This is a genomic window from Pseudomonas brassicacearum, from assembly GCF_003732175.1.
Classification (GTDB): domain Bacteria; phylum Pseudomonadota; class Gammaproteobacteria; order Pseudomonadales; family Pseudomonadaceae; genus Aquipseudomonas; species Aquipseudomonas brassicacearum_G.
Window position 1 is genome coordinate 1 of sequence record NZ_MOBI01000018.1, and the last position, 88,582, is coordinate 88,582.

An 88,582-nucleotide genomic window follows, 5' to 3' on the forward strand; every position below is an offset into this window, starting at 1 on the left:
TCAGTGGCCGGATGCTCATGGAATAGGTGGCCGGATGGCCGTGGAATCCGCACACTCGCTCCGCAGCGCTAAACCTTGGAAGCTCAGTTCTGATTCTTCGTTCTTAAAGGTCACCATCCCAAATCAGCGAAACCGGCTGTATGTCCCGCCGGCCGTGCCTTTGAAGACAAACGGAAGCAGCGAAAGCAGCTTTAGGCCAGATTTCCGATTGTGCGCTAGGGATACGGAACAGAGCGCGGGGAGGGCAGTAGGGCAATCACCAGGTCTGCGGAAGGTCTATAGTCGCCGGCCGAGGCCCTTGATCACAAGGCCCAGCGGCCGATTTGGTATCAAACCATCGCGTCCGAGAGCCTGTCTGATACCTCCAAATTCGACGTTTTTTGGCCCCAACCGTAGTGCCAAACAAACGGCAAATTCACCCGACTACTTGCCGTTTTGGTCACAAACCATTTTGCAGGTAGTTGGCACCGATTGTGTGCCGCTGAATCCTCGAAAGATCCGCCGGCCGCAGCTTCTAGCGGTAAGCTCGGAATCTCTTGCAAGGTCCTGGTCGGTGCCAAATCCGCTGCTAACTCACAACAAATCGACTGGATCCGGGTGAAATCCTTTCCGGCTTAATCAGAGAGGTCAGCCTGACCGAGAAGCCCCGCAGGTTTACGCTTGCAGGGCTTTTCTCGTTTTCGGCCCCAGGGAGCATGATTCATCGAAGTTGGGATTGATCTACGCTTAATGCTCTACAGAGAGGGTTGCGTCATGAGCGAGGATCGAGTGGTTGCGCTTGAGATAGCGCTTAAAACGGTGATGGCAGTCGCTGGGCGGCAAGGCGTGGAAGTCGACGCCCTGTGCAGGAAGTCAATTGGCGCAATAATTGGCGACCCCGACTTCAACTGGGTCAAGCCCGACCATGCTGAAGACGCCATCGCCGAGATTGAAATGGCTCAAGCTGCCATAGCGCACCTGTCTCTACCCTCGGCGAAATAAGCGGGTGTGGATCGGGCAGAAGCTTGTTTGAGTTGATCGATCATCGTGGTCGGTAGACTGTTTAGCATCTGCGTGCTGACGGTTTCGTCGAACTTGACCTTTGAGCCCGGCCGGCGCGACTCGAAGCTGATCGACAGCTATGACTTATAGCCAAGCCATCACACCACCATGGCGGGAGCAGGTGCCACGGCGGTGCTGGCTAAAACTGTAGGTGTTGTCGCGACACTTGGCGGTTGCACCCTCGGGTGCGCGATTTGATTTTGTATGGGCGGGGCTGTGTACGGTTTTTCCGTCGCTATTGATGTACGAGCCATGCTCGACCAGTTGCGATTCGTCAGGGTTTACTACTTGAGGATCAGTACCAGATCTTGCGAACGCGGGTTGAAAGATCAAACACGCAGTGAGTGCCAGGTAGACTGGTTTCATTGGGAGATCCATCCGTGGTGTGTAGGCAGAGTCTAGTCTAGTGTAGGATTTTGTCGTTTCTGGGAGTTGCTGTACGCCTCGAAATAACAGGGCAAGCAAGACGTCTTTCCTGACGTGACAAAGCCCAGTCTAGTGCTGGGCTCTGTTGGGTTTTTGATTCATGCGCGTAACACAGGGCTGCCCTTTACCTTGGTGATAGGGTGAGTGCTGATGCGCGAGTTTCTGGCTAACTGGTGGCTTGAAAGGTCTCCTCAGGCTTCTTGGGAGCGCTTGACCGGGAACGACACGAAAGGTTTGATCTCCTTGAGCACGAACATGCTCTGCATCTCCTTGATGCCAGGTAACTGCCGGATCACCGACATCGCGAAGTCGGCAAACGAGTCGAGATCACGCGCCACTACCTGCAACAGGAAGTCAGCGTCGCCACCGATGCTGTAGCACGCCACCACATCCTCCAGCTGCATCACTTCCTGCTCGAACTTCCGGGCCTCGGCTGCGCTGTGATGGTCGATGCTGACCCGGATGAACACCATCACTCCCAGCCCGATCCTGCGTCGGTCCAGCACCGCCCTGTAACCCTGAATAAAGCGATGTTCTTCCAGCTGCCGCACCCTGCGCCAGCAGGGCGAGGCAGACATGCCGATATGGTCGGCCAACGTCTGGTTGGTGATCCTGCCGTCCTGTTGCAAGGCTGTAAGGATTTTGACATCTGTCAGATTTAGCGTCTGATCGGTCATTAATTCCGCATCCCTGTGATAAAGAGGTAGATCCTACCAGAACGCATCAGCCCGGCAATTAAAATAGAAATTTATTCCCCTGCTAAAGGGGATAATATTTTTCCAACTTCTGACGTTGGAGTTGCCACGTTTTAGCCTTCACGTACAAATCGATGCCGGACGCGTCGTTGAATAAATAAACTACAGTGGGTCGCTTCCTTTTTCGGAGGGCGCGATCCCAGGGTGATACATTATTCTTTATCTGGTTTTTTCAAGTTTGATGAACCCTTTCAATGGTGTGGCGACGAAGTCATCGATACAGAAGCATCGACACATCAGCCCCCCACTTCATATTAACGAAATCGTGGGCTGGGCTTGTGGCAGAAATATAAGCCCGCGCAAACAGGCCATGGACTTTGTGGTGATGGGGTTATTTGAAATCCAAGAGACGCTCTCCGCGTTTCTGACTCATCCCAATCATCAGCAGGGTGTGATGAAGTGGCAAAAAATTGCCAGTGGGCAGGTGCTTGGTATTGGTAGTGACACTACGAAGTTTGTCGGGTTGCTCGATGGTTGGGCTGACTTCGGTGTGACATAGCTCGAAAAACTGAAGGTTTATTGATAGTCGTGGAGGATTCAATGAATTTCGATGCTGCCGTTCACAAATGCGTGATTGTCGTCGACAAAACACTGGGGCTGGGACATGCGGCCAATGCCGTCAGCGTTATCGGCGTCAGTCTGGGGCGTTCGGTAGAAGGTTTGGTCGGACCTGACATGCAAAGTCGTGACAAGGTTAATTACCCCGGCGTCATCTACGCACCATTACCGATTCTGTTGTCCACCAATGAGTATTTGCAGGAACTTCAAGAGAAAGCGCTGGCGGATGATGAAATTCACATCATGCCATTCAGCGCCTTGGCACAATCCTGCAAGACGTATCAGGAGTATGAGTCGCGTATCTCCGAGGCCGACAGTTCAGCCATAGAGTTGGTTGCCATCGGCTTGATCGGACCGAAGAAAAAAATCAGTAAGTTGACCGGTAATCTTTCGCTGTTCAAATGACAAGGAGGTTGTAGTGTACGCTTTATTCAAGCCTGAGCTTCTGGAATTGGCACGTACAGTTCATCAGCAACATGCAGTGTTTGAGAAAGAGGGTATCTCCGCCGGGGAGTTGAATGATATTCAGATTGGGCGTATTAAAAACATACTCCGTTACGTCAAGGCGCATTCGCCTTTTTATCGGGATAGATTATCTGTTTTATCTGACAGTGCCATAGATGAACTTGACTGGAATGCGTTCCGTCAGCTGCCATTCACCACCAAGAACGATTTGCGCGAGGCAGGTCATGGCATGGCGGCCGCGCCATTGACGAACGCCTGGATCTACTACGAAACCACAGGTACTACCGGAGCGGCGACACCTTGTCCGCGCAACGAGCATGATTCGATATTCAATAACACGCCGCTGATCCTTCGTTACAGCGAGCTGTTTCGTGCCCACGGGCAGCAACATATTGTCGGCGTGATGGGACCTACGGAGTTGCACTCGACCGGTGATACGTTTGAAGACGTCTGTCGTAGCCTTGGTCACACAGTCGTGAAAATGTGGCCGCGATCGCCCGTCGTCGGGCTGGATCGTGCGGTCACGTTGATCAGGGAGCTGAAAATCACAGCCTTGGTCTGTACACCGGCAGTTGCCATCAGCCTGGCCCGGCATCTGATCAAGAAGGGCCAGCGCCCCTCGGATCTGGGCGTAAAGCTGATTTTCACCCTGGGTGAACTGACCACTCCTGCGTTGCTGCGCAATATCGGCGATGTGTGGGGCAGTGCGGTGTACAACTGCATGTATGCCTCGCAAGAGTCGTCGATCCTGGCCGCCTGCGACAAGGATGGCAATCTCTGCACAGTTCCCCTGAACGTGGTCTATGAGGTGGTCAACCCCCTGACGGAGAAAGTGCTGGATCCTGTGAATGCCAGAATGACCGGCGAATTGGTTATCACCCATCTTTATCAGGGGCAAAAACCACTGATTCGCTATCGCACCGGGGATATGGTCAGGGCTCAGGTCATGGACAAGGGAAATTGGCAGATCATTCCTATCGGTCGGGTCTGGGATACGTTGCTCATCAACGGCCACAATCACTGCGCCTACGACGTTGAGGCAGCACTATTCGAGCATCTCAAAGGCTGCCTGGATTACCACATCCAGGTGGAAACCGTGGGCGGCGTCGATCAGTTGAGCGTCACGTTGGAGTTGGAGCAGAACACCTCGTTCCACAACGACGTGGAGGCCGTTGCCAGTTCCATGGCGGCCAGGCTCGGCGTCCGTGTCCACATCGCCGTTGGCGCCACTGATGCCGTTACTGGCACTGCGACGATGGTCAGTTGGAAGGTTGGAAGGCCGCCAAGTTCCACGACAAGCGCAGCGGTCGCGACAACAACGAGCGCGAAACAGCATTGAACATTGCCGCGCGAAGGGCCTGATCATGACTGATGTGTCCGGCAAGACCCCGGTTGCCCAGCGCAAGCCTCATCCTTGGGTGTACTTTGACGGTCAGGTTGTAGCCGTTGCAGAAGCGCTGAAAGCGTCGAGCAAGACAATAATAAATTACCTGAGGAGCACGACATGCTCGATTTGACGCAAGTACTTACCTATTCGGCAGCGCTGGGCATCGCAGCCGCCATTCCTGGCCCCGGCATGGCTGCGCTGGTGGCGCGGAGCGTCAGCGGTGGCGCGTTGTCGGGTTTTTGTCTGCTGTTTGGGTTGATCCTCGGCGATCTGACCTACCTGTCATTTGCCGTCTTCGGCCTGGCGATGATCGCCGAGCACTTCAATGCGTTATTCCAGTTGGTACGCTGGGCTGCGGCGCTGTACCTGTGCTATCTGGCCTGGCAGTTCTGGTTCGCCAACCATCAGGCGATCGAAGTCGGCAAGCCGGTGAAGAAGAAGGAGCTGCTGTCAGCGGCGATATCCGGTCTGACCATTACCCTGGGCAACCCGAAGACCATCGCCTTCTATCTGGCGTTGCTGCCGCTGGTGATCAATCTTGAGACGGTCACGTTGCAGACCTGGGGGCTGATGCTGGTGCCACTGACCATTCTGGTTCTGCTGGGTGTTGGCGCGTTGTTCATTGTTGGCGCGGTGCGCATCCGGCACCTACTGTCGAGCTTGCGAGCGCAACAGCGGCTGTTCCGCGGCGCGGCGGCGATCATGGTGGCGGCTGCCGCAGCGATGCTGATTCGTTGAGGCGCTGAGTGACCGTGGCTGCCCCCTGCATGGAAGTGTTTCGCTTGGGGCGCGGTCACGGCACCACTCATTGTCGGCGCTGCAGCTCAGAGCTTGTAGCCGATCTGTCGCAACAGGTTTTTGCGCCACAGGATATCGTCGTCGCCTTCAATGTCCTTGGCGCAAAAACCATCCACTACACCGAGGATCGCTCGCCCTTGTTCCGTTTCAGCGAGAATGACTTCCGTTGGGTTGGCTGTCGCACAAAAGATATGGCACACCTCAGGAACCATTTTGAGGATGTTCAACACGTTGAGCGGATAGAAACCGTCGCCGAGGAAAATGATGAAGCTATGGCCTGCGGCGATGGCTTTTGCGTTTTTTTGGGCCAGTTCGATCATGGCGCTGTCGGTGCCGGACCAGCGCACCAGGCATTTGCCGGAGGCTTCACAAAAGGCCACGCCAAACGTGATACCCGGAACCGCATTGACTAATGCTTCATGAATGTCCTCGACGGACTTGATGAAGTGCGTCTGCCCAAAAATGAAGTTCGTCGCTTCCGGCTTATCGATTTTCAACGTGATGAGTTGCATCTCAAGCGCCTCCTTCCACGATGTTGCTACCAGGACGTGGCAATAGTTCAAGCATAGCTACTTATGTTGATGCGGTGATTGATCAGGCGTTGGGTCTACAACGCGGTGGGTGGGGCTGTTGGTCGTGCGGGCGGAATGCGTCTCCGTGAGTTGGAAGTGCGCATTATGCAGGAGAGTCCAGCGAGGCCAGCTCCTCCCCCCCAAGATAACGGAAATTGAGAGAGGGGGGAGGCGTTCTGGATATTGAAGTAGTGTTAAGCCACTTCGTATAACATTTGATTAAGCGGGTTCGGCTTGATTATAAGCAACTTCCTCAAAAGCGCCTTGTTGGAAGCTGCCAATATTGCTGGAGTAAAATGCGGTGTTGCCGTTGACATCACCAATAGTGCCTGAGAACAAAATATTGAAGCTGTTGCCCAAGTTTTGTAGGTCGACCCTGGCGCCGGCGTATATGGTAACAGGGCCTAAGTAAACCGTTCTTGGTAATGTAGCTGTTGGCGAGATAGGTGTTAGAACCGCCGTCCATAGAATGTTGGTGCTAAAATTGAATGTTACATAAAATGTTGGGTTGTCCTTGTTGAAGTTGTAACTGGCTATTGTATAGCAGTTAATGGTCAGGTGTGTGCGGTCACTTTTTGATGGCACAAAATTAATAGTCATACTGAATTCCTTTTCAAGTGGTTTGTGAGGCGGGTACTGTTTGCGGTTAAGTTGCGCGTGAGGCGCTTTTACTCATTTCGCATGTTGAATATAGATCTGAAAATTTGACTGTCAAACAGATGCTTTCAATTCCAGAAGGAAGGCGATGAGCGGTAAATCAGTTTGCTGTCGAAAAAATAGCGACGCTGACGAGAGTGCAAGTTGTTGAAGTAGATGGTTTTTATTTTAGAGCTCAGTTGAGAGTTATTATGATGCGGTTTTTAAGAGCGACTCGATATACATCTCCTTGTGTTACGTATATAGCTTTTGGTGCAGATATTGGCGAACCTCGTCCGTGAGGTTCGCTTCGATTGCTTGTTCGTGACGCCGAGGGCGCTCGACACCTCATTCAGGCCGGCGAACGGCTCTCACCTTGCCGCTGTTTCCGCCTCCACAGAAGAACTGGTCGGCGCCATTCGACTCGAGTCCCGAAATGCCGACGCCAGAAGGCATCTTGAGGCTCTGCAGGACTTCTCCGGTTCGAGGATCGACGTGCCTCAATTCGCTTTCTTCACCTTCCCAGGTGCCGTGCCAGAGTTCTCCGTCGACCCAGGTGACCCCGGTAACGAAACGGTTGGATTCGATGGTGCGAAGAATCGCCCCGGTCTGGGGATCGATTTGATGAATTTTCCGGTCCCGATACTCGCCCACCCAGAGCGTTCCTTCGGCCCATGTGAGCCCTGAGTCGCTGCCACCCGGCGCGGGAATCGTGGCGAGCACGCGACCGGTTTTCGGGTCGATCTTCTGGATGCGGTCCTCGGCGATCTGAAACAGGTGCTGACCGTCGAAGGCCGTGCCTGCATGCGCGGCGACATCGATCGAGCGCAGGGTATTCCCGCTCGCCGGATCGAGGGCGTTCAGTTTGTCTCCGGAAGCAAACCAGACCTGCTGGCCGTCATAGGTGACCCCATGCACATGGTCGACACCCGGAAAGGGTCCATATTCGCGGATAATTTCGGCTGCTGAGTGTTTCATGTCTTCCACCCTGGTGGTTTGGTCGTGGAGTGATCCTAGTCACTTGGAAGTGGAGCGGGGAGTAACAATGACGTCGCGAAACCCGGCACCGACGGGGTCATCCAGCGACGCGCTCGCCCGCGACCAAACCACTGGACCTTGCCCGACGCCGCGAGCGAATCGAGTGCCCGCTGCACGGTGCGCTGGCTGGCGCCAAGTGCCAGTGCCAGCGCCGAACTCGACCACGACTCACCGTCGGCAAGGAAGGCGAGCACTGCCGCCTGCTTCTCTTCGACGGGCCGGGCCAGTACGACGACTTCCAACGCGCTGCGCGGCGCCAGTACAAACCCGCGCTTTGTTGCGGTCACGCCAGCCACTGTCCGCAGCGCCGCGCGAAGTCGCCCGACCTCGACGCGCAATCGCGCGCGATGCGACTCATCGTCAAGCTTCAATCGGAAGGCTTGGGCGATAAGCGCTTCCCTTGATACGTCGGCGGGCCACGCTTCGCCCAACGCCCGGACGAGCGCGAACAGTACCGGGCGGCTTGCGAGCGAGACCTGCGTGTGTGCGTTGCGTACGAGATGACGGCAGGCGTCCACGACGAGCGCTTTTGACGCTAGTAGCGCTTCAACGTCCTCAAGCAGCAGGAGCCGTTCCTCACCACTGGTTATCAGGCGAGCGGCGGGCGTGTCGAGGACGAGGCGGGCGCTTTCGACCTCGGCTGTCAGCGCAGGGATATTAGCGTGGCGTGCGGCATGCTCGGCCCGAGTGAGCGCCGCCCGCGCCGTCTTCGCCTGGAGGCGGCGCATCGCGATGCCCGCCACGACCAACTCGTGAATAGCCTTCGACGCAGGTGGTAGAGGCGTGGGGTCGAGTTCGGCGAGCCTGTGCTCGGCTTCGTCGAGATGACCGATCAGGAGCAAGCGCCGGATCTCGAGATACCGGGCATGCGCGGCGTTCACTCGGTCGCCATGTTCTTCGAGCGTTGCCCGTGCGGCATCGAGTGCCTTTGCAGGCCAGCCAAGGTCGCGCGAAGCAAGCGCAATCTCGGCCTCGGCGACCACGCACCGCGCACGGGCCAAGGCCTCTTTCGGGCCGAAGGCACGTGCCGCACTGCGCAAGAGAGCCTTCGCGCGAACCAGTTCGCCGAGCTGCGCCATGGCGATGCCGCGTAACGCGAGTGCCGGCGCATCGTCGCGCAAGGCCACCCGGTTCAGTGCGCCAAGGGGATCACCCGCAGCGAGCGCACGCGCCGCGGCCGTTATCAGCGAATCCATCAGAATCGCGCCACAGCTGTCACTCCTACCCTCCGATACCCGCTGCTTAGTCTATCTCACGACTACCAAACAGCCTGGAGGGTAACAAGCGCTGAGTCAGGTTCTGCCTTCGCAGGAAGACATTCAGAGCTTGCTGACGCCTGCCAGAGGCTGGCTTGCGCTACAGCCATTTCGGGGAAGGTGATTACGCCGAACAAGAGCAGGTGATTCAGGGGCTGCTGGAAGAGGCGAAAATCGCCAAGGTTGCTGTACACAGTGCAATACAGACGGTCGGTCGATAACGAAACAGTGGCTTTGTTCTATCCTGAAATTGAACGCAAACCTCAGGAGGAGGGCCTTATGGCAACCGAAAAGAAACGTGAACAGTACGAAGATTCTGAAGAGGAAAAGCCAGAAGAAGCGACCCCGGAAGAGAATCCACCCGATCCGACGTGGAAGCATCCGGACGATGGAAAAAGCCTTTCGGAGCTCGACCAGGAATGGCCGCTTAATCCCTGAGCCATCTGCCTTTTGCACAATGCCCGTGGCCAGTCCCGGGCATTGTGCTGTCATCGTTGTGCTAATCCAATGCCGTCGTGGCCGCTGCGGGTCGTGTGCGTACCAGCACGTTATAGCAAACCCGTGGAATGCCCGGCAGGCGGTTGTCGAGCAACTTACTCAAGGACTCACCCTGATACAGATAGGCGTCGCCAAAGTCGCTGCCGAGCATCGTCGGATGGGCAACGATTTCCAGTAGTCCGTCTGCCGGTGGCCTGGCGTTGCGCAAGTCCACCGGGGTACAGACGTAGTCCGCCGTGGCACCGGCGAGGCGGTGTAAACGCCGGTTGAGCAAGCTCTTGAATACTCGCTTGGCCAGGCTGAGGTTGTGCCCCAGATTGCGCGCCAGGCGAACGGGGATTCCTTGGCGGGCAGCAAAACGCGCGACGATCTCACCGATCGGCCAGATAGTGTGAACATGCTGGTGGGAATCGAGATGGCTGGGCTGCAGGCCATTGTCCAGGCAGTGCTGCCATTGCGCTTCGAGCTCCTTCAGCACTGCATCGTGTTGCTGGCGGCTGAGCCACAGGCGGTGGCGGGGCAGGTTCAGGTCGAACTCGCCAGCCGTGTCGCAAAAGCTTGGCAGCTCGAGAATCGCCCGGCTGAGGGGCCGGCCGTACGTGAGGTTGAAGTGCAGGCCGACGCGGCCCTTGAGCAGTGGCTGTTGCGCCAGCTCACAGGCCGCTGCGAAGGCCGGCATGTTGGCCATGACGGTAGCGGAGCTGATCACCCCGGCCTGGAAGGCCCGCAGAATGACCGCGTTTTCATTCAGGCTGAGACCGAAATCGTCAGCGTTGACTATGACTTGGCGAGGCATGTTCGTCCTCCATGGGGTGTGCAGTGGGCGCGATTTTTTTATCGACGCCGGTCACGACGGGGGCGCGGGTCAAACGTGCGACAGCTGCCGCACGTTTGGCTTGCCACTGTTGCAGCCTCGGTTTGATGTGCTGCCAGCTCTCGTCCAGACCCCAGCGAATCCACTCATCAAGCAGCACTCGGCCGTTGCCCAGACCGGCATATTGCGGCAGGAACGCCAAGTTGTAGTCGTTAGAGCCGACCCTGTTCCAGCAAGCCTAGACGATAGCTGATGCAACGCCCGTCAAGTTCCAGCACGACCACGCGTACCCGCCCTTGGGCGGCGAGGGTGGTAAATCTGGTTCTCGATCCTTAGCGTGGCGCCGTTCACGCAATTGCTGCCTCATGTGGACCTGTTCTGGACCAGTGTGCTGAGCGTGGTGATCGGCTTCATCCTGGCTTCGGCGTTCTCGCCATTGTGGTCTACGCTCAAGAACGAGTACCGGGAAACGTCGGGATGATTGCCGGGATGTTCTTCGGTCTGATGTTTGGTTTCGGCGGAAATTGGCCGTCAGGAAGCTCGAGGCGATTGCTGTTTGATCGTTGCTTTGGCGTCAAAGGAGATGGAGTGTTTTCGCCACGTTTTTATGTGAATCTCTGTGCATGCTACTTGGTCGGAGGGATCCTTATGTTGCGTTTGTTATTGCCTGTGCTCTGCGCGCTGGTGGTCTGGCCCAGCATTACCAGTGCCGACGAAAAAGCCGCGGCTTATCTGCTAAGTCCGGGTGACGTCATTTCGGTTTCCGTTTGGGGCGAAGAGAAACTGAAACAGGAGGTGCACGTACTTCCTGATGGCAGCATTACCTTCCCGCTGGCAGGACAAGTCGATGTTGCGGGGCTTGATGCCACTGCAGTCGCAAAGAAAATCACTGCCAGGCTTAAGGAGTTCATACCCGATCCGAACGTGAGCGTTGTCATCACGAGCACCGCAGGCAATCTCGTCTATGTGCAAGGTAAGGTGCTGAAGCCCGGCACCGTACAGATGTCAGGTCCAACTGCAGTGCTGCAAGTATTGAGCATGTCGGGCGGGCTTGACAAATTCGCCGACAAGGATGAGATCAAGGTCGTGCGCCGCAATGGGGCTAAACAAGAGATCCTGCCCGTCCATTACAGCGATTTGATGTCCGGGCATGACATGTCCACCAATATTCAACTCCAGGCCGGCGATACGCTGGTCGTGCCTTAGCCTTGCGCTATGCACTAAGGATTATCTTGCCTGTGCTGCGAACGATGGGAGTTGCGACGGCCATCCTGATCTTGCCGTGCTCCGGTGTGGCCTATGCTGCCACTTGGCAATCAGCAATCGTTGTGCCTTCGACTGTCGAGTACGACAGCAACCCGGTGCTTGTTACGGAAAACAAGAAGGGTGTGACTCGTACGATCATCGCCCCCGATTACACGCTTGTCGGTACTTCAGAGCGGGATCAGTGGCGGTTCGGTCTTGGTGTGAATCTGGTGCGTTCGTCTGATACGTCCATCGTTTCGGACCGCGAAGACCCCAGCTTGCAGTTAGGGTGGCAGCGCGAGACCGAAACGGGTGGTTTTGGACTCACGGCGAAGTATGTCGAGAGCTCAACGCTCTCCACTGCGGTTCAAGCAACCGGCGTGATTGCCCCCGATGGTACGCAAAAGCTAACCTCGTTCGGCGGCAACTGGAGGACCGCTCTCAGTGAGCGTACTACCTTGGTTAACGAAACCGACTACACACATGTCACTTACGACATTAATACACTGACCAACTATGACGAGCTTTCGAACCGCCTGGGCTTGAACTACGCATGGAGCGAGCGTGTGGAGCTATTCACGCGTTTTGGCGTGAAGCGTTATGAGCCGCAGCAGGGATCTGCGGTGTCTTCCTCAAACAGTTACACCCCCACTGTCGGCTTGAACTTTGAGATATCTGAGCGGCTCAAGGGGTCGCTTTACGCAGGTGTCAATCAAGTCTCTGGCTCGAACAGCCACCCCAGTGGTCAAGGCGGTTTTTCGTTGCACTATACCGGTGAGCGTGTTGATACAAGTATCGGCGCCAGTCGTAGTACTGTCGCCAGCGGCGACGGCGGTTTTGTCGAGGTTGATAACCTGAACGGTACATGGAGTTATGCCCTCGACGACACCAGCCGTGCCGGTTTTGATGCTTCATGGCAAAAAACCAAAGGGCTAACGCCTAATACCCTGCGCAATGTCGGTGCCTGGTTTAGCCGGGAACTCTCACCTTTTTGGGTGGCGCGCCTATCCTTCACGTACAAAGAACGCCTGCAAGATGGCTTGCCGGATGCCACCGCAAACGTCGTCGGGTTGACCTTGACCTATAGTCACCCCAACTTCTGAAATTCAGCTGGGTGATACATATGACCTCTGAATACGAAATGTCGGTCAACGACTACATTGCTGTCATCAAGCACCATGCCTTGCTGTTGATCCTGAGTTTCGCGGTAATACTCGGCCTGAGCGTAGTGGTCGCGATCTCTATCCCGCCCATCTACGAGTCATCTGGCACTATTCTGGTCGAGTCTCAGCAAATTTCGCCAGACCTGGTGTCGGCGAACAACAATACCTTTGCCGATGAGCGCATCGAAGTTATTCGCCAGCGCGTGATGACCCGTGAGCATCTGGAAGCGATCATCGACAAATACAATCTTTTTGCTTCGCAAAGCAGGCAGTTGAGCGTTTCCGAGAAAATCGATGAAATGCGCAATGCGATTACAGTCTCCTTGGTCAGTGCTGCCGTTAAGGGGCGCGGAGAAGTGACGATTGCTTTCCGTCTCTCCTTTGAGCACCGCCAGCCAGAGATTGCCAACAAAGTGGCCAACGAGCTGGTGACGCTGTTTCTGGATGAAAACATCAAGCAGCGCACTGAGCGCGCCAGTGAAACAACAGTGTTTCTGACGCAGGAGGCGGACAAGCTCAGGGTCGAACTGGAAGCCCTGGAAAACCGCCTGGCAGACTTCAAGCAAGCGCACAGCAACGCGCTTCCCGAGCATCAGGAGTTGCGCATGAATATGTTGTCACGCGCCGAAACCGAGCTCAAAGAGGTCGACCGTGACTACAAAACTGCCCGTGAGGAGTTGCGCTTCAATGAGTTGGAGCTTTCCGCAGCAGCGACCAAGCATGTATCGCCTGGCGCGGCGGTTGATAAACAGCAAGATCTGGGTAGCCTCAAGGCGGAGTACACCCGGTTACTGTCGCTGTATACCGAAGCCCACCCCGATGTGCGTGCCGTCAAACGCAAAATTGCTGCACTTGAGGCTACCAAAGGTGCTGGTGGTGCAGCGGCTCCAGTCAATCTGGACCTTGCCAAGGCTCAGGCCCGGATCGCTGCCGCAGAAACACGTATCCAGTCGCTGGCCGATCAAAAGCAGGAAATACTCAAAAAAATAGCCGACTACGAGGCGCAAATTCTTGAGGCGCCGCAAGTCGAGCGCGGCTTGGTCACACTGATGCGTGACTATGAAAACGCTAAAAAAAAATACGAGGAAATACGCACCAAGGAAATGAGTGCGAAAATTTCCGAAAGCCTGGAGCAGGAAAACAAAGCCGAGCGTTTTGTTCTTCTGGAATCGCCATTGATGCCTGAAAAGCCGATACGGCCGAACCGTAAAAAAGTGGTTGCCATGGGCTTTGTTCTCGCTCCGGTGGGCGCTGGCGCATTGGTGATGCTCCTTGAGATGCTGAACCAGCGCGTGCGCGGAGCTGAAGCCTTGGCCAGTGTGCTGGGTAGACGCATATTGGTTGCGATTCCCTACATATACACTCGAGCGGAATTGGCACGCCGTAAGCGGTGGCGAACGCGATTGATCCTCAGTGGAGTCGTGATAATCGTGCTCTTTTTGGTGCTCCTGCACTTCTTCTACATGCCTCTGGACCTTCTGATGTTTAAAGCTCTGGGCCGGTTTGCATAAGGAATATAGCCATGGAAATAATCAAGCCCGATACCGAGAATTCCGAGCAACAGCCATCGTCAAGTCTCGTGACAATACCAAAAGCCATGACAGTGACCGGGCAGTCTGCAAGTCTGAATGCGCTGAGTTATGTGCAAACCAAAGTTGTACCGCTGCGGCCAGATCATCTCGAGCGCAATCGCATTGTGGCGTACAACAAGAATTCGAATATGGGGGGGGCTTTCGATCTGCTGCGTACGCAAGTTCTGAAAGTCATGGAAGAAAATGGCTGGCGCACGCTTGCTATCACCTCGCCAACTCCGGAGGCAGGCAAGACTGTATTGGCTATCAACTTGGCAATGAGCATCGCCCATCACACCACCAAGACGGCGCTACTGGTGGATTTCGACTTGCGTCGTCCGATGGTGGGTGCCTGCCTGGGTCTGCCGATGGAGAAATCGCTCAATGAATTGCTGGACGATGAAGCGGAACTGCAAGAGGTTCTGGTCAACCCGACCTTGCCGCGCTTTGTAGTCCTGCCGACGCGAGAGCCGATCCCTCTCTCCACCGAGGTGCTGTCATCGCCCACAGTGAGCCATTTGATTACTGATCTGCGCGAGCGCTACGACTCGCGTATCGTGATTTTCGACTTGCCGCCGTTGTTGAGTTCGGACGATGTTATTACCGTCTTGCCTAAATTCGACTGCGTCCTGCTGGTGGTCGCCAACGGCATGAACAGCAAGAAAGAGATCGAGGAAAGCCTTTATCATCTGGGGACAGCCAATCTGATTGGCACGGTACTAAACAAAGCCGAGCGCCCAAGCCGCTCTTACTACTAGAGCGTCACCCTTAGGTGTTCGGCGTTATGCGCCAGCGCCGACTTTCAGTGCCAAGGGTACTTCTGCTCCCAGCTCCAGGCGTGCGCCACTATCTGTTCAAGTGAGGTAAATTGCGGTTGCCAGCCAAGTAATGTGTTGGCCATGCGGGGATCGGCCACAAGGCGTGGCGGATCGCCGACGCGGCGTGGCGCTTCGCTCACGGAGATGTCATGGCCGGTCACGGCGCGTGCAGTGTCTATTACTTGTTGTACTGAGAAACCTTGACCGTTTCCGAGGTTGAAAGCCGTGCTTGCACCACCTGCCAGTAAATAATCCACGGCAAGTGCATGAGCTGCAACGAGGTCGACAACGTGGATGTAGTCGCGAATGCAAGTGCCGTCAGGTGTGTCGTAGTCACGGCCATAGACGGTGATGGTTGTGCGCCGACCGGAGGCAGCTTGCAATATCAGTGGCAGCAGGTGGGTTTCCGGTTCACGGCGTTCACCTAACTGTCCTTCAGGGTCTGCTCCGGCGGCGTTGAAGTAGCGCAGGCAGACCGATTTGAGCCCGTATGCACGGTCGAAATCTTCAAGCATCTGCTCCACCATCCACTTGCTGCGACCATAAGGGTTGATCGCGGCCTTGGGATGCTCTTCGTCGATAGGTACATACACCGGATCGCCATAGACGGCTGCACTCGAGGAAAAAATGAAGTTTTTAACCCCGGCACGAACCAAGGCTTGTAGCAGCGTAAGGGTTCCAGCCAGGTTGTTTTGGTAATACTTGGCAGGTTCAGTGACGGATTCGCCCACCTGTGTAAATGAGGCGAAGTGGAACACGGCATCAAAGTGCTGTCCCGCAAACAAGACGTCCAGGGCTTGTGCGTCGGCGATGTCCAGTTCGACCAATCTCCCGCCCATCAACGCGCCGCGATGGCCTGTTGAAAAGTTGTCTGCCACCACCAGTTCGTGACCTGCACGCAGTAGTTGCTTGACCATATGCGAGCCGATATAGCCTGCGCCACCAACAACCAAAAATTTCATCCTGATCTCCTGGAAACTGCTGCTGGGCAAGCGCAGATTGGAACGCCAGTTCGATCCGCCTGATCACTACGTTAAAAGACAGGTTAGCTATTGATTCGTCAGTGCGCTGGATGATGCTGTATTGACAGGGCCTGGCTGTGCGTTGCCTGAGGTTGTAGCTGGCGTGACGGCTTTTTTCAAAAACAACCAGTTCGACGCCTGCAAGCCGTCGAACTTGATCGTATAGCGTCCATCAAGGTAGGTGGCGGGTAGCTTCTTCATTTGTCCAAGGATGCTGTGGGTGAACAGTGTCAAGCCTTGCGGCGCCTGGATTGTCAGGGTGCCTTCGAGGGGCTCGACATAAAAAGGTGTTTTGCTGTCGTCTTTGGGGATGGCACGGGTACCCAGCGAAATCAGTAAATCCTGCGATCGGCCCACAGGCGCGTCGTCCAGGCTTTGCACCACCACACTGGCATTAGCGGTCTTCACTTGCACCTGGATGTTGCCAAGGCTGATCGACTCGCCGCCGATCCAGCCGGTTGCTGCTTGGGTGCGTGGCGTATTGATGGTGTAGATGCCTAGTTTCCAGTTGCGCTTTAACTCGCCAGTGTCTGTCGTGGACTCGCTGGCATTGGCGTCCAGCAGCGACTGGTTGGGGTCATGAAACACCTGTGCATTGCTCGGGATAGCACTCTGTTGCAACCAGGGCAATTGCGGCGTCTGTGGCATGGCGATTTCCAGCTTGCCTTTCTCCATGGCTGTGCGCAGTAGAGCCGCGTTGGCTGGTGTGATGCGTTGGTTGAATAGGGTGCTTGGCGTCGGCGCGAAGACATAGGTCGTTGTTGCTTCGCGAACGTCTGCACGGCGATAAAGCAAGGCGGCGGCGGGCAGGGTGGCCAGCATTGCAGGGTCGTTATAGGCGTGCCAGTTGTCGGCAGTTATCCATTCGCCGGTTAGCGGCTCCTGGCTGTAGGCATATTGCATCAGTGCATCCCAGCCTTGGTGGCTGGCGGTGCCGGCCATATAGAGTGGCAGCGAGTGGCGGTCAGGTGCCGGGAAAGGTTCAGTGTTCCACTCGGTGACGGTCAGGGGTTTGCCTATGACTTGGCCGGCGGCAATCCAGTTCAGTAAACCGTCGCTGGTGAGCGGGTTTTTCTCTAGCTGCCCAGGGCCACCGTAGCTATGGACGTCGATCAGGTCGCCGGCGGTAAGGGCCGGTAGGGAGCTTAGGCTGTCGCCGCCCCAGCTACTGGTCGTGGCGATGGGTACCTTCACTCCTGATTCACGTAGGTGCTGAATCATGTCTACGTTGAAACGTCGCTCCAAATCGTTGAGGAACAGCTTGGCGGGGCCTGGCTCCCAGGAGCGCCAGGTCTGGCTTGCAGATAGATTGTGCTGGTTCGCAAAGGCCTTGGCCTCGGCCATGTAGATCTGGTTGTGCTTTGGCACTCGTTTGTCTGGTAATAGGGCGTTGCCAAAGTGCTGGGTGACATCGTTTTCGTTGGTAATCAGTACGGCGGCGATCGCCGGATCGTCTTTGTAGGCGAGTTCGGTGTAGGTGTTTACATGGGTCAAATAGGCTTGGGAAAAGCGCTTCATTGCCTGCTGAATGGTGATGTTTACATAGGCATAGCCCTTGAGATCGGCGTTGTTCTTGCCATTCTTTGGCATTTCATCGAAGCCATAGATGTTGTCGTTTGCAGTTAAGGCTCGCTCGACGTGCATATCGAGCCATACATAAATGCCCTCGTCTTTGAGGCACTTGATCCACCAGTCGATTTTTTTCAGTGAGTCCGGGCTTAGTTGCTGAGTGTCATGCGTGAGGTTGCTGTCGCGAAAGATGTTTGGGCTGACCCATGGGGAGTCATGGTGGTGCAGTCGTACGAGATTGAAACCGAGTGCCGACAGACGTTTGGCTTGCAGCTTGATTGCATCGTCTGGCGTACGAAACAGCGCATAGGCCGTCAGGTTAGTGCCCCAGAAGCGCGCCGGGGTGTTGTCTGCGAATAACAGTTGCTCGCCGGATACCTTGACGAAGCCGCGCTTGCCTGCAGGTTTTTCGTGAGCGTTAAGAAAGGACAGATCGACCGGCGAGGTTTTCCAGTCGAGCGTGTCACTCGGCCAGCTCCTTGTGTCCGCCAGCCCGAAGCGCTCGGTTGTGGTCGGACCGAGTACCACATCGCCAGATATGCTCAAGGTGGCTTTGAAATTTTGGCGGCCGGGTTTGATCGTGTTCTTGTAAAAAAAAGCACGCACCTGAGATTTATCACCCGGTTCAAAGTACACACTTGCCAGTGCAGGCTCAAAACGGATCTCGATGCGTCGGCTGTGTGTATTCCCCCAGGACCAGCCGCGGTTGTCGGGTAGCAAAGCCGGCTCACCCATTTCTCCATCGTAAAGGGCAGGATCGAACTTGAAGACGATGCCCCCGCCCATCACGTCCGGCATCATGCTGTGTGCATCCAGGGCAATGTTCCAGGTCAACTTCTGCTCGTCTTCCTTCTGAATCTGCGCAGTCACGTCGAAATCCAGGTTTTTGTTCTTGCCTGCAAGGGAGTAACTATAAGGGGTGTTCACCTTGAACGCGGTCGGCAAATCCGTCCATTCCCAGTTGCTCCCCCAGAAGGCGAATGAAGAAGAAACTACAGGGTTGCCACTGCGCGCCAGCATTGGCAGACCGCTGCGCTCATCCACGCTGGAGACCCAGTCCGACGCCCAGGTGCTAAACGGCCAAATAGCAAGGAGAACCACCAGCAGCATATGGGCGCGGTGAAAAAAAGAGGTCATGAGCGTTACCAGGGTTGAAGGTTGGCGCTCGCAGTGCTTGTAGTCTCAGTGCGCTTGAGCCTGCGCACCATCTGAGCATAGGCCACACCCAGTCCGGCCACCGACCAATACACCACGGGGATCACCGTGATACTGCTAACGGTAAAGATGGTCACCAGTATCCCGGCCAGTACCGCCAACAGCGCGCGTCCGAGTCGGCGCGCCTCATCGTCTTTGTTGGGGACCGAACGCATTGCTGTGCGGATGCCGAGCAGCACAGTGGCGAAAAAAACCACGAATAGCGTCAATCCGATCAGGCCGATGTCCAGCGCCAGGGCGATATAGGTATTCACAATATCGATGATGCCCTCGCCCTGAATCATGGACTGCATCTCAGGAGTGTTGCGGTAATCGAAAGAGCCCAGCCAAGGGTTGCGCTGGATGACGATCACTGAGTTATCAATCAAGCGCTGCCGGTACGTGATGTTCTCTACGTCTACCGTGCCGATGAACGGTAGCAAATCCAGGATTTTTTGCCCGTCAGGCACGATGGCCAGCAGGGGAAGGGCGAGCACTCCGGCGATTGCCAGAAGCATCAGGCGTTTGACAGCTGCACGGCCGGTGGCGATGAACACGGTGATCATGACGGCTGCACCGATCCAGGGGCCACGCGACAGCGTTGCAAACAGACCGCCAGCCAGCAAGAGCGCGCCGAGGCATTGCTGCAATCGGCTGCGTACGCTCTCGCGCAAGAACAGGTAAAAGCCGATGGCCACGCTAATGACGTAACCCAGTGCGATTGCCTGGCCGGTGGTGGCGCTGGCGCGTAATGAACCACCACGATCCAAGTAGCCGGACATTTCCCAGTGCATGTCCAGGGCGCCAATCAGCGCGCTGTACAGCAGCCAATGGCGGGTAAATTCGACGAGACCCATAAGCGCCAGCAACATGGCGGCGAGTACAAATCCCAACAGAGCATCCTTGAAATCGCTGAGTTCCTTCAGTGCCCTGCTGGCAACGTAGTAAGGCAAAAAAACGTCTGTGAACAGGTAGAGCGTCTGGCGCAAGGTGTCGGTCAGCGTGGTGTCACGCAGGTAAAGCAGGCTCGTCAGCAAGAGGTAGGCCGCTAGCAGTTTGTCAGGCCAGATGCGTCCGAAGCTCAGTGTGCTTGCTTGCCTGCGTAGCATGAAAAAAACCGGCAACAACAGACACAATGCGAGCAGACGAATATGGTTAAGTGCAAAAAAATAGTTGATCAGGCCGAAGCCGGGAATCTCTGCCGGGGCCGGCGGGATGAGAAACAGCAGAAGGAAAAACAGTGCCAGAGGATTGCGTTCGCGTTGTCGTGCGACGGTCAAAATGATAGCGGCAATGCCCGCGTACACCCAGAAACTGTGCGAGACAAAGGCCAGTAGCGTCAATGCGAACCACAGATTGCGGCGACGAGTGAAGTCGTGGTGTGGGATCAGGTCTTCTGCTGGTCGACGCGCCAGGGCAAAAACGACGCCAGCTAAAACTAGAATGACGATTAGCGCGCGAAAGTGCTCAGGCATGGATTATTGAACTCATGGATTGGTGAGCGACGGCTAGTGAGATGACCAATTGTAGCTATAGTAACGTGCGTACCATCTGAGTTCGGGGTTGATGTCATGCCTCCAATTGATTTATCGCAATCGTTGAGCCTTCGCAGGCGAGCGATATCTGCCGGGGCATGGAATCTGGGTGCGCTTGTTGCGTCTCAAGCAATCCGCTTGGGCGGCAACCTTGTAATGGCCCGTCTGCTGATGCCGGAAATTTTCGGCGTAATGATCATCGCCACCACCGTTTCGGTGGTTCTGCACTTGCTTTCCGATGTCGGTTTGCGCCAGAACATTATCCAGAGCCCGCGTGGCGACGATCCAGTGTTTCTCAATACCGCCTGGACAGTGCAGATCCTGCGTGGCGTTGTCCTTTTTGCTTCGACACTTCTAATCGCAGGCTTCACCTGGTTTGCGCAAGTCATCAATCTGTGGTCGGCCAATTCCACCTATGCCGCACCGGAGTTGCCGCTGGTGTTGGCCTTTACCGGTTTTACCGCGATCATCTTTGGGTTCCAGTCGACGAAACTCGACTTGGCAGTTCGCGCTTTCCAGCAAAAGAAAGTGGTGCTCCTCGACTTTGCGTCCCAGCTTGCGGGCCTGCTGGTGATGCTGGGCATCGGTTACTTCACCAGGTCTGTCTGGTCGCTGGTGATTGCAGGTCTGGTCTCGGCCATGGTCGGCACTGTTATTGGTCATCTATGGTTTCAGGGCCCGCCTAACCGTCTACAGTGGGACCGCTCTGCGCTTCAAGAGTTAGTCGTCTTCGGCCGTTGGATACTGTTGTCTTCGGCAGCGGGAGTATTGGCCATGTATGGTGATCGCATCTGGTTCGGCGGCAGCATGTCGGCCACTGAACTGGGCGTCTACTCCATTGCGGTGCTGATTTTGGGCACTCTTCAAACCGCAGTGCTTAGGTTGGTCGGGGCCGTGGCCCTGCCGGCCTTCAGTGAAGCCTCAAGAAGTAATGACACCGCGCGGCTCCGCGTTTTGTATTACCGCTTCAGATTGATTTTCGATCTTGCTTTGCTGTTTGTCTGTGGACTGTTCTTGACCGTCAGTCCGCTCATCGTTGGTGGGTTATACGATGAGCGTTATGCCGCTGCCGGCACCATGATGGCCGTTCTTTCACTTTCTTTTTTCACATTGCGCTACACCGTGGCGCATCAAGTTTGGCTTGCCTTGGGACTAACAAAGTACCAAGCCATGGATAACATTATTCGCATTGTCTCGTTATGGGTGCTATTGCCGCTGCTGCTGACGATTGGCGGGGTAAAATATGCGATTTGGGGCGTTGCCCTGCATACGTTCCCTACACTTATCCTGATTGTTTATGTCAATCGTCAGGTAGGGCTGTTCGATCTCAAGCGTGAACTGGTGGTGCTGCCAATGCTGGCGGTGGGGGCTTTGTGTGGAGAGTTAGTGTTGGGCGTTGCTAAATGGCTTTGATTCGATCCATGTCTCTTGCTGTTTCCAATGCTGTGACAGACCGTCACGATGTGTTGATTGATGGAAATTGCTTGGCTGGAAGTGCATTGAATTTGAATAGGCTTTCAGCGGTTTTGGAGGTGATCTAATGAAAGTGACTTTTGTGTTGCCGGTGGTGAACATGTCGGGTGGAATTCGCGTCGTTGCAATTTACGCTAAGGCATTGTTTGAAATGGGGCATGATGTAACGCTCGTTTCCCCGCCTGCACCTCCTGCTCCGCTGGATAAGAAGATGAAGAGTTTCATCACGGGTGAGGGGTGGCCGATAAGCGAAAGAAGTCCATCTCATTTAGACGGTCATGGTCTTGATCATCGGGTGATAGAAAAATACAGGCCTATTGTGGATTCGGATGTTCCAGATGCGGATGTTGTAATTGCAACGTGGTGGGAAACGGCTGAGTGGGTGAGCTCTCTAGGTCAGGCCAAGGGTGTAAAAGTGTATTTTGTGCAGGGGCATGAAGTGTTTCCTTATTGCCCGGTGGATAGGGTTGTGGCGACGTATAAAATGCCTTTGCATAAGATAACCATTTCGAAGTGGTTGGCTGATGTGATGAGCATGTATGGCGACTCTGATGTTAGCTTGGTTGGGAATAGTGTCGATCATCAGCAATTTTTTTCCGCGCCGAGGGGAAAACAGCGTTGCCCAACAATCGGTTTTTTGTATCATGAAGCGCCATTCAAGGGGGTTGATGTTGCGCTTCAGGTAGTTTCTTTGCTCGAGAAAAAATTTTCAAAACTTCGAGTTATAGCCTTTGGAAGTGCTCCTCCTAGTGGTATTTTTAAGCTTCCAGAGAGTCTTGAGTTTTATCTTTCTCCCGATCAACATCGTATTCGTGATTTATATGCACAATGTGATGTCTGGCTCGCAGCAAGCCGGAGTGAAGAAGGCTTTAATCTAACGGCGATGGAAGCGATGGCATGTAGGGCACCGGTAGTTTCAACGCGTACTGGCTGGCCGTTAGAGGCAATATCTTGTTTCAAAAACGGCGTACTAGCCGATATCGATGATATTGATGCCTTGGCTCGTGGTGTTGAATGGCTATTGACTTTAGACGAACAGGGGTGGCGTGCGGTTTCAGAAATGGCATATCAAACGGTGGCCTCAAGTTCTTGGGAGGCCTCTGCAAAATTATTTGAAGCGGCACTGAATAATGCGTGTGTGAGGAATTTGCCTGAATAGCGGTTGTTTTAAGCGGAGCTTGAATGATGTCGATTTATAAATGGTTTTGTAATCCGACGATGAGAGTTCAGCACTTTTTGGGAGGGCGATCTAATGATTAGTGCCCCTCTTGATGTGTTAGTAGTTAACTACAATACAGCGACTCTGCTGCACCCCATGTTTAATGCGTTGCGCGAGTCAAATCGTGCGGATCGAACGCGCTATTTAGTGGTGGACAATGCCTCTGCCGATAATTCACTGGAGTGCCTGGCAACTATTTGTCCAGAGGCATTGCTGCTGGCCAATGAAAATAATGTTGGCTTTGGTCGTGCCAACAATCAATTGGTTGAGCACCTGCAGGGCAAGTACGCGTTGCTCCTCAATACCGATGCCTTCGTTGCTGCTGATACCCTGAGCAAGACCCTCGATTACATGGAGGCTCACCCTGATTGCGGAGTCCTCGGCGTCCGGTTGGTTGGGCGAGAGGGTGATTTGCAGCCCTCCTGTCGCTATTTTCCGACGCCGTTGAATGTCTTCCTCTCGCGTACAGGGCTTGAACGCTTTTTCCCTGTGGTGAAGAGGGTCGACGACATGGACTGGGATCATGCCTCGGTCCGTGAGTGCGACTGGGTGCCCGGCTGCTATTACTTGATCCGCCGTGAAGTCATTGATCAGGTTGGCTTGTTCGACCCGCGCTACTTTCTTTACTACGAGGAGGTCGATCACTGCAAACGCGTTAAACAGGCCGGTTGGAAGGTGGTTTATTACCCGCATACCACGGTGGTGCATATCGGCGGTGAAAGTGCCAAATCGGTTGTCGAACTCAATGTGGTCAGTCGACAGATACCCAGGTTACAAATCGAAAGCGAGCTTTTGTACTTTCGCAAGCACCACGGTCTACTGGGTTTGGCCTCACATATGTTACTGGTGAGCCTGGGTGATCTGATACTGGCGCTCAAGGCTCTATTGAAAGGCCGCGGACGGGCCGCCATAGGGGCGTGTTGGCAGCATGCTCGTGATACTTGGGCGTTGCTACGCGATACCCAATTTGCTAGCCAACCAACACGGTAGATCAACTTATGTTCGACAATATACGTGCGGACTTACGTGCATACGCTGGTGATTGGGCTGCTCAGGGGTTCTGGGTGATGCTGGTTTATCGCTTTGGGCGCTGGCGCTACGGTGTGCGCCCAGCATTGTTGCGTAAGTTGTTCTCCTTTATATACAAAGTGCTTTTCAAATTGGTGCAGATCGTGACGGGTGTCGAACTGCCGTGTGAGGTGGTGATCGGGCGCAACTTCGTCATCGATCATTTCGGCGGAATCGTGATCAGTGGTTATGCTCAGTTCGGCGATGATTGCCGCATCCGCAATGGCGTGGTCGTGGGGCTCAAGAATGTGGATGAGCCGATTGCCCCGGTGATGGGGAACAATGTTGATATCGGTGCCGGGGCCAAGGTGCTGGGCAATATCCGCATTGGTAACAACGTCGTGATTGGTGCCAATGCCGTGGTGCTGACAGATGTACCGGACGACTCGGTGGCAGTGGGCGTGCCTGCGACTATCAAGAAAAGGCAGCGCGCAGAAGCAAGGGAATGCTTATGAACCATCCGGTGGACGATATCGAGCAGTTTTACATCGCTGAGTGAACTCAATGGCTACTGGTATTGGTGTCGTTGTTATCGGTCGCAATGAAGGCCTACGGCTTGAGCGTTGCCTGGCTTCGCTGGGCGGTGCGGCGCAGAAGGTTATTTATGTCGACTCTGGATCAACGGATGGTTCAGTCCAGATGGCACGGCGGCTTGGGGTCGAGGTGGTTGAGTTGGATATGTCGATTCCCTTTACGGCTGCGCGCGCGCGCAATGAAGGATTTGCCTGCGTGCAACGTTTATTGCCGGCGATGCGTTATGTGCAGTTTGTCGATGGTGATTGCGAGGTTGTCGGTGGCTGGCTGCCCCGGGCGCAGGCCTTTCTTGATGCACAGCCTGAGGTTGCGGTGGTCTGTGGACGGCGCCGTGAACGTTTTCCACAGCGTTCGATTTACAACTTATTGTGTGATCTTGAATGGGACACCCCGATAGGTGAGGCCAAGGCTTGTGGTGGCGATGCGCTGATACGGGCTGACGCCTTTGCCGCAGTGTCTGGTTTTCGAGCGGATCTTATTGCCGGGGAAGAGCCTGAGTTGTGTGTGCGTCTGCGTGCGAATGGATGGAAGGTCTGGCGCCTGGCTGACGAAATGACCTTGCACGATGCGGCCATGACCCGCTTCGGCCAATGGTGGCGGCGTACCCTGCGTGGTGGCTATGCCTTTGCCGAGGGCGCATTTTTGCATGGGGCCGCACCGGAGCAACATTGGCAGCGTGAGTCGCGCCGGGCCTGGCTCTGGGGCTTGGGTGTCCCGCTGGCGACTATGATCGCGAGTTTGATGCTGGGATGGTTTGGGCTGCTTCTGCTGCTGGTCTATCCACTGCAGGTGGTGCGCTTGGCTCGCCGGGGCGATAGATCAGCGCGCGAAAACTGGCTGCAGGCCTTCTTTCTGGTGCTGAGCAAATTTCCTGAGATGCTCGGGCAAGTCAAGTTTCTGTTGAACAGATTTGGCGCCGGCAAGACAGCGTTGATCGAATACAAGTGAGACGTCTATGAATGATTGGCTGATACTAAAAAGCGTGTTTTCTTTACATGCAGGGTATTCCTTTAGAGCCTTGAAAAATAAGCTTGTATTACTGATTTTAGTTGGAAAAAACTGGTCCGAGCTAAAGTTGTTTTTGTGGCGTATGTCGAATGCCCTGGGCAAGACCAGTTTTGAGAAGTTGGGAGGTGATTGTGTGGGTGTTGTTCATTGGCCGTACATCAGTAGATGCTGGAGATCTCAGGATAGACTTAGTGTCTTGGCCTCGCATTACGAAGTCGTCACAAAAAGCTGTCCGCAGCTATTACTTCTGGGACGAAATGACAGCTTGATATTGAGTGACTTGTCGGAGTGCTCTGTTGGTTGTTCCTTGGTTCTAGATCGTCCGGTATGGTTTATGCGTGAAGGGGAGCTGGTGCTGAATTTGTTTCAGGGTGATTTGCGTATTGCATCAATAGCGTTCACCTTGTGTCGCACGGAAGTTGAGTTATGTATTTTTATCGGTGCCGTTCAAGGGATACACAAAGGCGTAGAGAGTGATAGGTCTTTGGATATTTATAGAGCCCTGACAAAAGATTTTGAAGGCCTTCGCCCAAGAAGTCTTCTGATCGAAGCCATTAAGTATATTGCAAGCAGTGTTGGTGTTGAAAAGATTTATGCGATAGGGGATGGATATCGTCATCATCGTCATCCGTATTTTGGGACTCAAAAAGCTCAAGACCTAGCGGCTAATTATGATGTCATATGGTTGGAACATGGAGCGATTCCGTCAGAGCGCGAAGACTTTTTTGAAATTCCCATGGTGCTGTCCAAAAAATCGCTTGATGGTATTCCTTCAAAAAAACGTGCCATGTACCGCAGACGTTATGAGCTTCTAGATGATATTTTTACAAGAATAGACAGTGTGTTAATAGGTAACTGTGCAACTAACACAAGCGCTCATTAGGTCGATATTTGACTGTCGGGCCTGGCGGCATGAAACTGCAGTAGTCACGATTGGTCAGTTGGCGGGCGGCACTGTTTCAACTATTGGTTTCGACGTGTATATACGGTGCCGGAGCGAAAGTTCCAGGTGGGGTATTGCTCGGAGAAAATGCAAGGATCGGAACAAACGCCGTGGTGCTTGTTGACGTTCTTGATAATTGTACTACTGTAAAAGTACCTGTAGTAATAATTCACTGCAATAACATCTAAGCTGGTTCCTATGCGTATTGCTTATTTGATCAATCAATACCCCAAGGTCAGCCATAGCTTCATTCGTCGCGAGATTTTGGCGTTAGAGCGCCAGGGCTTTGTGGTGCAGCGCATTGCTCTGCGTGGTTGGGATGCCGAGTTGGTGGATGCCGACGACGTGTCCGAGCGCAGTAAAACTTTCTATGTGCTGCAGGGCGGAGTCAAAGAGCTGGTAGTGCCTGTGCTGCAGGTACTGCGCGCCCAGCCGAGACGCTTTTTTTCGGCGTTGTGGCTGGCGCTACGTATGGGCCGGCATGCCGATCGGCCCTGGCCGTACCATTTGGTCTATTTGTCCGAGGCATGCCGCCTGCTGTTTTGGTTGCAGGCGTTCGGCGCCGAGCATGTGCATGCGCATTTCGGCACTAACTCAACCGAGGTGGTGATGCTGGCCAATGCACTCGGCGGGCCAGCGTACAGTTTTACGGTGCACGGCCCGGAAGAGTTCGACAAACCGCAGTTTATTCATTTGGGCGAGAAAGTCCGGCGCGCGGCTTTTGTCGTGGCTATCAGCTCTTATGGGCGCAGCCAGCTGTTTCGCTGGGTAGCTCATGCGCACTGGGCAAGGGTAAAGGTGGTGCATTGTGGTCTGGAGCGGGCGTTTCACGATGTACCTTCAGTTGCCGTGCCGTCCGTACCGCGGTTGGTCTGCGTGGGTCGCTTGTGTGAGCAGAAGGGCCAACTGTTGTTGCTTGAGGCCGCCCGTATCCTGGCAGCGCAAGCCGTGGTGTTCGAGATAGTACTGGCCGGCGATGGGGAAATACGTGCGCAAATCGAAGCCCTGATTGCACTGCATGGCTTGCAAGCGCAGGTGCGAATCACTGGCTGGATTAGCAGCGAGCAGGTGCGGGCGGAAATTCTTGCGGCGCGGGCCTTGGTGTTGCCGAGCTTCGCCGAGGGCTTGCCGGTGGTAATTATGGAGGCCATGGCCTTGCGCCGGCCAGTACTGACGACCTATGTGGGGGGCATTCCCGAGTTAGTGCGTCAGGGTGAGAACGGTTGGTTGTTTCCCGCTGGAGCTGTGGATGAGTTGGCGGCGGTGCTGGCGGACTGCCTCGCGCAACCCGTCGAGGTGTTGCAGCGGATGGGCGAGGCGGCTTATCAGAGAGTGCTGGAGCGACACGATATCGATACCGAAGCGGCCAAGTTGGCTAATTTGTTTAGGGCGCAAGCATGATCACCTTACTTAGTTGGCTGTTCAGCACACTGCTGGTGCTCATAGTCCTGCCGGTGTTGGTGCTGTTTTTGCAGGTACTGCTGGCCTGCCTGCCTGTGCGGTTGCTCTCGTCGGCGCAAAGATCGCGGCTGCGGGTGGCGGTGTTGGTACCGGCACACAACGAATCCTCGATGATCGTCGCGACGTTAAATACCATTCGGCCGCAGTTGCTAGAGGGCGATCGCTTATTGGTAGTGGCGGACAACTGTTCTGATGACACGGCCGCGCTGGCCCGCACGGCGGGAGCCGAGGTGGTGGAACGCAGCAATGATCAGCAGCGTGGCAAGGGTTATGCGCTGGACTTTGGGGTGCGTCATTTAGCGAGCGTTGCGCCGGACGTCATGATCGTTATCGATGCCGATTGCCAGGTGGGTGAGGGCTCTATTGAGCGTTTGGCAATGTGTTGCATCGACTCAGGGCGGCCAACGCAGGCACTTAATTTAATGCTCGCTCCAGCAGGTTCCGGGCTAAAAGTGCGGTTTTCCGAGTTTGCCTGGCGTGTGAAGAATCTGGTGCGGCCGCAAGGTTGGGCTTGGCTTGGTTTGCCCTGTCAGTTAATGGGTACGGGAATGGCTTTCGTCTGGCGGGATCTGGCTTTGATCGATTTAGCCAGTGGCCACATCGTCGAAGATTTGAAGATGGGCTTCGATTTCTGCCGCAGGGGCAAGCCGCCTTTGTTTTGCCCCGATGCCCTGGTGACCAGTTATTTTCCGCGCAATGATGAAGGCTTAAGTACCCAGCGTACGCGCTGGGAGCATGGTCATCTTGGGGTAATCCTTGGTGATGCGCCAAAGTTGTTTGTAGAGTCGATCAGCCGGCGTAACTGGAACCTCCTGGCCATGACGCTAGATTTATTGGTCCCTCCGTTGGCATTATTGACTTTAGTGTTGGGGGCTGTTTTTAGTCTGTCATGGTTGGTGTTTATGCTGTGTGGAGCTTTGGCTCCAGCATTAATCGCGTCTGCCGGGGTGGCAATATTGAATGTGACTATCTTGCTGGCATGGAGCCAATTTGGTCGCGAGATTATATCTTTTTCAGCCTTGTTGTATGCGCCGTTCTACGCGGTGAAAAAAATACCCCTGTACCTAGGCTTTTTGCTTAAGCGCCAAGTTGAGTGGGTGCGTTCGAAGCGAGATGACAATTAATGCGCGATTTTGCTTGGCAGCACAACTGGCAAACGATTATCCAGAAACTCAGGGTGGTCAGTGATCTCGTTGATGAGCAAGGATTGATTGATGCTTTATCCAAGCCTGAGGCGGCGACAGTACTTGGATTCGTCAATGCCTTTGCCATGAACTTGGTGGCGGGCAACACCGATTACTATAACGCGCTGTCCGCTGCTGACGTGTTACTACGGGATGGCTCCGGCATGGCTATCCTGTTTCGCCGACTCGGCTTAGTGCCGGGGCTCAATATGAATGGCACGGATTTTATCCCCAAATTACTGGCCGCGTTCAAGGGCCGGCGCGTGGCTTTTTGGGGCACTACAGAGCCCTTTCTAGCGAATGCGGTGCAGCGTAGCGAAGCGGTATTTGCGGTAAATGTAGTTTCTGCTCACCATGGTTTTGCTGAGGTGGATGCCTACATCAACCTTGCCCTGCAACTGCAGCCAGAATTGGTTGTGCTGGGCATGGGCATGCCCAGGCAAGAAGCCGTTGCTGCCAGGCTAGCTGCCAGCGGCGTGCCATGCCTGATAGTGTGCGGCGGGGCGATCCTGGATTTTCTCGGTGGCAAGGTTGTTCGGGCTCCGCAATGGGTGCGTCGTCTCGGTTGTGAGTGGGTATTCAGGCTGATAATTGAGCCAAAGCGGTTATTCGGTCGCTATGTGGTTGGTAATCCAATGTTCTTGTTGCGCACGCTGATCTGCAGAGATGCGCCTACATTAAGGAAACCCTGAAAAAGACTTACCGTTTCTGGTGAAATACGCCGATCCCGTTGCACGAGTTTCCCATGAAGCAGATGAATGACCTTCGCCGACGCCGAGTACGCCGGCAAGCGCAAGTAACGTTGTACGAAAGCACTGCCTACACCTTCCGTCGATTGGCAAACACGATAAATCCAAACAACGCGGAAGAAAATAACCATGCTGCCGCAGGAAGTGGTACCGCACTCCGTTGATTGATATAAGCATTGGCTGTCCCAGCCAGACCTATACCCTGGACATGCCGACCAACCCTGAACTGGCCATTGGCAAGCGCCGCAATTAAACTGTTAAATGAAGGAGCATTGGCGCACGGCCCAAGGAAACTGACCCACTCGCCGAGAGCGTTGACCCCATTGTTAAGCACGCCCTTGGGAGCAATGCCCTGCGCGTGAGAATCACCGGAGAAGTCGGTGTGAAAGCCAATGGCGTTGCTACCCGCGCGTTCTTCGATCAGCATGCCTAGTTGAGGCCCTAAATCCTCGCCAGAGTTGCTCATGCAACTAGATTCATAGACCAAACTGGCCGCCTGAGCACTAGAAAAAGTCGCTCCACTCAGGAGCATTAATAACAAAACGGAATTAATAAAAAGTGTCGGGTGCATAACATCGCCTCCCTGAGCAGAGGAGTATTCTTTTGTCGGACGAAGGAATCTTTATCAAGTTAAGTTGAGCATAGTAGGCACATAGCTGTCGCGTCAATAGTGCGTCATCACGATAAATATAAATAGAAAATCAGTGTAATTTCGTCAAAATAACGTCACGACAAACACGTCAGTCATCAATCAAGCGGACTCTATCCGTATGAAATAGCTTCAGGCTTGAGCATCGCCCGCAACAGGGCGGTCTCAAAGACCAAATGCAATACCCGCCCCGCACCGCCCTTGGCCTTTCCGCTCAACGTGAAACGGGGCTGCAGCGGGCGGATGCTGGAGCGCTTACGGAAAACTGACCCTCCCTGCCGATTGAAATTTGACCCAAGGTGCGTTGCTGATACCCAAATTGGCGTTTGATCACTCGGAATGGGGGCTCGACCTTGGCACGAGGAGCGTGGTTCAGATCAAGTCTTCATGAAGGGAATAGGTCTAGAGTGCGCTCAACCTCATCGGGGTCGATTGTAAAGCCATCGCCCTTTGGCGTTCCCACCACAAAGCCAAAATTCTGGTGATCGCGATCCGTTAGATACTTGTAATAACAGATGAAACGATTCGGGGGCTGCAGAGCCAGCAATGAGCCACCAGGCTGAAGTACATTGACACCATGTACGAGATGACTCCCCTCGATCCCCACCACGGTTTTTGCTCCAGCGCAGGTCGCTACGATGGTCGGAACATCAGTTTTTGAAGGGTCGAGAATGCGAAAACCTCTGCGGTTATGCAGACGTTCAGCGAGTTCCATTTCATTGTGTAACATTCGCAATTCACCGTTGCCGCCTCGCAGAATGAAAACTCCGGGGTGAGAGCTGTACCTTATGTGTGACAGTAATTTTTCACCCATCGCGCGAAAGCGTAAATGCCTATTTCGATTTTGACTTAGATCATCGAATATCACGAGCTCACGAAAAAACGCATTGCGCAAACGAACTGGTGTTATGCCAAGCCAGTCCTCATATTCGGGAGCCTGGGGAAATAGAGGAAGCCTGGTGGATGGCGCGGTCGTCACCGGAACTCCTTCGTCGCATGCTAATGGGTAAGTGACACAGTCTTCCATCAGCCAGGAGCCAAACCATTTGTTTCCACCTGCTGTACAGTAAATCGCCCCGCGCTCCATCTCGGTTTCCACGGAGATTTTTGGAAGCCAACCAGATCTAGGAGATAAGCAGGATTTTGCGTTGCCCTTGTAGAGTGTTCCATCTATCAGCCAGACATCTTTAAGCAGGTGGCCCCGTGTTGGACCATGATCAACGCTGCCTATTCCTTCCATTGTACGACGGGGGTGTTCGTAAGGAAAAAAGCGTTCTTCCTCCCATCCTGTCACACGTTCGAGTTGATTGGGCAGGAAAAAAGCCGGTGGAGAAATTGATGTTTCGCCAGGCGCAATAGTCCAGGTTTTCACCGCTGCACTTTGCGGGGTTTCCGCCGGCTTTCGCATAACCCGCGCTCTTACAATATGCCGGTATGCAGCAAGGCTCCATGTTGTCCGGTGGCTGCTCGTTAACACGCGTAATTCCGACATATCATGTTCACTCTCATCCGCCTCTACAAAAAACAGTAAATGGCGCAAGCGCCTAAACTGCATTTTTTAACATCAGAAAGCTGCTCAGGTAGATATAATCCTCTCCACAATGGGCGGGGACTTCAAATGAGCATAGCGACTACGTAACCTGTCGAGAAGAAGTTCGCTTGGGCTCTTGGCGCAGTAGAGATAAATTTTGTATAGCCCGCCAAACCCCATGTTAATATAGCGAGTCGCCACTTCCTCATCGTTTTGCCCATCCGGCAAGCCAAGATGAAGTGTCAGTTTTTTTCCCTCGACAGCAAATAACGGTGTATTCCAAAGGAGTTGGGCTGCACCCACCTTGGGTAGTCGGACGAACATATAGGCGTGGTTACCCAGTGTATCAACATCACCGCCACGTCTTCTTTTCCATTCGAGAAGTCCGTCGTCTGGACGGGCCAGGCAAGTACCGATGTCATAATAGTCAAAGCCATTGTTTATTGCCCACTCAAGCTCCATAAATGTAGTGATCGAGTTGACTTCATTCAGCCTTTTGGCATCTGAAAAAACCGCCTCAGGATAGCCGGCACGTATCATGCTCCAGTAGCGCTTTCCGGCCCGAGTAATTACGCACGCAAGTTGGCATGCAACAATTTCGTCTTCCAACAGTATTAGATCGAGCCGGCCGAAAGTCTTTGCTATCCTTAAAACTTCATGTGTGGCAATTTGCGAGGCGGCAGTGCCATGCCTTGCGATGGCATAGGGTTGAAGCATTTCCCTGTCGGCTCTTTCAATTTCGTCGTCCGTCAGCGCCTGCTTCATTCGGTAGCGCGACTGGTTCTTGCGTATGTTTCGACGTAACTTACTATCGTATCCCGCCGTGATATCGTCAATGGAGCGACCCAGCGGCACGATAGCACTCAGAAAGTGAGGCACATACAACGCGCCGAAGGTTGGCATTTCACTGACCAGAACCGTACGGTTCGATTTATCCGATTCCGATTTGCTGTCGGCCACAGGAGACTCTACCCCCATGAGAACCTTGGCCATCTCCCGCTGTGCTCTCCTTCCCACATAGAGGATGTCGTAAGGACTGTTTTTGCGCAGCTTGAATCTGACAATCTCCCAGCGCCAGAAACAGGCTCGCCCAAGTATGTCTCGCAGCCAGGCTGCAGTTTTTCTTAGCTCAAATCGTATTGAGGGAGATATGAGTTTTCGGATCGGTACCGCTAAATACGCTTTCATTTCCGGCACTCTTTTTAACTTGCCTTTTGGTTAAGCCAGAAAAAATATCAATTGGTAAACTCAAGCAATACTTCCAATGCTGATGTGGAAGGTTCATTCAGCGGGGAAATATTCAATAATATCCGCACCTCTAGAACTATTAAAGTTGCGAGGTAGACGTTTTGCAAGGGAACCGCTGCAAAAATAGCCAACGGCTTCAGTTCTTGGCCCACTGAAGCTCCTCTCAATCGTCACCGCGCCATGAGCCCCACATTCAAAACCGGCAATTGATCCCCGATGCTGTGCTCCCATCTCTCTCTGGAGCCAGCCCGTCATGATGCGTCTCGACGCTAACGTCGAAAAAGTCTGTCTCAAGGCTGGCTAATAGGCTCGCTTGCCGGTGAAGGCAAGCAGAGTTCGCAGAAGAATGACGAAATCGAGCCAGAGCGACCAGTTGTTGATGTACTCAATGTCAGACTCAACACGCTGAATCATCTGCTCTATATCTCTCGTTTCACCGCGAAAGCCACGCACCTGAGCCAGGCCTGTGATGCCTGGCTTGATATTGTGACGCGCAAAGTAGTCTGCGATGCCATGCGAGTACTGCGCATCATGCTGAATAGCATGCGGGCGAGGCCCCACCAGGGACATTTCCCCCATCAAAACGTTGAACAACTGTGGTAGCTCATCCAGGCTAGTTCGCCGAATAAAGGCTCCAACCCTGGTCATGCGCGGATCATTCTTTTCTGCCTGCTTGATGATGCCGTCTTTCGGCTGATGGACGACCATGCTTCTGAACTTCCAGATACGAAAAACTCCACTCCACCCCATGCGCTCCTGTCGAAAGAACACCGGTCCAGGGCTATCGACCTTGATGGCAATCGCTATAGCCACCAGCAATGGAGCCGCAAGAAGCAAGATGAGAAAAGCCAAGACTTTGTCCTCAAAATTCTTCAGAAACAGACGCATCCCCATCAGTGGAGTTTCAGACAAAGTCAGCACGGGAATACCGGCAATTTCACGAACGCTGTGATTGATCAAGCGCAGTGAAAAAATGTCAGGCACCCAATTAATAGCAATGTGCTTATCAAGCAGCTTTAAGTAAACATCCTTAATGACCTCCGAGCCATCCAGAGGTGTAACGAAATATACGGTACGAATGGAATGTCGCACGATTAACTCATCAAGGTCGGAGATATTACCCAGTATCGACAAACGTTGCGTGCTTTCTGAACCCTCCTTCCCCCGATCATCGCCCACCTCAATCAACACACAACCGACCACCCGTTCACCCAGCCAGGGATTATTGCTTATTTTCTGGTGAAGGAAGCAAGCCAGTTCCCCCGAGCCAATAATAAGAGCGGCTTCCAATTGATTCGGGTGGGTCAAGAGTTTCTTCTGTACTTCGAGTGTCGCCAGGTGCAAAAGCAACTGAGCGAAATATCCAACAATAAATAACTGCGCAACCAATAAGCGCGAGTACTGTTCACTTTGTTTGGTAAGAAAGGCCATGACAACGATAAAACCAAAAGCGGCAAGCCACGCCTTTAAAAGCTTAAATGCTTTGACGGTAAATCCAACATTGCTTCGGTAAATAGCATAATGGTCGTACACGACGGCCAACGCCCCAAGCAGCAACAGGAGCATGATGACATAAGCTTGCGTTATAACGCCGATATGATAATCGATCAAATACCATGCGACACCGATCACAGCAACAAAATCGAGACCGGCCTGAATAGCGTTACTGGTACTGCTTCGTCGCTGGAGTATGGAGCGGCTGCTGCTGGGTTCGAATATCATCATTAGACCTCATTAAACTGAGAATCCAAAACGCTTATCTATCAAACAATAAAAAGGCAATGAAAATATAATTATTAATTAACTTGTCGGCGTTGAATGATCCATCAGCGGTGCACCGCAGCTTCGATGATTCGCACTACATTGGCGCCACTCCTAGTGCCAGAGCCTTGAGCAAGTCGCCCTGAACCATCAGCGCCAGACCCTTCTCGTAATACTTGCTGGCCTTCTCAGCCGGCGAGGAGCAGGCTGCCAAGCCAACAGAACAGACTGCAAGGAGCGCGACCCAGGCGTCTTTGCCAACTTTACTCAAATACATCTTCATCGAATTCACCTCCCTTAGAGGTCAATGCGGAATATGAGCCGCCAGCCGTGGCACAGCCAATCTCATAAAATCTTGTAAGCGCTTATCTGCAGCAGTAGGCGCTACGCAGGCTCTCCACATCCGTCTTGCCACGACGGTAATCCGCGATCACATAATCTCCAGCCCTAGACTCACTTCGGCCTGGACGTCCAATCGACTCTCACTAGCACGCCACTCATCCAGGAGATCCTCCCCTGATCGATCAGTCGTTATCCGCTCCCGTTTCAGCAGCTGAAAGAAGCTTTCTGCTATGTCGGGGTATAGCCCAACGTGGACAAACCGTGTCAGCAAACTGACGTGTTCCTCATGTTGAAAAATGGTCAGGAGTTAGGCGATCCGCCATCAAGTGCCGTCAGACAGCGGCTCTGCCTGTGGTTGAGGCATTGCAGATGCTGTAAAGAAAGCGATAAACGGTCGTAAAGCTTGAGTTACAAGGGTTGACAAGATGTAGGTGTGTCATTTTTGAGTCATCTGTTTTTTGACGCTTTTACACGTTAGATGGCATTTCTTGCGCTTTAAGTGCGTGCTGGTAGTGTCAAAAACTGGCCAGTCATGAACTCGCGAAACTGATCAGGAGCGAGAGAGGACTCATGACGAGATACCTGAAGGAACTGCTGCTGTTGTTCGGAATTGGCCTCAAGCCGCGTCGGCGTCTGGCAATGCCAGGCTATGCGTTGATAGCGGCGCCGCTGGCCGGCAACAAGAACCGTTCCAGCCACTACAACATCTTCCCGACACTGCTCCAGCTGATGGGCTATGACCTGGCGGCGATCGAACCGATCTACGGCAAACCGCTGAGCCAGCCGACCGATGACGATTTCACCTTTAACTATCGCTTCAACGCGCGGCTGGGGGCGAAGTCTGCATGGCGTCATATTGATCTCAGCACCATCGTGACCCCTGATCAGGCACCATCGGACGTTACTGCCGGCACCCCGTAGTTCTTTCGCCGTGTCTACCGAGGGTGCCGAGCGGCGGTGCGTTATATCTGATGCCGCTACGGCGGCAACAAACAGTGCCTACACGTTTAAAAACTTATGATAGGTAATGAAGCTCTTTTCCTGCTCATACCCTAAAGACTCATAGAGTGCCTGTGCCGCTTTATTGCTTATTGCAGTGTCGAGGCTCAAGCGTTGGGCGCCTTCGGCCTTGAGCGTTTCAGACAAGTAATTCATCAGGTGACGAGCATACCCCTGCTTCCTCGCAGACTGATCGACGTACAAGTCGTAAAGCCAGTAGAAAGGCTTCATGGCCAGCGAGCACAGGGTCGGATAAAGCTGGGCAAATGCCACGGCTTTACCGCTGTCATCCAACACGAGATAAATCTTCGATTTTTCGTTGTCGAGATTGTATTTAATGAAATTGTACGATGTCGCAAGATCGTCGGCCTGCTCGTAAAACATCCGGTACTGGTTAAAAAGATACGCAGCCTCGTCCAGCTGCTGTGGCCCGCATTGAATGATTTTCATGATCCCACCTGACCGTTAGTTAATTTGACCAATGTCGATTTGTACATCATTGATATCGCGAAAAAATAACGCCAGGTAGCCACCCGGTTCATGGGCAATGCAGGGTTTGTTTACTCACTGACTAATGCTCAGCGCCGCTATCACTGGCTTTTTAAAAAAAGCGGCGGAGCTTAACTCTGCACCCTGGCCTTTGTCATCGCGTGGCAGCAGGTTGTCCTTGTCGAGGAAGGCGTAAGCCTGGATGTCCCAAACACCTCGAAAATCGTTAACCAAAAAAAACCATGCAGGGCGTGCATGCCTGTCCGCTATCCTTGGGCTGACTTCCTGTCAAACGAGCGTTCCCATGCTTCACGTGCACGGCGTGTTCAAGAGCTACGCCACTCCGCAAGGGCCGCTGGCGGTGTTGCAAGGTGTCGACTTGCAGTTGACGCAAGGCAGCAGCCTGGCGCTGATGGGCGAGTCGGGCAGTGGCAAGAGCACCTTGCTGCACTTGATTGCCGGGCTCGACAAGGTCGATCGCGGCAGCATCTGCATGGGCGATCAGCGCCTCGAGCAGATGAACGAAGGGCAACTGGCAAATTGGCGGCGCACTGAAATCGGTCTGGTGTTCCAGCAGTACAACCTGATTGGCAGCCTGCGGGTCGAGGACAATCTGGCATTCCAGGCACGCTTGGCCGGGCGCCATGACCTGCGTTGGCAGGCGCACCTGGTGGCGCGGCTGGGGCTGGGGGATTTACTCCAACGTTATCCGGAGCAGTTGTCCGGTGGTCAGCAGCAACGGGTTGCTCTCGGTCGGGCGCTGGCGTCGCGTCCGCGTCTGCTGTTGGCCGATGAGCCGACCGGCAGTCTCGATGAACACACCAGCGACGAGGTGCTCGACTTGCTGCTGGAGCTGCTCGATGACAGCCCCAGCAGTTTGTTGATGGTCACTCACAGCCCACGGATCGCCGCACGGCTGGCAGAAAAAGTGCTGCTGCACGGTGGACGCCTGGTCGACGCAGGCCCGCGCTGATATGGACGTTTTGCGCGAAACCTTGCGAGCGCTGCTCAGCCATTGGCGTCAGCACCCGGTGCAGTTTTTCAGCGTGCTGACCGGGCTCTGGCTGGCCACCGGCCTGTTGACCGGGGTGCAGGCGCTGAACAGTCAGGCGCGAGAAAGTTACGCTCGCGCCAGTCAACTGATTGGCGGTGAACCCCAGGCCAGCCTCAGTGCGCCGAATGGCGCGACTTTCTCCCAGGCGTTGTTCGTCGACTTGCGCCGGGCGGGTTGGCCGGTATCACCGGTGTTGCAGGCGCGACTTCAACTCAAGGGGTATGAAGACCTGCGCTTGCAGTTGATGGGTATCGAGCCGTTGTCGTTGCCCAGCGGTTCGGCGCTGGCCGGACAACACCTCGACATGGCGCAGATGGTCGATTTTGTCGGCCCGCCGGGCCGTACCTGGATTGCCCGGTCAACCTTGCAGGCGCTCGGTTTACGTGAGGGCGCTCAACCGCAAAGCCTCAACGGGCAGACCTTGCCGCCGTTGCGCAGCCAGGTCGACATGGCCCCCGGCGTGCTGCTGGTGGACATCGGAGTTGCCCAGCAGGTGCTGGGTTTGCCGGCACAGGTGTCGCGCCTGTTGTTACCCAGGGATTTCACCGCCACCGAGCCTCAGTTACCCGCCGAGTTAGCCGGTCAGTTGCAACTCAAGCGCAGCGGCGAGGAGAACAATCTGGCGCGGCTTACCGAGAGCTTTCACCTGAACCTTGATGCGCTGGGGTTTCTGTCGTTCGTGGTCGGCTTGTTCATCGTCCATGCGGCCATCGGTCTGGCGCTGGAGCAACGCCGTGGGCTGTTCAGGACCCTGCGCGCCTGTGGGGTCAGTGTGCGGAAGCTGATCTTCTGCCTGAGCCTTGAATTGGGTGGGCTGGCACTGCTCGGCGGGATGGCCGGGGTGGTCAGTGGTTACCTGTTGGCCAGCCTGCTGTTGCCGGACGTTGCCGCCAGTTTGCGTGGTTTGTATGGCGCCGAAGTGGCGGGGCAGTTGAGCCTCAGTCCGCTGTGGTGGTTCAGCGGGCTCGGTTTGAGCCTGCTCGGCGCATTGCTGGCCGGGGCGAACAGTTTGCTGCGAGCGGCGCGACTGCCGCTGCTGGCGTTGGCTAACCCGCAAGCCTGGCATCAGGCTCACGCGCGTTGGTTGCGGCGTCAGGGCTGGGTAGCGGCAGTTGCTGCGGCGATCGGCCTGATCGCGTTGCTGTGGGGTGACAGCCTGGCCAGCGGTTTTGTGTTGATGGCCGCGTTGTTGATCGGTGCCGCATTGAGTTTGCCGGTGTTGCTCGACGCTGTATTGAATCGGCTCGTGCGGCGCAGCCGTTCGGTGCTGGGGCAATGGTTTCTCGCCGATTGCCGTCAGCAACTGCCGGCCCTGAGCCTGGCCTTGATGGCGCTGCTGTTGGCGCTGGCGGCCAACATCGGTGCCGGCAGCATGACAGCCGGTTTTCGCCAGACGTTCAGTGATTGGCTGGAGCAACGGCTGACCGCCGAGCTTTACGTCAACCCGCAGAACCCGGCGCAAGCCACCGAACTGCAACAGTGGCTGCCGGAACAACAGCTCAGCGCGGTGTTGCCGAGCTGGCAGGTTGCGGTGTCGTTGCAGGGCTGGCCGGCAGACCTTTACGGAGTGATCGACCATCCGACCTATCGCGAGCATTGGCCGTTGCTCGAAGCAGTGGGCGAGCACCCCTGGGATCAGTTGGTAGCGCACGACACCGTGATGCTCAGCGAACAATTGGCCCGTCGACTCAAGCTGCGGCTCGGTGACCGTCTGACCATTCCCACGCCACAAGGTGTGTGGTCACCGCAGTTGATCGGGATCTATGCTGACTATGGCAATCCCAAGGGTCACTTGCTGGTGAATGCCGAACACCTGCTACGTCACTGGCCGCAACTGACGCCGAGTCGCTTCAACCTGCGCGTCGATCCGGCGCACATCCCGGCGTTGCTGACGGCGCTGCAATCGCGTTTTGCCCTGGACGACAGCCGCATTGTCGATCAGGCCCGACTCAAGGGCTGGTCGACGCAAGTGTTCGAACGGACCTTCGCTGCGACGGCGGCGCTCAACAGCCTGACCCTCGGCGTGGCCGGTGTGGCGCTGTTCATCAGCTTGCTGACCCAGAGTCAGAGTCGTCTCGGGCAACTTGCTCCGTTGTGGGCGCTGGGCGTGACGCGCCGACAATTGATGCTGCTTAACCTCGGGCAGACCTGGTTGTTGGCCCTGCTGACATTGGTGGTGGCATTGCCTTTGGGGCTGGCGCTGGCCTGGTGCCTGGATACGGTGATCAACGTTCAGGCGTTTGGCTGGCGCCTGCCGTTGCGGGTGTTCCCGCTGCAGCTCGTGGAATTGATGGGGCTGGCGATGTTGGCCACGTTACTGGCCTCGGCCTGGCCATTGTTCAAGCTCTATCGCACGCAACCGGCGGACCTGCTGAGGAGCTTTGCCCATGAGGATTGATCGGGCGTTCGGCGTGTTGCTGCTGTTATTGGTCGGCTGCGATGGCACATCGAAGCACAACGAAAGTTTCGCCGGACTGGGCAGCGAAGCGGCTGCATTCCAGCAAGTGACGCCGGGCCGGGTATTCAGCTTCCCTGCCGATCACGGTGCCCATGACGGTTACCGCATCGAGTGGTGGTACATCACCGCCAACCTCAAGGACTCGCAGGGCCGGGAATTTGGCGTGCAGTGGACGTTGTTTCGCAATGCCCTGAAGGCCGGGCCCGAGCAGCCCGGCTGGGCCAGCCAGATCATCTGGCTCGGTCACGCGGCGGTGACCTCGGCGACCGCTCACCACGCCGCCGAGCGTTATGCCCGCGGTGGTGTCGGCCAGGCCGGGGTTCAGAACGTGCCGTTTGCGGCGTGGATCGATGACTGGCGCCTGAGCGCTCAAACCGACACCGCGAACCCCTTGGCCGAGATGCAGATGCAGGCCAGTGGCAAGGGCTTCAACTATCGGCTGCGACTCACCTCAAATCGGCCGTTGGTGCTGCAAGGTGAGCAAGGCTTCAGTCAAAAATCCGAACAGGGCCAGGCGTCGTACTACTACAGCCAGCCGTTCTTCCAGGCCAGCGGTAGCCTGGAAATCGATGGCACGCGCTATCAGGTCAGTGGTCCGGCGTGGCTCGATCGTGAGTGGAGCAGCCAGCCGCTGACGGCGAACCAGACCGGTTGGGACTGGTTTTCCCTGCACCTGGACGGCGGCGCGCAGTTGATGCTGTATCGGATGCGGCAAAAGGAAGGAGCGGCATACCTGACTGGCACCTGGGTCAACCCGGACGGCAGCGCGGTGCAACTGTCGCGAGACGAGATCAGCCTCACACCGTTGGCGTCTTCCGAGGTGGCCGGACGGCGTTTACCGATACGCTGGTCGATCAAGGTTCCGGGCAAAGGCCTGGACATCACCAGCAGCGCGTTGAACCCCCGGGCCTGGATGGATTTGCGCATTCCCTACTGGGAAGGGCCGGTGCAGGTGAGCGGCAGCCATGCCGGCAACGGGTATCTGGAAATGACCGGGTACTGATCCAGAGCGTCGCCCGGTATCTATGCGCTCCTGCTCAGGGAAACAAGGGTGGTCGGACTGGTTCGATTTTTTTCGTTACAAACAATTTAGCGGAAACATTGTGTCCAGATTTATTCAGAATTTGTGAACGGACAGAACGTTTGCGTTGCATTAAAATTCCCCCGTTCGCCCAGTGTCGGGGCTCTTTACCGGTGCATGGATTGCCAGGCCATAACACTGGGCGAACACCTTCCACCAGGCGCGATAAACAACATTTCATCGCGCAACTCATCATGCCGATGGCCTTCAAGTAACGCCTCTCGTTAAAAAGCACCCTGTTCAAGCAACCGGCTGAAGACTTCCAGTTCGGTTTTTTCCAGATCGGATATCACGATAAAACGCATGTGATTGTGTTGCCACGCGACCGCGTTGTAGCCGCGAATGGACTGGCTTTTCCGGGACTGATCGGTTTCTGTCGTCGGCACAATGAACACGTTGATGATGTGCTTCGCCCGCCCGTAAGACAGCGCAGCGGTCGTCTGGTGTTGCAGGTAATCCAGGCGCCCGCCGAGTAAAGGGAAACCCTGTGCCGAGAAGTCGAACACCGGCGGCGAAAAGTCCAGCTTGCCGGTAAACCAGGGCTTGACCGTGTGCCGGTCGGAGGACACGACATCGTTCAGGTGCTCAGCCATCAGCGAGCGCACATGGCTGGACACCGCTTCCTCCAGCCACGGTTGCTCAGGCGAAGGCGTGGCTATATACAACACCAGTGCCATGGCCAGCGCGACCGCGGAAAAAGCCGGCGCCAGCCACTTTCGCGAGGCGTCTCTCAACGCTTGCCAGGGAGACGGTGACGGGAGATTGGCGAAGACCTGTTGAATCAGCGCATCGGGCGCCGCGTAATACGGCGCATGGGCCTTGACGCTAGTGATCAGCCGTTGCATTTCGTTATGCACGCGTTGGCAGTCGGCGCATTGCGACAGGTGTTCGGCAACGTTCGCAGTGATCGTTGCATCCAGTTCATGGTCCAGGTAGCCATGAATCAATTCGTGGCAGACCGTGCAGTTGATCTCATTCATGGTCTTGCAACTTCAGTAGTTCCAGCTTGAGCATGGCGCGAGCCCGGGCCAGTCTCGACATGACGGTTCCCAGAGGTATGTCGACCACCTTCGCGATGTCCTTGTAAGGCATGTCCTCCAATTCCTTGAGGACGATCATTTCGCGGAAGGCCGGGGGCAGGGTGCGCAGTGCCTGCTGAACCCGTGCAGCGTCTTCGGCCTGCATGGCGAGCAGTTCCGGTGTCTGGCTGTGGCTCAGGGCAAAGTTGTCTTGCGAGATTTCATCGCCAATGGCGACCCAACGATGGCTGGCCGAGCCCTTTAGCCAGTTGTAACTCTCGTTGCGTACGATCGTCAGGAACCAGGCCTTGGCGTTGCCGTCCGCAAAGCGATGCAGAAATTTAAACGCCTTGAACGCACTTTCCTGCACCACATCATGTGCCGCGCTGTCACTGCCGGTGAGCCAGCGCGCGAGGTTGTAAGCGGCATCCATATGCGGTGCAAGCAGCTCCTCAAATCGCTTCATAGTGCCCCAGCCTTCGCCCCCTATAACCCGGATACGCTGCGTTTTATTCCCGGAATGAAAAATATTTTTTTCCCGGGAATAAAACCCCGACCGGCTCGGTTGTACATCCTGTCAGTTCATCAATGTAGACCGCTACGAGGGCGTTCCCATGAACATTCGTTCGGCAACCCATGAAAAACGTACAGACGGCCCCCTGGACCCCGACCGCAGAAACCTGCTCAAGTGCTCGGCGTGGGCGGGCGCCGGTGTCATCTGGGCATTGAGCGGCGGCATTCCCCGTGCGTTCGCCCTGAGTGACGACGGCACGCTATCGGACCCGAAAGCGCTGGCCAGCACCTTCCACTTTGTGCAAATCAGCGACTCGCACATCGGCTTCAACAAGGAAGCCAACCCCGATCCGACGAAGACCTTGCAGGTGGCCATCGACAAAGTCATCGCGCTGCCGAAACGGCCTTCGCTGATCCTTCACACGGGCGACATCACCCACCTATCGAAACCGGAGGAATTCGACACCGCCGCGCATCTGCTCAAAGGCCTGCCTTCAACCGTGCACTACATACCGGGCGAGCACGACACCCTCGATGAAGGCGGCGGCAAGCTCTACCTCGAGCGCTATGGCAAAGGCACCAAAGGCAATGGCTGGTACAGCTTCGACGACCACGGCGTGCACTTCATCGCGCTGGTCAACGTCTTCAACTTCCAGGCGGGCCACGAGGCCACGCTCGGTGCCGAGCAACTGGCCTGGCTGCAGGATGATTTAAAGGCGGTGAGCACCAGCACACCCGTTGTGGTGTTCACCCACATTCCATTGTGGACGATCTACCAGCCATGGGGCTGGGGCACCGAAGACGGCGATCAGGCCATCGCCATGCTGCGCAAATACGGTTCGGTGACGGTGCTCAATGGCCATATCCATCAGGTCATCCAGAAAGTCGAGGGCAACATCACCTTCCACACCGCACGCGGCACGGCTTACCCGCAACCCGCACCCGGTGCTGCGCCAGCACCGGGACCGATGACCGTGGCGGCCGATCAACTGCGCAACTACCTGGGGATTACCGAGGTCAAGGCGACGCAGGGCGATCATCCGTTGGCATTGATCGATTCGACACTCGTATAGGGGATGCGCTGACATGAAGCATTTACTGCGTGTAGTGGTCTTGGGTTGCTTGATGGTGTCGATACCGGCGTGGGCAGAAGGGACCAAAATCGATATCAAGGAATTCATGTTTGCTCCCAAGGACGTGACGGTAGCGGTGGGCACCACCGTGACCTGGGTCAACGACGATCAAACGGTCCATACGGTGATGGAAACCCACAAGGTGTTCCATTCACCGGCGCTCGATACCAACGACAAGTTTTCCTATCAGTTCAATACGCCGGGGACGTTTGAATACTACTGCGCACTGCACCCGCAGATGGTTGGGAAGATCATTGTCAGTGGGGCGAAGTGAGGGGGAGGGTCGTTGCAACGCAGAAAAAATGGGTGACCCCAGGGTTTGATAACGGTCAGCCAAGGAAATGGATTCTGTAAAACGAAGCAAGTCCAGTGTGGGAGCGAGCTTGCTCCCACATTGGATCTCTGCCGTTTCGAACATTGCGTTCACTTGATTGAGCGTCATTAAAGCCAAGGTCGCCCATTTTCATTACGACGCCAACACGCAGAACCTGTGGCGAGGGGGCTTGCCCCCGCTGGGTCGCGAAGCGGCCCTAAAATCGGTGATCGAATTGCATCAGAAAAAATACATCGGTCGATTTTACGACTGCTTCGCCCGAGCGCGGACCGGCCGGCGGGGGCAAGCCCCCTCGCCACAAATGCCCGCCAGACCAAAGATTTGCATTAACTGACGGGTATTAACGCGAGCCATGGCAGTACCTCCATTGGATAAACGAACCTGAACACTCAGTGACGAACGCCGGATGCCGCACCCGGCGTATCGAGGTGTTCCAGCGTCCGGTTCACCATCAATTCGGCCAGCACAGCCAACTGCTGAATCGCCAACGCCACGCTGCGACGCGAGCCTTCGAGTTCAAAGGCCAGGTCGGTGGCCATGGCGTTGAGCGAGGCGAGGGTTTCGGAGGTGTGGATCAGCAGGGTTTCGGTGTCGACGTCGGGGGGGAGGGCGAAGATAGAGCTGACAGGGGCGGGGCGATTGGGGGTGATCTTTTTCATTGGCTTGTTCCTAAAACTGAATCAAGGAAAAGCGCCTGCTTGAATTTAGAGGCGCTTGTGCACCTAGATGTTTTGAAGGGCTTCCACACCCTTGTCACTGATTTTGCAGCGACCGGCGAACACTATCCGTGTGACCCATTCGGCACAAGTTCACCAAAACCGCTACAGCGTGCAGGAAACTTCCGAAGCCCTACGTATTCAGGCCAAAGAGTCGACGCACCTGCTCGGCATCGGCGTTGCCGTTGTGATCAAACGGCAGGAAGTACCGAAGCTGCCAGTGCTGCGTCCTCACCGCGTCTTTCGCGACGGGTTGGACCCACGGCGGATAGACGCGGATAGCGCGCTTTCCGCCTTTCCCGTTGAGCGACAGGATGCCCTTGGAGGCCAATATCTGCGGGTCGAACACAAACTGCCCGCGATGCGTCGCATCGCACACGCTCACCACCACAAAGGCTACGCCATCGGCACTGTCGAGCGGCGCAATGACACTGCCTGGCGTTGGTCGCTTCCATAAAGTAACGAACTGTCCAACCTTGGTCGGCGTGGTCTTCGCCACACGAAAAACAATCGTGCGGCCGTCGAGACCAAAACGCGCGGCGCCGTACTCGGTACTCTCGGCTTCGCATAGCGCTGATTGCGTCACCGTCATGCCAGCGGGTTCATAGACATTCTGGATAGCGGCGACCAGATCGTGTGGAAGAGGAGAAGGGCAGGTGTGGGCCGATTTCTTGGGTGGGGCAGCGAGGTCGGATTTCAACGGTAGGGATCACTGAGCATCGGGACGGATTTATAGACTAAGGTATCCACGGCAATAAATGTGTCCCGATTTGCCGGGGCTTTGTCGACGTCAGACGCTCAAGTAATAGCTGACAACCCTATATTGCATTATCCGCCGACTTATCAGCTCAGCCGCGGCAGATTGAGCGCTGCACAGCACTCCTCAATCGAGCGCCGCTGCGTATCGGCATACAACGCCAGTTCATCAATAGTCGACCGCCCCAATGCTTGTTCAAACGCCTGCCGGTTCGAATGCTCGGCGTAGTGGGTTTGCGCCGCATCGCCAAGGTTCGACTGGAAGATCCCCGCCGCGCTGACCGGCAGAAAATCTTCGTACACCAGTGGCTCTGCGCGAATGAATTCGGCGTTGAGCAAGCCTTGCAACGACACGGCCCCCAATTCGTCGCTATCAGCCGCCAGGCCTTTTTCGGTGACGAAGTAGCGGAAGTAGGCCAGGCCTTGCTCGCGCATTTCGCGGTAGCTGTCCGGGAATGCCTTGAAATGCTCTTCCATCAGGCGGTTGTAGCGCGCCGCGTTGGCTTCGTTGGGGAAGTCGTTGAGATCAAAGCGGGCGGCGTTGAGCAGGCGGTCGTAGAGTGCGCGGCCTTCAGGTGTCAGCGCGGCGCCGCGTTGTTCGATTTCACCGAAACGAGCGCTGTGGCTGCCATGAGCCTGCTGCTGATCGGTGAACGCAATCGGCTCGTCCAGCGCTTTGAAACTGGTCTGGCGCAGCAGGATTGGGCACTGGCGGCGCGGTGGGCCTTCGATCACCGCTTTGGGGGTGATGCCGTGTTCGGGCATCTTCGCCTGCACAATGTCGATGTCCAGCGTGCGCGGCGTCAGGTGGTTGATGTGCGGGCCTTTGAAGGCGACCACGTCGGCAATCAACCGATGCTGGGCGCTGAGTTGCTGGTATTGCGCAGCGGTGACGGTGGCGTGGTGGTGCCAGCGGAAGGTTTCCAGAGCCTGTTCGACGAAATCCTCGGCTTGCTGTTCGTTGAGTCCGCCGTGTTGTTCGGCCTGCTCGATCAGCTTCAGCGCCTGCGCGGTGAAAATCGAACGCTTGGCCAGTACCGATTCGGCAAAGGCGCGCAGCTCGGGGTTTTCGATCAGTTCCAGACGCAGCAGCGAGGTGAATACGCGGAACGGGCTGACCTGCAATGAGCTTTCATGCACGGCGCGGAACGCCGTGGAATGCACCGGCACCCCGGCCGGCGTCAGGTCGTAATAGCCGACCGGTTGCATGCCCATCACTGCGAACAAGCGGCAGAGGGTCGCCAGCTCTTGCGCGGTGCCGACGCGGATCGCCCCGTGGCGTTCGAGGTCCAGGCGCTCGATTTCGCCTGTGCTGCGTAACTGTCGGGCAATCGCCGGGTCGCTGTCGAGCACCTGGGCGTTGGTCTGCGCCACCAGTTCCATCAAGGCGCCATACAGCGGCACTTCTTCGCGGTACATGTCTGACATCGCTCGCGAGAAGCGTTGGCGGATCAGGTCTGGGCTGACGACGTTGTGGTTGCTCATAAACACGAATCCCGGCGCAGTGACAGTGGAGTAGGCCGATTCTGTTCGGCACAGGCGACGCTGACAAACGAAGTTTCTTCTGAACTTCATTCTGCAAACGACTGCTGCGTTCAGCGCAACATCTGATCCACCAGCTCGATCCAATGTCTGACCTGCGTCCGTCCGGCGCTGGCGAGGTGGCTCTGGCAACCGATGTTGGCAGTGACGATCAGCTCCGGCCGGCCGCTTTCCAGAGCGTTGAGCTTGTTGTCGCGCAGTTGCCGGGCGAGCACCGGCTGGGTCAATGAGTAGGTGCCGGCAGAGCCGCAACACAGATGACTGTCGGGTACGCTGGTGAGGTTGAAACCGAGGCGGGTCAGTAGTTCTTCGACTGCACCGCCGAGTTTTAGCGCGTGCTGCAAGGTGCACGGGCAGTGGAAGGCGATGCGTCGTTCAGTGGCCGCGCACACTCGCTCCAAGGGTTCGTTGCGCAGGATCTCCACCAGGTCCTTGCTCATCTCGCTGACCCGCTTGGCTTTGACCGCGTAGGCCGGATCGGTCTTGAGCAAATGGCCGTAGTCCTTGATGAACGCCCCGCAGCCGCTGGCGGTTTGTACAATGGCTTCGGCGCCGTTTTCCAGCGCGGGCCACCAGGCGTCGATGTTCTGGCGGGCGCGGTTGAGCCCCTGTTCCTGAGCATCAAGGTGATAGTCCAGCGCCCCGCAGCATCCGGCCTGAGTGACGGGGGTGACGCTGATCCCCAGTCGATCCAGCACCCGCGCCGCGGCGGTGTTGGTGTTCGGCGACAAACCCGGCTGCACACAGCCTTCGAGCATCAGCACTTTTCGCGCATGCACGGTGGTTGGCCATTCTCCCGCTGGCGGCACGTCGTGCGGCAGTTTGGCTTCTAGGTCACGCGGCATCAGCGGGCGGAAGGTTGCACCGATCTGCAACAAGGCTTTGAACAGTCCAGGGTTCGGCGCCATCGCCCGCAAGCCCTGACGCAACAGGCGCTGACTTGCCGAGCGCGGCACTGCCTGATCGACGACAGCGCGGCCGATGTCCAGCAGGTTGTGATAATCGACCCCGGACGGGCAGGTGGTTTCACAGGCGCGGCACGACAGGCAGCGGTCCAGGTGCAATTGGGTCTGGGCGGTGGCGGGGTGGCCTTCGAGCACTTGCTTGATCAGGTAGATACGCCCGCGCGGACCGTCCAGTTCATCGCCAAGCAGCTGATAGGTCGGGCAGGTAGCGTTGCAGAACCCACAATGCACACAGGTGCGCAGAATGCTTTCGGCTTCTGCCGCGCGGGGCAGGCGTTTGGCCTGATCGCTGAGGGTGGTCTGCATGTTTCAGAACTCCGCGTACATCCGGCCAGGGTTGAACAACCCCTGAGGGTCGAGTTGGGCCTTGAGCTGTTGGTGATAGCGCAACAGCGCCGGCGCCAACGGCTGGAACGGGCTGTCGCTGATACCGTGGCTGTAGCAGGTGGCATGGCCGCCCAGATCCGCGGCCAGTGACTGGATGTCCGGCGCCTCGGATTTCAACCAGCGTTGCGCCCCGGCCCAATCGATCAGCTGTTCGCCGGGCAGCGTCAGTGGGCCGATGTTGTTCGGCAATGACAAACGCCACAACGGCAGCCCTTCGTCGAAAAACGCCAGCTGTTGTTCATTCAGTGCCTGCCAGTATTGAGCGTCCAGCACCTCGCCACCGAGGCGCTGGTGGGCGGCGCTGACCGAACCTTCACCGCCCTCCAGCCGCAGGTGCAGTTGCCGGCCGTCATGGCATGCTGCTCTGATGGGCAGCGGTTGCTGGCCCCATTCGGCGAGTTTGCTCAAGGCTCGGGCGTTGTCGAGTTCCAGGCTGATGCTCAGGCACTGGCGCGGTTTGGGCAGGACCTTGAGCGAGACTTCGGTGATTACGCCGAGGCAGCCGAAGCTGCCAGTCAACAACCGCGACAGGTCATAACCGGCAACGTTTTTCATCACCTCACCGCCAAAGCGCAGCTGTTTACCGTTGCCGGTGATCAGCCGGGTGCCGAGCACAAAGTCACGCACTGAACCGGCCCACGGGCGACGCGGACCCGATAGCCCCGAGGCGATCATGCCGCCGACCGTGGCGTCCTCACCGAAGGAGGGCGGTTCACAAGGGAGCATTTGCCCGGCCGCATCCAGCGCCGCCAGCAATTCCCTTAGCGGAGTGCCGCAGCGGGCGGTGATCACCAATTCGGTCGGGTCATAGCTGACGATGCCGCGATGGACGCGGGTGTCGAGCACCTCGCCAGCCACCTCGCGGCCGAGGAAGGCTTTGCTGCTGGCGCCTTGAATGCGCAACGGCGTGGCGTTCTCCCGGGCCTGGTTGATCTGCTCCAGTAACTCGGTGCTGGCGTCCCGGTCCTGTTCGGCCCGCATCAGAAACGCTCCAGTTCAGGGAAGGGCAGTTGCCCGCCGTGGACATGCATGGCGCCGAACTCGGCACAGCGGTGCAGGGTGGGAATGTTCTTGCCGGGATTGAGCAGGCCTTTGGCGTCGAACGCGACTTTGACTGCGTGAAACACCGTCAGCTCGTCGCTGTTGAACTGCGCGCACATCTGATTGATTTTCTCGCGACCGACACCGTGCTCGCCGGTGATACTGCCGCCAACCTTGACGCAGAGTTCGAGGATTTTGCCGCCGAGGGCTTCGGTGCGTTCCAGCTCGCCGGGCTGGTTGGCGTCAAACAGGATCAGCGGGTGCATGTTGCCGTCGCCGGCATGAAACACGTTGGCCACTCGCAAGCCGTATTCACTGGCCAGTTCGGCAATCCGCTTGAGCACCCGAGGTAACTCGCGTCGTGGGATGGTGCCGTCCATACAGTAGTAATCCGGCGACAAGCGCCCGATCGCCGGGAACGCCGCTTTGCGTCCGGCCCAGAACTTCACCCGTTCCGCCTCGTCACGCGCCTGGCGCACTTCACTGGCGCCGGCCCGTTCCAGCACGGCGCGAACCTGCAGGCAATCATCGCGTACATCGGCTTCGACGCCATCGAGCTCACACAGCAGAATCGCCTCGGCATCCACCGGGTAACCGGCGTGAACGAAGTCTTCGGCGGCGCGCAAGGCCAGGTTGTCCATCATCTCCAGACCTGCGGGGATGATCCCGGCGGCGATAATCTCGGCCACGGCGCGTCCGGCTTTTTCCACGGAGTCGAAACTTGCCAGTAGTACTTTGGCCACCTGCGGTTTGGGCAGCAGTTTGACCGTGACTTCGGTGATGATGCCCAGCAATCCCTCGGAACCGTTGAACAGCGCCAACAGGTCAAACCCCGCGGAGTCCAACGCGTCCGCGCCCAAGGTCAGGTGTTCGCCTTCAATCGTCAGCACTTCCAGTTTCAGCACATTGTGGACGGTCAGGCCGTATTTCAGGCAGTGCACGCCACCGGCGTTTTCCGCGACATTGCCGCCAATCGAGCAGGCGATCTGCGAGGACGGGTCCGGCGCGTAATACAGGCCAAACGGTGCGACGGCCTGGGAAATCGCCAGGTTGCGTACCCCTGGCTGAACCCGTGCAGTGCGGGCGGCGGGGTCGATGTGCAGGATCTGGTTGAAGCGCGCCATCACCAGCAGCACGCCTTTTTCCAATGGCAGCGCGCCTCCGGATAACCCGGTGCCGGCACCACGCGCCACCACGGGCACCCGATGGGCATGGCAGAGTTTGAGCACGGCTTGAACCTGCTCGACATAACGCGGCAGCAGTACCAGCATCGGCGTGGTTCGATAGGCCGAGAGCCCGTCGCACTCGTAGGGTTTGAGTTCTTCTTCGCGGTAGAGAATGTCCAGTTCCGGCAGCTGCTCGTGCAAGGCGTTGAGCAAGGCTTCCTTGTCGACCGGGGGCAGGGCACCGTCGATGCGTTCGTCGTAGAGGATGTTCATGGGATGACAACTCTCACACAGTCCGTAGCCGCTGCTGAACGCAGCCTTCGGCAGCTGCCGGTTTTTCATGGGAACGGCAATCAATGTCGATGCGGGTCCCTTGTCATTTATAGTCAAAATTTCGACAGTGGGCCTGCCGACAGGGCTATTTCGGGCCGCCAGGCGGTGATGGCTATTTGATCTCGCCCTGATAGACTTCCAGACATCCCTGTCTGAGTTACTCGAAGTTTCAGGTCAGTAGTGAAGAGGAGCTTTGTCCCCCTATGCACCAAAACGGAGGAAAGGGACTTTCACTGGCAAGGAGGCTCTACACGTCGCGAATCCTGGGGTTGGTCCTGGGCCTGCTCTGCGTGGGCGCGGCGATCATTCCACTCAATCCTCCGCATTGGCTGGTGGCGCTGATGCTGTTCAATGGCCTTATCTGGCCGCACCTGGCCTATCAATGGGCGCGCCGCTCGCACACGCCTTATCACGCCGAACACCGCAATATCTTGATCGACGCGTTCATGGGCGGATTCTGGGTCGCTGCCATGCAGTTCAACCCCTTGCCCAGCACTGCCACGTTGTCGATGATGGCGATGAACAACGTCGCCATTGGAGGCCTGCGTTTTCTACTTGTCGGCACGGTGGCTCAGTTGCTGGGCATGGGTGTCGGGTTGCTGATCTTCTTTCCCGTGTTCATCCCGCAAACCAGCCCTGTTCAGTTGTATGCCTGTTTGCCGTTGCTGACGTTTTACCCCTTGGTGCTGGGCTGGATCTGCTTTCGTCAGGCCCACACGCTGGGCAAACACAAACGCGAACTGCTGGCCCTGAGTCGCACCGACAGCCTCACCGGGCTGTTGAACCACGGCGCCTGGAAAGATGCGCTGGAGGTCGAGTTCCAGCGTTGTCAGCGCCAGCAGCGGGGCGGTGCGATTGCCTTGATCGACATCGACCACTTCAAAACCATCAACGACACTTACGGCCATGTGGCTGGCGATATCGTGTTGCGTCAATTGAGCAAAGTCCTCAAACAAAACCTGCGCGCCAGTGACGTCGCCGGGCGTTATGGCGGCGACGAGTTCTGCGTGATCCTGCCCGACGTGCCGCTGGCCCACGCCGCCCAGGCGATGGACGCGTTGCGCGATCGGTTTTCGGGGCTGGGCTATGAGCAGAATCCGGCGTTGAAAGTAAGCTTGAGCATCGGCCTGGCTGCGTTCGACCCGATGCACACTGAAGCCCTGCAATGGCTCAACGATGCCGATGAGGCGCTGTATGCCGCCAAGACCACCGGGCGTAACCGGGTGATCTGCCATGCCGATGGGCTGGTGCAGCGGGTGGCGATGGGGTTGATTTGAGGTTTAGCGGTCTCACGGATGCCATTATTGGCGAGCCAGGCGCCTACACGTCAGGCGGACGTCTTCAGGTAATCGGTGTGCTGACGAACGCCGGCAGCTGTTCGGCGTAGGCAGTGAACGCGCGGATTTTCGGGAACTGCGCGTCACTGACCTGATCCGGCACCACCAGATTGGTGAAGCTCCAGGCCACGGCGAGGGTGATGCCCGCCTGGTCGAGGGCGCCGTCGGTCTTCAGCGGCTGCTTGTCCAACTCCTCTTCCAGCGCCGAATACGCCGCCAACAATTGTCCGCTGACGCGTTCCAGCCACGGTTCATGCTGTTTCTCGGCGGGTCGCAAAGTGCGCTCGTAATAGATCTGCACCGACTTCTCGCAGGCCGCCAGGGCCAGGCCGATCAGCCGCAATGAACGCACGCGCTGGTCCAGTTGTGCGGGCATCAGGCTCTTGTCCGGTCCGCTCAAGGCTTCCAGGTAGTCGATGATCAAGGTCGAATCCATCAGCACTTCGCCGTTGTCCAGCACCAGCGTCGGGGCCTTGACCACCGGGTTGATCTGCTGGAACTGCGCAAACTGCCGGAACACCGACACCGAGGCGTGCTCGAACGGGATGTCCAGCGATTTCAGGCTAATGGCGACGCGTCTTACATAAGGTGAATCGAGCATTCCGATCAGCTTCATGTACAGCTCCTTTGATAATGCGTAGACAGTGCGCCGCCAATTTAGCTGCAAACCCATGACCTTTGCCAGTGCACTCGGGCTCAGCCGCTATGCTTGAGAGTCTAAGTGCCCGGATGTTTCTGGAGGTCTGTCATGCCCGCCGAAAAAACTGCGCTCGTCCTTGCCGGTGGCGGCAGCCTCGGTGCGGTTCAGGTCGGCATGTTGCAGGCGCTGGTCGAAGCGGGCGTGTCGTTCGACCTGGTGATCGGTGCATCGGTCGGCGCCATCAACGGTGCGTACTTTGCTGCGCGACCGAGTGCGCAAGGGGTGGCCGAGCTGGCGGACTTCTGGCGAGGATTGCGCAAGGCCGATGTGTTTCCGTTTTCGCTGCTCGACAGTTTGTCGGCGATTTTTCGGCGCAGAGGTTTTCTGTTGCAGTCTGTGGCACTGGAGCATTTGGTGCGTCGGGCGTTGCCTTTCAAGCAGATCGAAGACACCGAATTGCCGCTGTACATCGTCACCACCAATTTGCTCACCGGCGCCGAAGAACTGCTGTCCAGCGGCAGTGTCGAGCAAGCGTTGCTGGCCAGTGCGGCGATTCCATTGGTGTTTCCGTGTGTGCAGATCGGCGACAAGCTGTTGATCGACGGCGGCGTGGCCAGTAATACGCCGATTGCCAGCGCGGTGTACCTGGGTGCAACGCGAGTTGTGGTGGTGCCGACCGGTTTTGGCTGTGACTGCCCCCGTCCGCCAGCGGGGCTGGTGGCGTTGGCGCTGCACACGTTGAACCTGATGAGCATGCGTCAACTGGTGCGCGACATTGAGCTGTATTCACCGCGAGCGGCGATTCATGTGGTCGCGCCGCTGTGTCCGCTGGGGATCTCGGTATTCGATTTCACCCAGACCGATCAATTGCTGCAGCGCGCTTATCTGTCGACCCTGACCTGGATCGAGGGCGGCGGGCTGCTTCGCGCCGGGGTGCCGGGCTCATTGCAGGCCCACACCCATACCCATCATGGCGGTGAGGGTCAGTCCTCGAACCCGACCTGCTCGTGAATCTCATCCATCTTCAGCTCCAGGCGATAGGCCACGGCGATGAACAGCGCCTGGCACAGGCACAAGGTCGCACTCAAGGAGCGGAATGCAAACGAGGAACCTTCATTGACCAGCAGTACCGTGTTCGCCCGTTTGGCCAGCGGTGACAAGTTGCTGTCGGTGATGATCAGGGTTTTCGCCTGATGATGCTGGGCGATGCGCAGGCAGTGCTGGGTTTCCTTGCCGTACGGCGTAAAACTGATGGCGATCACCAGGTCATTGGCCCGTACGCTGCGCATTTGCTCGCGGTAGCTGCCGCCGAGTCCCGAGACCAGGTGAATGCGCTTGTTGGTGTGCTGCAGGTTGTACACCAGGTAATCGGCCACCGCGAACGAGCGCCGCACCCCGACCACGTAGATGTTGTCGGCATTCACCACCAGGTCCACGGCTTTCTCGAAGGACTGGTCATCCAGTTCCAGGCCCAGGCGTTCGATGCCTGACAGCGTGGCGTTGATGCACTCGCGCGCCAGATCGCCGCCGCTGGCCTTCTGCGATTTGTTGGCGATCATGCTGCGAATGCGCTGCTGGTAGTTCTGCACCGGCGTGGTCTTGTGGGTGTACGCCTCGCGAAACAACGCCTGCATTTCGCTGAAACCGCTGAAGCCAAAGCGCTGGGAGAAACGCACGATGGCCGAAGGGTGTACTTCGCATTCGCGGGCGATGTCGCTGATGCGATCGACCATGATCCGGTCGCTCTGCTGGCTCATGTAGCTGGCGATGCGTTTGAGCTGCCGCGGCAGGCTTTCGTATTCGTTGGTGATGAGCTGCAGCAAGCGTTCGGCATTGATCGGAGGGCTGGCGAGGTCGCTTTGCGGCGTGGTCTCGGCGGTAGCCGGCTGATCGGTGCGGGACATAAATAATCCTTCTGGCTTGTTCTTATTGGGCCGCTCGGTGAAGCGTTGCCCATGACAATAGGTTGGCTGTGCGCAGTCTACAGGGTAGGCATGAATAAAATCTTGAGCCGTGGGTCAGCCAGGCATGTGCTGAAACGATGCACGGTGTCTGGAGTGCTTCTGTAAAAGTTTATTGGAAAAAATATTCCACGTAAAAATTTATTGGAATAAATATTGATTTGTCGGCGCCACACGTTTTAGTCTGCATCCACCAAGAGTGTTCGGCGCCACCACCGCCCCGAACGCAGGCTGATAAAAATAACAGGAGCCAGCATGGGCCAGACTCGTTTTGCCAGTGGGCGTCAATTGGATCTGATTTGCCTCGGGCGCCTTGGCGTCGACCTCTATGCGCAGCAAGTCGGTGCGCGGCTGGAGGATGTCTCAAGCTTCGCCAAGTACCTCGGAGGTTCGTCCGCCAACATCGCCTTCGGCACGGCCCGGTTGGGGCTGAAGTCGGCCATGCTCAGTCGGGTGGGGGACGACCACATGGGGCGCTTCCTGGTTGAATCCCTGACCCGTGAAGGTTGCGACGTCAGCGGCATCAAGGTTGATCCTGAGCGCCTCACCGCCATGGTTTTGCTGGGCCTCAAGGACCGCGAAACCTTTCCGTTGGTGTTCTACCGCGAAAACTGTGCCGACATGGCCCTGCGCGCCGAAGACATCAGCGAAACCTTTATCGCCTCCAGCAAAGCCTTGCTGATCACTGGCACCCATTTCTCTACCGACGGCGTGTACAAGGCGAGCATCCAGGCACTGGAGTACGCTGAAAAGCACAACGTCAAACGCATCCTCGACATCGATTACCGGCCGGTCCTTTGGGGGCTGGCGGGCAAGGCGGATGGCGAAACGCGTTTCGTCGCCGACCAGCAGGTTAGCCAGCACGTACAGCAAATCCTCCCGCGTTTCGACCTGATCGTCGGCACCGAAGAGGAGTTCCTGATTGCCGGTGGCAGCGAGGACTTGTTGAGCGCACTGCGCAACGTCCGTGCTCTGACGGCGGCGACCCTGGTGGTCAAGCTCGGGCCGCAAGGCTGCACGGTGATTCACGGGGTGATTCCGGTTCGTCTCGAAGACGGCGCGATTTATCCCGGTGTGCGGGTCGAAGTGCTCAACGTGCTCGGCGCTGGCGATGCGTTCATGTCGGGCTTTCTCAGCGGCTGGCTGATCGAGGCCAGCGATGAACGCTGCTGCCAGTTGGCCAATGCCTGTGGCGGCCTGGTGGTTTCACGCCACGCCTGCGCCCCGGCGATGCCGACCCGCGCCGAGCTGGATTACCTGTTCAACAGCCCGGTGCCGATCACCCGGCCGGATCAGGACGCGGTGCTGCAACGCCTGCATCAGGTCAGCGTGCCGCGCAAAGCCTGGAAGCAGCTGTTCATTTTTGCCTTTGATCATCGCGGGCAACTGGTGGAACTGGCGCAGAAGGGCGGTCGTGACCTGAGCAGCATTTGCGAACTCAAGCAGTTGTTCATCCGGGCTGTGGAACGGGTCGAAGCAGACCTGCGTCGGCAAGGCATCGAGGCGGATGTCGGTCTGCTGGCTGACCAGCGTTTCGGTCAGGACTCGCTGAATGCCGCCACCGGTCGCGGTTGGTGGGTGGCGCGTCCGGTGGAAGTGCAGGGTTCACGGCCACTGGCCTTCGAACATGGTCGTTCGATCGGCAGCAATCTGATCGCCTGGCCGCAGGAACAAATCATCAAGTGCCTGGTGCAGTTTCATCCCGACGACGAACCGCTGCTGCGTCTGGAACAGGAAGCGCAGATCAAGGGCCTGTATCAGGCGGCGCAGGTCAGCGGCCATGAGTTGCTGCTGGAAATCATCCCGCCCAAGGATCTCCCGTCAGCGCATCCGGACGTGCTCTATCGCGCGATCAAGCGCCTGTACAACCTGGGCATTTTCCCGTCCTGGTGGAAGATCGAGGCGCAAAGCAGCGAGGAGTGGAAACAGCTCGACGAGCTGATCCAGGAGCGCGATCCCTATTGCCGAGGCGTGGTGCTGCTGGGGCTCAATGCACCAGCCGCAACGCTGGCCGAAGGTTTTGCGCAAGCGAGCCAAAGCAAGACCTGCAGAGGGTTTGCAGTAGGCCGGACGATTTTCCAGGAACCGAGCCGAGCGTGGCTGGCCGGTGAGATCGATGACGAAGCGCTGATCCAGAGAGTGCAGGGCACGTTTGTCGAACTGATCAATGCCTGGCGCACTGCCCGCGCCTGATGATGATTTTTGATTGAAATGCGATACCTGTGGGAGCGAGCCTGCTCGCGATGCTTTTGGCGCCCTTGAAGGCCCCATCGCGAGCAGGCTCGCTTCCACAGGGTTCATCGCCACATTCAATGGTTATGTAAAAACAATAAAAGGTGCAGCCATGCCCGCTATCCGAATTGGCATCAACCCGATTTCCTGGAGCAACGACGATCTGCCCGCCCTCGGTGGGGAAACACCGCTGAGCACTGCCCTGAGCGAAGGCAAGGAAATCGGCTACGAAGGTTTTGAACTCAACGGCAAATTCCCCAAGGACGCCAAAGGTGTCGGCGATGTGCTGCGGCCTTACGACCTGGCGCTGGTCTCGGGTTGGTATTCCAGCCGCCTGGCCCGGCGTTCGGTGGCTGAAGAAATCGAGGCCATTGGCAGCCATGTCGACTTGCTGTCGAAGAATGGCGCCAAGGTGCTGGTCTACGGCGAAGTCGCCGATTCGATTCAGGGCCAGCGGATTCCGTTGGTCGAACGCCCGCGTTTTCACACCGAGCAGGCCTGGCAGGAGTACGCCGACAAACTGACTGAGCTGGCACGCTTCACCCTGTCCCAGGGCGTGCGCCTGGCGTATCACCACCACATGGGTGCCTACGTCGAGTCGCCGGCGGACATCGATAAACTGATGTCCCTGACCGGCAGCGAAGTCGGGCTGCTGTTCGATTCGGGCCATTGCTACATGGGCGGTGGCGAACCGCTCGAGGTGCTGCGTAAACACATCGGGCGCATCTGCCACGTGCATTTCAAGGACGTGCGTAAACCGGTGGTGCAACTGGCGCGCAACAATCTCTGGAGCTTCCCGGACTGCATCATCAACGGCACCTTCACCGTGCCGGGCGACGGTGATATCGACTTTGCCGCGCTGCTCGAGGTATTGCTGGCCGCCGATTATCACGGCTGGCTGGTGGTCGAGGCCGAGCAGGATCCGGCCGTCGCGCCGAGCTACGCCTATGCCAAGAAAGGTTACGAGACCTTGCGCGCCTTGCTCGAGCAGAGGACCGGACAATGAGCCTGCTGGTCAAGAGCAACGCCAAGGGTCGGACCATGGTCGAGTTGGCCGCCGGCGCGCTGGAATACGTCGGTTTCGCCGCCTACCGCCTGAGCCTCGGCGAAACCTTGCCGGTCAGCGCAGGTGACAAGGAATTGTGTCTGGTGCTGCTCAGCGGTCGGGTTGACGTTAGTGGTGAAGCGCCAGGGCAGGGCGCGTTCAACTGGGACAACATCGGCGACCGCCAATCGGTGTTCGAAGACAAGTCACCGTTCGCCGCTTACCTGCCACCCGGCAGCCAGGCGCAGGTAGTCGCCCTCAGCGATGTACAGATTGCCGTGTGCGCCGCTCCCGGTTCGGCGTCGACAGGCATCGGCCCACGGCTGATCACCCCCGACAGCATGAAGCGCAGCGTACGCGGCAAGGGCGCCAACACCCGTTACGTCTGCGACATCCTGCCCGACACCGAGCCTGCGCATTCGCTGCTGGTGGTGGAGGTACGCACGCCGTCCGGGCATTCGTCGAGCTACCCACCGCACAAACACGACACCGACGACCTGCCGCACCAGAGCTTTCTCGAAGAGACCTATTACCACCAGATCAACCCGCCGCAAGGCTTCGTGTTCCAGCGGGTCTACACCGACGACCGCTCCATCGATCAGGCCATGGCCGTGGAACACAGCGATCTGGTGGTGGTGCCCAAGGGGTATCACCCGGTCAGCGTGCCTTACGGTTACGAGTCGTATTACCTGAACGTCATGGCCGGCCCGAAACGGGTCTGGCAGTTCCACAACGATCCGCGGCACAGCTGGCTGCTGGACCTCTGAATTCTGAAGACGCACTGGAGAACAAAAACAATGAGTGACGCCCCGGTTATCGGCCACTACCTCAACGGCCAGGTGCAGGACACTGGCAGTGAGCGCTTCAGCAATGTGTTCAACCCGGCCACTGGTGCGATTCAGGCGCGGGTCGGGTTGGCCAGCCAGCAAACCGTCGACGAAGCGGTGGCTTCGGCGCTGCGGGCGTTCCCAGCCTGGTCCGAGCAATCGTCGCTACGCCGCTCGCGGGTGATGTTCAAGTTCAAGGAACTGCTCGACCGTCATCACAATGAGCTGGCGGAAATCATCAGCCGCGAACACGGCAAAGTCTTTACCGATGCCAAGGGTGAGGTGACTCGTGGCATCGAGATCGTCGAGTACGCCTGCGGTGCGCCGAACCTGCTGAAAACCGAATTCAGCGACAACATCGGTGGCGGCATCGACAACTGGAACCTGCGTCAGCCACTGGGCGTTTGCGCCGGGGTCACGCCGTTCAACTTCCCGGTGATGGTGCCGTTGTGGATGATTCCGCTGGCGCTGGTCACCGGCAATTGCTTCATCCTCAAACCTTCGGAGCGTGATCCGTCGGCCAGTTTGCTGATGGCGCGTCTGCTCACTGAAGCCGGTTTGCCGGACGGTGTGTTCAACGTGGTGCAGGGCGACAAGAGCGCCGTCGACGCCTTGCTGCAGCACCCGGACATCGAAGCGATTTCGTTTGTCGGTTCGACGCCGATTGCCGAGTACATCCACCAGCAAGCCACAACCCGTGGCAAACGCGTGCAGGCGCTGGGCGGGGCGAAGAACCATATGATCGTGATGCCCGACGCCGATCTGGATCAGGCCGCCGATGCGTTGATTGGCGCTGCATTCGGCTCGGCCGGCGAACGCTGCATGGCCATCTCGATTGCGGTGGCGGTAGGTGATGTTGGCGACAAACTGATTGCCAAACTGCTGCCGCGCATCGATCAGTTGAAGGTCGGCAACGGTATGCAGGGCGACAGCGAGATGGGGCCGCTGGTCACCGCCGAGCACAAGGCCAAGGTCGAAGGCTTCATCGATCAAGGCGTGGCCCAGGGCGCGCAGCTGATCGTCGATGGCCGCGGCTTCAAGGTGCCGGGTGCGGAGAATGGCTTCTTTGTCGGTGCGACCCTGTTCGACAAGGTCACGACCGAGATGAGCATCTACCAGCAGGAAATCTTTGGTCCGGTGCTGGGCATCGTCCGGGTGCCGGATTTCGCCAGCGCCGTGGCGCTGATCAACGCCCATGAGTTCGGCAATGGAGTGTCTTGCTTCACCAGCGATGGCGGGATTGCCCGGGCGTTTGCCCGCACCATTAAGGTCGGGATGGTCGGCATCAACGTACCGATTCCGGTGCCGATGGCCTGGCACTCGTTTGGTGGCTGGAAGCGTTCGTTGTTCGGCGATCACCATGCCTATGGCGAAGAAGGCATTCGTTTCTACAGCCGCTACAAAAGCGTCATGCAGCGCTGGCCGGACAGCATCGCCAAAGGCCCTGAATTCAGCATGCCCACTGCCAAATAAACAACTTGAGTGCGGAGAACAAGAATAATGAGCCAGCCCCTGCGTTTCGCCCTGAACCGTATGGCCGCCCCACGTTTGTCGCTGCCTGAATTCATTGAGCTGGCGGTGACCCTGAAAGCCGATGCCATAGAGATCCGCAATGACCTGAAGGGCATCGAGATTGAAGACGGCACGCCGGCCTTACACGTTCGTGAGTTGTGCGCCACACATGGAATCAAGGTGCTGTCGATCAATGCGCTGTACCCGTTCGATGTGTGGAACGACGAGCGCCGCGCGCACGCCCTGAAACTCGCCGCCTATGCCCGCGATTGCGGCGCGCAAGGACTGGTGATGTGCCCGCTGAATGATCGCGCCGACCCGCGCAACGAAGCTGAACGCAGCGCCGGCCTGCGCACCGCATTGAGCGAGCTAGCACCAATCCTGCGCGAATACGGGATTCTCGGTTTCATCGAACCGCTGGGTTTCGAAGAGTGCTCGCTACGGCGCAAACGTACGGCAGTGGATGCGATCAAGTCTATTGGCGGGCTGGATGTGTTCCGTCTGGTGCATGACACCTTCCACCACCATCTGGCCAGTGAACACGAGTTTTTCCCTGAGCTGACCGGGCTGGTGCACATCTCGGGTGTCGAGGACGCGCAAGCGCCGCTGGCGTCCATCCGCGATGGGCATCGGGTGCTGGTGGGCGAGGGCGACATCCTTGGCAGCGCGGCACAGATCGATACCTTGCTCAGCACCGGCTACAGCGGCTACCTGTCGTTCGAGCCGTTTGCCGACAGCGTGCACAGGCTGACGGATATCCGCCAGGCAATCGGCGCGAGCATGGATCACCTGAAACACGCCCTGACCTGACATAGCTTTCGGGTTGATGAAGAACAACTGTGGGAGCGAGCCTGCTCGCGATAGCGGTGTGACAGTAACCATTGATGTTGAATGTAGAACCGTCATCGCGAGCAAGCTCGCTCCCACAAGGTTTCTTCGTATATTGAAGGATCGCACATGACCACAACACGACTGACCATGGCCCAGGCCCTGGTGAAATTCCTCGACAACCAATACGTCGAGGTCGATGGGGTTCAAAGCAAATTCGTCGCCGGGATCTTCACTATTTTCGGCCACGGCAATGTGCTCGGTCTCGGCCAGGCGCTGGAGCAGGACAGCGGCGACCTGATCGTCCATCAGGGCCGCAACGAGCAGGGCATGGCTCACGCCGCCATTGGTTTTGCCAAACAGAACCTGCGGCGCAAGATCTACGCCTGCACCTCCTCGGTCGGCCCCGGTGCGGCGAACATGCTGACCGCTGCGGCGACGGCCACCGCCAACCGCATTCCCTTGCTGCTGTTGCCGGGCGATGTCTACGCCAGTCGTCAACCGGACCCGGTGTTGCAACAGATCGAGCAGTTCCACGACCTGAGCATCAGCACCAACGATGCCTTCAAAGCGGTCAGCAAATACTGGGACCGCATCAACCGTCCCGAGCAACTGATGAGCGCGGCGATCCACGCCTTGCGCGTGCTCACCGATCCGGCGGAAACTGGCGCGGTGACGCTGGCCTTGCCGCAAGACGTGCAGGCCGAAGCCTATGATTACCCCGATTACTTCCTGCAAAAACGCGTGCACCGCATCGACCGTCGCCCGGCCACCGAAGCCATGCTTGGCGAAGCCGTGGCGCTGCTCAAAGGCAAGCGCAAGCCGCTGATCATCTGCGGCGGCGGGGTCAAATATTCGGGCGCGAATGCCGCGTTGCAAGCGTTTGCCGAACGTTTCGACATTCCCTTCGCCGAGACTCAGGCCGGCAAGAGTGCGGTGGTTTCCAGTCATCCGCTGAACGTCGGCGGGATTGGCGAAACCGGTTGCCTGGCCGCGAACCTGCTGGCCAAGGAAGCCGATCTGATCATCGGCATCGGCACCCGCTACTCGGATTTCACCACATCGTCGAAATGGCTGTTCCAGCACCCCGAGGTGAAGTTTCTCAACCTGAACATCAGCCCTTGCGATGCGTTGAAGCTCGATGGTGTGCAGTTGCTGGCCGACGCTAAATCCGGCTTGCAGGCGTTGTCTGAAGCCTTGACCGATTACCGCTCAAGTTGGGGCGATCAACCGCATCAGGCCAAGGTGCAACTGGATGAAGAGGTCGATCGGGTCTACCAGGTCGAATACCAGACCCAGGACTTCATCCCGGAAATCAACGACCGCATGGACCCGGCGGTGCTGCGCGAATTCATCGAGCTGACCGGTTCCTGCCTGACCCAAAGCCGTGTCCTCGGCGTGTTGAACGAAACCCTGGCTGATGATGCAGTGATCGTCGCCGCTGCCGGCAGCTTGCCCGGCGACTTGCAACGCAGCTGGCGCAGCAAGGGCGTGAACACCTATCACGTCGAGTACGGTTATTCCTGCATGGGCTATGAGGTCAATGCCGCCCTCGGGGTGAAACTCGCCGAACCGATGCGCGAGGTCTTCGCGCTGGTGGGAGACGGCTCCTACATGATGCTGCATTCGGAGCTGGCCACCTCGATCCAGGAGCGGCGCAAGATCAACGTGATCCTGCTCGACAACATGACCTTCGGCTGCATCAACAACTTGCAGATGGAACACGGCATGGACAGCTTCGGCACTGAGTTCCGCTTCCGCAACCCTGAGACCGGCAAGCTCGATGGCGGTTTCGTCCCGGTGGACTTCGCCATGAGTGCGGCGGCTTATGGCTGCAAGACCTACAAGGTCAACACCGTCGAACAACTGCAAGCGGCCTTGGCTGATGCGCGGTTGCAGACGGTGTCGACGTTGATCGACATCAAGGTCCTGCCCAAGACCATGATCCACAAATACCTGTCCTGGTGGCGTGTGGGCGTGGCGCAAGTCTCCACCAGCGCGCGCACCGATGCGGTGGCCAAAACCCTTAATGAACGACTGGCCAAGGCCCGTCAGTACTGATTGCGCTGTTCTCATAACAGGAGTCTTCACATGTCTTTGCTCTCTCATTCCTTAAAACTGGGCGTGATCGGCACCGGCGCGATCGGTCAGGATCACATCCGTCGTTGCAGCCAGACCCTGCTCAACAGCCAGGTAGTGGCGGTCACCGACATTAATCTGCAGCAGGCCGCCAAAGTGGTTGCTGACCTGAAACTGGCCGCCGAGGTGTACCCGGACGGCCACGCGCTGATCAAGGCGCCGGACGTCGAAGCGATTCTGGTCACCTCCTGGGGGCCGAGCCACGAAGAGTTTGTGCTGGCGGCGATTGCGGCGGGCAAACCGGTGTTCTGCGAGAAGCCGCTGGCGGTCACCGCCGAGGGCTGCCGCAAGATCGTCGAGGCAGAAGTGGCCCACGGCAAACGTCTGGTGCAGGTCGGTTTCATGCGCCCGTACGACGAGGGCTATCGAGCACTCAAAGCGGTGATCGACAGCGGCCAGATCGGCGAGCCGCTGATGCTGCATTGCGCTCACCGCAACCCGACTGTGGGTGAGAACTACAAGACCGACATGGCGATCACCGACACGCTGATCCATGAACTGGATGTGCTGCGTTGGTTGCTCGATGACGATTACGTGTCGGTACAAGTGGTGTTTCCGCGCAAGACCAGCAAGGCCCACGCCCACCTGAAAGACCCGCAAATCGTCCTGCTGGAAACCGCCAAGGGCACGCGCATCGACGTCGAAGTTTTCGTTAACTGCCAGTACGGTTATGACATTCAGTGCGAAGTGGTCGGCGAGACCGGCATCGCCAAGCTGCCGGAGCCGTCGCAGGTGCAGATGCGCAGCGGGGCCAAGCTGTCCAACGCGATTTTGATGGACTGGAAGGACCGCTTCATCGCTGCCTACGACGTTGAGTTGCAGGCGTTCATCGACGGCGTGCGCGCCGGACAAGTCGGTGGGCCGTCGGCCTGGGACGGTTTTGCCGCGGCGGTGGCGGCGGATGCCTGCATCGAAGCACAGCAGAGCGGGGCGATCGTCAACGTCGCACTGCCAGACCGCCCCCGTTTCTACGGCTAACCACATGATCGTTCCCACGCTCCGCGTGGGAATGCCGCCATGGACGCTCCGCGTCCGCTCCAGGATGTGACGCGGAGCGTCACGGGATGCATTCCCACGCAGAGCGTGGGAACGAGAGGAGAGCTGAAAAATGCGCATCGCACTAGACCCCTACATGTACCGCACTCTGTCCCTGGGCAAGATGGTCGACAAGGTCGCCGAACTTGGTTACGAGCACATCGAGCTCTCGCCCCGGGAAGATTTTCTGCCGTTCTACAAGGCCCCACGCGTCGACAAGGCGCGGATCAAGGAGTTTCGCAAAGCCCTGGGCGACACCGGGGTAAAACTCTCGTCCTTGCTCCCGATGTACCACTGGGCCGCCGCCGATGAAGGCTTGCGGGTGGCGGCGGTACGTAACTGGAAGCGCGCAATCCAGATCGCTGTCGAGATGGACTGCGAACTGGTCAACACCGAATTCACCGGGCAGTCGGACAACCCGCTGGTCTGTGAAAATCAGTTCATGCGCTCCATGGACGAACTGATTCCCGAGTTCGAACGTGAAGGCATCAAGCTCGATATCCAGGCGCACCCCTATGATTTTTGCGAGCGTAATAACGAGTCGGTCGACATCATTCGCGGTCTTGATCGCGACTGGATCAACTACCTCTATGCGGCGCCGCACACCTTCTTCTACGACGACGGCAAAGGCGACATCGCCTCGATGCTCAAGTACGCGGGCTCCAAACTCAGCCACCTGATCATCGCCGACACCTACAACCACAAGGCTTCGTCGGGGCTGCGCTACATCGTCAACCCGCCGGGCGTGACGGCCACCGTGCACCAGCATCTGGACATCGGGCAGGGCGAGGTCGACTGGGAAGCGTTCTTCAGCACCCTGCGCGAGATCAGGTTCGACGGTATCGCCACGGTCTCGGTGTTCGCCTGGGAAGATCGCCCGGACGAGTCCAACCGGATGATGCTGGAGCGCGTGACCCGCGAGTTGTGCTTCAAATGATCGTTCCCACGCTCCGCGTGGGAATGCATCCCGTGACGCTCCGCGTCACATTCAGAGCGGACGCAGAGCGTCCATGGCGGCATTCCCACGCAGAGCGTGGGAACGATCAAAGGAAAGCTTCATGCGAATCGGACTTGTCGGTTACGGCCACGGTGGCCGGTTTTTCCATGCGCCGTTGATCAGCAGCTTGCCGGCGGCGACTTTTGTTGGTGTGGTCACGCGCTCCCCCGAGCGCCGTCAGCTATTGGCGGCTGAATACCCCGGCGTCCCGGCTTTCGACAGCATTGGCCAGTTGGTGGACGCCGGGGTTGATGTGCTGGTGATTTCTACCACGCTGGAGGGGCGGGCGGCGCTGGTGCTCGAAGCGATTGAGTACGGGGTAGCGGTGGTCTGCGACAAACCCTTCGCTGCTGATGCACAGCAGGCCGAAGCTCTGGTGACCGCTGCCGAGCTTCGCAAGGTCCCGCTCAGCGTTTATCAGAACCGGCGCTGGGATTCGGACTTTCTCACGGTACGCAAACTCGTCGAATCCGGAGCACTGGGTCAGGTCACGCGCTTTGAGTCCAGCGTAGAACGCTATTCGCCGCAGTCGGTGGGCAAGGGCAACGGGGGTGGATTCCTGCGCGATCTGGGTAGTCATCTGGTGGATCAGGCGCTGCAATTGTTCGGGCCGGTGACACGGGTCTACGCCGAACTGGACTACCTCAATCAGGACCAGCTGTTCGACAACGGTTTTTTCCTTTCGCTGACCCATGCCAATGGCGTGATCTCGCACTTGAGTGGCAGTTGCCTGCAAAACAATCCCGGGCCGCGTTTTCGGGTCAACGGCACGGCAGGTTGCTACAGCGTCGACGGGCTGGACGGGCAAGAGGCCTTGGCGCTGGCCGGGCTAACACCAAAATCCGAAGGTGATCGCTGGGGTGTTGAAGAGCATCGACGCTGGGGCTGGTTCGAGCACGGTGAGGAGCGCGAACGGGTTCCGTCTGAGCGTGGTTGCTGGAATCAGTTCTATTTACAGCTGCAAACTGCGTTGCAAAGCGGCGGCCCACTGCCGGTCGAGGCCCGCGATGCACTGGCGACCACCCGCGTTCTAGACGCTGCACGGCTGAGTTTCGAGCGCCATCAGGCGATTGAGATGAAGCCTGCATGCGGGCATGGAATAAAATCAGAATAAAATTCTAAAATGAGTTGATATGGAAATTAAATTCCAATAAAGTCATTTCCAGGTTGCCGACTATCAACGTCCCGATCGACCTCAAGCCAGCCTTGAGTGCGGGTAGGACGAAACAAAAACAAGAAACAACGATAGGTACCGTCGATGAAAACCTTCAGCTCTGCTCTGCACGTTTTACGTACCGCGCTGCACCTGTCCCGCGATCTGCCTCACGCTCGCTTCCTGTCCCTTTCCAGTTTCCTTTGCGTTGAACGCAAGGGCGCCCTGGTGTGCTGCATTCCAGGTGCACCGATCGTTCGCTTGCCCACTCACTGAATTTGTCCTGCGCCTTATCCATAAAACCTACAAGAATGTGGAGAAAGACTTTTCATGAAGACCAAGATCCGTTTCGCCTCACTTGCCCTGTCCCTGATGCTTGCCAGCGGTGCCGCACTCGCTGACCTGAGGATTGGCGTCAGCATGTCGCAGTTCGATGACACCTGGTTGACCTACTTGCGCGAATCCATGGACAAGCAAGCCAAGTCCATGCCCGATGGCGTCAAACTGCAGTTCGAAGACGCCCGCAGCGACGTGGTCAAGCAACTGAGCCAGGTCGAAAGTTTCATCAGCCAGAAAGTCGACGCCATCGTGGTGAATCCGGTGGATACCGCCGCGACCAAAAAAATCACCGAAGCGGCGGTCAAGGCCGGAATTCCGCTGGTCTACGTCAACCGTCGTCCGGATGACCTGAACCTGCCAAAAGGCGTGATTACCGTGGCCTCGAATGATCTGGAAGCCGGCCAGATGCAGATGCAGTACCTCGCCGAAAAGCTCAAGGGCAAGGGTGACATCGTGATCCTGCTCGGCGACCTCGCCAACAACTCCACCACCAACCGCACCAAAGGCGTCAAAGAGGTGCTGGCCAAGTACCCCGGCATCAAGATCGACCAAGAGCAGACCGGGACCTGGTTACGCGATAAAGGCATGACGCTGGTCAACGACTGGCTGACCCAAGGCCGCAAGTTCGACGCCATCGTCTCCAACAATGACGAAATGGCCATCGGCGCGGCCATGGCTTTGAAACAGGCCGGGGTGGAAAAGGGTAGTGTGTTGATCGCTGGTGTCGACGGTACTCCCGACGGCCTGCGCGCCGTGAAGAAAGGTGATCTGGCGGTCTCGGTGTTCCAGGACGCCAAGGGCCAGGCTGTCGACTCCATCGACGCGGCCGTGAAGATGGCCAAGAACGAACCGGTCGAGCAGGCGGTGTGGGTGCCGTATCGCCTGATCACTCCGGAAAACGTTGACCAGTTCAAATAGTCAGTCCGTTCAATAACAACAATAAGCACGCAGGGTGGCATTGCCAACCTTGCTGATGGAGTACCTGATCATGTTCGCTTCAGCGACTGCTTCGAGCATCCCGTTGGTGGGTGTCCAGCCAAACGCCATACCTGTCGATGAGCCGTACCTGCTGGAGATCATCAACGTCAGCAAGGGTTTCCCCGGTGTGGTGGCGTTGTCCGATGTCCAGCTGCGGGTGCGTCCGGGTTCGGTGCTGGCCTTGATGGGCGAGAACGGAGCCGGCAAATCCACCCTGATGAAAATCATCGCCGGCATCTATCAGCCGGATGCCGGTGAATTGCGCTTGCGCGGTAAACCGGTGAGGTTCGATACGCCGCTGGCAGCCTTGCAGGCCGGGATCGCGATGATCCACCAGGAACTCAACCTGATGCCGCACATGAGCATCGCCGAGAACATCTGGATCGGTCGCGAGCAGCTCAACGGTTTCCACATGATCGATCACCGGGAAATGCACCGCTGCACCGCGCAATTGCTGGAGCGGCTGCGGATCAACCTCGACCCGGAAGAACAGGTCGGCAACTTGAGCATCGCCGAACGGCAGATGGTCGAGATCGCCAAAGCGGTGTCCTACGACTCGGACATCCTGATCATGGACGAACCGACCTCGGCGATCACCGACAAGGAGGTCGCCCACCTGTTTTCGATCATTGCCGACCTCAAGGCCCAAGGTAAGGGCATCATCTATATCACCCACAAAATGAACGAGGTGTTCAGCATCGCCGACGAAGTCGCGGTGTTCCGTGACGGCGCCTACATCGGCTTGCAACGGGCCGACAGCATGGACGGCGACAGCCTGATCTCGATGATGGTCGGGCGTGAACTGAGCCAGTTGTTCCCGGTGCGCGAGAAACCGATTGGCGATCTGTTGATGTCGGTGCGTGACCTGCGCCTGGACGGCGTCTTCCAGGGTGTTTCCTTCGACCTGCATGCCGGCGAGATCCTCGGCATCGCCGGGCTGATGGGCTCGGGCCGGACTAACGTCGCCGAAGCGATTTTCGGCATCACCCCAAGCGACGGCGGTGAAATTTGTCTCGACGGCCAACCGGTACGTATCAGCGATCCGCACATGGCCATCGAGAAGGGCTTTGCGTTGCTTACCGAGGATCGCAAGCTCAGTGGCCTGTTCCCGTGTCTGTCGGTCCTGGAAAACATGGAAATGGCGGTGCTGCCGCATTACGCCGGCAACGGCTTTATCCAGCAAAAAGCCTTGCGCGCCCTGTGCGAAGACATGTGCAAGAAGCTGCGGGTGAAAACCCCGTCGCTGGAACAGTGCATCGATACCTTGTCCGGCGGCAACCAGCAAAAAGCCTTGCTCGCCCGTTGGCTGATGACCAACCCGCGCATCCTGATTCTCGACGAGCCGACCCGTGGTATCGATGTCGGTGCCAAAGCCGAGATTTACCGATTGATTTCCTATCTCGCCAGCGAAGGCATGGCGGTGATCATGATTTCTTCGGAGCTGCCGGAAGTGCTCGGCATGAGCGACCGGGTGATGGTCATGCACGAGGGCGACCTGATGGGCACGCTCGACCGCAGCGAGGCAACTCAGGAGCGGGTCATGCAACTGGCTTCCGGCATGTCTCTACGCCATTAAGTCAAGGGTGAACGCTGTATCCGTGGCGAGGGAGCTTGCTCCCGCTGGGCCGCGGAGCGGCCCCAATGTCTCGGATATACCGTAGATCTGGCGAGCGCTACGCACTCGAACGCGAGCAATCTCCCTCGCCACAGGACTGTATTCGATGCCGGATTTCATTTGAAGGATGAGTGGTTATGAACGCGATACTGGAAAACAAGCCTGCAATGGCACCGGTCAAGAGTCGTCGGCGCTTACCGACCGAGCTGAGTATTTTTTTGGTGCTGATCGGCATTGGCCTGGTGTTTGAAGTGTTCGGCTGGATCGTGCGCGACCAGAGCTTTTTGATGAACTCCCAGCGGTTGGTCCTGATGATCCTGCAAGTGTCGATCATCGGCCTGCTGGCGATTGGCGTGACCCAGGTGATCATCACCACCGGCATCGATCTGTCGTCGGGTTCGGTACTGGCCTTATCGGCGATGATTGCCGCCAGTCTGGCGCAGACCTCGGATTTCGCCCGGGCGGTGTTTCCGTCGCTGACCGACTTGCCGGTGTGGATTCCGGTGATTGCCGGGCTCGGGGTCGGGCTGCTGGCGGGGGCAATCAATGGCAGCATCATTGCCGTCACCGGGATTCCGCCGTTCATTGCCACCTTGGGCATGATGGTCTCGGCCCGTGGCCTGGCGCGTTACTACACCGAAGGCCAGCCGGTGAGCATGCTCTCGGATTCCTACACGGCCATCGGCCACGGCGCGATGCCGGTGATCATCTTTCTGGTGGTGGCGGTGATCTTCCACATCGCCTTGCGCAACACCAAGTACGGTAAATACACCTACGCCATCGGCGGCAACATGCAGGCGGCGCGCACCTCAGGCATCAACGTCAAACGCCATCTGGTGATCGTCTACAGCATCGCCGGGTTGCTGGCGGGACTGGCAGGCGTAGTGGCATCGGCCCGTGCCGCAACCGGACAGGCCGGGATGGGCATGTCGTATGAACTGGACGCGATTGCCGCAGCGGTGATCGGCGGAACCAGCCTGGCGGGTGGCGTGGGGCGCATAACCGGCACGGTGATCGGCGCGCTGATCCTCGGCGTGATGGCCAGCGGCTTCACCTTCGTCGGCGTCGACGCCTACATTCAGGACATCATCAAAGGCCTGATCATCGTGGTCGCGGTGGTCATCGATCAATACCGCAACAAGCGCAAACTCAAGCGCTGATCTGCCCCCCATGGGAGCAATGCTCGCTCCCACAGGTCCGGCGTCCAAAGGTTGTACTTCGCAATACCCACATCTCGCACTGAAAAAAACCTTAACAATGGTGAATTACGCCACGCAGGCGCGCGTGGCATAGCCGTTTGTCTTCTATATACAGCCGCTCGATTGAATTTCTTGCTATAAACGCACTCCGATGAGCGCCTCAAAGCTTGCCATAGAGCAATTTAAGGGCCGTGTCGGACAAATTCCCTGTCTTTTCAGTTGCTGAGGTTGCAAGTCGGCCTTAGACTGCCGCCCCTCGTAAATTGAGTGCCGGGTGGCGCTTGGAATGTACGGCGCCTTTCCGAGGCCTTGCGGGTCGACCGGAAAGCTCCCTGATTCGCCTTAATGCACGTATTTTTTATAGAGAAATCAATGACAAAGGAAAAGTTGCTGGCCATGCCGGCGGATGACTACATGAATGCCGAGCAACAGGCTTTTTTCACCGAGCTGTTGCAAGCCATGAAAGTGGAAACCCACGAGCGCATCGAACAGAACCGCATCGCCATTGAGAGCCTGGATACCCCGGCTGACCCGGCTGACGCGGCTTCGGTCGAAGAAGAGCGCACTTGGCTGGTCAACGCCATTGATCGCGATCAGCGCATGCTGCCTCAGCTGGAAAGAGCGCTGGAACGTATCGGCGACGACACCTTCGGCTGGTGCGACGACAGCGGCGAGCCAATCGGCCTGAAACGCCTGCTGATCAGCCCGACCACCAAGTACTGCATCGAAGCTCAAGAGCGTCACGAGCAAATCGACAAGCACCAGCGTCAGGCCTGATTCAGTAGCGCCCATTCGCGGGCAAGCCCGCTCCCACAGGTCACACTTCACCTGTGGGAGCGGGCTTGCCCGCGAAGCTTTTTGCCGCCTGGAAAATATCCCCGCGATTCTATTGATCTGCTGCAAGCACCACGACTAATGGACCATAGATAATGGCCTTCTAGTGGCGCTTAATGCTGACACAACAAATAGAAGACGCAGTGGGGGTAACGAACATGGCACGCGACGGATCTCTGGCTGGCGCAGCAGCGCAATCACGGGTTTCACCCAAGACGGATGCGCGCTGGTTGATGCCTGCGCTGCAAAGCGTCGCCTTGATGGCGTTGCTGTGCGCCTTGGCACTCGGCGGCTGGTCGCTTTACCTCTGTTTACCGGTGGCGGTGCTGATTATCTGGCTGCCCCGGCTGCGTTCGCGGGCACCCGTCGACGTTCCCGTCGCCGATACGTCCAGTGCGATCACCGAACTGACCCGCGATCTGTCCTATTCCACCAGTCATAACGCGTTGTCGGCCGCTGGCGTGGCCTATTCGGTCAAGCAGCTGGCCGGCAAACTGCAGTCGCAACTCGATGCGGCCGCGCAGATCGTCAGCAGTGCCGAAGTCATGATCGGGACTGAGAAGGCGACTTCACAACTTAGCCAACAAGCCTTGAGTGCCGCCAGCGAAGCCCACCAAAGCAGTGTCCTGGGGAGCACTGTACTGGCCGAATCCATCACGCGGATGCATCAACTCAGTGTGCGTGCCAACGACAGTCGCGAGCTGATCGAAGCCCTGAGTGTGCGCAGTGAAGACATCCAGCGAGTGACGCTGGTGATTCAGACGATCGCCAGCCAGACCAATCTACTGGCGCTGAACGCGGCGATTGAAGCGGCGCGCGCCGGAGAGCATGGCCGTGGCTTTGCAGTGGTTGCCGATGAAGTTCGCGGGCTGGCCGGGCGCACTGCAACCGCTACCGGGGAGGTCGGTTTGATGGTGGCCGACATCCAGCAGCGCACAGCGCAGGTGGTCGAGCAGATCCGTCAGTTGTCCAGCGACCTGAACAACGGTGTCGAGCAAGTCGAACAGACCGGACAGCATTTGCAAAACATCGCCCGACTGGCCGCCGGGGTTGAAACCCAAGTCGCTGAAATCGCCAGTGGTTCAAGTAACAATCACCAACAACTGGACAGTCTGTTTCATGCCGTCGAACAGATGCGCAGCGATCTGGCAATCAGTGATCAGCAAACCCGGCACCTGGCGCAAGCGGCGGTGCAAATGGAGGGGCAGGCCGAGACCATCAGCGAACGCCTCGCCGAGGTCGGACTGGACGACTACCACCAGCGGATCTATGACCTGGCACGCGAAGGTGTCAGTCAGATCGCTGAGCGTTTCGCGCAGGACATCGACCAGGGACGCATCAGTCTGGAGGACCTGTTCGACCGCAACTATCAGGCAATTCCCAACACGGCGCCCACCAGGTTCCAGACCCGTTTTGATCGCTACGCCGATCAGGTGCTGCCGGGGATACAGGAACCCTTGCTCAAGCGTCATGAAGGTCTGGTGTTTGCGATCGCCTGCACCCAGCAAGGCTACGTACCGACGCACAATGCGATTTTCAGTCAGCCGCTGACCGGCGACGTAGATGTCGACACGTTGCAGAACCGCACCAAACGCAAATTCAGTGACCGTACCGGTATCCGCTGTGGCAGCCATCAACAGCCCGTATTACTTCAGACCTATACTCGTGATACGGGCGAATTGATGCATGACCTGTCGGTTCCAATCATGCTCAAAGGGCGGCATTGGGGTGGATTGCGCTTAGGTTACAAACCTGAAAGCCCACGTTAAGGCTGGTCCTGGGAACACGTGATTGTTACCGGTTATGCAAGGAAATTGTGCAGGCAGGCGGCTATTTCCAGCGAGCGGGACTCATTAATATTTCTACATTGTTAGGAAGCTAATGAAAAAATCCGAGGTGCTCTCATGCAAGGCAAAGTCGATGTGGCGGTGATGATTGGCAGTGGCGTGCCTGCTGGATTGCGGGCAGCGGGGCAAAGCGTGTGCTGGGTCGTCTTGCTCAATGGCGAGCAACGTGGCACTGCATTCTCAAGCCGCAATGAGGCCGAGGAATGTAAAGCTGCCTGGTTGGCGCAACTGAACGCCGAAAAGCCCGACAGCCTGCATTAAATCGTTTTTGCTAATGAGTCTGCTCAAGTCGCGACCTGTCGATCAGGCCTTCAGCGCGCCCTCATCAACGGCAAGCTTCAGCGCCTTGGCAGATTCCATGGCCGCGGCTGCGGCGACGTCTTTGGTCTTGAACCAGCGGTCTTTTTCGACCTGGTGGTAAGTCACAGTGGTCAGCGGCGGCTTCGCGCGCATGACAATGACCGCCTGGAATTCACCATCGACGTCTCTGGCTTCGCCCCAAATAAAAAATTCGCCGATATCAAATTCCGTCACGTACGCCTTCCCTTGGAAATTATTCTGCTGTTTTCAACGCAGCCCGCCGAAGGGGCTGAGTTTCAATGGTCGGGCAGTATGGCAGTTGTTGCTTGCTGGCGGCGCAGTTAAGTCATCGGTGTGACGAAACGACAGTGCAGGCAAACACAATCCGGGGTGTCAGAAACAGGTTTCGAGGTTTCTGGCGAGGGCGCAGGCTTCGTTGTGGTCACCACGGAAGCCTCTTACACGACCCGTTGCGGTTTCTTTGATATGGAAAAAACGGTTACCCGCCAGAACCACCTGATAACGCAGGTGAGGGCTATAGGTCAGGGTGTTTGTGTGCTGGGCAGGGAGGGTCAGCGTGCTCATATGAATTCCTTTTCTATGGTTTGCCGACGGATACACGTCGCTTTAGGTAGTCTAGGGGCGCATGGCTGCTCTAGAATCGCCTCCACGGGTTGGAGGTTCATGCTTATCTAAAGCAATTTTTTTCTGGCGATATGTCAGAAAAGTGCTTTTTTTAAAGAGTTTTCTCCCTAAAGTAGATAGTCCAGTATTCTCTGGCCGTTAGAAGGGCGATTTCCTTCAGCATCTGACGACCGCCAGGGAAGACGGGAGGATGGGCATTCCAGTAGTCTTTTCCTACCCTGCGATGAAGGAGCTTTCTGCTCGCTTCACGATTTCAGCGTGGGTCATCGTTGCGACATTTTCGGTATGACCGTTTTTCTGCTGCCTGATTTTTCTGCGGGTAGCGTCATTTTCAGATGTGGGGATGTTTCCTTGGCAGTAAGTAATCTCGATATGCATGCTTTGTTCGTGCTGGGTGATCTACGCGCAAAGCTGGTCAAACAGTTTCAATCACGTTTCGTTTACATCACCGAGCAGACCCCTGAAGGTATTTACGTCGCCGAGATCGACACCGAGTCGGCACTGGTGGTGGACGACAAGCCTCGCCTGGAACTCAAGGTCGGCGATCATTTCCGCGCAGCGGTATTGCCGAGTCGCGAAGGTGGCAAATTCGAAATCAAGTTTCGCGAGATCAAACTCACGGTCTACGGCCTCGGTGATTACGCGTTCGTGACCACGGCAGATGGTCACGCCATTCTGTTCAAGGAAGGCCATAGCGTAGTGACGGTGTTTGCCGCTCACCAACAGCTACAGGAAGGCCTGACCAAAACCTTGAAAGCGGTGACTGGCAAAGCTGCCAAGTGGCGCAAGGGCGAGCTCACGACGTTCAAGGCCAGCGAATAAATGAGCCTGTCCCGGGCCGACTTCCATGAGCAAAACCTCGACAGTGCTCGTGCACAAGCCCAGCGCCTGTTCGCTCAGAAGGCTGTTCTGCAAGGCGCCTGGCTAAGCTGGGTGGCATCACAGATCTACACCTTGCGTCCGGCGGAGTACGCCAGCATGGTGCGAAGGGAGTTGCAGCACTTGCAGGACTCTTCTGAAAGTTGATCGTTGGACCTCGAACGCACAAACCTCTACTACAGTCAGTTGACTGAGTATTCGCAGGTGCGCGGCCTTTGTGCGCAAAGCCGTCCTGCCATGGCTGTGAACAGCACGAGGTGCAACGCATGAAAGGGTTTCGACTGCTGCTGGGAAGTCTGCTAACCACTGTGGGTCTGTTGGTGTCGCCCGTGACCGTAATGGCCGCCCCGGCGCCGATCCACTTCGCTGACCTGAACTGGGAAAGCGGCAGTCTGATCACCGACATTTTGCGGATCATTGTCGAGAAAGGTTACGGCCTGCCGACGGATACCTTGCCGGGCACCACCATCACCCTGGAAACTGCGCTGGCCAACAATGACATTCAGGTCATAGGCGAAGAGTGGGCCGGTCGCAGTCCGGTCTGGGTCAAGGCCGAGGCTGAAGGCAAGGTGGCGAGTATCGGCGATACGGTCAAAGGCGCAACCGAAGGCTGGTGGGTGCCGGAATACGTGATCAAGGGCGATCCGGCCAAAGGCATCAAGCCATTGGCGCCGGACTTGCGCAGCGTGTCGGACTTGCCGCGCTACAAGGATGTCTTCAGCGATCCGGAAAGCCCCGGCAAGGGACGTTTTCTCAATAGCCCGATCGGCTGGACCTCGGAAGTGGTCAACAAGCAGAAGCTCAAGGCCTATGGTCTGACGGACAGCTATGTGAATTTTCGCAGCGGTTCCGGCGCGGCGCTGGACGCAGAGATCACCTCGTCCATTCGCCGTGGCAAACCGGTGCTGTTTTATTACTGGTCGCCAACGCCATTGCTCGGGCGCTTCAAGCTGATTCAGCTGGAAGAGCCGCCGTTCGATGCCGAGGCCTGGAAGACCCTGACCGATGCCGATAATCCCGACCCGAAACCGACACGCTCGCTGCCCTCGAAACTGTCGATTGGGGTGTCTGCGCCTTTCCAGAAACAGTATCCGCAGGTGACGGAGTTTTTCAGCAAGGTCGACCTGCCTATCGGGCCTCTGAACAAGGCCCTGGCCGAAATCAGCGAGAAACATACCGCGCCGCGCCAGGCGGCCGAAGCCTTCATGAGGGCGCACCCGGATGTCTGGCGGGCGTGGTTGCCCAAGGATGTCGCAGACAAGGTCTCTGCAAGTCTGTAGGGTACCCGGTCGATCAATGAACGGTCAGAGTTCAGGCGAATTCCATGGGGCGTGACGGCAACATTGCCGTGGAACAACGCACTGACAAAAAGTCTGGTCTAGGCTGTTTCTTCTGCCATCGATTCCCGGAACCCTGCTCATGACGTTTGTGCTTGCTCAATGGATCGTCGCCGCGTTTGTGCTGATCAGCCTGATTCATCTGTACTGGGCGCTCGGCGGTCGCTGGGCCAGTGACGCTGTTGTGCCACAGGTACAAGACGGTGCAGAGGAAGGGCTGCGGCCGGCTTTCAAACCGTCTGCGCTGGGAACCCTGGCGGTGGCTATCGGGTTGTTGCTGATTGCCTTGATGGTGTGCCTGAGAGTTGGCCTGTTTGTGCCGGCAGTCAGGCACTGGTCGCTGCAATGGTTGATCAGTGCAGTTGCCTTGCTGATGTTTGCCCGCGCGATTGGTGATTCGAACCTTGTCGGCTTTTTCAAGGAACAGGCCGGGTCGAAGTTCGCGCGCCTCGACACCTGGGCCTATTCACCGCTGTGTGTGGTGTTGGGGGCGGGGTTGTTGGCTGTGGCGTGGGGGTGAGTTCTAAATCTTCGGGATCGCAGCCTGCGGCAGCTCCTACAGAAGCATGCGATAGCGTAGGAGCTGCCGCAGGCTGCGATCTTTTCGGCTCAACGCTCGCTTTCTGTCCGTCGGCTGCTGACTTCAGCCGGCACATCATCCCCGGCCATGCGCTTGCGGAACAACGCCGCACGCGCCAGCAGCAGGGTGGTGACCGGCATGGTGATCGACAGCAATATCGGAATCAGCCAGGCGTGCAACACTGGACTCGATTTGAGTGCCGAGAAATAGATGATCGACGCCAGGGCCACGCACCAGGCGCCCAAAGTCGAGGCCAACGCCGGCGGGTGCATGCGTTGGAAGTAGTCCTTCAAGCGCAGCAGGCCGATGGCGCCGATCAACGCGAACAGGCTGCTGGCCACCAGCAGGATCGCCACCGGGATCTCGACCCACAACGACAACTGACCCAGCTCATTCATTCGATCACCTCGCCACGCAACAGGAATTTCGCCAGGGCAAATGAGCCGACGAAGCCGAACAGTGCGATCAGCAGCGCCGCTTCGAAGTAGGTGTCACTGGCATAGCGGACGCCCAGCACCAGCATCATCAGCATGGCGAGGATGTACAGGTAATCCAGCGCCAGAACCCGGTCTTGTGCCGATGGACCTTTGAACAGGCGAATCAGCGTCAGCCCCATCGCCAGGGAGAAAATGAACAGGCTGAACAGAACCGCATTCGAAAGCAGGGCACTCATTCGAAAATCTCCATCAAGGGGCGCTCATAAGTCGCCTTGAAGTGCTGGATGAAGTGCGCTTCGTCATCCAGATCGAACACATGCAATAGCAGAATGCTGCGATCCAGTGCCAGCTCCGACCAGACTGTACCGGGAATCACCGTGGTGATCATCGACAGCGCCGCGAGGCCATTGGCGTCACGCAGGTCCAGCGGCACCTTGATAAACGTTGAGTGTGGCGGCCGTCGACCGGCGTTCAACACGCCCCAGGCGACGGCGAGGTTGGACGCCAGCACGTCATACCCGACGAGGATGATCAGGCGCAGGATTACTCCGGGCCGACGAATACGGATCGGCAGCGGTCGCAGTTTGCGCATCATCAGCGGTGCGCAAAAACCCAGTATCGCACCCAGTAGCAGGTTGCCCGGGCTGATGGACTGGTTCAGCACCAGCCACAGCACCCAAAGGGCCAACGACAACCAGGGGGCAGGGAACAGGCGTTTCATGGTTGCACCTCCTGTATCGCAGCCTTGGCTTCGGGGCTGGGTACGGCGCGGGTGCCGAGTACCGCCATCACGTATTGCTGCGGATTGTTCAAGGTGTCGGCGGCCGCCTGGGTGTAACGCATCAGCGGTTCAGCCTTGAAGGTCAACACGATGCTCAAGGCCAACAAGGCAAAGATCGGCATGCATTCCAGGCGTCGCAGCACCGGTGACGGGCGTTCTGCGGGCGTCCAGAAGCGCTGGATGCCCAAGCGCGAGAAGGCGATCAACGAGGCCAGCCCGGACAGGATCAACAGCACCAGCAGGCTCCACGCCGCGTTCGATATCGGCTGCTCCCCCGAGGTGCCGAGGCCCAGCGGGTTGAGCAGGGCGCTGAGCAAGCCGAGCTTGCCGATGAACCCGGAGAGCGGCGGCATGCCGATGATCAGCAGGGCGCAGGCAATGAAGCTCAAGCCAAGGAACGCCATGGTCCAGGGAATCACCTGGCCGACCACGGCTTTCTGGTCGTCGTCGAGGTTGATGCCCTTGGTCGGCGGTGAGGATCGCAGCGGTCTTGGCAGCGCTTCGATTTCATCGTCCAGCGGCATTTCGATGGCCGTGCGCGAACGTTCGATCAGCTCCGCCAGCAGGAACAGCGCGCTGAGTGCCAGGGTCGAGCTGACCAGATAGAACAGCGCCGCGCCGATCAGGCTCGGCTGGGCAAAACCGATGGCTGACAACAGGATGCCCGCCGACACCATGATGCTCAGGCTGGCCATGCGCTCCAGTCGCTGCGTGGCCAGGATCGCCAACGCCGCGCAGATAATTGTCGCCATGCCGCCGTAGGTCAGCCAGTCGCCGCCAAAGTATGCCGATGCACCGGCCTGGCCGGAGAACAGCAGGGTCCACAGACGCAGCAAGGTGTAGACGCCGACCTTGGTCATGATCGCGAACATCGCCGCCACCGGAGCACTGGCCGAGGAGTAGGCCGGGGCCAGCCAGAAGTTCAGCGGCCACATCCCGGCCTTCGCCAGGAACGCCACAGCCAGAATCGCCGCGCCGGCATGCAGCAAGCCGCGATCGGCTTCCGGCACTAGCGGGATCTTCAGCGCCAGGTCGGCCATGTTCAGGGTGCCGGTGACGCCATAGATCAGCGCTGCGCCAATCAGGAACAGCGACGAGGCCAGCAGGTTGATCGAAATGTAATGCAGACCCGACGACACCCGGGCGCGCCCCGAGCCGTGCAGCATCAAGCCGTAAGACGCTGCCAGCAGCACTTCGAAAAACACGAAGAGGTTGAACAGGTCGGCGGTCAGGAAGGCCCCGTAGAGACCCATCAGTTGAATCTGGAACAGCGCGTGGAAGCTTGCGCCGGCACTGTCCCAACGGGCCATGGCGAACAGCAGGGCGCTGACGCCGATGATCCCGGTCAGTACCAGCATCAGTGCCGACAGGCGATCGACCACCAGCACGATGCCAAACGGTGCTTGCCAGTTACCCGGCAGGTAGACGCCGATGGAGCCGGGCACACCTTGCGCCTGGGTCCACTGCAGCAACAGCACGGAAATCCCCAGGCCCAGCAGGCTGGAGAACAGGTTGATCCGGGCTTTGAGCGGGCGGTGTTTTTCGCCGAGCATCAGCATCAGCGCCGCCGTCAGCAATGGCAGTAGTATCGGTGCAGCGATCAGATGGGGCATCCAGCTCATTCTTTAGGCTCCCGGCCATCGACATGGTCAGTGCCGGTCAGGCCCCGGGACGCCAGCAACACCACCAGGAACAGTGCGGTCATGGCGAAACTGATGACGATGGCGGTGAGTACCAGCGCCTGAGGCAGCGGGTCGGTGTAATGCAACAAGTCCTGGGGCACGCCGTCCTTGATGATTGGCTCCTTGCCAATGAACAGGCTGCCCATGCTGAAGATGAACAGGTTGACCCCGTAAGACAGCAGGCACAGGCCCATGACGACCTGAAAGGTCCGTGGGCGCAGCACCAGCCAGACCCCGGAGGCTGCCAGTACGCCAATGGCGATTGCGATGACTTCTTCCATCAGGCAGCTCCTGGCTTGGCAATGGGTTTAGGCTGGCTGCTCGGCTTGTGGCCACGCACCGATTGGTGCGCCAGGGCAGTCAGGATCAGCAGTGTCGAACCCACCACCACGGCGTACACGCCAATGTCGAAGCCCAGCGCACTGGCGATATGAATCTCGCCCAGCAGCGGCAACCCGAAATGCCAGGTGTGGGTGGTCAGGAACGGATAACCGGCGACCATCGCACCAAGGCCGGTGAGCGTGGCGAAGAGCAGGCCGGTGCCCATCCAGCGCACCGGCCGCAGGCTCATCTGCGCCTCGACCCACTGAGTGCCGGCGACCATGTATTGCAGGATGAACGCCACCGACATCACCAGACCCGCGACAAAACCGCCGCCCGGTTGATTGTGCCCGCGCATGAACAGGTAGAACGACACCACCAGGGCAATCGGCAGCAACAGCCGCACCAGCACCGCCGGGACCATCATGAAGCCCAGCGCGGTATCGCTGGCGTGACGCGGGTTGACCAGATCGGTGACCACGTCCGGTGCCAGCAGGCGCTGTTGCGCCGGTAGCTGCATGCTTTCTTTCGGTGGACGGAAGCGTCGCAGCAGGGCAAACACTGTCAGCGCCACGGCCACCAGCACGGTGATTTCACCGAGGGTGTCGAAGCCGCGGAAGTCCACCAGCATCACGTTGACCACGTTGCTGCCGCCACCTTCAGGCAGCGCGCGACTGAGGTAAAACGAGGAGATGTCATTCGGTGTCTGGCGGGTCAGCATAGCGTAGGCGAGCAGCGCCATGCCGATGCCGACTGCGCTCGACAGCAGCAAGTCGCGCAATCGGCGAACCCGCGCCTTGGGCACGCTGCTGGGCAGTGGCGAGACCTCTTCGATCCGCCGTGGCAACCAACGCAGGCCAAGCAGGATCAGCACGGTGGTCACCACCTCGACCACCAATTGGGTCAGGGCCAGGTCCGGCGCCGAGAACCAGACGAAGGTGACGCAGGTCATCATGCCGCAGACACTGACCATGGTCAGGGCCGCGAGTCGGTGGTACTTGGCTTGCCAGGCGGCACCCAGCGCGCAGGCAATTGCCAGCAACCAGAGCGTGACGAAGACGATCGAGCCGGGGATTTTCGGCCGCTCGCCCCAGCTCAGGCCACTGTGCAGCAGCGGAATCAACCCCGCCAACACGGCTACCAGCACCAGCAGGAACAATTGGGTTTGCAGACGCTTGGTACTGACCCGCCGCTCAAGCCGTCGAGCCAGACGCATCATCACCACCAGGCTGCGTTCGAACAGGCGCTTGCCGTTGAGGCGGCCAATGAGCGGCGGGTATTTGAACCGCCCGCGTTTTAGCTGATTGCGCAGCAGCAAGTACACAACGATACCGGCGGACATGGCAATCAGGCTCATGATCATCGGCGCGTTCCAGCCGTGCCAGATCGCCAGGCTGTATTCGGGCAAGGTTCCACCCACCACCGGCAAGGCCGCGGCGGCGAGTAACGGGCCGACCACCTGGGCCGGGAAGATCCCCACCACCAGGCAGGTGAACACCAGCAACTCCACCGGCGCCCGCATCCAGCGCGGCGGTTCGTGCGGGGTGTGCGGCAGGTCGGTGGCGGTCGGGCCGAAGAACACATCAACCGTAAAGCGCAGCGAATAGGCGACGCTGAACGTACCGGCGATGGTCGCGACGATCGGCAGGGTGGTCTCGATCCATGCCGAGGCATTGATGAACACGGTTTCGGCGAAGAACATCTCTTTCGAAAGAAAACCGTTGAGCAACGGCACGCCGGCCATCGAGGCGCTGGCGACCATCGCCAGGGTCGCGGTGAACGGGATCAGTTTGATCAGGCCGCTGAGCTTGCGAATGTCGCGGGTGCCGCTTTCGTGGTCGATGATTCCGGCGGCCATGAACAGCGAGGCCTTGAAGGTTGCGTGGTTGAGAATATGAAACACCGCCGCGACAGCGGCCAGCGGGCTGTTCAGGCCCAGCAACAGGGTGATCAGGCCCAAATGGCTGATGGTCGAGTAGGCCAGCAGGCCCTTGAGGTCGTTCTGGAACATTGCGCAGTAAGCGCCGAGCAACAACGTACAAGCGCCAGCCCCGCTGACGATATAGAACCATTCTTCGCTGCCGGACAGCGACGGCCACAGCCGTGCCAGAAGGAAAACCCCGGCCTTGACCATGGTCGCCGAGTGCAGGTAAGCCGAGACCGGTGTCGGAGCGGCCATGGCGTGGGGAAGCCAGAAGTGGAAGGGGAACTGGGCGCTTTTACTCAAGGCGCCGATCAGGATCAGCGGCAGCAGAATAGGGTACAGCGCATGGGCGCGAATCAGATCGCCGGCGGCCAGGACCTTGTCCAGGTCATAGCTGCCCACGACATGGCCGAGCAGCATCGCCCCCGCCAGCAGGCATAAACCACCGGCACCGGTCACCATCAGCGCCATGTAGGCGCCACGGCGAGCATCGGCGCGGTGGTGCCAATAGCCGATCAACAGGAACGAGAAGAGGCTGGTCAGCTCCCAGAAAAATACTATCTGAATCAGATTGCCGGAGATCACCAGCCCGAGCATGGCGCCCATGAACGCCAGGAAGAATGCAAAGAAGCGCGGCACCGGGTCGTCTGGCGACATGTAATACCGGGCGTACAGCGAAACCAGCGTGCCGATGCCCAGCACCAGCATCGAGAACAGCCAGGCGAAACCGTCCATGCGCAGGACGAAATTCAAGCCCAGGCTCGGTAGCCAGAAGAACTCTTCGCGAATCACGCCACCATGGGCGATTTGCGGATACAGCAACGCCACCTGGACGGTGCCGATCAAGGCGACCAGGCCAGCGAGTATCGATTCAGTGTTACGCGCGTTGTGCGGCAGCAAGGCCGCCAGACAGCTGCCAATAAAAGGCAGAAGCAGTAGAACTATCAGGGACATAGGCTTCTAATCTGCGGAAGTTTGTGAAGGATCATACGTGCCGAGCCCCTGATCACCAACTGCCAAGCTGTGGCAGGATCCTACAAGGTAGGCTGAAAACGCCTGATTCACATTGTTTCGAAGGTTAGAAGTGATCGTTCCCACGCTCCGCGTGGGAACGTCTCACCGGACGCTCTGCGTCCGCTCTTGGGACGCGGAGCGTCCCTGGCTGCATTCCCACGCAGAGCGTGGGAACGATGGTATTTCCAGGCTTACTCCACGGACTCTCGCTCCAACTCATCCGCTGTTTCAGCCGTGGCTTTACCCTTGGTCTTCAGTTCACTAACGATCACCGCCGCGACAATCAACCCCGCACCGAACAGCGCCAGCCCCGGCAGCCGCTCGCCCGCGATGCGCCCGGCAATTCCAGCCCAGACCGGTTCGCCGGCATAGATCAGCGTCGCGCGGGTCGGTGAGACGCTTTTCTGCGCCCAGTTCATCGCCACCTGAATCGCCGCGCTGGCGGCGCCCAGGCCTACGGCGCTGGCCAGCAGCAACCACGAGAAACCGGGAAGCGCTTCCTGAGTCGGCACGATCATCAAAAATGCCAGCACCGAGGTGGTTGCCAGTTGCACCACTGTGACCCGACGCACGTCGACCCGGCCAGCATAGGTGCTGATCAGAATGATTTCGGCGGCGATGGCGACGGCGCTGATCAGTGTGGCGATTTCCCCTGAGCTGAAATTCAACGACGCCCCGGCAGGGCCGGAGAGCAGCATCAACCCGGTAAACGCCAACATGATGCCAATGCTCGGCATCAACCCTGGCCGACGCCCGAGCACCAGCCATTGCAGCAAAGGCACGAACGGCACGTAAAGCGCGGTGATAAACGCCGATTGGCTGCTGAGGATGGTCTGCAAGCCAACGGTTTGCAGGCCGTAGCCGAGCATGATCGCCACACCAATGAACGCACCGGCCTTGAGTTCAAACAGAGTCAACTCACGCAGGCTGCGCCAGGAGAACAGCGCGACAATACTCGCCGCTGCAGCAAAGCGCAGGCCGACGAAAAACATCGGCCCGCTGACCGTCATCGCATGCTGCACCAACAGGAATGTCCCGCCCCAGACCATGGTGATCAGCACCAGCACGCATTCAGCCTTGCTGAACCGTGAGAAAAAGGCAGAGGGTTTGGAAGTATTCACCGACGTCATGGCCTTGCGCACTACCTGAGGGGGACGCACAATGCGCCCGAAGTTGGGCAGTATACTGCGCAAACCTACTAAGTGAGCAATATAGTGCACAAAGATTCCGGCCAACGGGCCTCCGTCCTTCAACACGTCAGCCAGAACGTCCGACGCCTGCGCCATGCCGCAGAGCTGAGCCAGACCGCATTGGCGGAAAAGTCCGGGGTCAGCCGCCGGATGCTGGTGGCCATCGAAGCCGGTGAGAAAAACGTCAGCCTGACCACCCTCGACCGGGTGGCCGAAGCATTGGACGTGGCCTTCAGTGACCTGATCCAGGCACCCGAGGTGCGCGACCCAAGCCGCATCAACGAACTGGCGTGGGCCGGCTTGATTCCCGGCAGTAAAGCGGTGCTGTTGGCCAAGGCGAATGCCAGTCGTGAAGTCGAACTCTGGGAGTGGCGGCTGGAACCGGGCGAGGAGTACGTTTCAGAGCCGGATGCCGATGGCTGGAGCGAACAGCTGTATGTCTTCGAAGGCAGCCTGACGCTGGTACTGGGGGATGAAGAGCGCATTCTCGAGACAGGCGAGTTTGTCAGCTTCGCCAGTAACCGGCCTCACGCCTATCGCAATGATGGAGCGGTGGCGACGCGGTTTGTGCGTAATGTGGTGCTCTGAAACAGATCATCGGCCCCGATAACCATGCAGTGATACATTTCAGACATTCTCCTCGATCCGTGAGAACCGCATGACTGAAACCCCAGTTGAACAGGCAACAGACATTATTCGCAACGCTGACATCCTGATCGTTGGCGGTGGCCTGAGCGGTGCGTTACTCGCCGCGCAGTTGATGCGCCTGCCCGGCAAGCGTCAGGTGCTGGTGATTGAACCCCGAGCCGAGTTGGGTCGGGGCGAGGCCTATAGCGCGGTTGAATTGGGCCATACGCTGAATGGCAATGCCGCACGGATGAGCGTCGACCCGGACAACGCCGATGACCTGACCCAATGGCTGAGCGCATTTATTGCGAGTGGCGGCTGGCCGGAGTCGGACCAGCAGTCAGTGCCGGTTGCCGAGTTGTTCCCGCCTCGGGGCATTTTCGGCCTGTATGTGCAGCAGCGGTTGGCCGAAGCCCAGGCCGTCGGCGCGGGCTATGGCTCAAGCGTCGAGCATGTGCGCGGGGAAGCGGTCGACCTGCAAACCAATGAACACGGCACGTTACTGACATTGAGTGATGGCGCACGGTTGCGCGGCGCTTTTGCGGTGCTGGCGACCGGCTTGTTCCCGGCTGCGCGAACCCCACAAACCGAATCCAGTGGCTTGAACGCTGCAGCCGTCGATCCTTGGGATGTGGCGGCCATGACGCAGCTTGATCCGCAGTCGACGGTGTTGATCATCGGCTCGGGCCTGACCATGGTCGATGCCGTGGTGTCGCTGGAGCAGGCCGGGCATCGTGGACCGATCGAAGTGTTTTCCCGTCACGGCTTGCTGCCGCATGTGCGTCGGCAACCGCCGGCGTGGATGGATTTTCTGGCCGAAGATCCCGACATTCGCAGCCCGCGTCAGTTGATGCATGAACTGCGGCGCCATTGCCGTGCGGCGATGGCGGACGGTATCGACTGGCAGGCGCCGCTGGATACCGTGCGGGCGCATATCGGGCGGCTGTGGAGCCAGGCAACGGATGTGCAACGCCGGCAGTTTGTGCGTCATGTGCGGCCGTGGTGGGAAAGTCATCATCATCGATCGCCACCCTTGAGTGCCGAGCTGGTGGCGCGTTTGCATCAGTCAGGGCGTTTGCGAATTCAGGCCGCTTCGTTCAAAGGCCTGGCGCCCTCGGCGGACGGACGGGTGAGCATTTGCATTCGTCGGCGCGGGGAGTCTGAAGTGACGGTGGTCAGTGGCGACGCGCTGATCAACTCCAGCGGCATCGAATACGATTGGCGCCGGGTCGCCCGACCCTTGCCGCGACAACTGCTGGCCCGCGGCTTGATAAAACCGGGGCCGTTGGCGCTGGGGATCGCGGCAGATGCGAGCGGGGCGGTGATGGATGCCGAGGGGCAGGTTGCCCAGCGCTTGTTCGCCATGGGCCCGCCCCTGCGTGGAATGTGGTGGGAAAGCACGGCGGTAACTGACGTGGCGAGTCAGGCCAAGGCGTTGGCACTACGGCTGGCGTGCTGAGCGTTGCCGTAAGGCAGCGCTGGAGCGATCAGACCTCCCTGATATTGACCCAGCGCTGCTCCCGCGCCGCCAGCCGAATCGCCGCCGCCAAGCGCTCCACTTCCCAGGCTTCCTCGAAATCAGTGCCGTCCTGGCCTTGCCCGGCCAGGGCCATGATCAGCGCATGCACTTCCAGCGTCTTCAACTCGTTGTAGCCCAATTGATGCCCCGGTGCAGGGCTGAACGCCGCGTAGCCGGGCAGGTTCGGTCCGGCCAGTAAACGCTGGAAACCGTCCTGGCCGACGCGGCACAGGCGTAACTCATTCAAGCGCTCCTGATCGAACACCAGGGTACCCTTGGTGCCGCTGATCTCGAAGCTCAGATGATTCTTGTAGCCGTGCTTGAGCCAACTGCTGCTGAAGGTCCCACGAGCGCCGTTGGCAAAGCGCAGTAGGGCGTGGGCCTGATCGTCGACGGCAATGCTGCGTTGTTCCGGGCTGCCCGCCGTAGCCGGACGCTGACGGTGCACCGTTTGGGTATCGGCGCACACCGCTTCGACATCGCCCACCAGATAGCGCGCCATGGCCAGCAAATGACTCCCCAGGTCCGCCAGCGCGCCGCCGGCATGTTCGGCCTCGCAGCGCCAAGACCACGGCGAGTTCGAGTCAGCCATGAAGTCTTCGCTGAATTCGCCTTGAAAGCTGATGATCTCGCCCAGCTCGCCGTTTCGAATCAGATCGCGGGCTAAACCAATGATCGGGTTGTGCTGGTAGTTGTAGCCCACGCGGGTGACCACGCCGGCCGCTTTGGCCGCCAGGTGCATGGCGTTGGCTTGTTGAAGACTGACTGCCAGCGGTTTTTCGCAGTACAGCGGTTTGCCGGCGGCGATAGCGGCCATGGCCATCGGGTAATGAAGATGGTTGGGGGTGGTGATGGCGATCAGGTTGACCTTCGGATCGTCGATCAACTGCTGCCAGTCACTGTGGGCCCGATCGAAGCCCCAGGCAGTGGCGCACGCTTGTGCGCGAGCGGGATCGGCGTCGGCAAGAGCCGCGAGGCGCAGCGTAAAGGGCAGTTCGAAAGCCGCGCTGACATTGCGAAAGGCCAGGGCGTGGGCACGGCCCATGAAGCCCGTGCCGATAAGTCCGATTCCGAGTTCGCGCATAACAGGGTCCTTTGGATTATTGTTTTCAGGATGCCTAGTTATGAAATAAATATTCGATAATTGCAATGCATGGAATTAATGTTCTTTTCGTTGATCGTTCCCACGCTCTGCGTGGGAATGCCTCATTGGACGCTCTGCGTCCGCTTCGACAGGTGACGCGGAGCGTCACGGGCTGCATTCCCACGCAGAGCGTCACTAGTGTCCGGTAAAAACTGAAGGGGGAGCTT

85 protein-coding genes and 5 pseudogenes are annotated in these 88,582 nt (G+C 57.7%); 51 read left to right on the forward strand and 39 right to left on the reverse strand.

What is annotated here, in order from left to right:
* Positions 1-753: 753 nt before the first annotated feature.
* Positions 754-981, forward strand: coding sequence for a hypothetical protein (locus BK658_RS17105; protein WP_148049725.1), 228 nt, complete (start codon positions 754-756; stop codon positions 979-981).
* Positions 982-1,125: 144 nt separating this feature from the next.
* On the opposite strand, the gene BK658_RS17110 is transcribed toward BK658_RS17105, so the two are convergent.
* Both BK658_RS17110 and BK658_RS17115 read right to left on the reverse strand, forming a co-directional pair.
* Positions 1,126-1,419: a DUF3761 domain-containing protein gene (locus BK658_RS17110; RefSeq protein WP_311196264.1), complete on the reverse strand. Its 294-nt coding sequence runs from the start codon at positions 1,417-1,419 to the stop codon at positions 1,126-1,128.
* 239 nt (positions 1,420-1,658) lie between these two features.
* The gene (locus tag BK658_RS17115) at positions 1,659-2,144 is read right to left on the reverse strand and encodes an Lrp/AsnC family transcriptional regulator (protein WP_123583301.1); all 486 of its coding nucleotides are present in this window, start codon (positions 2,142-2,144) and stop codon (positions 1,659-1,661) included.
* Between the two features lie 259 nt (positions 2,145-2,403).
* Between BK658_RS17115 and BK658_RS17120 the strand changes: the two genes are divergently transcribed.
* The 4 genes from BK658_RS17120 to BK658_RS17135 all read left to right on the forward strand — a co-directional run bounded on the left by BK658_RS17120 (position 2,404) and on the right by BK658_RS17135 (position 5,370).
* Positions 2,404-2,721, forward strand: coding sequence for a Dabb family protein (locus tag BK658_RS17120; protein ID WP_259740095.1), 318 nt, complete (start codon positions 2,404-2,406; stop codon positions 2,719-2,721).
* Between the two features lie 41 nt (positions 2,722-2,762).
* A complete protein-coding gene (locus BK658_RS17125) occupies positions 2,763-3,185 on the forward strand; it encodes a DUF2000 domain-containing protein (protein ID WP_123583302.1) in 423 nt (140 codons plus the stop codon).
* A gap of 13 nt (positions 3,186-3,198) precedes the next feature.
* Positions 3,199-4,584 carry a phenylacetate--CoA ligase family protein gene (locus BK658_RS17130; protein WP_259740096.1) on the forward strand — a complete coding sequence of 462 codons (1,386 nt, stop codon included), beginning with the start codon at positions 3,199-3,201 and terminating at the stop codon, positions 4,582-4,584.
* A 165-nt stretch (positions 4,585-4,749) separates the two neighbouring features.
* Positions 4,750-5,370, forward strand: coding sequence for a LysE family translocator (locus tag BK658_RS17135; RefSeq protein ID WP_123583303.1), 621 nt, complete (start codon positions 4,750-4,752; stop codon positions 5,368-5,370).
* Between the two features lie 86 nt (positions 5,371-5,456).
* Here the strand turns inward: BK658_RS17135 and BK658_RS17140 are convergent, their stop codons facing one another.
* From BK658_RS17140 to BK658_RS17155, 4 genes are all read right to left on the reverse strand, one after another.
* On the reverse strand, positions 5,457-5,942 hold the full coding sequence (locus BK658_RS17140) for an adenosine-specific kinase (protein WP_123583304.1): 486 nt from the start codon (positions 5,940-5,942) through the stop codon (positions 5,457-5,459).
* 279 nt (positions 5,943-6,221) lie between these two features.
* Entirely contained in the window at positions 6,222-6,602 is a 381-nt protein-coding gene (locus BK658_RS17145) for a hypothetical protein (protein WP_123583305.1), read from the reverse strand.
* A gap of 384 nt (positions 6,603-6,986) precedes the next feature.
* Positions 6,987-7,616, reverse strand: a complete 630-nt coding sequence (locus BK658_RS17150) for a Vgb family protein (RefSeq protein WP_123583306.1) — start codon at positions 7,614-7,616, stop codon at positions 6,987-6,989.
* Between the two features lie 35 nt (positions 7,617-7,651).
* Complete coding sequence (locus BK658_RS17155) at positions 7,652-8,872, reverse strand: helix-turn-helix domain-containing protein (RefSeq protein WP_123583307.1); 1,221 nt, start codon at positions 8,870-8,872, stop codon at positions 7,652-7,654.
* A gap of 155 nt (positions 8,873-9,027) precedes the next feature.
* Between BK658_RS17155 and BK658_RS30335 the strand changes: the two are divergent.
* Positions 9,028-9,153 (forward strand): annotated as a pseudogene (locus BK658_RS30335) (hypothetical protein); the annotation flags it as partial.
* Between the two features lie 58 nt (positions 9,154-9,211).
* Complete coding sequence (locus tag BK658_RS29985) at positions 9,212-9,370, forward strand: hypothetical protein (RefSeq protein WP_185019845.1); 159 nt, start codon at positions 9,212-9,214, stop codon at positions 9,368-9,370.
* A 61-nt stretch (positions 9,371-9,431) separates the two neighbouring features.
* Here BK658_RS29985 and BK658_RS17160 read toward each other — a convergent pair whose 3' ends face one another.
* Both BK658_RS17160 and BK658_RS17165 read right to left on the reverse strand, forming a co-directional pair.
* Positions 9,432-10,226 carry a carbohydrate deacetylase gene (locus tag BK658_RS17160; RefSeq protein WP_123583308.1) on the reverse strand — a complete coding sequence of 265 codons (795 nt, stop codon included), beginning with the start codon at positions 10,224-10,226 and terminating at the stop codon, positions 9,432-9,434.
* A pseudogene (locus BK658_RS17165) lies at positions 10,198-10,561 on the reverse strand (GNAT family N-acetyltransferase); the annotation flags it as partial. The gene BK658_RS17160 and the pseudogene BK658_RS17165, both read right to left, overlap by 29 nt.
* Here BK658_RS17165 and BK658_RS17170 point away from each other — a divergent pair.
* The 5 genes and pseudogenes from BK658_RS17170 to BK658_RS17190 form a co-directional block, all read left to right on the forward strand.
* Positions 10,561-10,766, forward strand: a pseudogene (locus BK658_RS17170) (MFS transporter); the annotation flags it as partial. The pseudogenes BK658_RS17165 and BK658_RS17170 sit on opposite strands and share 1 nt — an antisense overlap.
* A gap of 126 nt (positions 10,767-10,892) precedes the next feature.
* A complete protein-coding gene (locus BK658_RS17175) occupies positions 10,893-11,450 on the forward strand; it encodes a polysaccharide biosynthesis/export family protein (RefSeq protein WP_123583376.1) in 558 nt (185 codons plus the stop codon).
* Positions 11,451-11,476: 26 nt separating this feature from the next.
* Positions 11,477-12,592 (forward strand): hypothetical protein, encoded by a 1,116-nt coding sequence (locus tag BK658_RS17180; protein WP_123583310.1) that lies wholly within the window; start codon positions 11,477-11,479, stop codon positions 12,590-12,592.
* Positions 12,593-12,612: 20 nt separating this feature from the next.
* Positions 12,613-14,163 (forward strand): GumC family protein, encoded by a 1,551-nt coding sequence (locus BK658_RS17185; protein ID WP_123583311.1) that lies wholly within the window; start codon positions 12,613-12,615, stop codon positions 14,161-14,163.
* 86 nt (positions 14,164-14,249) lie between these two features.
* A complete protein-coding gene (locus BK658_RS17190) occupies positions 14,250-14,981 on the forward strand; it encodes a CpsD/CapB family tyrosine-protein kinase (protein ID WP_259740099.1) in 732 nt (243 codons plus the stop codon).
* Positions 14,982-15,025: 44 nt separating this feature from the next.
* Here BK658_RS17190 and galE read toward each other — a convergent pair whose 3' ends face one another.
* The 3 genes from galE to BK658_RS17205 form a co-directional block, all read right to left on the reverse strand.
* Positions 15,026-16,003, reverse strand: a complete 978-nt coding sequence (galE, locus tag BK658_RS17195; RefSeq protein ID WP_123583313.1) for a UDP-glucose 4-epimerase GalE — start codon at positions 16,001-16,003, stop codon at positions 15,026-15,028.
* A gap of 87 nt (positions 16,004-16,090) precedes the next feature.
* A complete protein-coding gene (locus BK658_RS17200; RefSeq protein ID WP_123583314.1) occupies positions 16,091-18,769 on the reverse strand; it encodes a glycoside hydrolase 5 family protein in 2,679 nt (892 codons plus the stop codon).
* Between the two features lie 5 nt (positions 18,770-18,774).
* On the reverse strand, positions 18,775-20,301 hold the full coding sequence (locus tag BK658_RS17205) for an O-antigen ligase family protein (RefSeq protein WP_123583315.1): 1,527 nt from the start codon (positions 20,299-20,301) through the stop codon (positions 18,775-18,777).
* Positions 20,302-20,397: 96 nt separating this feature from the next.
* On the opposite strand from BK658_RS17205, the gene BK658_RS17210 reads away from it, so the two are divergent.
* The 9 genes from BK658_RS17210 (at position 20,398) to BK658_RS17255 (ending at position 29,943) form a co-directional block, all read left to right on the forward strand.
* On the forward strand, positions 20,398-21,774 hold the full coding sequence (locus BK658_RS17210; RefSeq protein WP_123583316.1) for an oligosaccharide flippase family protein: 1,377 nt from the start codon (positions 20,398-20,400) through the stop codon (positions 21,772-21,774).
* A 127-nt stretch (positions 21,775-21,901) separates the two neighbouring features.
* Positions 21,902-22,993, forward strand: a complete 1,092-nt coding sequence (locus BK658_RS17215) for a glycosyltransferase family 4 protein (RefSeq protein WP_123583317.1) — start codon at positions 21,902-21,904, stop codon at positions 22,991-22,993.
* Between the two features lie 93 nt (positions 22,994-23,086).
* Positions 23,087-24,043, forward strand: coding sequence for a glycosyltransferase family 2 protein (locus tag BK658_RS17220; protein WP_123583318.1), 957 nt, complete (start codon positions 23,087-23,089; stop codon positions 24,041-24,043).
* An 8-nt stretch (positions 24,044-24,051) separates the two neighbouring features.
* Positions 24,052-24,576, forward strand: coding sequence for a serine O-acetyltransferase (locus BK658_RS17225; RefSeq protein WP_123583319.1), 525 nt, complete (start codon positions 24,052-24,054; stop codon positions 24,574-24,576).
* Positions 24,577-24,625: 49 nt separating this feature from the next.
* A complete protein-coding gene (locus tag BK658_RS17230) occupies positions 24,626-25,603 on the forward strand; it encodes a glycosyltransferase family 2 protein (protein ID WP_123583320.1) in 978 nt (325 codons plus the stop codon).
* A 7-nt stretch (positions 25,604-25,610) separates the two neighbouring features.
* The gene (locus BK658_RS17235; RefSeq protein ID WP_123583321.1) at positions 25,611-26,546 is read left to right on the forward strand and encodes a DUF535 family protein; all 936 of its coding nucleotides are present in this window, start codon (positions 25,611-25,613) and stop codon (positions 26,544-26,546) included.
* Between the two features lie 258 nt (positions 26,547-26,804).
* On the forward strand, positions 26,805-28,007 hold the full coding sequence (locus tag BK658_RS17245) for a glycosyltransferase family 4 protein (protein WP_123583323.1): 1,203 nt from the start codon (positions 26,805-26,807) through the stop codon (positions 28,005-28,007).
* Positions 28,004-29,191, forward strand: a complete 1,188-nt coding sequence (locus BK658_RS17250; protein WP_123583324.1) for a glycosyltransferase family 2 protein — start codon at positions 28,004-28,006, stop codon at positions 29,189-29,191. Before BK658_RS17245 ends, BK658_RS17250 begins: the two co-directional genes overlap by 4 nt.
* A complete protein-coding gene (locus tag BK658_RS17255; protein WP_123583325.1) occupies positions 29,191-29,943 on the forward strand; it encodes a WecB/TagA/CpsF family glycosyltransferase in 753 nt (250 codons plus the stop codon). The genes BK658_RS17250 and BK658_RS17255 overlap by 1 nt, the downstream gene beginning before the upstream one ends.
* A gap of 127 nt (positions 29,944-30,070) precedes the next feature.
* Here BK658_RS17255 and BK658_RS17260 read toward each other — a convergent pair whose 3' ends face one another.
* The 6 genes from BK658_RS17260 to BK658_RS17280 all read right to left on the reverse strand — a co-directional run bounded on the left by BK658_RS17260 (position 30,071) and on the right by BK658_RS17280 (position 35,472).
* On the reverse strand, positions 30,071-30,571 hold the full coding sequence (locus BK658_RS17260) for a hypothetical protein (protein WP_123583326.1): 501 nt from the start codon (positions 30,569-30,571) through the stop codon (positions 30,071-30,073).
* Positions 30,572-31,034: 463 nt separating this feature from the next.
* The gene (locus tag BK658_RS17265) at positions 31,035-32,141 is read right to left on the reverse strand and encodes a glycosyltransferase 61 family protein (protein WP_123583377.1); all 1,107 of its coding nucleotides are present in this window, start codon (positions 32,139-32,141) and stop codon (positions 31,035-31,037) included.
* 84 nt (positions 32,142-32,225) lie between these two features.
* On the reverse strand, positions 32,226-33,368 hold the full coding sequence (locus tag BK658_RS17270; RefSeq protein WP_123583327.1) for a hypothetical protein: 1,143 nt from the start codon (positions 33,366-33,368) through the stop codon (positions 32,226-32,228).
* A 47-nt stretch (positions 33,369-33,415) separates the two neighbouring features.
* Complete coding sequence (locus BK658_RS29990; protein WP_185019846.1) at positions 33,416-33,580, reverse strand: hypothetical protein; 165 nt, start codon at positions 33,578-33,580, stop codon at positions 33,416-33,418.
* A 148-nt stretch (positions 33,581-33,728) separates the two neighbouring features.
* The gene (locus BK658_RS17275) at positions 33,729-35,150 is read right to left on the reverse strand and encodes an undecaprenyl-phosphate glucose phosphotransferase (protein WP_123583378.1); all 1,422 of its coding nucleotides are present in this window, start codon (positions 35,148-35,150) and stop codon (positions 33,729-33,731) included.
* A gap of 136 nt (positions 35,151-35,286) precedes the next feature.
* A complete protein-coding gene (locus BK658_RS17280; protein WP_123583328.1) occupies positions 35,287-35,472 on the reverse strand; it encodes a hypothetical protein in 186 nt (61 codons plus the stop codon).
* Positions 35,473-36,194: 722 nt separating this feature from the next.
* Here BK658_RS17280 and BK658_RS17290 point away from each other — a divergent pair.
* Positions 36,195-36,452 (forward strand): annotated as a pseudogene (locus BK658_RS17290) (sulfatase-like hydrolase/transferase); the annotation flags it as partial.
* Positions 36,453-36,530: 78 nt separating this feature from the next.
* On the opposite strand, the gene BK658_RS17295 reads toward BK658_RS17290, so the two are convergent.
* Positions 36,531-36,980, reverse strand: a complete 450-nt coding sequence (locus BK658_RS17295; RefSeq protein ID WP_123583330.1) for a GNAT family N-acetyltransferase — start codon at positions 36,978-36,980, stop codon at positions 36,531-36,533.
* A gap of 343 nt (positions 36,981-37,323) precedes the next feature.
* On the opposite strand from BK658_RS17295, the gene BK658_RS17300 reads away from it, so the two are divergent.
* The 3 genes from BK658_RS17300 to BK658_RS17310 are packed head-to-tail and all read left to right on the forward strand — an operon-like array spanning position 37,324 to position 41,534.
* Positions 37,324-37,992 carry an ABC transporter ATP-binding protein gene (locus BK658_RS17300; protein WP_123583331.1) on the forward strand — a complete coding sequence of 223 codons (669 nt, stop codon included), beginning with the start codon at positions 37,324-37,326 and terminating at the stop codon, positions 37,990-37,992.
* 1 nt (position 37,993) lies between these two features.
* A complete protein-coding gene (locus tag BK658_RS17305) occupies positions 37,994-40,471 on the forward strand; it encodes an ABC transporter permease (RefSeq protein ID WP_123583332.1) in 2,478 nt (825 codons plus the stop codon).
* Complete coding sequence (locus BK658_RS17310) at positions 40,461-41,534, forward strand: lipocalin-like domain-containing protein (protein ID WP_123583333.1); 1,074 nt, start codon at positions 40,461-40,463, stop codon at positions 41,532-41,534. Before BK658_RS17305 ends, BK658_RS17310 begins: the two co-directional genes overlap by 11 nt.
* 302 nt (positions 41,535-41,836) lie before the next feature.
* Here the strand turns inward: BK658_RS17310 and BK658_RS17315 are convergent, their stop codons facing one another.
* Positions 41,837-42,592 carry an anti-sigma factor family protein gene (locus tag BK658_RS17315; RefSeq protein ID WP_123583334.1) on the reverse strand — a complete coding sequence of 252 codons (756 nt, stop codon included), beginning with the start codon at positions 42,590-42,592 and terminating at the stop codon, positions 41,837-41,839.
* Positions 42,585-43,097: a sigma-70 family RNA polymerase sigma factor gene (locus BK658_RS17320; RefSeq protein WP_123583335.1), complete on the reverse strand. Its 513-nt coding sequence runs from the start codon at positions 43,095-43,097 to the stop codon at positions 42,585-42,587. The genes BK658_RS17315 and BK658_RS17320 overlap by 8 nt, the downstream gene beginning before the upstream one ends.
* A gap of 148 nt (positions 43,098-43,245) precedes the next feature.
* Between BK658_RS17320 and BK658_RS17325 the strand changes: the two genes are divergently transcribed.
* Together BK658_RS17325 and BK658_RS17330 are read left to right on the forward strand one after the other, a co-directional pair.
* Positions 43,246-44,217: a metallophosphoesterase family protein gene (locus BK658_RS17325; RefSeq protein ID WP_123583336.1), complete on the forward strand. Its 972-nt coding sequence runs from the start codon at positions 43,246-43,248 to the stop codon at positions 44,215-44,217.
* A 13-nt stretch (positions 44,218-44,230) separates the two neighbouring features.
* The gene (locus BK658_RS17330; RefSeq protein WP_123583337.1) at positions 44,231-44,551 is read left to right on the forward strand and encodes a plastocyanin/azurin family copper-binding protein; all 321 of its coding nucleotides are present in this window, start codon (positions 44,231-44,233) and stop codon (positions 44,549-44,551) included.
* Between the two features lie 449 nt (positions 44,552-45,000).
* On the opposite strand, the pseudogene BK658_RS17335 reads toward BK658_RS17330, so the two are convergent.
* The 6 genes and pseudogenes from BK658_RS17335 to glcD all read right to left on the reverse strand — a co-directional run.
* Positions 45,001-45,255, reverse strand: a pseudogene (locus tag BK658_RS17335) (DUF6124 family protein); the annotation flags it as partial.
* Between the two features lie 205 nt (positions 45,256-45,460).
* Positions 45,461-46,027: a MepB family protein gene (locus BK658_RS17340; RefSeq protein ID WP_259740098.1), complete on the reverse strand. Its 567-nt coding sequence runs from the start codon at positions 46,025-46,027 to the stop codon at positions 45,461-45,463.
* A 143-nt stretch (positions 46,028-46,170) separates the two neighbouring features.
* A complete protein-coding gene (gene hglS, locus BK658_RS17345) occupies positions 46,171-47,568 on the reverse strand; it encodes a 2-oxoadipate dioxygenase/decarboxylase HglS (RefSeq protein WP_185019847.1) in 1,398 nt (465 codons plus the stop codon).
* Between the two features lie 110 nt (positions 47,569-47,678).
* Positions 47,679-48,896 carry a glycolate oxidase subunit GlcF gene (gene glcF / locus BK658_RS17350; protein WP_123583341.1) on the reverse strand — a complete coding sequence of 406 codons (1,218 nt, stop codon included), beginning with the start codon at positions 48,894-48,896 and terminating at the stop codon, positions 47,679-47,681.
* Positions 48,897-48,899: 3 nt separating this feature from the next.
* Entirely contained in the window at positions 48,900-49,958 is a 1,059-nt protein-coding gene (glcE, locus tag BK658_RS17355; RefSeq protein WP_123583342.1) for a glycolate oxidase subunit GlcE, read from the reverse strand.
* Positions 49,958-51,457: a glycolate oxidase subunit GlcD gene (gene glcD / locus BK658_RS17360; RefSeq protein WP_123583379.1), complete on the reverse strand. Its 1,500-nt coding sequence runs from the start codon at positions 51,455-51,457 to the stop codon at positions 49,958-49,960. Before glcD ends, glcE begins: the two co-directional genes overlap by 1 nt.
* Before the next feature lie 263 nt (positions 51,458-51,720).
* Here glcD and BK658_RS17365 point away from each other — a divergent pair, with 263 nt between their 5' ends.
* Positions 51,721-52,794 (forward strand): diguanylate cyclase, encoded by a 1,074-nt coding sequence (locus BK658_RS17365; protein ID WP_123583343.1) that lies wholly within the window; start codon positions 51,721-51,723, stop codon positions 52,792-52,794.
* A 64-nt stretch (positions 52,795-52,858) separates the two neighbouring features.
* On the opposite strand, the gene BK658_RS17370 is transcribed toward BK658_RS17365, so the two are convergent.
* Positions 52,859-53,470, reverse strand: a complete 612-nt coding sequence (locus BK658_RS17370; protein WP_123583344.1) for a glutathione S-transferase — start codon at positions 53,468-53,470, stop codon at positions 52,859-52,861.
* 132 nt (positions 53,471-53,602) lie between these two features.
* On the opposite strand from BK658_RS17370, the gene BK658_RS17375 reads away from it, so the two are divergent.
* Positions 53,603-54,505, forward strand: a complete 903-nt coding sequence (locus BK658_RS17375) for a patatin-like phospholipase family protein (RefSeq protein WP_123583345.1) — start codon at positions 53,603-53,605, stop codon at positions 54,503-54,505.
* Here the strand turns inward: BK658_RS17375 and BK658_RS17380 are convergent.
* Positions 54,478-55,398, reverse strand: a complete 921-nt coding sequence (locus BK658_RS17380; protein ID WP_054596731.1) for a MurR/RpiR family transcriptional regulator — start codon at positions 55,396-55,398, stop codon at positions 54,478-54,480. The genes BK658_RS17375 and BK658_RS17380 overlap by 28 nt on opposite strands.
* Positions 55,399-55,710: 312 nt before the next feature.
* Between BK658_RS17380 and BK658_RS17385 the strand changes: the two genes are divergently transcribed.
* The 16 genes from BK658_RS17385 (at position 55,711) to BK658_RS17465 (ending at position 74,296) form a co-directional block, all read left to right on the forward strand.
* On the forward strand, positions 55,711-57,648 hold the full coding sequence (locus BK658_RS17385; RefSeq protein WP_123583346.1) for a bifunctional 5-dehydro-2-deoxygluconokinase/5-dehydro-2-deoxyphosphogluconate aldolase: 1,938 nt from the start codon (positions 55,711-55,713) through the stop codon (positions 57,646-57,648).
* 151 nt (positions 57,649-57,799) lie between these two features.
* Complete coding sequence (gene iolE, locus BK658_RS17390) at positions 57,800-58,693, forward strand: myo-inosose-2 dehydratase (protein ID WP_123583347.1); 894 nt, start codon at positions 57,800-57,802, stop codon at positions 58,691-58,693.
* Complete coding sequence (iolB, locus tag BK658_RS17395; protein ID WP_123583348.1) at positions 58,690-59,499, forward strand: 5-deoxy-glucuronate isomerase; 810 nt, start codon at positions 58,690-58,692, stop codon at positions 59,497-59,499. Before iolE ends, iolB begins: the two co-directional genes overlap by 4 nt.
* 30 nt (positions 59,500-59,529) lie before the next feature.
* On the forward strand, positions 59,530-61,032 hold the full coding sequence (locus BK658_RS17400) for a CoA-acylating methylmalonate-semialdehyde dehydrogenase (protein ID WP_123583349.1): 1,503 nt from the start codon (positions 59,530-59,532) through the stop codon (positions 61,030-61,032).
* Positions 61,033-61,059: 27 nt separating this feature from the next.
* Positions 61,060-61,881: a TIM barrel protein gene (locus BK658_RS17405; RefSeq protein WP_123583350.1), complete on the forward strand. Its 822-nt coding sequence runs from the start codon at positions 61,060-61,062 to the stop codon at positions 61,879-61,881.
* A gap of 147 nt (positions 61,882-62,028) precedes the next feature.
* On the forward strand, positions 62,029-63,960 hold the full coding sequence (gene iolD, locus BK658_RS17410; RefSeq protein ID WP_123583351.1) for a 3D-(3,5/4)-trihydroxycyclohexane-1,2-dione acylhydrolase (decyclizing): 1,932 nt from the start codon (positions 62,029-62,031) through the stop codon (positions 63,958-63,960).
* Between the two features lie 30 nt (positions 63,961-63,990).
* On the forward strand, positions 63,991-65,016 hold the full coding sequence (iolG, locus tag BK658_RS17415) for a bifunctional inositol 2-dehydrogenase/D-chiro-inositol 1-dehydrogenase (RefSeq protein ID WP_123583352.1): 1,026 nt from the start codon (positions 63,991-63,993) through the stop codon (positions 65,014-65,016).
* Positions 65,017-65,146: 130 nt separating this feature from the next.
* Positions 65,147-66,010 carry a sugar phosphate isomerase/epimerase family protein gene (locus BK658_RS17425; RefSeq protein ID WP_123583353.1) on the forward strand — a complete coding sequence of 288 codons (864 nt, stop codon included), beginning with the start codon at positions 65,147-65,149 and terminating at the stop codon, positions 66,008-66,010.
* 121 nt (positions 66,011-66,131) lie between these two features.
* On the forward strand, positions 66,132-67,184 hold the full coding sequence (locus BK658_RS17435) for a Gfo/Idh/MocA family protein (protein WP_123583355.1): 1,053 nt from the start codon (positions 66,132-66,134) through the stop codon (positions 67,182-67,184).
* A 144-nt stretch (positions 67,185-67,328) separates the two neighbouring features.
* Positions 67,329-67,499: a hypothetical protein gene (locus tag BK658_RS29995; protein WP_185019848.1), complete on the forward strand. Its 171-nt coding sequence runs from the start codon at positions 67,329-67,331 to the stop codon at positions 67,497-67,499.
* Between the two features lie 54 nt (positions 67,500-67,553).
* On the forward strand, positions 67,554-68,480 hold the full coding sequence (locus BK658_RS17440) for a sugar ABC transporter substrate-binding protein (RefSeq protein ID WP_123583356.1): 927 nt from the start codon (positions 67,554-67,556) through the stop codon (positions 68,478-68,480).
* 70 nt (positions 68,481-68,550) lie between these two features.
* Entirely contained in the window at positions 68,551-70,116 is a 1,566-nt protein-coding gene (locus BK658_RS17445) for a sugar ABC transporter ATP-binding protein (protein WP_123583357.1), read from the forward strand.
* A gap of 176 nt (positions 70,117-70,292) precedes the next feature.
* Positions 70,293-71,315, forward strand: a complete 1,023-nt coding sequence (locus BK658_RS17450) for an ABC transporter permease (protein ID WP_123583358.1) — start codon at positions 70,293-70,295, stop codon at positions 71,313-71,315.
* 411 nt (positions 71,316-71,726) lie between these two features.
* Positions 71,727-72,131, forward strand: coding sequence for a TraR/DksA family transcriptional regulator (locus BK658_RS17455; RefSeq protein WP_019691009.1), 405 nt, complete (start codon positions 71,727-71,729; stop codon positions 72,129-72,131).
* A 602-nt stretch (positions 72,132-72,733) separates the two neighbouring features.
* Positions 72,734-73,957, forward strand: a complete 1,224-nt coding sequence (locus tag BK658_RS17460) for a methyl-accepting chemotaxis protein (protein WP_404943185.1) — start codon at positions 72,734-72,736, stop codon at positions 73,955-73,957.
* A gap of 135 nt (positions 73,958-74,092) precedes the next feature.
* Positions 74,093-74,296, forward strand: a complete 204-nt coding sequence (locus tag BK658_RS17465; RefSeq protein ID WP_123583360.1) for a hypothetical protein — start codon at positions 74,093-74,095, stop codon at positions 74,294-74,296.
* 42 nt (positions 74,297-74,338) lie between these two features.
* On the opposite strand, the gene BK658_RS17470 is transcribed toward BK658_RS17465, so the two are convergent.
* From BK658_RS17470 to BK658_RS30000, 3 genes are all read right to left on the reverse strand, one after another.
* Positions 74,339-74,569: a hypothetical protein gene (locus BK658_RS17470; RefSeq protein WP_123583361.1), complete on the reverse strand. Its 231-nt coding sequence runs from the start codon at positions 74,567-74,569 to the stop codon at positions 74,339-74,341.
* A gap of 159 nt (positions 74,570-74,728) precedes the next feature.
* On the reverse strand, positions 74,729-74,920 hold the full coding sequence (locus BK658_RS17475; RefSeq protein WP_123583362.1) for a hypothetical protein: 192 nt from the start codon (positions 74,918-74,920) through the stop codon (positions 74,729-74,731).
* A 273-nt stretch (positions 74,921-75,193) separates the two neighbouring features.
* Complete coding sequence (locus tag BK658_RS30000) at positions 75,194-75,358, reverse strand: hypothetical protein (protein ID WP_185019849.1); 165 nt, start codon at positions 75,356-75,358, stop codon at positions 75,194-75,196.
* Here BK658_RS30000 and BK658_RS17480 point away from each other — a divergent pair.
* The 4 genes from BK658_RS17480 (at position 75,332) to BK658_RS17495 (ending at position 77,716) form a co-directional block, all read left to right on the forward strand.
* Complete coding sequence (locus BK658_RS17480; RefSeq protein WP_371922481.1) at positions 75,332-75,802, forward strand: hypothetical protein; 471 nt, start codon at positions 75,332-75,334, stop codon at positions 75,800-75,802. The genes BK658_RS30000 and BK658_RS17480 overlap by 27 nt on opposite strands.
* Positions 75,803-76,006, forward strand: a complete 204-nt coding sequence (locus BK658_RS17485) for a hypothetical protein (protein ID WP_123583364.1) — start codon at positions 75,803-75,805, stop codon at positions 76,004-76,006.
* Between the two features lie 119 nt (positions 76,007-76,125).
* On the forward strand, positions 76,126-77,139 hold the full coding sequence (locus tag BK658_RS17490) for an ABC transporter substrate-binding protein (RefSeq protein WP_123583365.1): 1,014 nt from the start codon (positions 76,126-76,128) through the stop codon (positions 77,137-77,139).
* A gap of 139 nt (positions 77,140-77,278) precedes the next feature.
* Positions 77,279-77,716 (forward strand): DUF3995 domain-containing protein, encoded by a 438-nt coding sequence (locus BK658_RS17495; RefSeq protein WP_123583366.1) that lies wholly within the window; start codon positions 77,279-77,281, stop codon positions 77,714-77,716.
* Between the two features lie 89 nt (positions 77,717-77,805).
* Here the strand turns inward: BK658_RS17495 and BK658_RS17500 are convergent, their stop codons facing one another.
* The 7 genes from BK658_RS17500 to BK658_RS17535 form a co-directional block, all read right to left on the reverse strand.
* Complete coding sequence (locus BK658_RS17500; RefSeq protein ID WP_123583367.1) at positions 77,806-78,174, reverse strand: Na+/H+ antiporter subunit G; 369 nt, start codon at positions 78,172-78,174, stop codon at positions 77,806-77,808.
* Positions 78,171-78,449 carry a K+/H+ antiporter subunit F gene (locus tag BK658_RS17505; RefSeq protein WP_019690998.1) on the reverse strand — a complete coding sequence of 93 codons (279 nt, stop codon included), beginning with the start codon at positions 78,447-78,449 and terminating at the stop codon, positions 78,171-78,173. The genes BK658_RS17500 and BK658_RS17505 overlap by 4 nt, the downstream gene beginning before the upstream one ends.
* Positions 78,446-78,934, reverse strand: a complete 489-nt coding sequence (locus BK658_RS17510) for a Na+/H+ antiporter subunit E (RefSeq protein WP_123583368.1) — start codon at positions 78,932-78,934, stop codon at positions 78,446-78,448. The genes BK658_RS17505 and BK658_RS17510 overlap by 4 nt, the downstream gene beginning before the upstream one ends.
* Positions 78,931-80,616, reverse strand: coding sequence for a monovalent cation/H+ antiporter subunit D (locus BK658_RS17515; protein ID WP_123583369.1), 1,686 nt, complete (start codon positions 80,614-80,616; stop codon positions 78,931-78,933). Before BK658_RS17515 ends, BK658_RS17510 begins: the two co-directional genes overlap by 4 nt.
* Positions 80,613-80,957: a Na+/H+ antiporter subunit C gene (locus BK658_RS17520; RefSeq protein ID WP_003202835.1), complete on the reverse strand. Its 345-nt coding sequence runs from the start codon at positions 80,955-80,957 to the stop codon at positions 80,613-80,615. The genes BK658_RS17515 and BK658_RS17520 overlap by 4 nt, the downstream gene beginning before the upstream one ends.
* Entirely contained in the window at positions 80,957-83,875 is a 2,919-nt protein-coding gene (locus tag BK658_RS17525; protein ID WP_123583370.1) for a monovalent cation/H+ antiporter subunit A, read from the reverse strand. Before BK658_RS17525 ends, BK658_RS17520 begins: the two co-directional genes overlap by 1 nt.
* 251 nt (positions 83,876-84,126) lie before the next feature.
* Entirely contained in the window at positions 84,127-85,155 is a 1,029-nt protein-coding gene (locus BK658_RS17535; protein ID WP_123583372.1) for a DMT family transporter, read from the reverse strand.
* On the opposite strand from BK658_RS17535, the gene BK658_RS17540 reads away from it, so the two are divergent.
* Together BK658_RS17540 and BK658_RS17545 are read left to right on the forward strand one after the other, a co-directional pair.
* Positions 85,150-85,713 (forward strand): helix-turn-helix domain-containing protein, encoded by a 564-nt coding sequence (locus BK658_RS17540; RefSeq protein ID WP_123583373.1) that lies wholly within the window; start codon positions 85,150-85,152, stop codon positions 85,711-85,713. The two genes, BK658_RS17535 and BK658_RS17540, sit on opposite strands and share 6 nt — an antisense overlap.
* Positions 85,714-85,783: 70 nt before the next feature.
* Complete coding sequence (locus BK658_RS17545) at positions 85,784-87,211, forward strand: FAD/NAD(P)-binding protein (protein ID WP_123583374.1); 1,428 nt, start codon at positions 85,784-85,786, stop codon at positions 87,209-87,211.
* A 28-nt stretch (positions 87,212-87,239) separates the two neighbouring features.
* Here the strand turns inward: BK658_RS17545 and BK658_RS17550 are convergent, their stop codons facing one another.
* Positions 87,240-88,355, reverse strand: a complete 1,116-nt coding sequence (locus BK658_RS17550) for a Gfo/Idh/MocA family protein (protein WP_123583375.1) — start codon at positions 88,353-88,355, stop codon at positions 87,240-87,242.
* Positions 88,356-88,582 lie beyond the last annotated feature (227 nt).

What these genes read in the sequence shown, in the direction of transcription:
- iolG (WP_123583352.1), top strand. Translation starts at nt 63,991, where the DNA reads ATGTCTTTGCTCTCTCATTCCTTAAAACTGGGCGTGATCGGCACCGGC.
- BK658_RS17325 (WP_123583336.1), top strand. Translation starts at nt 43,246, where the DNA reads ATGAACATTCGTTCGGCAACCCATGAAAAACGTACAGACGGCCCCCTG.
- BK658_RS17505 (WP_019690998.1), bottom strand. Translation starts at nt 78,449, where the DNA reads ATGAGTGCCCTGCTTTCGAATGCGGTTCTGTTCAGCCTGTTCATTTTC.
- BK658_RS17265 (WP_123583377.1), bottom strand. Translation starts at nt 32,141, where the DNA reads ATGTCGGAATTACGCGTGTTAACGAGCAGCCACCGGACAACATGGAGC.
- BK658_RS17275 (WP_123583378.1), bottom strand. Translation starts at nt 35,150, where the DNA reads ATGATATTCGAACCCAGCAGCAGCCGCTCCATACTCCAGCGACGAAGC.
- BK658_RS17295 (WP_123583330.1), bottom strand. Translation starts at nt 36,980, where the DNA reads ATGAAAATCATTCAATGCGGGCCACAGCAGCTGGACGAGGCTGCGTAT.
- BK658_RS17520 (WP_003202835.1), bottom strand. Translation starts at nt 80,957, where the DNA reads ATGGAAGAAGTCATCGCAATCGCCATTGGCGTACTGGCAGCCTCCGGG.
- BK658_RS17545 (WP_123583374.1), top strand. Translation starts at nt 85,784, where the DNA reads ATGACTGAAACCCCAGTTGAACAGGCAACAGACATTATTCGCAACGCT.
- glcF (WP_123583341.1), bottom strand. Translation starts at nt 48,896, where the DNA reads ATGCAGACCACCCTCAGCGATCAGGCCAAACGCCTGCCCCGCGCGGCA.
- BK658_RS17500 (WP_123583367.1), bottom strand. Translation starts at nt 78,174, where the DNA reads ATGAATGAGCTGGGTCAGTTGTCGTTGTGGGTCGAGATCCCGGTGGCG.
- BK658_RS17405 (WP_123583350.1), top strand. Translation starts at nt 61,060, where the DNA reads ATGAGCCAGCCCCTGCGTTTCGCCCTGAACCGTATGGCCGCCCCACGT.
- BK658_RS17145 (WP_123583305.1), bottom strand. Translation starts at nt 6,602, where the DNA reads ATGACTATTAATTTTGTGCCATCAAAAAGTGACCGCACACACCTGACC.
- BK658_RS17495 (WP_123583366.1), top strand. Translation starts at nt 77,279, where the DNA reads ATGACGTTTGTGCTTGCTCAATGGATCGTCGCCGCGTTTGTGCTGATC.
- BK658_RS17220 (WP_123583318.1), top strand. Translation starts at nt 23,087, where the DNA reads ATGATTAGTGCCCCTCTTGATGTGTTAGTAGTTAACTACAATACAGCG.
- BK658_RS17385 (WP_123583346.1), top strand. Translation starts at nt 55,711, where the DNA reads ATGGGCCAGACTCGTTTTGCCAGTGGGCGTCAATTGGATCTGATTTGC.
- BK658_RS17200 (WP_123583314.1), bottom strand. Translation starts at nt 18,769, where the DNA reads ATGACCTCTTTTTTTCACCGCGCCCATATGCTGCTGGTGGTTCTCCTT.
- hglS (WP_185019847.1), bottom strand. Translation starts at nt 47,568, where the DNA reads ATGAGCAACCACAACGTCGTCAGCCCAGACCTGATCCGCCAACGCTTC.
- BK658_RS17110 (WP_311196264.1), bottom strand. Translation starts at nt 1,419, where the DNA reads ATGGATCTCCCAATGAAACCAGTCTACCTGGCACTCACTGCGTGTTTG.
- BK658_RS17315 (WP_123583334.1), bottom strand. Translation starts at nt 42,592, where the DNA reads ATGAATGAGATCAACTGCACGGTCTGCCACGAATTGATTCATGGCTAC.
- BK658_RS17280 (WP_123583328.1), bottom strand. Translation starts at nt 35,472, where the DNA reads ATGAAGATGTATTTGAGTAAAGTTGGCAAAGACGCCTGGGTCGCGCTC.
- BK658_RS17105 (WP_148049725.1), top strand. Translation starts at nt 754, where the DNA reads ATGAGCGAGGATCGAGTGGTTGCGCTTGAGATAGCGCTTAAAACGGTG.
- BK658_RS17460 (WP_404943185.1), top strand. Translation starts at nt 72,734, where the DNA reads ATGATCGGGACTGAGAAGGCGACTTCACAACTTAGCCAACAAGCCTTG.
- BK658_RS17435 (WP_123583355.1), top strand. Translation starts at nt 66,132, where the DNA reads ATGCGAATCGGACTTGTCGGTTACGGCCACGGTGGCCGGTTTTTCCAT.
- BK658_RS17125 (WP_123583302.1), top strand. Translation starts at nt 2,763, where the DNA reads ATGAATTTCGATGCTGCCGTTCACAAATGCGTGATTGTCGTCGACAAA.
- BK658_RS17185 (WP_123583311.1), top strand. Translation starts at nt 12,613, where the DNA reads ATGACCTCTGAATACGAAATGTCGGTCAACGACTACATTGCTGTCATC.
- iolE (WP_123583347.1), top strand. Translation starts at nt 57,800, where the DNA reads ATGCCCGCTATCCGAATTGGCATCAACCCGATTTCCTGGAGCAACGAC.
- BK658_RS17225 (WP_123583319.1), top strand. Translation starts at nt 24,052, where the DNA reads ATGTTCGACAATATACGTGCGGACTTACGTGCATACGCTGGTGATTGG.
- BK658_RS17440 (WP_123583356.1), top strand. Translation starts at nt 67,554, where the DNA reads ATGAAGACCAAGATCCGTTTCGCCTCACTTGCCCTGTCCCTGATGCTT.
- BK658_RS17140 (WP_123583304.1), bottom strand. Translation starts at nt 5,942, where the DNA reads ATGCAACTCATCACGTTGAAAATCGATAAGCCGGAAGCGACGAACTTC.
- iolD (WP_123583351.1), top strand. Translation starts at nt 62,029, where the DNA reads ATGACCACAACACGACTGACCATGGCCCAGGCCCTGGTGAAATTCCTC.
- BK658_RS17525 (WP_123583370.1), bottom strand. Translation starts at nt 83,875, where the DNA reads ATGTCCCTGATAGTTCTACTGCTTCTGCCTTTTATTGGCAGCTGTCTG.
- BK658_RS17450 (WP_123583358.1), top strand. Translation starts at nt 70,293, where the DNA reads ATGAACGCGATACTGGAAAACAAGCCTGCAATGGCACCGGTCAAGAGT.
- BK658_RS17155 (WP_123583307.1), bottom strand. Translation starts at nt 8,872, where the DNA reads ATGGATTCGCTGATAACGGCCGCGGCGCGTGCGCTCGCTGCGGGTGAT.
- glcE (WP_123583342.1), bottom strand. Translation starts at nt 49,958, where the DNA reads ATGCGGGCCGAACAGGACCGGGACGCCAGCACCGAGTTACTGGAGCAG.
- BK658_RS17230 (WP_123583320.1), top strand. Translation starts at nt 24,626, where the DNA reads ATGGCTACTGGTATTGGTGTCGTTGTTATCGGTCGCAATGAAGGCCTA.
- BK658_RS17330 (WP_123583337.1), top strand. Translation starts at nt 44,231, where the DNA reads ATGAAGCATTTACTGCGTGTAGTGGTCTTGGGTTGCTTGATGGTGTCG.
- BK658_RS17115 (WP_123583301.1), bottom strand. Translation starts at nt 2,144, where the DNA reads ATGACCGATCAGACGCTAAATCTGACAGATGTCAAAATCCTTACAGCC.
- BK658_RS17250 (WP_123583324.1), top strand. Translation starts at nt 28,004, where the DNA reads ATGATCACCTTACTTAGTTGGCTGTTCAGCACACTGCTGGTGCTCATA.
- BK658_RS17215 (WP_123583317.1), top strand. Translation starts at nt 21,902, where the DNA reads ATGAAAGTGACTTTTGTGTTGCCGGTGGTGAACATGTCGGGTGGAATT.
- BK658_RS17205 (WP_123583315.1), bottom strand. Translation starts at nt 20,301, where the DNA reads ATGCCTGAGCACTTTCGCGCGCTAATCGTCATTCTAGTTTTAGCTGGC.
- BK658_RS17465 (WP_123583360.1), top strand. Translation starts at nt 74,093, where the DNA reads ATGCAAGGCAAAGTCGATGTGGCGGTGATGATTGGCAGTGGCGTGCCT.
- galE (WP_123583313.1), bottom strand. Translation starts at nt 16,003, where the DNA reads ATGAAATTTTTGGTTGTTGGTGGCGCAGGCTATATCGGCTCGCATATG.
- BK658_RS17120 (WP_259740095.1), top strand. Translation starts at nt 2,404, where the DNA reads ATGAACCCTTTCAATGGTGTGGCGACGAAGTCATCGATACAGAAGCAT.
- BK658_RS17150 (WP_123583306.1), bottom strand. Translation starts at nt 7,616, where the DNA reads ATGAAACACTCAGCAGCCGAAATTATCCGCGAATATGGACCCTTTCCG.
- BK658_RS17375 (WP_123583345.1), top strand. Translation starts at nt 53,603, where the DNA reads ATGCCCGCCGAAAAAACTGCGCTCGTCCTTGCCGGTGGCGGCAGCCTC.
- BK658_RS17260 (WP_123583326.1), bottom strand. Translation starts at nt 30,571, where the DNA reads ATGCACCCGACACTTTTTATTAATTCCGTTTTGTTATTAATGCTCCTG.
- BK658_RS17370 (WP_123583344.1), bottom strand. Translation starts at nt 53,470, where the DNA reads ATGAAGCTGATCGGAATGCTCGATTCACCTTATGTAAGACGCGTCGCC.
- BK658_RS17515 (WP_123583369.1), bottom strand. Translation starts at nt 80,616, where the DNA reads ATGAGCTGGATGCCCCATCTGATCGCTGCACCGATACTACTGCCATTG.
- BK658_RS17235 (WP_123583321.1), top strand. Translation starts at nt 25,611, where the DNA reads ATGAATGATTGGCTGATACTAAAAAGCGTGTTTTCTTTACATGCAGGG.
- BK658_RS17245 (WP_123583323.1), top strand. Translation starts at nt 26,805, where the DNA reads ATGCGTATTGCTTATTTGATCAATCAATACCCCAAGGTCAGCCATAGC.
- BK658_RS17550 (WP_123583375.1), bottom strand. Translation starts at nt 88,355, where the DNA reads ATGCGCGAACTCGGAATCGGACTTATCGGCACGGGCTTCATGGGCCGT.
- BK658_RS17490 (WP_123583365.1), top strand. Translation starts at nt 76,126, where the DNA reads ATGAAAGGGTTTCGACTGCTGCTGGGAAGTCTGCTAACCACTGTGGGT.
- BK658_RS17135 (WP_123583303.1), top strand. Translation starts at nt 4,750, where the DNA reads ATGCTCGATTTGACGCAAGTACTTACCTATTCGGCAGCGCTGGGCATC.
- BK658_RS17365 (WP_123583343.1), top strand. Translation starts at nt 51,721, where the DNA reads ATGCACCAAAACGGAGGAAAGGGACTTTCACTGGCAAGGAGGCTCTAC.
- BK658_RS17320 (WP_123583335.1), bottom strand. Translation starts at nt 43,097, where the DNA reads ATGAAGCGATTTGAGGAGCTGCTTGCACCGCATATGGATGCCGCTTAC.
- BK658_RS17300 (WP_123583331.1), top strand. Translation starts at nt 37,324, where the DNA reads ATGCTTCACGTGCACGGCGTGTTCAAGAGCTACGCCACTCCGCAAGGG.
- BK658_RS17160 (WP_123583308.1), bottom strand. Translation starts at nt 10,226, where the DNA reads ATGCCTCGCCAAGTCATAGTCAACGCTGACGATTTCGGTCTCAGCCTG.
- BK658_RS17425 (WP_123583353.1), top strand. Translation starts at nt 65,147, where the DNA reads ATGCGCATCGCACTAGACCCCTACATGTACCGCACTCTGTCCCTGGGC.
- glcD (WP_123583379.1), bottom strand. Translation starts at nt 51,457, where the DNA reads ATGAACATCCTCTACGACGAACGCATCGACGGTGCCCTGCCCCCGGTC.
- BK658_RS17255 (WP_123583325.1), top strand. Translation starts at nt 29,191, where the DNA reads ATGCGCGATTTTGCTTGGCAGCACAACTGGCAAACGATTATCCAGAAA.
- BK658_RS17210 (WP_123583316.1), top strand. Translation starts at nt 20,398, where the DNA reads ATGCCTCCAATTGATTTATCGCAATCGTTGAGCCTTCGCAGGCGAGCG.
- BK658_RS17380 (WP_054596731.1), bottom strand. Translation starts at nt 55,398, where the DNA reads ATGTCCCGCACCGATCAGCCGGCTACCGCCGAGACCACGCCGCAAAGC.
- BK658_RS17445 (WP_123583357.1), top strand. Translation starts at nt 68,551, where the DNA reads ATGTTCGCTTCAGCGACTGCTTCGAGCATCCCGTTGGTGGGTGTCCAG.
- BK658_RS17510 (WP_123583368.1), bottom strand. Translation starts at nt 78,934, where the DNA reads ATGAAACGCCTGTTCCCTGCCCCCTGGTTGTCGTTGGCCCTTTGGGTG.
- BK658_RS17455 (WP_019691009.1), top strand. Translation starts at nt 71,727, where the DNA reads ATGACAAAGGAAAAGTTGCTGGCCATGCCGGCGGATGACTACATGAAT.
- BK658_RS17400 (WP_123583349.1), top strand. Translation starts at nt 59,530, where the DNA reads ATGAGTGACGCCCCGGTTATCGGCCACTACCTCAACGGCCAGGTGCAG.
- BK658_RS29995 (WP_185019848.1), top strand. Translation starts at nt 67,329, where the DNA reads ATGAAAACCTTCAGCTCTGCTCTGCACGTTTTACGTACCGCGCTGCAC.
- BK658_RS30000 (WP_185019849.1), bottom strand. Translation starts at nt 75,358, where the DNA reads ATGCATATCGAGATTACTTACTGCCAAGGAAACATCCCCACATCTGAA.
- BK658_RS17310 (WP_123583333.1), top strand. Translation starts at nt 40,461, where the DNA reads ATGAGGATTGATCGGGCGTTCGGCGTGTTGCTGCTGTTATTGGTCGGC.
- BK658_RS17270 (WP_123583327.1), bottom strand. Translation starts at nt 33,368, where the DNA reads ATGAAAGCGTATTTAGCGGTACCGATCCGAAAACTCATATCTCCCTCA.
- BK658_RS17175 (WP_123583376.1), top strand. Translation starts at nt 10,893, where the DNA reads ATGTTGCGTTTGTTATTGCCTGTGCTCTGCGCGCTGGTGGTCTGGCCC.
- BK658_RS17305 (WP_123583332.1), top strand. Translation starts at nt 37,994, where the DNA reads ATGGACGTTTTGCGCGAAACCTTGCGAGCGCTGCTCAGCCATTGGCGT.
- BK658_RS17190 (WP_259740099.1), top strand. Translation starts at nt 14,250, where the DNA reads ATGACAGTGACCGGGCAGTCTGCAAGTCTGAATGCGCTGAGTTATGTG.
- BK658_RS17485 (WP_123583364.1), top strand. Translation starts at nt 75,803, where the DNA reads ATGAGCCTGTCCCGGGCCGACTTCCATGAGCAAAACCTCGACAGTGCT.
- BK658_RS29985 (WP_185019845.1), top strand. Translation starts at nt 9,212, where the DNA reads ATGGCAACCGAAAAGAAACGTGAACAGTACGAAGATTCTGAAGAGGAA.
- BK658_RS17475 (WP_123583362.1), bottom strand. Translation starts at nt 74,920, where the DNA reads ATGAGCACGCTGACCCTCCCTGCCCAGCACACAAACACCCTGACCTAT.
- iolB (WP_123583348.1), top strand. Translation starts at nt 58,690, where the DNA reads ATGAGCCTGCTGGTCAAGAGCAACGCCAAGGGTCGGACCATGGTCGAG.